The 113,903-nt window shown below is 64.0% G+C and carries 99 protein-coding genes, 1 tRNA gene and 1 pseudogene (1 of these 101 running past the window's edge); 55 read left to right on the top strand and 46 right to left on the bottom strand.

The window, feature by feature from the left end:
• Positions 1-294: the 3' portion of a lytic transglycosylase domain-containing protein gene (locus AB4Y32_RS17420; protein WP_368722528.1), read on the top strand. Its footprint begins 285 nt before the window's first position; 294 of the gene's 579 nt are visible here — the last part of the coding sequence; the start codon falls outside the window, past its left edge; its stop codon occupies positions 292-294.
• A 111-nt stretch (positions 295-405) separates the two neighbouring features.
• On the opposite strand, the gene AB4Y32_RS17415 is transcribed toward AB4Y32_RS17420, so the two are convergent.
• Both AB4Y32_RS17415 and AB4Y32_RS17410 read right to left on the bottom strand, forming a co-directional pair.
• Complete coding sequence (locus AB4Y32_RS17415; RefSeq protein WP_368722527.1) at positions 406-879, bottom strand: VOC family protein; 474 nt, start codon at positions 877-879, stop codon at positions 406-408.
• A 205-nt stretch (positions 880-1,084) separates the two neighbouring features.
• Positions 1,085-1,402 carry a DUF2905 domain-containing protein gene (locus tag AB4Y32_RS17410; RefSeq protein ID WP_368722526.1) on the bottom strand — a complete coding sequence of 106 codons (318 nt, stop codon included), beginning with the start codon at positions 1,400-1,402 and terminating at the stop codon, positions 1,085-1,087.
• A gap of 215 nt (positions 1,403-1,617) precedes the next feature.
• On the opposite strand from AB4Y32_RS17410, the gene AB4Y32_RS17405 reads away from it, so the two are divergent.
• The 3 genes from AB4Y32_RS17405 to AB4Y32_RS17395 are packed head-to-tail and all read left to right on the top strand — an operon-like array spanning position 1,618 to position 3,661.
• Positions 1,618-2,199, top strand: a complete 582-nt coding sequence (locus AB4Y32_RS17405; protein ID WP_368722525.1) for a cytochrome b/b6 domain-containing protein — start codon at positions 1,618-1,620, stop codon at positions 2,197-2,199.
• A gap of 3 nt (positions 2,200-2,202) precedes the next feature.
• A complete protein-coding gene (locus AB4Y32_RS17400; protein WP_368722524.1) occupies positions 2,203-2,997 on the top strand; it encodes a molybdopterin-dependent oxidoreductase in 795 nt (264 codons plus the stop codon).
• A gap of 49 nt (positions 2,998-3,046) precedes the next feature.
• Positions 3,047-3,661 carry a hypothetical protein gene (locus AB4Y32_RS17395; RefSeq protein WP_368722523.1) on the top strand — a complete coding sequence of 205 codons (615 nt, stop codon included), beginning with the start codon at positions 3,047-3,049 and terminating at the stop codon, positions 3,659-3,661.
• Positions 3,662-3,896: 235 nt separating this feature from the next.
• Here AB4Y32_RS17395 and acnA read toward each other — a convergent pair whose 3' ends face one another.
• From acnA to AB4Y32_RS17360, 7 genes are all read right to left on the bottom strand, one after another.
• The gene (gene acnA, locus AB4Y32_RS17390) at positions 3,897-6,614 is read right to left on the bottom strand and encodes an aconitate hydratase AcnA (RefSeq protein ID WP_368722522.1); all 2,718 of its coding nucleotides are present in this window, start codon (positions 6,612-6,614) and stop codon (positions 3,897-3,899) included.
• 49 nt (positions 6,615-6,663) lie between these two features.
• Complete coding sequence (locus AB4Y32_RS17385) at positions 6,664-8,115, bottom strand: bifunctional 2-methylcitrate dehydratase/aconitate hydratase (protein ID WP_368722521.1); 1,452 nt, start codon at positions 8,113-8,115, stop codon at positions 6,664-6,666.
• A gap of 22 nt (positions 8,116-8,137) precedes the next feature.
• Complete coding sequence (locus AB4Y32_RS17380; RefSeq protein WP_368722520.1) at positions 8,138-8,629, bottom strand: hypothetical protein; 492 nt, start codon at positions 8,627-8,629, stop codon at positions 8,138-8,140.
• A 101-nt stretch (positions 8,630-8,730) separates the two neighbouring features.
• Positions 8,731-9,906, bottom strand: a complete 1,176-nt coding sequence (gene prpC, locus AB4Y32_RS17375; RefSeq protein WP_368722519.1) for a bifunctional 2-methylcitrate synthase/citrate synthase — start codon at positions 9,904-9,906, stop codon at positions 8,731-8,733.
• A gap of 30 nt (positions 9,907-9,936) precedes the next feature.
• A complete protein-coding gene (gene prpB / locus AB4Y32_RS17370; protein WP_368722518.1) occupies positions 9,937-10,851 on the bottom strand; it encodes a methylisocitrate lyase in 915 nt (304 codons plus the stop codon).
• Positions 10,848-11,870 (bottom strand): CoA ester lyase, encoded by a 1,023-nt coding sequence (locus tag AB4Y32_RS17365; RefSeq protein ID WP_368722517.1) that lies wholly within the window; start codon positions 11,868-11,870, stop codon positions 10,848-10,850. Before AB4Y32_RS17365 ends, prpB begins: the two co-directional genes overlap by 4 nt.
• Before the next feature lie 226 nt (positions 11,871-12,096).
• The gene (locus AB4Y32_RS17360) at positions 12,097-13,080 is read right to left on the bottom strand and encodes a malate dehydrogenase (protein ID WP_087735665.1); all 984 of its coding nucleotides are present in this window, start codon (positions 13,078-13,080) and stop codon (positions 12,097-12,099) included.
• 543 nt (positions 13,081-13,623) lie between these two features.
• On the opposite strand from AB4Y32_RS17360, the gene AB4Y32_RS17355 reads away from it, so the two are divergent.
• The 7 genes from AB4Y32_RS17355 (at position 13,624) to gltA (ending at position 19,546) form a co-directional block, all read left to right on the top strand.
• On the top strand, positions 13,624-14,424 hold the full coding sequence (locus AB4Y32_RS17355) for a GntR family transcriptional regulator (protein WP_368722516.1): 801 nt from the start codon (positions 13,624-13,626) through the stop codon (positions 14,422-14,424).
• 152 nt (positions 14,425-14,576) lie between these two features.
• Positions 14,577-14,993 carry a succinate dehydrogenase, cytochrome b556 subunit gene (sdhC, locus tag AB4Y32_RS17350; RefSeq protein ID WP_368722515.1) on the top strand — a complete coding sequence of 139 codons (417 nt, stop codon included), beginning with the start codon at positions 14,577-14,579 and terminating at the stop codon, positions 14,991-14,993.
• A 4-nt stretch (positions 14,994-14,997) separates the two neighbouring features.
• A complete protein-coding gene (sdhD, locus tag AB4Y32_RS17345) occupies positions 14,998-15,366 on the top strand; it encodes a succinate dehydrogenase, hydrophobic membrane anchor protein (protein ID WP_368722514.1) in 369 nt (122 codons plus the stop codon).
• 4 nt (positions 15,367-15,370) lie between these two features.
• Positions 15,371-17,146: a succinate dehydrogenase flavoprotein subunit gene (gene sdhA, locus AB4Y32_RS17340; RefSeq protein WP_368722513.1), complete on the top strand. Its 1,776-nt coding sequence runs from the start codon at positions 15,371-15,373 to the stop codon at positions 17,144-17,146.
• A 37-nt stretch (positions 17,147-17,183) separates the two neighbouring features.
• Positions 17,184-17,888: a succinate dehydrogenase iron-sulfur subunit gene (locus AB4Y32_RS17335; protein ID WP_008924387.1), complete on the top strand. Its 705-nt coding sequence runs from the start codon at positions 17,184-17,186 to the stop codon at positions 17,886-17,888.
• A 1-nt stretch (position 17,889) separates the two neighbouring features.
• Complete coding sequence (locus AB4Y32_RS17330) at positions 17,890-18,162, top strand: FAD assembly factor SdhE (protein WP_090871098.1); 273 nt, start codon at positions 17,890-17,892, stop codon at positions 18,160-18,162.
• An 82-nt stretch (positions 18,163-18,244) separates the two neighbouring features.
• Complete coding sequence (gene gltA / locus AB4Y32_RS17325; RefSeq protein WP_368722512.1) at positions 18,245-19,546, top strand: citrate synthase; 1,302 nt, start codon at positions 18,245-18,247, stop codon at positions 19,544-19,546.
• A gap of 89 nt (positions 19,547-19,635) precedes the next feature.
• Here gltA and AB4Y32_RS17320 read toward each other — a convergent pair whose 3' ends face one another.
• A complete protein-coding gene (locus AB4Y32_RS17320; RefSeq protein ID WP_368722511.1) occupies positions 19,636-20,586 on the bottom strand; it encodes a helix-turn-helix domain-containing protein in 951 nt (316 codons plus the stop codon).
• A gap of 144 nt (positions 20,587-20,730) precedes the next feature.
• On the opposite strand from AB4Y32_RS17320, the gene AB4Y32_RS17315 reads away from it, so the two are divergent.
• The 18 genes from AB4Y32_RS17315 (at position 20,731) to AB4Y32_RS17230 (ending at position 41,175) form a co-directional block, all read left to right on the top strand.
• Positions 20,731-21,975: a DUF1479 domain-containing protein gene (locus tag AB4Y32_RS17315; protein WP_368722510.1), complete on the top strand. Its 1,245-nt coding sequence runs from the start codon at positions 20,731-20,733 to the stop codon at positions 21,973-21,975.
• A 253-nt stretch (positions 21,976-22,228) separates the two neighbouring features.
• Positions 22,229-23,638 (top strand): 3-isopropylmalate dehydratase large subunit, encoded by a 1,410-nt coding sequence (leuC, locus tag AB4Y32_RS17310; RefSeq protein WP_368722509.1) that lies wholly within the window; start codon positions 22,229-22,231, stop codon positions 23,636-23,638.
• A complete protein-coding gene (locus AB4Y32_RS17305) occupies positions 23,635-23,799 on the top strand; it encodes an entericidin A/B family lipoprotein (RefSeq protein WP_087735655.1) in 165 nt (54 codons plus the stop codon). The genes leuC and AB4Y32_RS17305 overlap by 4 nt, the downstream gene beginning before the upstream one ends.
• A 73-nt stretch (positions 23,800-23,872) precedes the next feature.
• On the top strand, positions 23,873-24,526 hold the full coding sequence (gene leuD, locus AB4Y32_RS17300) for a 3-isopropylmalate dehydratase small subunit (RefSeq protein ID WP_368722508.1): 654 nt from the start codon (positions 23,873-23,875) through the stop codon (positions 24,524-24,526).
• Positions 24,527-24,606: 80 nt separating this feature from the next.
• Positions 24,607-25,674: a 3-isopropylmalate dehydrogenase gene (gene leuB, locus AB4Y32_RS17295; RefSeq protein ID WP_368722507.1), complete on the top strand. Its 1,068-nt coding sequence runs from the start codon at positions 24,607-24,609 to the stop codon at positions 25,672-25,674.
• A 307-nt stretch (positions 25,675-25,981) separates the two neighbouring features.
• Positions 25,982-27,103, top strand: coding sequence for an aspartate-semialdehyde dehydrogenase (asd, locus tag AB4Y32_RS17290; protein WP_368722506.1), 1,122 nt, complete (start codon positions 25,982-25,984; stop codon positions 27,101-27,103).
• A 148-nt stretch (positions 27,104-27,251) separates the two neighbouring features.
• Positions 27,252-29,555: a FimV/HubP family polar landmark protein gene (locus AB4Y32_RS17285; protein WP_368722505.1), complete on the top strand. Its 2,304-nt coding sequence runs from the start codon at positions 27,252-27,254 to the stop codon at positions 29,553-29,555.
• Positions 29,555-30,367 (top strand): tRNA pseudouridine(38-40) synthase TruA, encoded by an 813-nt coding sequence (gene truA, locus AB4Y32_RS17280; protein WP_368722504.1) that lies wholly within the window; start codon positions 29,555-29,557, stop codon positions 30,365-30,367. The genes AB4Y32_RS17285 and truA overlap by 1 nt, the downstream gene beginning before the upstream one ends.
• Positions 30,364-31,110, top strand: a complete 747-nt coding sequence (locus tag AB4Y32_RS17275; RefSeq protein WP_368722503.1) for a phosphoribosylanthranilate isomerase — start codon at positions 30,364-30,366, stop codon at positions 31,108-31,110. Before truA ends, AB4Y32_RS17275 begins: the two co-directional genes overlap by 4 nt.
• A 58-nt stretch (positions 31,111-31,168) precedes the next feature.
• Positions 31,169-32,362: a tryptophan synthase subunit beta gene (gene trpB, locus AB4Y32_RS17270; protein WP_368722502.1), complete on the top strand. Its 1,194-nt coding sequence runs from the start codon at positions 31,169-31,171 to the stop codon at positions 32,360-32,362.
• An 11-nt stretch (positions 32,363-32,373) separates the two neighbouring features.
• Positions 32,374-33,285, top strand: coding sequence for a site-specific DNA-methyltransferase (locus AB4Y32_RS17265; protein WP_368722501.1), 912 nt, complete (start codon positions 32,374-32,376; stop codon positions 33,283-33,285).
• A gap of 35 nt (positions 33,286-33,320) precedes the next feature.
• Complete coding sequence (trpA, locus tag AB4Y32_RS17260; RefSeq protein ID WP_368722500.1) at positions 33,321-34,133, top strand: tryptophan synthase subunit alpha; 813 nt, start codon at positions 33,321-33,323, stop codon at positions 34,131-34,133.
• An 85-nt stretch (positions 34,134-34,218) separates the two neighbouring features.
• Entirely contained in the window at positions 34,219-35,091 is an 873-nt protein-coding gene (gene accD / locus AB4Y32_RS17255) for an acetyl-CoA carboxylase, carboxyltransferase subunit beta (protein ID WP_368722499.1), read from the top strand.
• Between the two features lie 132 nt (positions 35,092-35,223).
• A complete protein-coding gene (gene folC, locus AB4Y32_RS17250) occupies positions 35,224-36,534 on the top strand; it encodes a bifunctional tetrahydrofolate synthase/dihydrofolate synthase (protein ID WP_368722498.1) in 1,311 nt (436 codons plus the stop codon).
• Positions 36,535-36,561: 27 nt separating this feature from the next.
• Positions 36,562-37,488: an SPOR domain-containing protein gene (locus AB4Y32_RS17245; protein ID WP_368722497.1), complete on the top strand. Its 927-nt coding sequence runs from the start codon at positions 36,562-36,564 to the stop codon at positions 37,486-37,488.
• Positions 37,489-37,495: 7 nt separating this feature from the next.
• Complete coding sequence (locus tag AB4Y32_RS17240) at positions 37,496-37,990, top strand: CvpA family protein (protein ID WP_368722496.1); 495 nt, start codon at positions 37,496-37,498, stop codon at positions 37,988-37,990.
• A 135-nt stretch (positions 37,991-38,125) separates the two neighbouring features.
• Entirely contained in the window at positions 38,126-39,676 is a 1,551-nt protein-coding gene (purF, locus tag AB4Y32_RS17235) for an amidophosphoribosyltransferase (RefSeq protein ID WP_368722495.1), read from the top strand.
• Between the two features lie 308 nt (positions 39,677-39,984).
• Positions 39,985-41,175, top strand: a complete 1,191-nt coding sequence (locus AB4Y32_RS17230) for an O-succinylhomoserine sulfhydrylase (RefSeq protein ID WP_368722494.1) — start codon at positions 39,985-39,987, stop codon at positions 41,173-41,175.
• Positions 41,176-41,232: 57 nt separating this feature from the next.
• Here the strand turns inward: AB4Y32_RS17230 and AB4Y32_RS17225 are convergent, their stop codons facing one another.
• Together AB4Y32_RS17225 and AB4Y32_RS17220 are read right to left on the bottom strand one after the other, a co-directional pair.
• A complete protein-coding gene (locus tag AB4Y32_RS17225; protein WP_368722493.1) occupies positions 41,233-42,003 on the bottom strand; it encodes an AraC family transcriptional regulator in 771 nt (256 codons plus the stop codon).
• A gap of 40 nt (positions 42,004-42,043) precedes the next feature.
• Positions 42,044-42,385: an FKBP-type peptidyl-prolyl cis-trans isomerase gene (locus AB4Y32_RS17220; protein WP_090871137.1), complete on the bottom strand. Its 342-nt coding sequence runs from the start codon at positions 42,383-42,385 to the stop codon at positions 42,044-42,046.
• A gap of 140 nt (positions 42,386-42,525) precedes the next feature.
• On the opposite strand from AB4Y32_RS17220, the gene AB4Y32_RS17215 reads away from it, so the two are divergent.
• Both AB4Y32_RS17215 and AB4Y32_RS17210 read left to right on the top strand, forming a co-directional pair.
• Positions 42,526-43,326, top strand: coding sequence for a sensor histidine kinase (locus tag AB4Y32_RS17215; RefSeq protein ID WP_368722492.1), 801 nt, complete (start codon positions 42,526-42,528; stop codon positions 43,324-43,326).
• A 114-nt stretch (positions 43,327-43,440) separates the two neighbouring features.
• On the top strand, positions 43,441-44,784 hold the full coding sequence (locus AB4Y32_RS17210; protein ID WP_368722491.1) for a hemolysin family protein: 1,344 nt from the start codon (positions 43,441-43,443) through the stop codon (positions 44,782-44,784).
• A gap of 224 nt (positions 44,785-45,008) precedes the next feature.
• On the opposite strand, the gene AB4Y32_RS17205 is transcribed toward AB4Y32_RS17210, so the two are convergent.
• From AB4Y32_RS17205 to AB4Y32_RS17150, 12 genes are all read right to left on the bottom strand, one after another.
• A complete protein-coding gene (locus AB4Y32_RS17205) occupies positions 45,009-45,572 on the bottom strand; it encodes a hypothetical protein (RefSeq protein WP_368722490.1) in 564 nt (187 codons plus the stop codon).
• Positions 45,573-45,618: 46 nt separating this feature from the next.
• Positions 45,619-45,906, bottom strand: coding sequence for a hypothetical protein (locus tag AB4Y32_RS17200; RefSeq protein ID WP_368722489.1), 288 nt, complete (start codon positions 45,904-45,906; stop codon positions 45,619-45,621).
• A 1-nt stretch (position 45,907) separates the two neighbouring features.
• Positions 45,908-46,882 carry a hypothetical protein gene (locus AB4Y32_RS17195; RefSeq protein ID WP_368722488.1) on the bottom strand — a complete coding sequence of 325 codons (975 nt, stop codon included), beginning with the start codon at positions 46,880-46,882 and terminating at the stop codon, positions 45,908-45,910.
• A 232-nt stretch (positions 46,883-47,114) separates the two neighbouring features.
• A complete protein-coding gene (gene treY, locus AB4Y32_RS17190; RefSeq protein ID WP_368722487.1) occupies positions 47,115-50,009 on the bottom strand; it encodes a malto-oligosyltrehalose synthase in 2,895 nt (964 codons plus the stop codon).
• The gene (gene malQ / locus AB4Y32_RS17185; RefSeq protein ID WP_368722486.1) at positions 50,006-52,186 is read right to left on the bottom strand and encodes a 4-alpha-glucanotransferase; all 2,181 of its coding nucleotides are present in this window, start codon (positions 52,184-52,186) and stop codon (positions 50,006-50,008) included. The genes treY and malQ overlap by 4 nt, the downstream gene beginning before the upstream one ends.
• A 320-nt stretch (positions 52,187-52,506) precedes the next feature.
• Complete coding sequence (treZ, locus tag AB4Y32_RS17180) at positions 52,507-54,453, bottom strand: malto-oligosyltrehalose trehalohydrolase (RefSeq protein ID WP_368722485.1); 1,947 nt, start codon at positions 54,451-54,453, stop codon at positions 52,507-52,509.
• Between the two features lie 95 nt (positions 54,454-54,548).
• Complete coding sequence (glgX, locus tag AB4Y32_RS17175) at positions 54,549-56,786, bottom strand: glycogen debranching protein GlgX (RefSeq protein WP_368722484.1); 2,238 nt, start codon at positions 56,784-56,786, stop codon at positions 54,549-54,551.
• Between the two features lie 640 nt (positions 56,787-57,426).
• Positions 57,427-57,744 (bottom strand): hypothetical protein, encoded by a 318-nt coding sequence (locus AB4Y32_RS17170; protein ID WP_368722483.1) that lies wholly within the window; start codon positions 57,742-57,744, stop codon positions 57,427-57,429.
• Complete coding sequence (glgB, locus tag AB4Y32_RS17165; protein WP_368722482.1) at positions 57,741-59,966, bottom strand: 1,4-alpha-glucan branching protein GlgB; 2,226 nt, start codon at positions 59,964-59,966, stop codon at positions 57,741-57,743. Before glgB ends, AB4Y32_RS17170 begins: the two co-directional genes overlap by 4 nt.
• Positions 59,959-63,417: a maltose alpha-D-glucosyltransferase gene (gene treS, locus AB4Y32_RS17160; RefSeq protein WP_368722481.1), complete on the bottom strand. Its 3,459-nt coding sequence runs from the start codon at positions 63,415-63,417 to the stop codon at positions 59,959-59,961. The genes glgB and treS overlap by 8 nt, the downstream gene beginning before the upstream one ends.
• The gene (locus AB4Y32_RS17155) at positions 63,407-66,859 is read right to left on the bottom strand and encodes a maltotransferase domain-containing protein (protein ID WP_368722480.1); all 3,453 of its coding nucleotides are present in this window, start codon (positions 66,857-66,859) and stop codon (positions 63,407-63,409) included. Before AB4Y32_RS17155 ends, treS begins: the two co-directional genes overlap by 11 nt.
• A gap of 526 nt (positions 66,860-67,385) precedes the next feature.
• Positions 67,386-68,051, bottom strand: coding sequence for a DUF1345 domain-containing protein (locus AB4Y32_RS17150; RefSeq protein ID WP_368722479.1), 666 nt, complete (start codon positions 68,049-68,051; stop codon positions 67,386-67,388).
• A gap of 474 nt (positions 68,052-68,525) precedes the next feature.
• On the opposite strand from AB4Y32_RS17150, the gene AB4Y32_RS17145 reads away from it, so the two are divergent.
• The 4 genes from AB4Y32_RS17145 (at position 68,526) to AB4Y32_RS17130 (ending at position 73,393) form a co-directional block, all read left to right on the top strand.
• Entirely contained in the window at positions 68,526-69,254 is a 729-nt protein-coding gene (locus AB4Y32_RS17145) for a sugar dehydrogenase complex small subunit (protein ID WP_368722478.1), read from the top strand.
• A 153-nt stretch (positions 69,255-69,407) separates the two neighbouring features.
• Positions 69,408-71,009, top strand: coding sequence for a GMC family oxidoreductase (locus AB4Y32_RS17140; RefSeq protein ID WP_368722477.1), 1,602 nt, complete (start codon positions 69,408-69,410; stop codon positions 71,007-71,009).
• Positions 71,010-71,030: 21 nt separating this feature from the next.
• Positions 71,031-72,506 (top strand): cytochrome c, encoded by a 1,476-nt coding sequence (locus AB4Y32_RS17135; protein ID WP_368722476.1) that lies wholly within the window; start codon positions 71,031-71,033, stop codon positions 72,504-72,506.
• A 149-nt stretch (positions 72,507-72,655) separates the two neighbouring features.
• On the top strand, positions 72,656-73,393 hold the full coding sequence (locus tag AB4Y32_RS17130; protein WP_368722475.1) for a metallophosphoesterase: 738 nt from the start codon (positions 72,656-72,658) through the stop codon (positions 73,391-73,393).
• A 21-nt stretch (positions 73,394-73,414) separates the two neighbouring features.
• Here the strand turns inward: AB4Y32_RS17130 and AB4Y32_RS17125 are convergent, their stop codons facing one another.
• Positions 73,415-74,116 (bottom strand): RES family NAD+ phosphorylase, encoded by a 702-nt coding sequence (locus AB4Y32_RS17125; protein ID WP_368722474.1) that lies wholly within the window; start codon positions 74,114-74,116, stop codon positions 73,415-73,417.
• Positions 74,113-74,484 carry an MbcA/ParS/Xre antitoxin family protein gene (locus AB4Y32_RS17120; protein ID WP_368722473.1) on the bottom strand — a complete coding sequence of 124 codons (372 nt, stop codon included), beginning with the start codon at positions 74,482-74,484 and terminating at the stop codon, positions 74,113-74,115. The genes AB4Y32_RS17125 and AB4Y32_RS17120 overlap by 4 nt, the downstream gene beginning before the upstream one ends.
• A gap of 129 nt (positions 74,485-74,613) precedes the next feature.
• On the opposite strand from AB4Y32_RS17120, the gene AB4Y32_RS17115 reads away from it, so the two are divergent.
• Positions 74,614-74,922, top strand: coding sequence for a hypothetical protein (locus AB4Y32_RS17115; protein ID WP_368722472.1), 309 nt, complete (start codon positions 74,614-74,616; stop codon positions 74,920-74,922).
• 341 nt (positions 74,923-75,263) lie between these two features.
• On the opposite strand, the gene AB4Y32_RS17110 is transcribed toward AB4Y32_RS17115, so the two are convergent.
• Positions 75,264-76,115: a LysR family transcriptional regulator gene (locus AB4Y32_RS17110; RefSeq protein ID WP_368722471.1), complete on the bottom strand. Its 852-nt coding sequence runs from the start codon at positions 76,113-76,115 to the stop codon at positions 75,264-75,266.
• 96 nt (positions 76,116-76,211) lie between these two features.
• Between AB4Y32_RS17110 and AB4Y32_RS17105 the strand changes: the two genes are divergently transcribed.
• Together AB4Y32_RS17105 and AB4Y32_RS17100 are read left to right on the top strand one after the other, a co-directional pair.
• Positions 76,212-76,595, top strand: a complete 384-nt coding sequence (locus AB4Y32_RS17105) for a tautomerase family protein (protein ID WP_368722470.1) — start codon at positions 76,212-76,214, stop codon at positions 76,593-76,595.
• 94 nt (positions 76,596-76,689) lie between these two features.
• A complete protein-coding gene (locus AB4Y32_RS17100) occupies positions 76,690-77,523 on the top strand; it encodes a TOBE domain-containing protein (RefSeq protein WP_368722469.1) in 834 nt (277 codons plus the stop codon).
• Between the two features lie 55 nt (positions 77,524-77,578).
• On the opposite strand, the gene AB4Y32_RS17095 is transcribed toward AB4Y32_RS17100, so the two are convergent.
• The 4 genes from AB4Y32_RS17095 to AB4Y32_RS17080 all read right to left on the bottom strand — a co-directional run bounded on the left by AB4Y32_RS17095 (position 77,579) and on the right by AB4Y32_RS17080 (position 80,584).
• Positions 77,579-78,280, bottom strand: coding sequence for an ATP-binding cassette domain-containing protein (locus tag AB4Y32_RS17095; RefSeq protein ID WP_368722468.1), 702 nt, complete (start codon positions 78,278-78,280; stop codon positions 77,579-77,581).
• Between the two features lies 1 nt (position 78,281).
• On the bottom strand, positions 78,282-78,956 hold the full coding sequence (modB, locus tag AB4Y32_RS17090; RefSeq protein WP_368722632.1) for a molybdate ABC transporter permease subunit: 675 nt from the start codon (positions 78,954-78,956) through the stop codon (positions 78,282-78,284).
• 27 nt (positions 78,957-78,983) lie between these two features.
• Positions 78,984-79,763: a molybdate ABC transporter substrate-binding protein gene (modA, locus tag AB4Y32_RS17085; protein ID WP_368722467.1), complete on the bottom strand. Its 780-nt coding sequence runs from the start codon at positions 79,761-79,763 to the stop codon at positions 78,984-78,986.
• A gap of 110 nt (positions 79,764-79,873) precedes the next feature.
• On the bottom strand, positions 79,874-80,584 hold the full coding sequence (locus tag AB4Y32_RS17080; RefSeq protein WP_368722466.1) for a phosphatase PAP2 family protein: 711 nt from the start codon (positions 80,582-80,584) through the stop codon (positions 79,874-79,876).
• Positions 80,585-80,939: 355 nt separating this feature from the next.
• Between AB4Y32_RS17080 and AB4Y32_RS17075 the strand changes: the two genes are divergently transcribed.
• Complete coding sequence (locus tag AB4Y32_RS17075) at positions 80,940-82,124, top strand: extracellular catalytic domain type 1 short-chain-length polyhydroxyalkanoate depolymerase (RefSeq protein ID WP_368722465.1); 1,185 nt, start codon at positions 80,940-80,942, stop codon at positions 82,122-82,124.
• A 107-nt stretch (positions 82,125-82,231) separates the two neighbouring features.
• Entirely contained in the window at positions 82,232-82,408 is a 177-nt protein-coding gene (locus tag AB4Y32_RS17070; protein ID WP_368722464.1) for a DUF3563 family protein, read from the top strand.
• A gap of 207 nt (positions 82,409-82,615) precedes the next feature.
• Here the strand turns inward: AB4Y32_RS17070 and AB4Y32_RS17065 are convergent.
• The 6 genes and pseudogenes from AB4Y32_RS17065 to AB4Y32_RS17040 all read right to left on the bottom strand — a co-directional run.
• Positions 82,616-82,711: pseudogene (locus AB4Y32_RS17065) on the bottom strand (FAD-binding domain-containing protein); the annotation flags it as partial.
• Positions 82,712-82,905: 194 nt separating this feature from the next.
• The gene (locus AB4Y32_RS17060; RefSeq protein ID WP_368722463.1) at positions 82,906-83,325 is read right to left on the bottom strand and encodes an organic hydroperoxide resistance protein; all 420 of its coding nucleotides are present in this window, start codon (positions 83,323-83,325) and stop codon (positions 82,906-82,908) included.
• A gap of 168 nt (positions 83,326-83,493) precedes the next feature.
• Positions 83,494-83,949, bottom strand: a complete 456-nt coding sequence (locus AB4Y32_RS17055) for a MarR family winged helix-turn-helix transcriptional regulator (protein ID WP_368722462.1) — start codon at positions 83,947-83,949, stop codon at positions 83,494-83,496.
• Between the two features lie 137 nt (positions 83,950-84,086).
• Positions 84,087-84,899 (bottom strand): BPSS1780 family membrane protein, encoded by an 813-nt coding sequence (locus tag AB4Y32_RS17050; RefSeq protein WP_368722461.1) that lies wholly within the window; start codon positions 84,897-84,899, stop codon positions 84,087-84,089.
• Positions 84,890-85,885, bottom strand: coding sequence for a homoserine kinase (locus tag AB4Y32_RS17045; RefSeq protein WP_368722460.1), 996 nt, complete (start codon positions 85,883-85,885; stop codon positions 84,890-84,892). Before AB4Y32_RS17045 ends, AB4Y32_RS17050 begins: the two co-directional genes overlap by 10 nt.
• Positions 85,886-86,089: 204 nt before the next feature.
• On the bottom strand, positions 86,090-86,485 hold the full coding sequence (locus AB4Y32_RS17040; protein ID WP_368722459.1) for a hypothetical protein: 396 nt from the start codon (positions 86,483-86,485) through the stop codon (positions 86,090-86,092).
• A gap of 244 nt (positions 86,486-86,729) precedes the next feature.
• On the opposite strand from AB4Y32_RS17040, the gene AB4Y32_RS17035 reads away from it, so the two are divergent.
• Complete coding sequence (locus tag AB4Y32_RS17035; protein ID WP_368722458.1) at positions 86,730-88,256, top strand: AMP nucleosidase; 1,527 nt, start codon at positions 86,730-86,732, stop codon at positions 88,254-88,256.
• 32 nt (positions 88,257-88,288) lie between these two features.
• On the opposite strand, the gene AB4Y32_RS17030 is transcribed toward AB4Y32_RS17035, so the two are convergent.
• Positions 88,289-88,822, bottom strand: coding sequence for a chromate transporter (locus tag AB4Y32_RS17030; protein WP_368722457.1), 534 nt, complete (start codon positions 88,820-88,822; stop codon positions 88,289-88,291).
• Positions 88,819-89,439 (bottom strand): chromate transporter, encoded by a 621-nt coding sequence (locus AB4Y32_RS17025; RefSeq protein ID WP_368722456.1) that lies wholly within the window; start codon positions 89,437-89,439, stop codon positions 88,819-88,821. Before AB4Y32_RS17025 ends, AB4Y32_RS17030 begins: the two co-directional genes overlap by 4 nt.
• A gap of 98 nt (positions 89,440-89,537) precedes the next feature.
• On the opposite strand from AB4Y32_RS17025, the gene AB4Y32_RS17020 reads away from it, so the two are divergent.
• Entirely contained in the window at positions 89,538-90,500 is a 963-nt protein-coding gene (locus AB4Y32_RS17020; RefSeq protein WP_368722455.1) for a transcriptional regulator GcvA, read from the top strand.
• 51 nt (positions 90,501-90,551) lie between these two features.
• Here the strand turns inward: AB4Y32_RS17020 and AB4Y32_RS17015 are convergent, their stop codons facing one another.
• Entirely contained in the window at positions 90,552-91,295 is a 744-nt protein-coding gene (locus AB4Y32_RS17015; RefSeq protein ID WP_368722454.1) for a TIGR00730 family Rossman fold protein, read from the bottom strand.
• Position 91,296: 1 nt separating this feature from the next.
• On the opposite strand from AB4Y32_RS17015, the gene polA reads away from it, so the two are divergent.
• The 3 genes from polA to AB4Y32_RS17000 all read left to right on the top strand — a co-directional run bounded on the left by polA (position 91,297) and on the right by AB4Y32_RS17000 (position 96,735).
• Positions 91,297-94,044: a DNA polymerase I gene (gene polA, locus AB4Y32_RS17010; protein ID WP_368722453.1), complete on the top strand. Its 2,748-nt coding sequence runs from the start codon at positions 91,297-91,299 to the stop codon at positions 94,042-94,044.
• A gap of 248 nt (positions 94,045-94,292) precedes the next feature.
• A complete protein-coding gene (locus AB4Y32_RS17005) occupies positions 94,293-95,642 on the top strand; it encodes an NAD(P)/FAD-dependent oxidoreductase (protein ID WP_368722452.1) in 1,350 nt (449 codons plus the stop codon).
• 220 nt (positions 95,643-95,862) lie between these two features.
• Entirely contained in the window at positions 95,863-96,735 is an 873-nt protein-coding gene (locus AB4Y32_RS17000; protein WP_368722451.1) for a dienelactone hydrolase family protein, read from the top strand.
• Between the two features lie 296 nt (positions 96,736-97,031).
• Here the strand turns inward: AB4Y32_RS17000 and AB4Y32_RS16995 are convergent, their stop codons facing one another.
• Together AB4Y32_RS16995 and AB4Y32_RS16990 are read right to left on the bottom strand one after the other, a co-directional pair.
• Positions 97,032-97,901, bottom strand: a complete 870-nt coding sequence (locus tag AB4Y32_RS16995; protein ID WP_368722450.1) for a sulfurtransferase — start codon at positions 97,899-97,901, stop codon at positions 97,032-97,034.
• A 109-nt stretch (positions 97,902-98,010) separates the two neighbouring features.
• A complete protein-coding gene (locus AB4Y32_RS16990) occupies positions 98,011-99,117 on the bottom strand; it encodes an aromatic ring-hydroxylating dioxygenase subunit alpha (RefSeq protein WP_368722449.1) in 1,107 nt (368 codons plus the stop codon).
• Between the two features lie 286 nt (positions 99,118-99,403).
• On the opposite strand from AB4Y32_RS16990, the gene AB4Y32_RS16985 reads away from it, so the two are divergent.
• From AB4Y32_RS16985 to folE2, 4 genes are all read left to right on the top strand, one after another.
• The gene (locus AB4Y32_RS16985; RefSeq protein WP_368722448.1) at positions 99,404-99,721 is read left to right on the top strand and encodes an exodeoxyribonuclease VII small subunit; all 318 of its coding nucleotides are present in this window, start codon (positions 99,404-99,406) and stop codon (positions 99,719-99,721) included.
• Positions 99,718-100,599, top strand: a complete 882-nt coding sequence (locus tag AB4Y32_RS16980; RefSeq protein WP_368722447.1) for a polyprenyl synthetase family protein — start codon at positions 99,718-99,720, stop codon at positions 100,597-100,599. Before AB4Y32_RS16985 ends, AB4Y32_RS16980 begins: the two co-directional genes overlap by 4 nt.
• 96 nt (positions 100,600-100,695) lie before the next feature.
• On the top strand, positions 100,696-102,594 hold the full coding sequence (gene dxs, locus AB4Y32_RS16975) for a 1-deoxy-D-xylulose-5-phosphate synthase (protein WP_368722446.1): 1,899 nt from the start codon (positions 100,696-100,698) through the stop codon (positions 102,592-102,594).
• Positions 102,595-102,747: 153 nt separating this feature from the next.
• Positions 102,748-103,554 carry a GTP cyclohydrolase FolE2 gene (folE2, locus tag AB4Y32_RS16970; RefSeq protein WP_368722445.1) on the top strand — a complete coding sequence of 269 codons (807 nt, stop codon included), beginning with the start codon at positions 102,748-102,750 and terminating at the stop codon, positions 103,552-103,554.
• Positions 103,555-103,651: 97 nt separating this feature from the next.
• On the opposite strand, the gene tsaD is transcribed toward folE2, so the two are convergent.
• Complete coding sequence (gene tsaD, locus AB4Y32_RS16965; RefSeq protein ID WP_368722444.1) at positions 103,652-104,677, bottom strand: tRNA (adenosine(37)-N6)-threonylcarbamoyltransferase complex transferase subunit TsaD; 1,026 nt, start codon at positions 104,675-104,677, stop codon at positions 103,652-103,654.
• 133 nt (positions 104,678-104,810) lie between these two features.
• On the opposite strand from tsaD, the gene AB4Y32_RS16960 reads away from it, so the two are divergent.
• The 4 genes from AB4Y32_RS16960 (at position 104,811) to dnaG (ending at position 109,087) form a co-directional block, all read left to right on the top strand.
• Entirely contained in the window at positions 104,811-106,046 is a 1,236-nt protein-coding gene (locus tag AB4Y32_RS16960) for an NAD(P)/FAD-dependent oxidoreductase (RefSeq protein WP_368722443.1), read from the top strand.
• Between the two features lie 76 nt (positions 106,047-106,122).
• Entirely contained in the window at positions 106,123-106,335 is a 213-nt protein-coding gene (rpsU, locus tag AB4Y32_RS16955) for a 30S ribosomal protein S21 (RefSeq protein ID WP_012403240.1), read from the top strand.
• Between the two features lie 300 nt (positions 106,336-106,635).
• Entirely contained in the window at positions 106,636-107,082 is a 447-nt protein-coding gene (locus tag AB4Y32_RS16950) for a GatB/YqeY domain-containing protein (RefSeq protein WP_368722442.1), read from the top strand.
• A gap of 118 nt (positions 107,083-107,200) precedes the next feature.
• Positions 107,201-109,087 carry a DNA primase gene (gene dnaG, locus AB4Y32_RS16945; RefSeq protein WP_368722441.1) on the top strand — a complete coding sequence of 629 codons (1,887 nt, stop codon included), beginning with the start codon at positions 107,201-107,203 and terminating at the stop codon, positions 109,085-109,087.
• 24 nt (positions 109,088-109,111) lie between these two features.
• Here the strand turns inward: dnaG and AB4Y32_RS16940 are convergent, their stop codons facing one another.
• On the bottom strand, positions 109,112-109,459 hold the full coding sequence (locus AB4Y32_RS16940) for a hypothetical protein (RefSeq protein ID WP_368722440.1): 348 nt from the start codon (positions 109,457-109,459) through the stop codon (positions 109,112-109,114).
• Positions 109,460-109,520: 61 nt separating this feature from the next.
• Here AB4Y32_RS16940 and rpoD point away from each other — a divergent pair, with 61 nt between their 5' ends.
• Both rpoD and AB4Y32_RS16930 read left to right on the top strand, forming a co-directional pair.
• Positions 109,521-111,563: an RNA polymerase sigma factor RpoD gene (rpoD, locus tag AB4Y32_RS16935; protein WP_368722439.1), complete on the top strand. Its 2,043-nt coding sequence runs from the start codon at positions 109,521-109,523 to the stop codon at positions 111,561-111,563.
• A gap of 185 nt (positions 111,564-111,748) precedes the next feature.
• Positions 111,749-111,836, top strand: a tRNA-Ile gene (locus AB4Y32_RS16930).
• A 399-nt stretch (positions 111,837-112,235) separates the two neighbouring features.
• Here AB4Y32_RS16930 and AB4Y32_RS16925 read toward each other — a convergent pair.
• Both AB4Y32_RS16925 and AB4Y32_RS16920 read right to left on the bottom strand, forming a co-directional pair.
• Positions 112,236-112,730, bottom strand: a complete 495-nt coding sequence (locus tag AB4Y32_RS16925) for a DUF1643 domain-containing protein (RefSeq protein WP_368722438.1) — start codon at positions 112,728-112,730, stop codon at positions 112,236-112,238.
• Positions 112,731-112,967: 237 nt separating this feature from the next.
• Positions 112,968-113,438 (bottom strand): ribonuclease, encoded by a 471-nt coding sequence (locus AB4Y32_RS16920; RefSeq protein ID WP_368722437.1) that lies wholly within the window; start codon positions 113,436-113,438, stop codon positions 112,968-112,970.
• Positions 113,439-113,903: the final 465 nt, after the last annotated feature.

Here is a 113,903-nt window from a genome sequence, read left to right as displayed (position 1 = left end):
GGCAATGCGTTTGCCGTCTCGCCGAAGGGCGCAATGGGCTTGATGCAATTGATGCCGCAAACAGGCAGGCAGCACGGCGCGGACGATCTGTTCGATCCTGGGCAGAACCTTCTGGCGGGCGCGCGTTTGCTCGATGCGTTGCTTGCTACGTTCGGCGACGTGTCGCTGGCGCTCGCGGCGTATAACGCGGGCGAGGGTGCCGTGCGGAAGTTCGGCGGCGGGATACCACCGTATGCGGAGACGCGGCGCTATGTCGAGCGGGTGATGGGGCGGCTGGGGTTTTATCAGCGGTAGCGGGCGCTTGCGGCTCGCCCGTGTGTGATGAGAGCGTCGGCTGAAGTGGGCAAAGCTGGCCGACGCTCTCTCTTGCACGCGTTGTACAGGCCCGGTGTACAGCCGTTTATGTTAGCTCGCCGTCCCTGCATAGGCGGCTTTCAACGCGGCGACATCGAACTTCACCATCGTCATCATGGTTTCTGCAACGCGCTTCGCCTTGACTGGATCGGGGTCTGCAATCATCGGGATGAGATCGTTCGGCACGATCTGCCACGAAACACCGAAGCGGTCTTTCAGCCAGCCACATGCCTGGGTCGAGCCGCCGCCCTCGAGAAGGGCACTCCAATAGCGATCAAGCTCCGCCTGGTCGTCACAGTTGACCAGCAGGGATATCGAGTGATTGAACGGATCGGGTTGCCCGGAGCTCATCGCGATGAAGGGCTGCCCAAAGAGAACGAACTCGACGACCTTCGTGGAGCCGGCGCTCGGCACCCCGGTGACCCGGATGACGCGCGAGTCCGGAAAGATACCCGTATAGAAGGCAGCGGCCTCCTCGGCTTCGTTGGAGTACCAGAGAAACGGCGTGATCTTTTGAACCTTCATGGCAAATCTCCTGTCAGTGTTGGCTCGATGCAAAGGCAAAACCGCATGCTGCCCTAGGATGCGACGAACGAAGACTATCAAATTCGACACGCTTAGGAGAAGAGTTTCGCTCTGTTCGTCAGCGCTGGAGACGCGGGTATGACCCCGTTGAGTTGCCGTTCGTGGGTCACGTTCCGCCGCGTGCCCTTCCGGCGTGAGGTCACGCTCAACGTCGCAAGAACCAGAGCAGCACCGATACGACGATCGAAATCACGATGCACGTGACGATCGGGAAGTGAAGATCGAACCCGTCGCGGACGATGTGGATATCGCCAGGCAGCCGGCCGAACGGGATGCGCGCGAGCCACCGCCAGCCGAGGCCGGCGAGAAGGCACAGCACGCCGATAACGATGAGGAAACGGTTCATGGGGTGCCGTCGTTTGCGGTGGCCGATGAGGGCATCATAGGCCTTCCTGGGTGGGCACGCCGCATGCTGCCTTGCCTGTGCGGCGGGACGGACTTCCCGCGCGATGCGCATCGCCATTGAAAGTCGAATGCAAGAAGAAAATCTTCAGGCACAACGGAATAATCGCCGATCAATCGCGTTAGCGCTTGTGTCGGGGCAGCCTGACGATGGGAGCGCGAGTCGTTGTCCGATCCTGCTTGCGCCCCTGTGCCGGCGCTGACGGTGTCCGCCTCGAAGGCTTCCGCGGCACTGGAATGAATGCCACCAAACCTGGAGTGATCTTGAGTCACAACATGGTTCAACCCGGATGGGTGCGGATTACACACTGGATCAATGCTGTCGCGGTCGTGCTGATGGCAATGAGCGGCTGGCAAATTTACGACGCGTCGCCGATCTTTCCCACCATTCAGTTTCCACCTTCGATCACGCTTGGCGGCTGGCTCGCCGGAGCGCTGCTATGGCATTTCGCGGTGATGTGGCTGCTGGTCGCGAATTTCATCGTCTATCTCGCGCTGAATCTGGCGTCTGGACGTTTTCGACGCAAGCTGCTGCCTGTCAGGCCGAAACAGCTGGCCGCCGATCTGGTCGCTGCGCTGCGCGGGCGCCTGAAACACGACGACCTCGCGCACTATAACTCGGTGCAGAAGCTCGCCTATCTCGTCGTGATCGCCGACATCGTGCTGATCGTGTTGTCTGGGCTTGCCGTGTGGAAGTCGGTGCAGCTCCCGCTGCTGCGCACGCTGATGGGCGGATATGACAACGCGCGCGTGGTGCACTTCGTGTGCATGAGCATACTGGTGGCGTTCTTCGTCATTCACATCGCGATGGTCGCGCTGGTGCCACGCTCGTTGCTGCTGATGATACGCGGACGGTAAATCATGACGATCCGAAAACGCACCGCGCAACAACGCACCTTTCTCGCGACACATGGCGAATCGATCATTCGCGACGCACAGCGCGAACTCAAATCGCCGGCGCGCCGCCTGTTCGGCCGGCGGCTGCTGACGCTAGGCGGGATCGCGCTGCTGTCCGGTTGCGATCTGACCAACGACAAGGCGGTGAATACCGCGCTGCAACGCATCTCGTTCTTCAACGACGACGTGCAGGCGCTGCTATTCGATCCGAACAGGCTGGCACCCACGTATCCGGAATCGATGATCACGCGGCCGTTTCCGTTCAACGCGTTCTATGAGATCGACGATGTGCCCGAGGTCGATGCCGCAACCTACCGTCTGCAGGTCAGCGGCCTCGTGCGCGGCAAGCGCACGTGGGCGCTCGACGAACTGCGCGCGTTGCCGCAGGAAAGCCAGATCACGCGTCTTATCTGCGTCGAAGGATGGAGCGCGATCGGTCGCTGGGGCGGCGTGCGCTTTTCCGAATTCCTGCGCCGCGCGGGTGCGGACACGACTGCAAAGTACGTGTCGCTGCATTGCGCGGACTACAACTACTGGACGAGCATCGACATGCCGACGGCGCTCCACGCGCAGACGCTGCTCACGCTGACCTACGACGGTGACGTGCTGCCGCCGAAGTATGGCTTCCCGATGAAGCTGCGCGTGCCGACCAAGCTCGGCTTCAAGAATCCCAAGCATATCGTCGCTATCGAAATCACCAACAAGTATCCGGGCGGCTATTGGGAGAACCAGGGCTATAACTGGTTCAGCGGCACGTGAGGCAATGATGTTTTTCCTCCATTCTTCAATCATCCAGTTGGGAGCTCCTATGTCTTTTCGCATCAAACTTGGCGCAGCCTTTATGGCTGCTGCGCTCGCGAGCGCTGCTTTCGCGCAGGCGCCCGACACGAAGCCCGCACGCATCCGGGGCGAAATCGTCTCGCACGACGGTGAGACGCTCAAGGTCCATCGCCGCAGCGGCGATACTGTGTCGATCGATGTGAAGCCGCCTGCGAAGGTTTCGGCCGTGAAGGCGATGCAGTTATCGGATGTCAAGCCGGGTACGTTTATCGGCACGGCTGCAACCACGGGCGCCGATGGCAAGCTGACAGCAACGGAAGTGGTGGTGTTCCCCGAGTCCGCGCGCGGCACGGGTGAAGGGCATTACGCGTGGGACCTGGGCCCGAAAAGCTCGATGACCAACGCGAACGTCGACACCGTCGTGCAGAGCACGAGCGGCCGGGATCTTAAGCTGTCGTACAAGGGCGGCAGCAACGTGGTGACGGTGCCGCCCAATGTGCCCGTCGTCACGTTCGCGCCCGCGGAGCAAAGCGAACTCACGCCGGGCAAGAAGGTGTTCGTTGTCGCAACGCCTGCGTCGCAGGGGACCTACGTTGCGCAGCGCGTCGTGGTCGAAAAGGACGGCGTGGTGCCGCCCATGTGAAGGCTGACCTACGCCTCAGAGAGGGCCACGCATGACCGTGGCCCGCAGGTTTGTAGTGTGAGTCGAGCAGCAGGGGGAATGACCATCTGACCATCTGAGCGCAAGGGCGAACGGCCGTCGATGGCCGCACCCAGACATTCCCCCATCCCCCACAAACCAAAAAAAAGCCCGGTATAACCGGGCTCTCAAAAGTCACTGCGTCCTCAACGAGAACGCAGCACCTGCAAAGGATGACTTACGCCGCGAGGAGCGAGCGCAGCACGAACGGCAGGATACCGCCGTGCTTGTAGTAATCGACTTCGATCGGCGTATCGATACGCAGCAGAACGGGGACGCGCTGCTCCGAACCGTCCTTGCGATGGATCACCAGCGTGACTTCCTGTTGCGGCTTGAAGTCGTCGCCGAGGCCTTCGACGTCGTACGTTTCTTCGCCCGTGATGTTCAGTGACTGGATGCTATCCGAGCCCTTGAACTGCAGCGGCAGAACGCCCATGCCGACCAGGTTCGAACGGTGGATGCGCTCGAAGCTGCGCGCGACAACCGCCTTCACGCCCAGCAGTTGCGTGCCCTTCGCCGCCCAGTCGCGCGACGAGCCCGTGCCGTACTCTTCGCCCGCGAACACGATGGTCGGCGTGCCGGCGTCGATGTACTTCATCGCTGCGTCGTAGATCGACAGCTGTTCGCCGCTCGGCTGGTGAATCGTCAGGCCGCCTTCGACGCGCGTGCCGTCTGCCTTCGCCGGGATCATCAGGTTCTTGATGCGGACGTTCGCGAACGTGCCGCGCATCATCACGTCGTGGTTGCCGCGGCGCGAGCCGTAGCTGTTGAAGTCGGCCTTCTGCACGCCGTTCGCCTTCAGCCACTTGCCTGCGGGCGAATCTTCCTTGATCGAGCCTGCCGGGCTGATGTGGTCGGTCGTGACCGAGTCACCGAAGATGCCCAGTGCGCGCGCGCCCTTCACGGCAGCGATGCTCGAAGCCGGCTCCATCGAGAAGTCCGAGCCGAAGAACGGCGGCTCTGCGATGTACGTCGACTTCGGCCAGTCGTAGACCTGGCCTTCTTCGCCTTCGATCTTGCTCCACAGGTCGCCCTTCTTCGTGAGCTGCGAGTAGTTCGTGCGGAAAGCGTCGGCGTCCAGTGCGTACTTCAGCAGCGCGTTGACTTCTTCGCTCGACGGCCAGATGTCGCCGAGGTAGATGTCCTTGCCGCCCTTGCCCTTGCCGACCGGCTCGGTCATCAGGTCGCGCGTGATGTTGCCCGCGATCGCGTAAGCGACGACCAGCGGCGGCGACGCGAGGAAGTTCGCGCGGATGTTCGGGTGAATACGCGCTTCGAAGTTGCGGTTGCCCGACAGCACGGCTGCCGCGACGATGTCGTTCTTCGTGATCGACTCGTTCAGTTCCGGCGTCAGGTCGCCCGCGTTGCCGATACAGGTCGTGCAGCCGTATGCAGCCAACGTGAAGCCGAGCTTGTCGAGGTAGGGCAGCAGGCCCGTCTTCGTCAGATACTCGGTGACGATGCGCGATCCCGGAGCCAGCGACGTCTTGATGTGCGGCGCGACTTCCAGACCGGCTTCGACGGCCTTCTTGGCCAGCAGGCCGGCTGCCAGCAGCACGCTCGGGTTCGACGTGTTCGTGCACGACGTGATCGCGGCGATCAGGATGTCGCCGTTCTTCACGTTGACGCCGTTGCTCGTCGTGTATTGCGCGTTCAGGTCTTCAGCCTTCTTCGCGAAGCCGTTTTCGTTGACGGGCTTCGAGAACAGGTCGGTGAACGTCGACTTGACGTTGGTGATTTCGATGCGGTCTTGCGGACGCTTCGGACCGGCCAGCGACGGCGCGACCGTGCCCAGATCGAGCGTGACGACCTTCGTGTAGTCGATGTCGCCTGCGTCGGGGATGCCGAACAGCTCCTGCGCCTTGAAGTAGTTTTCGAACGACGAGATTTCCGCGTCCGTGCGGCCCGTGCCCTTGAAGTAGTCGATGGTCTTTTCGTCGACGGGGAAGAAGCCCATCGTCGCGCCGTATTCCGGCGCCATGTTGCCGATCGTCGCGCGGTCCGGCAGCGACAGCGAGCGCGTGCCTTCGCCGAAGAACTCGACGAACTTGCCGACGACCTTTTCCTTGCGCAGCAGCTCGGTGATGGTCAGCACGAGGTCCGTCGCCGTCACGCCTTCGCGCAGCTTGCCCTTCAGGTGCACGCCGACGACGTCAGGCGTCAGGAAGTACACCGGCTGGCCGAGCATGCCCGCTTCCGCTTCGATGCCGCCCACGCCCCAGCCGACCACGCCGATGCCGTTGATCATCGTCGTGTGGCTGTCCGTGCCGACGAGCGTGTCCGGGTAGTACACGGTGTCGCCGTTGTCAGCCTTCTTGTGCACGCCGCGCGCGAGGTACTCGAGGTTCACCTGGTGAACGATGCCGACGCCCGGCGGCACGACCTTGAACGTGTCGAACGCCTGCATGCCCCACTTCATGAACTGGTAGCGCTCGTTGTTGCGCTGGAATTCCAGCTTCATGTTCAGGTCCAGCGCGCCCTTCTCGCGGAAGTGGTCGACCTGCACCGAGTGGTCGACGACGAGATCCACGGGAACCAGCGGCTCGATCGACTTCGGGTTCTTGCCCGCGCGCTGCGCGACGCCGCGCATTGCCGCGATGTCTGCGAGCAGCGGCACGCCCGTGAAGTCCTGCAGCACGACGCGCGCAACGACGAACGGAATTTCGTCGACGCGTGAAGCCGTCGGCTTCCAGTTCGCGAGCTGCTCGATGTGTTCTTCCGAGATCTTCTTGCCGTCGTAGTTACGCAGCACCGATTCCAGCACGAGGCGGATCGAAACCGGCAGGCGGTCGATCTTGACGTTCAGTGCATTACCGAGCTGCGGCAGCGAATAGAACTTGCCTTTGCCGGAACCGCTGTCGAATTCCTTGAGCGTTTTGTGGAGGTTGTGGGCCATGGTAATTGTCCTGGGGTTTCGAGGAAATGACGTTGCTACGTTTCTGAACTCAAATGACGTACAGATCGACGTATTCATTGACCGGCATTGCTTCTAACTTTGCCTGGTCCAGCGACACATCGAGGATCGCTTGTTGTTGCTTCGCCGGAAAGCGCCGCGCGAGGTTCGTCCTGAACTTCTCGACCAGCAGCGGGATGCCTTCGGCGCGGCGACGCTTGTGACCGATCGGATATTCGACGACCACTTCGTCGAACTTCGATCCGTCGGTGAACTCGACCGTCAGCGCATTCGCAATCGAGCGCTTGTCCGGGTCGTGATAATCCTTCGTGAACTGCGGGTCTTCGACGCATTCCATCTTGTTGCGCAGCGCGTCGATGCGCGGGTCTTGCGCGACGGCGTCTTCGTAATCGGCGGCCGTCAGACGCCCAAAGATAAGCGGCACGGCGATCATGTACTGGATGCAGTGATCGCGGTCGGCCGGATTGTCGAGCGGCCCTTTCTTGTCGATGATGCGGATCGCCGCTTCATGCGTGCGAATCGTGATCTTCGCGATGTCTTCGACGCGCTTGCCGTTCGCGCTCATCTGCTCATGCAGCGTCATCGCCGCTTCAGCGGCCGTTTGCGCGTGGAATTCGGCGGGAAACGAAATCTTGAAGAGCACGTTCTCCATCACATACGAGCCGTACGGGCGCTGGAATTTGAACGGCTGCCCTTTGAACAGCACGTCGTAGAAGCCCCACGTCTTTGCCGTCAGCACCGACGGGTAGCCCATTTCGCCCGTCTTCGCGATCAGCGCGAGACGCACCGCGCGCGACGTCGCATCGCCTGCTGCCCAGGACTTGCGCGAGCCCGTGTTCGGCGCATGGCGGTACGTGCGCAGCGAATGTCCATCGACGAACGCCTGCGAGACTGCGTTGATCAGCTCATCGCGCGTGAGTCCCATCAACTCGCCGACCACTGCCGTCGTAGCGAGCTTCACGAGCAGCACATGATCGAGGCCGACCTTGTTGAACGAGTTTTCGAGCGCGATGCAGCCTTGAATTTCGTGCGCCTTGATCATCGCGATCAGGACGTCTTTCATCACGAGCGGCTTCTTGCCGTTCGCAATCGCGGTGCGCGAGAGCCAGTCGGCCGTCGCGAGAATGCCGCCGAGGTTGTCGGACGGATGGCCCCATTCGGCCGCAAGCCAGGTGTCGTTGAAATCGAGCCAGCGGATCATCGCGCCGATGTTGAACGCGGCTTGCACTGGGTCCAGCTGGAACTGCGTGCCCGGTACCTTTGCGCCGTGCGGGACGATCGTGCCCGGCACGAGCGGCCCCATCAGCTTGGTGCAGGCAGGGTAGGAGAGGGCCTCGAGTCCGCAGCCGAGCGTATCGATGAGGCAGTTGCGCGCGGTCTCCAGCGCGAGATCGCTCTCGAGCTTTTCATTCAGCACATAGTCGACGATATCGACCAGTACTGTGTCCGGTTTTGGGCGGACGTTGGAGATCGGTGCGGACATCGAGGTTTCCTGGTTGGCCCGCTTACTGGGTCTTGTTGATGGCGTTCGACTGCGTCGGAGCCGGCGAGCCTTGCACCATGGCGGCCGTCTTGCACTCGTCGGCGAGGCGCGAGCTGTCCTTGTCCGAGAACAGCATCGCCTTGGTCGGGATCACGACGAGGTCCATGCCGGTTGCGGCGTCGTGGAAGCGGTCTGCGCCAGTCGTCGTCGCTTCACGCGGCAGGTTGTAGTTCTTGTTGGCCCAGTGGACGGTCACGATCTGGTCGCGCTTCATGTCGCCCTTCAGATCGAATGCGAGACCTTCGTTGCACGACCACTTCTCCGAACCTTCCGGCACGGGATCGACCTTCGCTTCCTTCGCAGGGTTGGCCTTGCGCTTGAACAGGCGCTTCGGCGCCGGTGCCTTCGGCTTGGCGTGAGGCGTCGTCGTTGATTGTGCGAACGCGCTGGGCGCCGTCACCAGCAGCGTCGAGGACAGAGCGCCAATAACGGTAGCGATCAGCAGTTTTTTCATGGGAGAGAACCTTTCTATCGAATTTCAAAGTTTAAACAGTGCGCGGCCGCAACATCGCAACCGCCGGAGGCTGCACGCACCCCCGGAGCGCACAGCGGACGCTATTTTCTCCTATTTAGCGCCACGAATTTCAAATTCTCCGGACCCGTGTAATTCGCGCTCGGCCGAATGATCTTGTTGTCGATGCGCTGTTCGATGATGTGTGCGGCCCAGCCGGACGTGCGCGAAATCACGAACAGCGGCGTGAACATTGCCGTCGGCACGCCCATCATGTGATACGACACCGCGCTGAACCAGTCGAGGTTCGGGAACATCTTCTTGACGTCCCACATCACTGTTTCGAGCCGCTCGGCGATGTCGAACATCTTCATGTTCGACGCTTCCTTCGACAGCTTCTTCGCCACGTCCTTGATCACCTTGTTGCGCGGATCGGAGATCGTGTACACCGGGTGCCCGAAGCCGATCACGACTTCCTTGTTCTCGACGCGGCGGCGGATGTCGGCTTCCGCTTCGTCGGGCGTCTGGTAGCGCGACTGGATCTCGAACGCGGCCTCGTTCGCGCCGCCGTGCTTCGGCCCGCGCAGCGCGCCGATCGCGCCCGTGATGGCCGAATAGATGTCCGAGCCCGTGCCCGCGATCACGCGGCCCGTGAACGTCGACGCGTTGAATTCGTGCTCCGCATACAGGTTCAGCGACACATGCATCGCGTCGACCCACGACTTCGACGGCTCCACGCCGTGCAGCAGATGCAGGAAGTGGCCGCCGATCGAATCGTCGTCGGTTTCGACTTCGATCCGCTTGCCGTTGTGCGAGTAGTGATACCAGTACAGCAGCATCGAGCCGAGCGAGGCCATCAGCTTGTCGGCGATGTCGCGCGCGCCTGCGAGGTTGTGATCGTCCTTCTCCGGCAGCACCGTGCCCAGCGCCGAGACGCCCGTGCGCATCACGTCCATCGGATGCGCTGCGGCGGGAATCCATTCGAGCACGGCCTTCACGTTCGCGGGCAGCCCGCGCAACGCCTTGAGCTTCGTCTTGTACGCAGCGAGTTCGGCGACGTTCGGCAGCTTGCCGTGCACGAGCAGATACGCGACTTCTTCGAATTCACAGGCGCCCGCGATGTCGAGAATGTCGTAGCCGCGATAGTGCAGGTCGTTGCCCGTCTTGCCGACCGTGCACAACGCGGTGTTGCCCGCCGTCACGCCCGACAGGGCCACGGATTTCTTTGGCTTGAAGCCGCTTGCCGTTTCGGATGCAGCCGCTTGCGTCGTATCGCTCATGCCAGGGGTCTCCTTGAGGTGCCGCTTGCGTTAGTTGTCTTGCCCGTTTTTCTGCGCGTTCTGGCTGAACAGCGCATCGAGCTTCTGCTCGTACGCGTGATAGCCGATGCGGTCGTACAGTTCGGCCCGCGTCTGCATCGTCTCGACGACGGCCTTTTGCGTGCCGTCGCGACGGATTGCCGTGTAAACGTTTTCGGCCGCCTTGTTCATCGCGCGGAACGCCGACAGCGGATACAGCACCAGCGACACATCCGCGCCGCGCAGCTCTTCGACGGTAAAGAGCGGCGTCGCCCCGAACTCGGTGATGTTCGCGAGGATGGGCACCTTCACGGCCTGTGCGAACTGCTTGTACATGCCGAGCTCCGTCATCGCTTCGGGGAAGATCATGTCCGCGCCCGCTTCGACGCATGCCGCCGCGCGGTCGATGGCCGACTGCAAGCCTTCCACGGCGAGCGCATCCGTGCGCGCCATGATGACGAAGTCCGGATCGGTGCGCGCGTCGACGGCCGCCTTGATGCGGTCGACCATTTCGGCCTGCGACACGATCGCCTTGCCCGGCCGGTGTCCGCAGCGTTTCGCGCCGACCTGGTCTTCGATGTGCATCGCCCCCGCGCCCGCTTTCGTCAGCGCCTTCACCGTGCGCGCGATGTTGAACGCCGACGGGCCGAAGCCCGTATCGACATCGACGAGCAGCGGCAGATCGCACACGTCGGTAATGCGGCGCACGTCGGTCAGCACGTCGTCGAGCGTCGAAATGCCGAGATCGGGCAAGCCGAGCGAGCCGGCCGCGACGCCGCCGCCCGATACGTAGATCGCCTTGAAGCCCGCGCGTTGCGCGAGCAGCGCGTGATTCGCGTTGATCGTGCCGACGACCTGCAGCGGCTTTTCGGCGGCGACGGCTGCGCGAAACGCGGCGCCCGCGGACGGTTGTGCGGTCGTGCTCATGATGCGGACTCCTTCGTCGCGGGCATGTCGTTTGGCCCGAAAAGCGGCGCGGCTTCGGCGGGCACAGCGCGGCCCGTCGAGCGGGCGCGGCGCAGCACCGACCAGTAATAGCGATAGCTCGCGCGATCGTGCAGCGAGTCGCGATGGCGCGTCGGGCCCCATTGCGCCGATTGCGCTGCGAGCAGGATTTCCGTCGCCGTCGCGATCTCTTCGTCGCGCGGCGCAAAGGCCGACACGATCGCGGGAATCTGCGCGGGGTGGATGCTCCACATACGCGTGTAGCCGAATTCGTTGCGGGCCCGCAGCGCGTCGTTCGCGACCACGTCCATGTCGCGCACTTCCGTCGATACGTTGTGCGACGGCACCTTGCCGTGCGCATGGCAAGCCGCCGAAATCTCGAGCTTTGCGCGCCGCACCAGGGGATGATCGAACTGGCCCGGAGAGCGCATCGCGCTGTCGGGAATCGCGCCGTCGTGTGCGGACACGAAGTCCATCAGGCCGAAGCTCAGCGCCTCGACGCCCGGCAGCGCGGCAAGATCGAACACGCGCGTGAGCGCGCCGTGCGTTTCGATCAGCAACTGGACGGGGACGGGCGTCGCGATGCCGAGCTCACGCCGCGTGGCCTCGATGAACGCGCACATTTCGGCGGCATCGGGCACGTTGCGGATTTTCGGCAGCGTGATGAAGGCGGGGGCGCGTTTTGCTGCGCGCAGGATGAGGCGCACGTCGTCGCGCCAGTGCGCGTGGTTGAAATCGTGAATGCGCACGCCGACTCGACCGAAGCGGTCGTGCTCGCCGCCGACGAGCGATGCGACGAGTTCGGCATGCTCCGCCTCGCGGCCCACTTGCGCGCCGTCTTCGCAATCGAGCGTGACGTCGAAGATGGGCCCGAGTTGCTGCTGCAACGCGAGCGATTTCAGCATCAGCTTTTCGCTGCCCGCATAGTGATCGCAGGCAGGCAGCACAGCAGGCGGCGCTTCGCCGTCAAACAGGACTTCGGCGGGAGTCAGTGCGCGCATTGTCGGCGTCGGGAGCGTGTTTGAAAGTTCTGATTCGGACGCGTTCTGTCCGTTTTCGGCCCTGGTCGAAGCAGGTCGAACAGGCAGGTGAGTCAAAACGCGTTCGGATCAGTTGCGATCTCCTGCATGCCGTCTGCCGCGCAGAGCGTCATGCAAGAGATCGGACGTAAAAAACCGGAACCCGTCGCGCTGCAACGGAGTCCCGGTTCGTGTCTGCATCCGGCGATTAGCCGAGCAGGTGCTGAACGCCGTCGCGCTCTTCGAGCAGCTCGTTCAGCGTGTTGTCCATCTTCTCGCGCGAGAACGCGTCGATCGACAGGCCTTCGACACGCTTGTATTCGCCGTTTTCGCACGTCACGGCCACGCCGTAGACGATGTCTTCGGGGATGCCGTACGAGCCGTCCGACGGAATGCCCATCGTCACCCACTTGCCGTTCGTGCCGAGCACCCAGTCACGCACGTGGTCGATTGCCGCGTTGGCCGCCGAAGCCGCCGACGACAGGCCGCGCGCTTCGATGATCGCCGCGCCGCGCTTGCCGACCGTCGGGATGAACGTGTTGCGGTTCCATTCGTCGTCGTTGATCAGCTTCGTCAGGTCCTTGCCCTCGGCCGTTGCGACGCGGAAGTCCGGGTACATCGTCGGCGAGTGGTTGCCCCACACGACGAGTTTTTCGATCGACGAAACGGGCTTGCCCGACTTCGCGGCCAGTTGCGACAGCGCGCGGTTGTGGTCGAGGCGCAGCATGGCCGTGAAGTTCTTCTTCGGCAGATCGGGTGCCGACTTCATCGCGATGTACGCGTTCGTGTTCGCCGGGTTGCCGACGACCAGCACCTTCACGTCGCGGCTTGCGACTTCGTTCAGCGCCTTGCCCTGAACCGTGAAGATTTCGGCGTTCGCCGACAGCAGGTCTTTGCGCTCCATGCCTTTCGAACGCGGACGCGCGCCGACCAGCAGTGCGACGTCTGCATCCTTGAATGCGACCTTGGGATCGTCAGTCACCACGACACCCGCGAGCAGCGGGAACGCGCAGTCTTCGAGTTCCATCACGACGCCTTTGACGGCGGCTTGCGCTTGCGGCAGGTCCAGCAACTGCAGGATGACCGGCTGGTCCTTGCCGAGCATGTCGCCATTGGCGATACGGAATAGCAGGGAGTAACCGATTTGACCTGCGGCGCCAGTGACGGCAACGCGCTTTGCGGGCTTAGCCATTGAGAAATCTCCAGGACGATGCGTTGAACGCTAGGGAAAACGCCATTCTATATGCGCGTTACGCGAAGCGTGGTTTAAGCACGGCGAATTCGCTGCGCGAGCCTTGCGGGCGCTCACGAGAAGGCCAGAAGGCACGCCGCCGGCGAAACCGCCATGCCGGATAATCGATGCTGCCGAGCGCGGGGAACGGGGGATGCTGGCGAGGCTCGCCTCGCGGCGATGCCGGATGTGGCCGCTGCATGGCGCGGGCTCCTGCAAACAGCGCGTTTCGGCGGGCACTGACGGCACATGCCGGGCAATGCGGGGCGAAGCGAAACCTGAACTGCGTGAGGGAACGGCGTGATGCAGGGTGGCCTTCAGTGCATCACGCTGTTGACACAAACCGCTATCAAAAATGCGTGGCACTACCCGCAAACCCTTGCTCGACAAGGAGTGTAGGATTCGGGGCGCACAAAGTCAACAGTATCTTATGTCTTATATAAGACATAATTATTGCGGCAAAAAATCTGGACGGCATGAGGCGCTTTGTGTTGAAATGCGCGCATGAATTCGAACCAGGCCAGCACAGCAAACCCTCCCGGCGCGTCCGGCGCGGGTGACGCCGCGCCTGTCTCCACGCCGGCTCCATCGCCGACCTTCAGTCCTCTTTATCAGCAGATCAAGGCGCTCATCACGCAGAGTCTCGAATCGGGTGAATGGAAGCCCGGCGAGATCATTCCAAGTGAAGTCGAGCTGGCCGCGCGTTACAAGGTCAGCCAGGGAACCGTGCGCAAGGCGATCGACGAACTCGCCGCCGACAACCTGCTGGTGCGCCGCCAGGGCAAGGGCACGTTTGTTGCGACGCACAACGAAGACCGCGCCCAGTTCCGCTTCCTGCGCCTTCTCGCCGACGACGGCGTCGAGCATCCGCATATCAGCCGATTGCTCGAATGCCGGCGTCTGCGCGCGTCGGCGGAAATCGCGCGGCAACTGGATCTGAAGCCGGCCGATCCCGTCGTGCTGATCAAGCGTCTCTTGACCTTCGACGGTGAAGACACCGTGCTCGACGAGATCTGGCTGCCGGGCGGCGTGTTTCGCGGGCTGACGCTCGAACGCCTGTCGGAGTACAAGGGGCCGCTCTATGCGATGTTCGAAACGGAGTTCGGCACGCGGATGATCCGCGCATCTGAGAAGATTCGCGCCGTTGCCGCCGACCCGGCCGTTGCAGATCTGCTGCACGTGCCGACGGGATTTCCGCTGTTGTCCGTGGAGCGCGTGTCCTATACCTATGGAGACCGTCCCGTCGAAGTTCGACGAGGATGGTATGTCACAACCGGGTATTACTATCAGAACGACTTGAGTTGAGCGAAGCAGCTTCGCCGCGGGCTTGCGGCGAGGCTTGCCGGTGCCTTTACGTGCGCGTGGTGTAACGCTGTCTTGTGCGGGGTTTCGCTGCAGCGCGAAATAAAAAGGCGCTAAAATTGCGGATTAGTGTGACTACATAGTAGGGGTCTAGCATGGCTGAAGCCGTAAAAAAACCGAGGCCGGAATTCCGGAACATCGGTATCGGGCAGATATTGACGGCATATCGTCTCCCTCTCGCGGGACGCGTGTCGATTCTTCACCGCGTAAGCGGCGGACTGCTCTTCATCTTCCTTCCGTTCCTGCTGTACCTCTTCGATCAGAGTCTCACATCTGAACTCAGTTTCGAAGTTTTCAAGGGCTTCCTGTCCAACATCGTCGTCAAGCTCATCACGCTCGTTCTCGCGTGGGCCTTCCTGTTCCACTTCTGTGCCGGCGTCCGTCACCTGTTGATGGACATGAACCATGACGCAGTGTCGAAGGAACGCGGCAAGAACACGTCGATCGTCGTGCTCGTCGTGTCGTCGGTGTTGACGATTGCATTCGCGCTCAAACTGTTCGGAGCATTCTAAAAAAATGTCAGCTAATAACCGTGTTGGCTCGAAGCGCCTCGTCGTCGGCGCTCACTACGGTCTGCGCGACTGGCTCGCGCAGCGCATCACGGCCGTCATCATGGCCGTCTACACCGTCATCCTGCTGTGCTGGTTCTTCGGCGCGCAGGCATTTTCTTACGACGGCTGGGCCGCGATCTTCGCTACGCAATGGATGAAGCTCGCCACCTTCGTCACGCTGCTGTCGCTGTTCTATCACGCCTGGGTCGGCGTGCGCGACATCTGGATGGACTACATCAAGCCCGTTGGCACGCGCCTTCTGCTTCAAGCGTTGACGATCGTCTGGCTGCTCGCTTGCGCGGGCTACGCTGCGCAGATTCTCTGGAGAGTGTAAAAGAATGGCTGCAATCAAGAATTCTCTGCCGCGTCGCCGCTTCGACGTGGTCATCGTCGGCGCGGGCGGCTCCGGGATGCGCGCCTCGCTGCAACTTGCACGCGCGGGCCTGTCGGTCTGCGTGCTGTCGAAGGTCTTCCCGACGCGCTCGCACACGGTCGCGGCTCAAGGCGGCATCGGCGCATCGCTCGGCAACATGAGCGAAGACAACTGGCACTATCATTTCTACGACACGATCAAGGGTTCCGACTGGCTCGGCGATCAGGACGCGATCGAGTTCATGTGCCGCGAAGCGCCGAACGCAGTGTACGAACTGGAGCACTTCGGCATGCCGTTCGACCGCAACGCGGACGGCACGATCTATCAACGCCCGTTCGGCGGCCACACCGCGAATTACGGTGAAAAGCCCGTGCAGCGCGCCTGTGCGGCGGCTGACCGTACCGGCCACGCGCTGCTTCACACGCTGTATCAGCAGAACGTCGAGGCCAAGACGACGTTCTTCGTCGAATGGATGGCGCTGGACCTGATCCGCGACGCCGACGGCGACGTGCTGGGCGTGACCGCGCTCGAAATGGAAACGGGCGACGTCTACATCCTCGAAGGCAAGACGACGCTGTTCGCTACGGGCGGCGCGGGCCGCATCTTCGCGGCATCGACGAACGCGTTCATCAACACGGGCGACGGCCTCGGCATGGCGGCCCGCTCGGGCATCGCGCTGCAGGACATGGAGTTCTGGCAGTTCCACCCGACGGGCGTGGCAGGCGCGGGCGTGCTGATCACGGAAGGCGTGCGCGGCGAAGGCGGCATTCTGCGCAACTCGAACGGCGAGCGCTTCATGGAGCGCTACGCGCCGACGCTGAAAGACCTGGCGCCGCGCGACTTCGTTTCGCGTTCGATGGACCAGGAAATCAAGGAAGGCCGCGGCGTGGGTCCGAACAAGGACCACGTGCTGCTCGACCTGTCGCACATCGGCGCTGAGACGATCATGAAGCGTCTGCCGTCGATCCGCGAAATCGCGCTGAAGTTCGCGAACGTCGACTGCATCAAGGAGCCGATCCCCGTCGTGCCGACCATCCACTACCAGATGGGCGGCATTCCGACGAACATCCACGGCCAGGTCGTGGGTACGTCGAAGGGTCACGAAGAGCCCGTCAACGGTTTCTATGCGGTCGGCGAATGCTCGTGCGTGTCGGTCCACGGCGCAAACCGCCTGGGCACGAACTCGCTGCTCGACCTCGTGGTGTTCGGCCGCGCGGCCGGCAACCACATCGTCAAGCACGTGAAGGAAATCAAGGAACACAAGCCGCTGCCCGCCGACGCTGCCGACTTCGCGCTGTCGCGTCTCGCGAAGCTCGACAACTCCAGCTCCGGTGAATACGCGCAGGTCGTTGCGGGCGACATCCGCTCGACGATGCAGGCGCATGCAGGTGTGTTCCGTACGTCGAAGCTGCTGGCTGAAGGCGTGGAAAAGATGAAGGAACTGAAGGAACGCGCGGCTCACGTCCATCTGAAGGACAAGTCGAAGGTGTTCAACACCGCGCGCATCGAAGCGCTCGAAGTGGAGAATCTGATCGAAGTGGCGCGCGCGACGATGGTGTCGGCGGAAGCTCGCAAGGAAAGCCGCGGCGCGCACGCGCAGAGCGACTTCGAACATCGCGACGACGAAAACTGGCTGCGCCATACGCTGTGGTTCAGCGAAGGCAATCGCCTCGACTACAAGCCGGTTCACATGCAGCCGCTGACCGTCGAATCGGTGCCGCCGAAGGCACGTACCTTCTAAGCGCGTACCTTCCAAGGCACATCAAAGGATCTGAGAAATGGCCAAGCGTACTTTTGAAATCTATCGCTACGACCCGGACAAGGACGCCGCGCCGCGCATGCAGACGTACGAGATCGAAATCGACTCGCACGAACGCATGCTGCTGGACGCCCTCGTCAAGCTGAAGGCACTGGACGAAACGCTGTCGTTCCGCCGTTCGTGCCGCGAAGGCGTGTGCGGTTCGGACGCGATGAACATCAACGGCAAGAACGGTCTTGCCTGCCTGACGAACCTGAACGACCTGCCGCAGAAGATCGTGCTGCGTCCGCTGCCGGGCCTGCCCGTCGTGCGCGACCTGATCTGCGACTTCACGCAGTTCTTCAACCAGTATCACTCGATCAAGCCGTACCTGATCAACGATACGCCGCCGCCGGAAAAGGAACGTCTGCAGTCGCCGGAAGAACGCGACGAGCTCGACGGCCTGTACGAGTGCATCCTGTGCGCCAGCTGCTCGACGTCGTGCCCGAGCTTCTGGTGGAACCCGGACAAGTTCGTCGGCCCGGCGGGCCTGCTGCAAGCCTATCGCTTCATCGCGGACAGCCGCGACCAGGCGACGGGCGAGCGTCTCGACAACCTGGAAGATCCGTACCGTCTGTTCCGTTGCCATACGATCATGAACTGCGTCGACGTGTGCCCGAAGGGCCTCAATCCGACGAAGGCGATCGGCAAGATCAAGGAATTGATGGTTCGCCGCGCTGTCTGAGATGGACGGATCATCGCATCAGTCCGACCCTCTACGCCGCGCGCGTCTCCGCTGGCGCGCGCGGCGCGGCCTGCTGGAAAACGATCTGATCTTCGAACGTTTTTTCAGCCGATATGAGCATGACCTCAGTGATGCGGATGTGGGCGCGCTCACGCGCCTGCTCGAACTGAGCGATAACGACCTGATGGACTTGCTTCTCGCACGCAAGGAACCGGAAGGCGACCTCGCCGACGCCGATGTCGCGCGGGTGCTGGAGATGCTGCGCACTGTGTGAGCGTCACAGATGCGCAGATAAGTTTGATCCAGGCGTGCAATTATCGAAACCCTGTTTCCATACTTTCGATTGAGGATGTGCTATGACCCCGTCAGATGTTAAAGCCACGCTATCGTTCAGCGACAACTCGCCGAGCGTTGAAATGCCGATTTATAAGGGTTCGATGGGCCCGGACGTGATCGACATCCGTAAGCTGTACGGTCAGACCGGCAAGTTCACGTATGATCCGGGCTTCATGTCGACGGCGTCGTGCAACTCGGCGATCACCTACATCGACGGCGACAAGGGCGAGCTGCTCTATCGCGGCTTCCCGATCGACAATCTCGCGCAAAACGCCGACTTTCTCGAAACGTGCTACCTGCTGCTGAAGGGCGATCTGCCGAACCAGGCGCAGAAGGACGAGTTCGTGAAGACGGTCACGAACCACACGATGGTTCACGAGCAGATGCAGTTCTTCTTCCGCGGTTTCCGCCGCGACGCGCACCCGATGGCGATTCTCGTCGCCGCAGTCGGCGCGCTGTCGGCGTTCTACCACGACTCGCTCGACATCAATAACCCGCGTCACCGCGAAGTTTCCGCGATCCGCATGATCGCGAAGCTGCCGACGCTGGTCGCGATGGCGTACAAGTACTCAATCGGCCAGCCGTTCGTGTATCCGCAGAACAATCTGTCGTACAGCGCGAACTTCATGCGCATGATGTTCTCGAACCCGTGCGAAGAGTACAAGGTCAACGAAGTGCTGGTCCGCGCGCTGGACCGCATCCTGATCCTGCACGCAGACCACGAGCAGAACGCGTCGACGTCGACGGTGCGTCTGGCGGGTTCGTCAGGCGCGAATCCGTTCGCGTGTATCGCAGCCGGTATCGCCTGTCTGTGGGGCCCGGCGCACGGCGGCGCGAACGAAGCCGCGCTGAACATGCTGGAAGAAATCGGCTCGGTCGACAACATTCCTGAGTTCATCAAGCAGGTGAAGGACAAGAACTCCGGCGTGAAGCTGATGGGCTTTGGCCACCGCGTGTACAAGAACTACGATCCGCGCGCGAAGCTGATGCGCGAAACGTGCCACGAAGTGCTGAACGAATTGGGCCTGCACGACGACCCGCTGTTCAAGCTTGCGATGGCGCTCGAAAAGATCGCGCTGGAAGACGAGTACTTTGTGTCGCGCAAGCTGTATCCGAACGTCGATTTCTACTCGGGCATCGTGCAGCGCGCGCTGGGCATCCCGACGTCGATGTTCACGTGCATCTTCGCGATGGCGCGTACCGTCGGCTGGATTGCGCAGTGGAACGAGATGATCGCCGATCCCGAGCAGAAGATCGGCCGTCCGCGTCAGCTCTTCATCGGCGAAACGCCGCGTGAAGCAAAGCCGATCGCCAAGCGCTAAGCAACGGGCGCGCTAGCGCCTCGAGCACGAGTCAAACGCATCGCGGAAACACCCCAACGGTTCGCCGTTGGGGTGTTTTATTTTGTGCGTCAGGTCCGTTTGCGCCTGCTGGTCCGCTCCAGCGACGGCGGGCGCACGTCGAGCGCGGGCTGCGGCGCGCCGGCGGGCGCATGTCCGTGCGTTTCGAAGAACTGGCGCCACGCGCCCGGCGTCATGCCGCGCGCCGCGCGGAACTGCCGGTTGAAGTTGGCGAGATTCGGAATGCCCGCTTTCGTCGCGATCACCGAAACGGGCCACGTCGTCGCCGTCAGTTGACGCGACGCATAGCCGATGCGCACGCGGCCCAGATAGCGCCCCACGCTTTCGCCGACGTGCCGCATGAAATGACGATGCAGCGAGCGCTCGGAAAGATGCGCGACGGCACACAGATCGGCGATGCGCAGCGGCTCGTCGAAGCGCCTGTCGATGAGATCGAGCACGCGGTTCAGGCGCTCGGCCTCGGAGGCCATCTCATCGGGCTTGCCCGTGTGCGCCGACGGCGACGCAAGCGGCTGTGCGTCCGCACCGGCGAGCAGGGCGAGGATGTCGAGCACGGCCGCAAGACGCGTGCGCGGTTCGGCATCGAGCAGCGCATCGACTCGCCCGCGCATCATCGCCGTTGCTGACGGATCGAAATGCAGGCCCGGCGCGGCGCGACGCAACAGCTTGGAAAGCGGCGCAAACTCCGGGCAGCAGTCGGCCACGCGCCGCGCCCAGTCCCCGCTGAACCACACGACGATCGCCACCTGCGGACGCGCCGCATCGACGGGCGCAGTCGATGCCCACGTGTGCGGCATGTCGGGCGGCACGAGCACGAGGTCGTCGGTGGCGTAATCGTCGACGTGATCGCCGATAAAGCGGCGGCCCCGGCTGTTCAGCGTCAGCGTCAGTTCGTATTCCGGATGGTGATGCCATTCGAACGGAATCTGCGCGAGCCGCCGGTGATAGACGCGCACCGAGCAGCCGGCGGGGATCGTCACGCGTTCGTATTGCGGCTTCATCGGCGGCTCCTGGCTTTCCGCTCACACGATATGGCGGTGTTGGTGCGTGTCCGGATTGTATCGATAAATGGCCAAATTGCATCGCCGGTGTGGGTCGAAGATGCCTAATCTGGCGGTACACGATCAGTCCAACGGAGACATGCCATGCCACTCATCATCGACAACGTGCCCGAGGCGATTCGCAGCACGAAACGCGCACTGCGCGACGCGCTGCCGGACTATGCGAAGGTGTTCGGCGAAGTCGAAGGCGCGATCGCCCGGCAGGTCGAAGCGATCCGTAGCGAGCGCGAGCGCGGCGAGGAGGCGATACCCGTATTCGATTACGCGTCGATTGCGTCGGGCGACGTCGATCCGCGCGTCGTCGCGCGCATCAAGGAACGTGGCGCGTGTGTCGTGCGCCGGGTGTTCGATCCGCAGCAGGCGGGCGAATGGAACGACGAAATCGCGCAATATGTCGCGAGCAACCATCTCGACGACCGGCTCGCGCATCGCGCGGAGGACAAGTACTTCGGCACGCTGGCGTCGAGCAAGCCGCAGATTTACGGCGTGTACTGGTCGAAGCCTCAGACGCTCGCGCGCCAGTCCGAGCCGTTGACGAACACGCGCGTGTTTCTCAACCGGCTGTGGCGCGCGGAAAGCGAAGGCAAGCGCCATTTCGATCCTGATCGCGTGCCCGTCTACGCGGATCGCATCCGACGGCGGCCGCCGGGCTCGGAATCGCTGGGGTTGTCGCCGCACGTCGATGGGGGCTCGGTCGAACGGTGGCTCGATCCGAATTATCGGAAGGTCTATCGACACGTGCTGTCGGGCAACTGGCGCGCCTACGACGCGTACGACGCCGCGTTCCGTCCCGATGCCGAGGAGATTCCGTCGCCCGCCGTGTGCTCGATGTTCCGCACGTTTCAGGGCTGGACGGCGCTGACGGCGCAAGGTCCCGGTGACGGCACGCTTCAACTGGTCCCGATTGCGAACGCGATGCCCTACATCCTGCTGCGCGCGCTTCAGGACGACGTCCCCGACGACGAGCTGTGCGGCGCGCAACCGTCGCGTGCGCTGTCGATCAAGCGGGAATGGCACGCGTTGCTGCTCGAAGCCGTCACGCCGATTCCTCACATGCAGCCGGGTGACGCTGTGTTCTGGCACTGCGACGTCGTGCATTCCGTCGAAGATGCGCATCGTGGCAGTGGCTATAGCAACGTGATGTATATCGCGTCGGCGCCCTGGTGCGCAAAGAACGAGGCGTATCTGAAGCGCCAGTTGCCGAGCTTCATGCGCGGCGAGAGCCCGCCCGATTTCCCGTCCGATCACTTCGAAACGGACTTCATCGGGCGCGCAACCGGGAGCGACCTGACGCCGCTCGGCCGCGCGCAACTCGGGTTCGATCTCTGAGGCGAGCGCGCGGGTGTCAAACGGGTGTCAAACGCAGGCGCTAGGGGAAGGTGCCAAACGCAGGTGCCACGGGCAGGTGCCTGGCGCGGGAGAAAAACGCTCACCGCTGGTAGTGTCGATACAGGTATCGGCACTACCAGCCAACTCTATGTTTTTTATCGGTTTTTTCGATAGCTGGTGAGCCCCGGGCGCCAACTGCGTGGCATAATCGATCGGACACGCACTGCCCGTTGTCATTACTACCCCGCATACCATGGCACAGACTCTCTACGACAAATTGTGGAACACGCACGTGATCCACACGGAAGAAGACGGTACGGCAATTCTCTACATCGACCGTCACCTGCTGCATGAAGTGACCAGTCCCCAGGCGTTCGAAGGCCTGAAGATGGCGGAGCGCCCGGTGTGGCGCATCAGCGCGAATCTGGCTGTGTCGGATCACAACGTTCCCACCACGGATCGCAGCCACGGCATCGCCGATCGCGTGTCGAAGCTGCAGGTCGATACGCTCGACTCGAACTGCGATTCGTTCGGCATCACGCAGTTCAAGATGAACGACCTGCGCCAGGGCATCGTGCACATCATCGGGCCGGAACAGGGCGCGACGCTCCCGGGCATGACGATCGTCTGCGGCGACTCGCATACGTCGACGCACGGCGCGTTCGGCGCGCTGGCCCACGGCATCGGCACGTCGGAAGTCGAGCACGTGCTGGCCACGCAGACGCTTCTGCAGAAGAAGAGCAAGAACATGCTCGTGAAGGTCGAATGCGCGTTGCCGCGCGGCTGCACCGCGAAGGACATCGTGCTCGCGATCATCGGCAAGATCGGCACGGCGGGCGGCACGGGCTATGCGATCGAATTCGGCGGCTCGACGATTCGCGCGCTGTCGATGGAAGGCCGCATGACCGTCTGCAACATGGCGATCGAAGCGGGCGCGCGCGCCGGCATGGTCGCCGTCGACGATACGACGATCGAATACCTGAAGGGCCGTCCTTTCTCGCCGGAAGGCGTCGAATGGGATCAGGCCGTCGAGTACTGGAAGCAGTTCAAGTCCGACCCCGACGCGAGTTTCGATCGCGTGGTCGAGCTGAACGCCGCCGACATCGTGCCGCAGGTCACATGGGGCACGTCGCCGGAAATGGTCACATCCGTCGACGGACGCGTGCCCGATCCGGAGAAAGAGAAAGACCCGGTGAAGCGCGACGCGATGGAACGCGCGCTGCAATACATGGCGCTCGAACCGAATCTGCCCATCGAATCGATCAAGCCGGACAAGATCTTCATCGGTTCGTGCACGAACGCGCGCATCGAAGATTTGCGCGCGGCCGCGTGGGTGGTGAAGAAGCTCGGCCGCCGCGTCGCGTCGAACGTCCGTCTCGCGATGGTCGTGCCGGGCTCGGGTCTCGTGAAGGCGCAAGCCGAGCGCGAAGGGCTCGACAAGGTATTCACCGACGCCGGTTTCGAATGGCGCGAGCCGGGCTGCTCGATGTGTCTCGCGATGAACGCCGACCGGCTCGAGCCGGGCGAGCGTTGTGCGTCCACGTCGAACCGCAACTTCGAAGGCCGTCAGGGCGCGGGCGGACGCACGCACCTCGTGAGCCCCGCAATGGCTGCGGCTGCCGCCATCGAAGGGCATTTCGTCGACATTCGCAAGCTGGGATGACACGCAACATGAACATCGATCGCATCGCACTTCTGCGCCGATTCGCACTCGCGACGCTCGCCGGGCTGCTGCTCGGACTCGCCGGTTGCAACACGGTGCATGGCTTTGGCGAAGACCTGCAGCATCTGGGCGGGTCGATCAGCGACAAGGCGGCAAAGTAAGCGGTTTTTGATTCGCCGGACGCGCCTGCCGCGCACAGCGCGCGCCGTCCGGCTTCGAACAGGCGAAAGCGTCATGGAAAAATTCATCGTACACACCGGCGTCGTGGCGCCGCTCGATCGCGAGAACGTCGACACCGACGCGATCATTCCGAAGCAGTTCCTGAAGTCGATCAAGCGCACGGGCTTCGGTCCGAACGCATTCGACGAATGGCGTTACCTCGATCACGGCGAGCCGGGGCAGGACAACTCGAAGCGTCCGCTGAATCCCGATTTCGTGCTGAACCAGCCGCGCTACCAGGGCGCCTCCGTCCTGCTCGCGCGCCAGAACTTCGGTTGCGGCAGCTCGCGCGAGCACGCGCCGTGGGCGCTGCAACAGTACGGCTTCCGCGCGATCATCGCGCCGAGCTTCGCGGACATCTTTTACAACAACTGCTTCAAGAACGGCCTGTTGCCGATCGTTCTGACGGAGCAGCAGGTCGACCATCTGTTCAACGAAACATTTGCGTTCACCGGCTTTCAGCTGACGGTCGATCTCGACAAGCAGGTCGTGCGCACGACGGACGGCAGCACCGAGTATCCGTTCGAGGTCGCCGCGTTTCGCAAGTATTGTCTGCTGAACGGCTTCGACGACATCGGCCTCACGCTGCGTCACGCGGACAAGATCCGCCAGTTCGAAGCGGAGCGCATCGCGAAGCAGCCGTGGCTGAATCATCGCCTCGTGCGCTGAAGCGCGCGTTCGCGCTCAAGTCCACACTCACGCGTTGAAGCGCCCGATAAAAGCCAGATAGAAATCGACAAGGAATACGCATGAAGATCGCAGTGTTGCCGGGCGACGGCATCGGCAAGGAAATCGTCAAGGAAGCAGTCAAGGTTCTGAACGTGCTCGGAGAGAAGTTCGAGCTGGAAGAGGCGCCCGTCGGCGGCGCGGGCTACGAAGCGGCGGGCCATCCGCTGCCGGAAGCCACGCTGAAGCTCGCGAAGGAAGCGGACGCGATTCTGTTCGGCGCGGTCGGCGACTGGAAATACGATTCGCTCGAGCGCGCGCTGCGCCCGGAGCAGGCGATTCTCGGCCTGCGCAAGCATCTGCAGCTCTTCGCGAACTTCCGTCCGGCGATCTGCTATCCGCAGCTTACGGGCGCTTCGTCGCTGAAGCCGGAAATCGTCTCGGGCCTCGACATCCTGATCGTGCGCGAACTGAACGGCGACATCTACTTCGGCCAGCCGCGCGGCGTGCGTCAGGCGCCGGACGGTCTGTTCGAAGGCGCGAAGGAGGGCTTCGACACGATGCGGTATGCGGAGCCCGAAATCCGCCGCATCGCGCACGTCGCGTTCCAGGCGGCGCAGAAGCGCGGCAAGAAGCTGACTTCCGTCGACAAGGCGAACGTGCTCGAAACGTCGCAGTTCTGGAAGGACATCATGATCGACGTGTCGAAGGAATACGCGGACGTCGAGCTGTCGCACATGTACGTCGACAACGCGGCGATGCAGCTCGTGAAGGCGCCGAAGTCGTTCGACGTGATCGTCACGGGCAATATGTTCGGCGACATTCTGTCCGACGAGGCCGCGATGCTGACGGGCTCGATCGGCATGCTGCCGTCGGCGTCGCTCGACAAGAACAACAAGGGTCTGTACGAGCCGTCGCACGGTTCGGCGCCGGACATCGCCGGCAAGGGCATCGCGAATCCGCTCGCGACCATCCTCTCGGCCGCGATGATGCTGCGTTATTCGCTGAACAAGGCCGAGCAGGCTGACCGCATCGAAAGCGCCGTGAAGAAGGTGCTGGAGCAGGGCTACCGCACAGGCGACATCGTCACGCCGGGTTGCCAGCAGGTCGGCACGTCGGCGATGGGCGATGCCGTCGTCGCGGCGCTGTAACGCGCGCTGTTTTACAGGCAAATACGCGTGAATCGGTCGGTTTCGTGCCGGTTCACGCGAAACGCGGCGTACGCGCCGCAAAAAGCGGGTTTTCGTGTACACTCCAACGATGGCGACGATTCCTCAAATCACCTCGATTTCGACACTGCGCGGCAAAACGGCCCGCGTGGTTGCGCTCGCCATTACCACCAAAACGATTACCCCGAAAACGATCACGAAGCGCTGATCGTCCGTCGTGCCCGCCCATCTTCCCCGCGCGGTCACGCCGGGCAAAGTTGCGGGGAAGTGTCCACTCCAAGGGTAAGTCATGAACGTAGGTCTCGTAGGTTGGCGCGGCATGGTCGGCAGCGTCCTGATGCAGCGTATGCAAGAGGAACGCGATTTCGATCTGATCGAACCGGTGTTTTTCAGCACCAGCAACGCGGGCGGCAATGCGCCGTCGTTCGCCAAGAACGAGACCAAGCTCAAAGATGCGACAAGCATCGACGACCTGAAGAAGTGCGACGCCATCATTTCCTGCCAGGGCGGCGACTACACGAACGAAGTGTTCCCCAAGCTGCGCGCAGCGGGTTGGAACGGCTACTGGATCGACGCAGCGTCGGCGCTGCGCATGAAGGATGACGCCGTCATCATTCTCGATCCCGTCAACCTCGACGTGATCAAGAACGCGCTGGTCAAGGGCCAGAAGAATTTCATCGGCGGCAACTGCACGGTCAGCCTGATGCTGATGGCGCTGGGCGGCCTGTTCCGCGAAAACCTCGTCGACTGGATCACGGCCATGACGTATCAGGCCGCATCGGGCGCGGGCGCGCAGAACATGCGCGAACTGCTGCAGCAGATGGGCACGCTGTACGGCGCGGCGAAGGAAGACCTGGCCGATCCGTCGTCGGCGATTCTCGACATCGACCGCCGCGTGCTGTCGGCGATGAACAGCGAGCGCATGCCGACCGACCATTTCGGCGTGCCGCTCGCCGGCTCGCTGATTCCGTGGATCGACAAGGATCTCGGCAACGGCATGTCGAAGGAAGAGTGGAAGGGCGGCGCAGAAACCAACAAGATTCTCGGCAAGCCCGCGATGGGCGAGCCGGGCTCGATCCCTGTCGATGGCCTGTGCGTTCGCATCGGCGCAATGCGCTGCCACTCGCAGGCGCTGACGATCAAGCTGAAGAAGGACGTGCCGCTCGACGAAGTGAACGGCATCCTCGCATCGGCGAACGACTGGGTGAAGGTCGTGCCGAACGAGCGCGAAGCGTCGATCCGCGATCTGTCGCCCGCCGTCGTGACGGGCACGCTGACGGTTCCCGTCGGCCGTCTGCGCAAGCTGGCGATGGGCGGCGAATATCTGTCCGCGTTCACGGTCGGCGACCAGTTGCTGTGGGGCGCTGCGGAGCCGCTGCGTCGTATGCTTCGCATTCTGCTCGACAAGTAAAGTAAACTACGCGCGATCAGTTCAACGACGCGTAAAAAACTCCAGAAAGCGTCGCGATTCTCGCGGCGCTTTTTTCATTTGGGCATTACCGAATCTTGTCGCCAACACTCTTCAACATGTGCCGCATGGCCATGCAACAAAGGTCCCGATGACGACCCGATTCCAGACTCTTCCCGCCGCCCTGCGCAGCGGCTCGCATCAGATCGCGGCGGCAGTCGCGATCGTATTTGCCGGCGCACTGTCGACGCCCGGCGCGGCATTCGCGCAGACAGCCGCCACGGGCGCAGCGAGCGCCGCTGCAACGGCCGGCGCGGGCGCGGCGCAATTCACCGTGCAGCCGGGGCAATCGCTGAACGATGCCGCGATTGCGCTCACGCAGTCGCACGATCGCGCGGTGCTGGCGCGTGCGGCGAAAGCGATTTTCGACGCAAATCCGAACGCGTTCATGGGGCACGATCCGAGCCGCTTGCGGCTGGGTGCCGTCCTGAACCTGCCGCCCGTCGATGCGACGGGCGCGGCGGCCAGTGCGGCTGCGGCGGCGGAGCCGGCGTCCGCGCCGGGCTCGACGGCACAGGCAGCGACTAACGCTTCTGCGACGACGTCGGCGGCAGCGCCAGCGGCGCCGACGCCCGCCGCACCAGCCGATACGGGCGCGGCCGCTGAAACGGGGGCTTCGTCGACGTCGACGGCGCCGCATTCGCAGAGCGCCAGCGCGCCGGCAACAACCGAAACGACGCCGGCTGCCGGCTCGCAGGCTGCGGGCACGACCGCGCCGCCGGCATCGGCGGCGAGCGGCACGCATGCGTGGACGGGCTCGATTCAGAGCAGCGCACCGGCCGCTAGCGCGCAATCCGCATCGCAGGCGCATCCGCAGGTTTCGAGCTTGCAGCAGTTGCTGGCGCTGAAAAACCGCGTGCTGATGGAATTGCAGAAGCATGGCATCGGCAAGCAGCCGGCGTCGAACGGAAACGCCGCGACTGCGCCTGGCGCGACACAGCCTTCGAATTCGACGGCTGGCGCCAGCGCGCCCGCAAATGCGACGCCCGCCTCCCCAACGCCGGCACCGGCAGTGACGCACCCTGTCAGCGGCCCCGCCGGTATTCCGCAGGAGTATCTGGGCGTGGCGGCCGCCGTCGGCGCGGCACTCGTGGCGCTGCTGGCCGGCCTCACGATGCGCCGGCGCCGGAAGGCTGCGCGCGACGAGGCGGCGGCGAGCGAGGCGTCCGCGCCCGGCGATGAATCGCCGCGCGTCACACCGGATGCGGCACGGGTTTCCGAAGAAACGCCTGCCGCGCCGAAATCACCGTCAACCTCGCCTGCCGACACGCATCAAGCGCCGCGCGCCGCTGCGACTGTGCCCGTCGCCGAAAGCGAGCCGAAGTCGGAACCTGAAACCTTCGACGACGCGTCGGCTGAAGCCGGTCTGGCGGCGGCTGCGTCGCTGGGCGCCGACGCATTGCCGCGCGAGTCGCTCGACCCCGCGCGCGAGGAAGCGCGTACCGCCGAGGCTGCGGCGCAGGAACAGGCCTCGCGCGAACAGGCTGCGCCGACGGCCGATCGTGCCGCTGAAACCGCGCGCGTCGAGTCGTCGCTCGACGAAGCGCCGATTCACGCGCCCACCGGGTCGCCCGCGCATCCAGCGCTCGAGCAATCCGAAGAAGCCCCGGCAACTACGCGAGCACCGCTCGAGCTGGACCTCGACGCGGCGCCGGACGTGGCGTTTCGCGAGCCGACCTTCGAGCCGCCCATCTCGTCCGCCACGCCGCCGGTTCAACAGGGCCAGGTCGAACCCGCCGCTCAACATGAGCAACTGATCGAGCCCCTGCCCGACGACGACTCGCTCGCGTTGCCCGAGCGGCCGTCGACGCCCGAGCGTTTCCCGTTGGGCGAACCACCGCCGCTGGGACCCGCCCTCGCGGACGATTTTCCGCGCGATGCCATCCGCGCGCTCGATAGCCTCGACGACTTCGCGTTGCCGCCGCGCGCCGCCCACGCTGAGCCCGCGGCGGAGTTCGACTTGCCGGACACGCTGGGCGCGCACGCTGTGACGCCGCCCGCGTCGCTGACCACGCAACCCGTCGTCGCGCCGGACATCACTGCGCAGCAGGCGATGCCGGAGCACGCCCCCAAGCCGCCCGCCGCCGCCGATGAAATCGTCGCGGGCACGGCGGGCGCGGCTGCCGTCGCGGGCCTGGGCGCCGCGCCGTTCGGCGCGCTGAAGCTCGATTTCGACCTCGAATTGCCGCCCGGCCCATCGCAGGCCGTGCCCGCGTTCACACCGGAAGAACTCGCTCGGATCGCCCGCAACAAGCTCGATCTGGCCGTCGAATACATCGATCTCGGCGACGTCGTCGGCGCGCGCACGCTGATCAACGAAGTCATCGAATCGAACGATGCCGCGACGCGCGCCGATGCTCGCGCGTTGCTGTCGACGCTCGCGCCGCTTTCGTGATGTCTGCCGTGAAGCGTATTGCGCTAGGCATCCAGTACGACGGCGCGGCGTTTTGCGGCTGGCAGTCGCAGCCGCACGGCAAGACGGTGCAGGACGCACTCGAGCGCGCGCTGCGCGAATTCGCGCAGACGCCGCTGCAGACGGTCGTCGCGGGGCGCACGGATACGGGCGTCCACGGGCTCGGGCAGGTCGTGCATTTCGACACCGAGCTGGATCGCGCGGAATTTTCGTGGGTGCGCGGCACGAACGCGTTTTTGCCGAAGACGGTCGCCGTGCAATGGGCGAAGCCGATGCCCGACGCGTTCCACGCGCGCTTTTCCGCATTCGAGCGCACGTACTACTACGCGCTCTATGTGCATCCCGTGCGCTCGCCGATGCTCGTGGGCCGCGCGGGCTGGATTCACACGCCGCTCGACATCGACGCGATGCGCGAAGCGGCTTCCTGCCTGATCGGCGAGCATGATTTTTCGGCGTTCCGCTCGTCGGAGTGCCAGGCGAAGACGCCCGTCAAGCATCTGTATCAGGTCGATATCCGGCCGCAGGGCGACTTCATCCATTTCCGCTTCCGGGCGAACGCGTTTTTGCATCACATGGTGCGTAATCTGATGGGCTGCCTCGTGGCCGTGGGCCGCGAACGCTATCCGGCAACATGGCTCGCCGAAGTGCTCGAAAGCCTCGACCGGAATCAGGCCGCGCCTACATTCATGCCCGACGGGCTGTATCTCGCGCAAGTGGGCTATCCTGAGGCGTTCGCTGTGCCTGCGCCGCAGGCGGGCAGCGTCCCGTGGAGCACTGTTTGGACCGACTCATGACTTCCGCCAAATCCGCCGATTCCTCCGCTTCCGCCGCCGTTTCCGTTGATAGCCAGGCAGAAAACGTCTCGCCCGCCGACGAAACCGTCCCGCACCGCACGCGCATCAAGCTGTGCGGGCTCGGCAATGCCGCCGACGTCGCGCATGCCGTCGCCTTGGGCGCCGACGCGATCGGCCTCGTGTTCTACCCGCCCAGTCCGCGCGCGCTGAGCGTCGCGCAAGCCGTCGAAATGACGCGCATCGTGCCGCCATTCGTGTCGGTGGTCGGGCTGTTCGTGAATCCGACGCCGGATTGGTTCAACGAAGTCACCTGCAACGTGCCGCTGACGATGCTCCAGTTCCACGGCGACGAAACGCCCGAGCAGTGCGAGAAACTGGCGGGCATTGCGGGTTTGCCTTGGTTGCGCGCGCTGCGAATTGCGCCCGATACTCAACCGGCCGATTTGATAAAATCAGCCCTTAACTATTCAGCCGCCAGCGGTCTCATGTTCGACACTCATGTCGAAGGCTATGGCGGCGGCGGGAAGGTCTTCGATTGGTCACTTATTCCAGCAGAGCTCGCGCGTCGGGCCGTTTTGAGTGGTGGGTTGAGCACGCAAAACGTCAGTGATGCGATTCATCGCGTGCGCCCGTACGCGGTCGATGTCTCGAGCGGCATCGAGGTGCCGGGCGCAAAGGGCGTGAAAGATCACGCCCGGATGGCGGCGTTCGTGCGCGCGGTGCGCGAAGCGGACGCCGGATGATTCCCAGGCCGCGCCGCGCATCGCGCAGGCAGCGGCACACTGAGAAGAGTGACGGAATATGTACAACTTACCCGATGAACGCGGCCACTTCGGTCAATATGGCGGCGTGTTCGTCGCCGAGACGCTGATTCATGCGCTCGACGAACTGCGCAAAGCATACGAAAAGTACTCCAAAGACACGGACTTCATCGCCGAATACAATCGCGAACTGAAGTATTTCGTCGGTCGTCCTTCCCCCGTTTATCACGCGCAACGCTGGAGCGAACTGCTCGGCGGCGCGCAGGTTTATCTGAAGCGCGAAGACCTGAACCACACGGGCGCGCACAAGGTGAACAACGTGATCGGCCAGGCGCTGCTCGCGAAGCGCATGGGCAAGCCGCGCGTGATCGCAGAGACGGGTGCGGGCCAGCACGGCGTCGCAACTGCCACGATCGCGGCGCGCTTCGGCATGGAGTGCGTCGTGTACATGGGCGCCGAGGACGTGCGTCGCCAGGCTGCAAACGTCTACCGGATGAAACTGCTCGGCGCGACAGTCGTGCCCGTCGAATCGGGCTCGCGCACGCTGAAGGACGCGCTCAACGAAGCGATGCGCGACTGGGTGACGAACGTTGAAAACACGTTCTATATCATTGGCACGGTGGCCGGTCCGCATCCGTATCCGATGATGGTGCGCGACTTCCAGCGCGTGATCGGCGATGAATGCAAGGTGCAGATGCCCGAACTGACGGGACGCCAGCCGGATGCCGTGATCGCGTGCGTTGGCGGCGGTTCGAACGCGATGGGCATCTTTTACCCGTATGTTGAAGACACTTCCGTGAAGCTGATCGGCGTGGAAGCTGCCGGCGACGGCATCGATACGGGGCGCCACGCGGCATCGCTGATCGGCGGCAGCCCCGGCGTGCTGCACGGCAATCGCACGTATCTGCTGCAGGACGAGAACGGCCAGATCATCGAGACGCATTCGGTGTCTGCGGGCCTCGACTATCCGGGCGTCGGTCCTGAGCACGCGTGGCTCAAGGACAGCGGCCGCGCGGAGTACGTCGGCATCACCGACGAAGAGGCGCTCAAGGCGTTCCACGACTGCTGCCGCATCGAAGGCATCATTCCCGCGCTGGAGTCGAGCCACGCGCTCGCATACGCGGCGAAGCTCGCGCCGACGCTGCCGAAGGACAAAATCCTTCTGGTGAACCTGTCGGGCCGGGGCGACAAGGACATGCACACGGTCGCCGAGCGATCGGGCATCCAGTTCTGAGCGCCCCGACGATGCGCGACGAGTTCGAGGAGCCGCAGCCGCCCGCGCTGAACGGCGACGCTGAAGCAGGCGTCGCCGAGTCGTTTCATCAGGCGGACACTGCATCGCTGCTGCCGCTACCGGCTGGCATCGAGCTTCTGAACCGCGATTTTCTGACCGAGGCAGCGAATCTGCCGGATGGCTCGATCGATCTGATCGTTGCCGATCCGCCGTATGGTTTGGGCAAGGACTATGGCAACGATTCGGACATGCGCACGGGCGAGGATTTTCTCGCCTGGACGCGTGGCTGGCTCGATCTCGCCATTCCGAAGCTCAAGCCGTCGGGTTCGCTGTACATCTTCTGCACGTGGCAGTACGCGCCGGAAATCTTCGTGTTTCTGAAGAGCCGGCTCACGATGGTCAACGAGATCATCTGGGACCGGCGCGTGCCGAGCATGGGTGGCACGACACGCCGCTTTACGTCCGTGCACGACAACATCGGTTACTTCGCGATGTCGAAAGACTATTATTTCGACCTCGATCCCGTCCGCATCCCGTACGATGCCGCCACGAAGAAGGCGCGTTCGCGCAAGTTGTTCGAAGGCAGCAAGTGGCTGGAACTCGGCTACAACCCGAAGGACGTCTGGTCGGTCTCGCGCCTGCATCGGCAGCACGCCGAGCGGGTCGCGCACCCGACACAGAAGCCGCTCGAAATCGTCGAGCGGATGGTGCTTGCGAGTTGTCCGCCGGGTGGCCGCGTGCTCGACCCGTTCATGGGAAGCGGCACGACGGCCGTCGCTTGCGCACGCCAGAAGCGCGAATTCGTCGGCTATGAGATCAATGAAAGTTACTGCGCAATCGCGCGAGAACGCGTCAGTTTGGCGGCGAATCCGCCCGAGCCCGTTTCTCGCGGCAAGGCAATCGTCGCCGATCCGGCGGCCTGAGCCAAACCCGCAGTAATCGACTTCGAGAAAATTCCATGTCCCGTATTCAATCGACGTTTGCGGCTCTGGCCGCGCAGGGCAAGAAAGGCCTGATCCCGTTCATCACCGCCGGCGACCCGGACCCGGCGCGCACCGTCGAGTTCATGCACGCGCTCGCCAAGGGCGGCGCGGATGTCATCGAGCTTGGCGTGCCGTTCTCCGACCCGATGGCAGACGGCCCTGTGATCCAGCAGTCGTCGGAGCGCGCGCTGGCAAAGGGCGTATCGCTGAAGCACGTGCTCGCCGACGTAAAGCGCTTCCGCGAAACCGACGACACGACGCCCGTCGTGCTGATGGGCTACGCAAACCCCATCGAGCGCATGGGCGCCGACGCGTTCGCAGCGGCAGCGAAGGAAGCGGGCGTCGACGGCGTGCTGGTCGTCGACTATCCGCCGGAAGAATCGGCTAACTTCGCCGAAAAGATGAAGGCGGCCGGGATCGATCCGATTTTCTTGCTCGCGCCCACGTCGACGGACGAGCGCATCGCCGAGGTTGGTAAAATCGCGAGCGGTTACGTCTACTATGTATCGCTCAAGGGTGTGACGGGCGCTGCGAATCTGGACGTTTTGAGCATCGCGGGTAAAATCCCGGCCATCAAGTCGTGCGTGCCGCTGCCCGTAGGCGTCGGTTTCGGCATTCGCGACGCGCAGTCGGCGCGCGCGGTCGCCGAGGTTTCCGATGCCGTCGTGATCGGCAGCCGTATCGTGCAATTGCTCGAAGAAGCGGCACCCGAGTCCGCTGCCGGCAAGCTGGAGAATTTCATCACCGAGATTCGCCAGGCCATCGACAGCATCGGCGCGACTGCCTGATAAACAATAATTTTGTCGCAGTTACGCTGGCGGCGCGGACTGGACCGCGCCGCTATGCGTATCGCGAATCCTGGAAGGAATGACCATGAGCTGGCTCGACAAACTGTTGCCGCCGAAAATCAAGCAAACCGATCCGAAGAGCCGCAAGGGCATTCCGGAAGGGCTGTGGATCAAGTGCCCGTCGTGCGAAGCGGTGCTGTACCGCAACGATGTCGAGGCGAATCTGCACGTTTGCCCGAAGTGCGATCACCACATGCGGATCGGTGCGCGCGAACGGCTCGACGGCTTGCTCGACCCGGAAGGCCGCTATGAGATCGGCCAGGAAATCCTTCCCGTCGATGCGCTCAAGTTCAAGGACAGCCGCAAGTATCCGGATCGTCTGAAAGAGGCGATGGACGAGACGGATGAAACCGACGCGATGGTCGTGATGGGCGGCGCGATTCACACGCTGCCTGTCGTCGTCGCGTGCTTCGAGTTCGCGTTCATGGGCGGCTCGATGGGCTCCGTGGTCGGCGAGCGTTTCGCGCGTGGCGCGCAGAACGCGATCGAGCAGCACGTGCCGTTCGTCTGCTTCACCGCTTCGGGCGGCGCGCGGATGCAGGAAAGCCTGCTGTCGCTGATGCAGATGGCCAAGACCACGGCCATGCTGACCAAGCTCGCCGAAGCGAAGCTGCCGTTCATTTCCGTGCTGACCGATCCGACGATGGGCGGCGTGTCGGCGAGCTTTGCGTTCCTCGGCGACGTCGTGATCGCCGAGCCGAAGGCGCTGATCGGCTTCGCCGGCCCGCGCGTGATCGAGCAGACCGTGCGCGAAAAGCTGCCGGAAGGCTTCCAGCGCGCCGAATTCCTGCTGCAAAAGGGCGCGATCGACATGATCGTCGACCGCCGCAAGCTGCGCGAAGAACTGGCGAAAGTGATGGCGCTGCTGACGCGCCAGCCCGCCGACGCCGTCGCCTGAACGCTTGTCCACGCTAACGGCCGCGCAATTGAACCGCGCAGCCGGTAAGAAAAACCAACGCGCCGCGAGAGGTAATCAAGCGGCGCGTTGTCATTTCCAGGATAATTCCGGTCCGCACTTCAGTTTCATCCGATGACCACTTTCCCCACTCTCGACGCGTGGCTCGCCCATCTCGAATCCGCGCATCCCGTCGGCATCGACATGGGCTTGGCCCGCATCAGCCAGGTGCGCGACGCGCTGCAATTGTCGTTCGCGTGCCCGGTGATCACCGTCGGCGGAACGAACGGCAAGGGGTCGACGTGCGCGATTCTCGAGTCGATCCTGCTGCGCGCCGGCTATTCCGTCGGCTGCCACACGTCGCCGCATCTGCTCGCGTTCAACGAGCGCGCGCGGATCAACGGCCAGATGGCGACGGATGCCGAACTGCTGCCGCATTTCGAGGCCGTCGAGCAGGCGCGCCGGTCGCTGCCCCAGCCCGTCTCGCTGACGTATTTCGAGTTTACGACGCTCGCGATCATGCATCTGTTCGCGGAGCGCGGCCTCGACGTGGTGATTTTCGAAGTGGGGCTCGGCGGGCGCCTCGACGCCGTGAACATCCTCGATACCGATTGCGCGATCATCACGAGCATCGACATCGATCACACCGACTTTCTCGGTGATACGCGCGAAAAAATCGGCTTCGAGAAAGCGGGCATTTTCCGTCCGGGCAAGCCGGCCATCTGCGCCGATCCCGTTCCGCCGCCAACGCTCATCGAGCATGCCGAAAAGATCGGCGCTGACCTGTGGCTTTTCGGGCGCGACTTCCGCTACGAAGGCCAGGCGGGCAGCGAGCGGCAGCAGTGGAGTTACATCGGCCCGTCGATGCGCCGTTCCGCGCTCGCCTATCCGGCGCTGCGCGGCGCGAATCAGTTGATCAACACGTCGGCGGCGCTGGCGGGGCTGGAAGCGCTGCGCGATCGTCTGCCCGTGTCGGCGCAGGACATCCGGCTGGGTCTCGCCAACGTCGAATTGCCGGGACGCTTCCAGGTGCTGCCCGGCAAGCCTTCGATCGTGCTCGACGTCGGGCATAATCCGCATGCTGCTGCCGTGTTGGGCCAAAATCTCGGCAACATGGGCTATTTTCCGTACACTTACGCCGTATTTGGCTCCATGCGTGACAAGGACATCGCGGGCGTCGTGGCGCACCTGAAGGGCGAGATCGATCACTGGTGCGTGACCGATCTGCCTACGCCGCGCGCGGCGAGCGCCGAAGAACTGGAAACGGCGCTGCGCGACGCGGGCGTCGCCGATGGGCCGGACTCCACTGTCACGCGTTTTGCAACACCGGCAGAAGCTTTCCAGGATGCGCTAAAACGGGCATCCGACAATGATAGAATCGTCGTTTTCGGCAGTTTCTATACGGTTGCAGGCGTAATGACCTACCGTAAATCGCAGCAACACTGAACGCGCGGGCCTCGAACCAAGCCATTCATGGGTATTTTCTCGTTCGGCAAGAAAGACGACGCACCTACGCGGCGCGGCGCAAATTCAAGTTCCAGTCGCGGCAGTCGTGCCGAGCGCACTGAGCGGGTCGAACGGCGCAGCCGCCGCACGGACCGTTCCGGCGACGCCGATGCGATGATGCTCGACCCCACGCTTCCCGAGAAGCAGCGCGCGCGCCGGCGCCTGGTTGGCGCAATCGCGCTGGTGATCGCCGCCGTCGTGATCCTGCCGATGGTGCTTGACTCGCATCCGAAGCCCGTCACCGACGACATTTCCATCGACATTCCCAGCCGCCCGATCCCGAAGTCGCGCGCGGCAGACGACGCCGACACGCAAGCGGGCGTCGCGCCCGACAATCCCGCAGTGCCGGATGCGGCGCTGGCTGCGTCGGGCCTTGCGCGCGCCGCGTCGGGCACGGCGGCAACGGGTGCCGTCGCGTCGCAGCACGACAGCCGGAGCGCGCCGATCGACATGACGCCGGCGAAGCCGCAGGTGCCTTCCGTCGTCGCGAACAATACGCCGGCTCAGGCCACGAAGCCCGCTGTCAAACCGCAAGCTGAAGCGAAGCCGGCGGCAAAGCCGGAGCAGAAGGCGGAACAGAAACCCGCCGTCACGGATACCGCGCAAATTGCCGCGTCCGGCACCGAATCGGGCACGCCCGCGGCGCCTCCCGGCAACCGTTTCGCAGTGCAACTGGGCGCGTTCCAGGACGACGCCAGCGCGCACACTTGGGCAAGCAAGTTGAAAGCGGCGGGCGTGCCCGCATATACCGAGCGTCGCAAGCAGGCTGACGGCTCGACCCGAACCTTGTTGCGTGCCGGTCCGTTCGCGGACCGCGCGGCGGCGTCGGCGGCTATCGCGAAGGTGCGCGAGGCGGGCCTGACGTCGGGTGCGAACAACGGCGCCGCGCAGTAAGCCGGCGATGTTCACCGCATTCGACTACGCTGTAATGGCGGTGATCGGCCTGTCGGCGCTGCGCGGAGCGTGGCGTGGCTTTCTGTCCGAGGTGTTCGGGCTGATCGGCTGGGTCGTCGCGTTCCTGGTGGCGGCGCGCTTTGTTGGCCTGCTGGCGCCCTTCGTCCCGGCGAACTGGCCGGGCGGCGCGTTGACGCAGTGGCTGATCGCGTTCGCGGCCATCGTCATCGGCGTGATACTGGTGGCTAGCGTGGCGAATGCGTTGCTGAGCCGGCTGGTGCAGGTTTCCGGCCTGGGCGGCGTGGACCGCTCGGTTGGACTGATGTTCGGCCTCGTACGCGGGGTCATACTGGTGCTAATTCTGGTCGCCCTCGCTGGCTTGACCGAATTGCCCAAACAGGAATTCTGGCGCAACGCGCTGCTGCGGCCCTATGCCGTGCAGGGCGTTCGAGAGTTGAAGCCTCTGCTTCCCGAGACGCTCGCCGCCTACGTCCACGTGTAACGAAGCGTTGCACGCAACGGGACGAAGGCGGAAGAGAAGGCGGGCCGATGGATGAAGCAGTCAGAACCACGGCGCGCGCGGTTGCCTCCCCGGCACCGCCACTGATCGAATTTCGTACCCTTTGAAGGACATGCCATGTGCGGCATCGTAGGCGTAGTTTCCCAGTCTCCCGTCAACCAGCTGATCTATGACAGCCTGCTGCTCCTGCAGCACCGCGGTCAGGACGCAGCCGGCATCGCTACGGCGAACGGCAGCACATTCCACATGCACAAGGCCAACGGCATGGTGCGCGACGTGTTCCGCACGCGCAACATGCGCAGCCTGCCCGGCACGAGCGGTATCGGCCAGGTGCGCTACCCGACGGCGGGTTCCGCATCGAGCGAAGAAGAAGCCCAGCCGTTCTACGTGAATGCGCCGTTCGGCATCATCCTCGCGCACAACGGCAACCTCACGAACTGGCCGCAGCTGAAGGACGAGATGTACCGCGTCGATCGCCGCCACATCAACACGAACTCCGACACCGAAGTGCTGCTCAACGTGTTCGCGCACGAGCTGCAAACGGCGAGCTCGGGTCTGCAACTCGATCCGGCGGCGCTGTTCAAGGCCGTGTCGGGCGTGCATCGTCGCGTGCGCGGCTCGTACGCGATCGTGTCACTGGTTTCGGGCTATGGTTTGCTCGGCTTCCGCGACCCTTTCGGCATCCGTCCGCTGTGCATCGGCAAGCTGGAAACGGCGTCGGGCACGGAATGGATGCTGGCGTCGGAATCGGTGGCGATCGAAGGCATCGGTTTCGAATTCGTGCGCGACGTCGCGCCGGGTGAAGCCGTTTTCATCGACTTCGAAGGCAATTTCCACGCGCAGCAGTGCGCGACAAATCCGAGCCTGAACCCCTGCATCTTCGAACTCGTTTACCTCGCGCGTCCGGACTCGGTGCTCGACGGCGTGCCCGTCTACAACGCGCGTTTGCGCATGGGCGACTATCTGGCCGAGAAGATCCTGCGCGAACTGCCGAAGGACGTGAAGATCGACGTCGTGATGCCGATTCCCGACTCCTCGCGACCGGCGGCGATGCAGGTCGCGGCGAAGCTCGGCGTCGAATACCGCGAAGGCTTCTTTAAGAACCGTTATGTGGGCCGTACCTTCATCATGCCGGGTCAGGCGGTGCGCAAGAAATCGGTGCGCCAGAAGCTGAACGCGATGGGCATCGAGTTCAAGGGCAAGAACGTGCTGATCGTCGACGATTCGATCGTGCGCGGCACTACTTCGCACGAAATCGTGCAGATGGCGCGCGATGCGGGCGCGAATAAGGTGATCTTCGCGTCCGCGGCGCCGCCCGTGAAGTACCCGAACGTCTACGGCATCGACATGCCGACGCGCGGCGAACTCGTCGCGCACGGCCGTTCGGACGAAGAAGTGGCGCGGCTGATCGGCGCCGATTTCCTCGTTTACCAGGACGTCGATGCGCTGAAGAGCGCGGTGCGCGACATCAACCCGGCGCTGAAGGAATTCGAAGCATCGTGCTTCGATGGCAACTACATCACCGGCGACGTGACGACCGAGTATCTCGACCGCATCGAATCCGCGCGCCTCGCGCCGTCCGCGCAATCGGACCGCGACGCAGCGAGCGAAGCCCTCGAAGGCGGCACCGCGCGATCGCAATTGCATCTGCAACTGTCGATGGAGTAAATCGCGGCAGGCGCGCGTGATTGGGCGTCATCGAGTCTCGCGCGCCGTGTTTCGGTCCCGAAGGGCGCAATGCAGTGTTACGATCGGGTCTTGCGTCGATTTGATCTCAGCTTGCGGACGCGGGGAAACCCGAAACAGCTAAAGCGAACGATGGGGCCAGCAGCACAGCCATCGACGCTCACAGCATCTCCGTACACGAAGCCCGCTTATGCCGACGCAAAGCGGGCTTTTTTGTTGCTCTCGCGTGCGCGAACCCTGGCGGAAGCTGGGAAGCGCATTCGGCCTGGAAAAAACGGAACAGAACGAACATGGACGACTCCCTCAATTTCGACACTCTCGCAGTCCGCTCGGGCACGTTGCGCAGCGATTTCGGCGAGCATTCCGAGGCAATCTTTCTGACGTCGAGCTTCGTCTTTGCGAGCGCCGCCGAAGCCGCCGAGCGCTTCAAGAAATCCGAAGACTATTACACGTACTCGCGCTTCACGAACCCGACGGTCACGATGTTCCAGGATCGTCTCGCGGCGCTCGAAGGCGGCGAGGCGTGCATGGCGACGGCGTCGGGGATGGCCGCCATCATGTCGGTGGTGATGTCGGCGATGCAGGCGGGCGACCATCTCGTCAGCTCGCAGAGCCTGTTCGGGTCGACGCTCGGCATGTTCTCGCAGATCTTCAGCAAGTTCGGCATCACGACGACCTTCGTCGATCCGACCGATCTCGAAGCGTGGAAAAACGCCGTGCGTCCCGAGACGAAGATGTTCTTCCTCGAAACGCCGTCGAATCCGCTGACCGAAATCGCCGACATCGAAGCGATCAGCAAGATCGCGAAGTCCGCGAATGCGCTGTTCGTCGTCGACAACTGTTTTTGCAGCCCCGCGCTGCAACAGCCGCTGAAGCTCGGCGCCGATGTCGTGATGCACTCGGCGACCAAGTTCCTCGATGGCCAGGGCCGCGTGCTCGGCGGCGCGCTGGTCGGCTCGAAGCAGTTCATCATGGAAAAGGTGTTTCCGTTCGTGCGCAGCGCGGGCCCGACGCTGTCCGCGTTCAACGCGTGGATTCTGCTGAAGGGCATGGAGACGCTGTCGCTGCGCGTCGAGCGCCAGTCGGCGAATGCGCTCGAAATCGCGCGCTGGCTCGACGCGCATCCCGCCGTGCGCCGCGTGTTCTATCCGGGCCTCGAATCGCATCCGCAGTACGAGATCGCGAAGCGTCAGCAGAAGGCGGGCGGCGCGATCGTCTCGTTAGAAGTGAAGGGCGACACGGCCGAGCAGATGCGCGAGAACGCATGGCGCGTGATCGACAGCACGAAGATCTGCTCGATCACGGGCAACCTCGGCGATACGCGTACGACGATCACGCATCCCGCCACGACGACGCACGGCCGCATCGCGCCCGAGGCGCGTGCGGCGGCGGGCATCACGGAAGGGCTGATCCGCCTCGCCGTGGGTCTGGAGAATGCCGACGACATCCGCGACGATCTGGCGCGCGGCCTCATCGGCTGATCGTCTGAAGAGAGCCGGGCGCGCGCACGCGTCCGGTTCGTCGTGTGAAGGGAAAGTTCAGTGCAGCAGCGCCCGCCACTGGCCGGGTGCCATGCCGAAACGCCGCGTGAACGCATGCGTGTATGCGCTCTGATCGCCGAAGCCCACTTCGAGCGCCACATCCGTCAGCGAACGGCGCGGATCGGCAAGCAGCGTGACCGAGGTATCCAGCCTCAGACGCTGCAAATAGCGATGTGGCGTTTCGCCGAACGCCTCGATGAACAGCTGATGAAAGCGCCGCATGCCGAAGCCGCAATGCGTGGCGAGATCGGTGATGCGCAGCGGTTCTGACAGGTGAGCACGCAGCCAGCCGTCGATGCGCGCAAAGTCGAGGCCCGCGCCGGGCGCAGCATCCGCGATCCCCGTCTCTTCGACGATCGCCGCGCACAGACGCGCCGCCGCATCCCAGTTGAAGCGCCGCCACGCGGCATCGCCGTCGATATGGCCCGTCGCGCGGCCCGCGATGTGTGAAGCCAGTTGCGTGAGCGATGCATCGATCGCCATCGCGCGCGCCTTGTCGAACAGCCGCCGCGGCACGGCAACCGACGACGCGGGCAGATCGAGCACGAGCTGCCGGTTCTCGCCGACGCCTGCGTAATCGTGCCGCGAGCCCGCCGGGATGAGCCACGCGGACGTGCTGTCGATCTCGCGCGCGACGCCGTCGACGGCCATCACCATCGAGCCGTCGAGACCGAGCACGATCTGATGAAAGTCGTGCACGTCCGACGCTTCCACCGCGCCGTAACGGCGCAGGGAAACGCTGGGCGCGTCGTTGGCGGCGTGGCTCATCTCAGGACGTCGAAATCAAAAAATCAAAAGCGAGGAACGCTCAGATGTCGAGCAATTCGACTTCGAACACGAGCGTCGCATTCGGCGGAATCACGCCGCCCGCGCCGCGCACGCCGTAGCCGAGTTGCGGCGGGATGGTCAGCTTGCGCACGCCGCCGACCTTCATGCCCTGCACGCCTTCGTCCCAGCCCTTGATGACCATGCCGCCGCCCAGCACGAACGCGAACGGGTCATTGCGGTCCTTGCTCGAATCGAACTTCTGGCCGTCCGTGAGCCAGCCGGTGTAGTGCACGCTGACGGTCTGGCCGGCCTTCGCTTCGGCGCCCGTGCCTTCCTTCAGGTCTTCGTATTTGAGGCCCGAGGCGGTGGTGACAGTGGTCATGCGATGCTCCTTTGATAATCGTTCGAAACCGTTATTGTAGGCGTGTCGGCGTACTGTCGTGAGGATCGTCCGAACGGGATCGTCCGAACGGCCAAGCCTATAATGACCAGACCGCAACCGATGATGAACCGCCAACGAGGATGTCGATCGTGACCACGTCTACACCGTCTTCTTCCGGCAGCAACCAGGGGATGCACGCCACCGCCGATCGCACCGCGCGGCGCTGCGCCGAAACGGCGCTCTTCATGCGCGATCATGTGCTTTCCCTCGTCTCTCACGATCTGCGCAGCCCGTTGAACGCGATTCATAGCTGGGCATATGTGCTCGACCGCAAGATCGACACGAGCGACGCCACTGCGCAACGCGCGCTCGAAGGGATTCGCAACGGCGTCGATCAGCAGGTGAAGCTGCTCGAATCGATCGTCGATACGACGCGCGCCGAAACGAGGACGCTCGCGTTGAACCGCGCGCCGTTTGCGTTGCGGCCGCTCGTCGACGAAACGGTCGGCGACGTGCGCGACGCACTCGCCGCGCAGCGCAACGTCGCGCTCGAACTCGATGCGACCGTCGATGCGCAGCAACTGGATGGCGATCGCGAGCGGCTCGCTGCCGCGCTGTGGCTGCTCGTCACGTTCGCCGTCGAAGCGAGCGCGAGCGGCGCGACGGTCGCGCTCGCTGCGCGTGTCGATGCGTCGACATTCGAGGCCACCGTCACGTGGCCGCACACATCCGCCGCGTTGACGGATGCCGGGCTGCCGCACGTGCTCGAAAAGTTCGCGCGCGAGCAAGCGACGCACCCGCGCGAAGCCGGCCGCATCTCGTGGGTGCTGGGTTTGTGCAAGCGTGTCGCCGAAGCGCACGACGGCGCATTCGAGCAGGGCGAATGGATCGAAGGCCAGCCGGCGACGCTCAAGCTGCGCGTGCCGCTCGCAGGCGCATGACGGCACGCGCGATGCACCGATGACCTGGCCGGATGGCTAATCGATGAGCGACACGCTCTTTCACACGTCTTTCGCGCTCTATACTGACGGCTTTTGTTGCCGGAGTTGTCCGCTTTGATCCAGGTCGTCGCGCTCGTTGGCGCGTTGTTGCTCGTTGCCCTCAACGGTTTCTTTGTCGCCGCCGAATTCGGTCTCGTGAAGCTGCGGCAGACGCGCGTGCAAACGCTCGCCGCGCAGCATGGCTTGCGCGGCAAGCTGCTCGCGAAAGTGCATGGCCGGCTGGATGCGTATCTGTCGGCGTGTCAGCTGGGCATCACGCTCGCGTCGCTGGGACTCGGCTGGATCGGCGAGCCCGCCTTCGCGGAACTGCTCAACCCGCTTTTCCGCTTGTTCGGCATCGAGTCCGAGCAGTTGATACACGGCATCTCGCTGTTCTTCGCGTTCTCGTGCATTTCGTTTCTGCACATCGTCGTCGGCGAACTGGCGCCGAAGTCGCTCGCGATCCGTCAGTCCGAGCAGATTGCGCTGTGGGTCGCGATACCGCTGTACGGTTTTTACTGGGCGATGTATCCCGCGATCTGGCTGCTCAACACGAGTGCGAATGCCGTGCTGCGCGTCGCGGGATTGTCGGCCGATCACGGCGGCGACACGCACTACTCGACGGAAGAACTCAAGTTGATTCTGCGCGGCCGCCACGCGAGCGTCGCGAACGGACTCGACGCGCCGAAGGACGCCTATTCGCAAGACGAGTGGAACACGATCGCGCATTCGCTCGACTTCTCGCGGATGACCGTGTCCGACCTGATGCGGCCCGCGCACGAACTCGTGAGCCTGCGCCGCGATTTGCCGTGGCGCGAGAACATGCAGATCGTCGCGCGCCATCGTTTCAGCCGCTATCCGTTGCTCGAAGATGCGACGGGCGAGCGCGTCGCGGGCACGATACATCTGAAGGACCTGCTGCTCGCGCGTCACGCGGGCAGCACGCTCGACGATCTGTCGCACTACGTGCGTCCCGTGCAGTACGTGAAGCCCAACATGCCCGCGCTCGAACTGTTCCGGCGCTTTCGCAAGGGCGCGCCGCATCTTGCGCTCGTCGGGCAGAAGAACGCGAAGCCGATCGGCTTTCTCACGCTCGACAATCTGCTGGGCGCACTGGTCGGCCAGATTCACGACGAGTTCCGTCAAGGCGACGCCGACTGGACGCGCATGGACGACGGCACGCTGATGGGCAAGGGCAGCTTGCCCGTGGTGTCGCTGGAGCGCGCGTTGGGTATCGACATCGACGAAGGCCGCGCGGAATCCGTCGGCGGCCTCGTGATCAACGCGCTCGGCGATCTGCCTGAAGAAGGGCAGCGTATCGAATTCGACCGCTTCGATGTCGTCGTGAAGAAGATGAAGGGCCCGCGTATCGTGCTGGTGCGCGTATATCCGAAGACGTTCGATGACGAAGGCGGTTAGCCCCGGGAGCCCGCCGTGACACGCAATCCATACGAAGAGCACAGATGGTCGCCACGTGATCGGGACATCTGGCAGGTCCTTACAGGATGTTGAAGACGCGGACATGGTCGGTAAGAACCGTACCTTCGTCGTGGCGGGCCGACAAGCTGTCCGAGCCGACTTCTATCCGTTAGGGCAGCACCCGTTGGTATTACTGGCGCGATGACGCGGGAAAATACGCACGGTTAAGGTTCGCCACGAAGATAAGGCCGGATAGAACTGGCCGCGACTTCTTTGCAAATCAAGCGTATGTCCAGACCAATATTAGGCATGAGATCAAGCTTGATTAAGCCATTCGGCTCTTTGGATAAGGAAATATCCATTATCGACGCTTTTTCGAGCATGGCGTCTACGTCGATTTCGGAGCTTCTGATATCCAGAAATTCCAGCACAACCAGAAAGTCGGGACCCCCGTCGCTGCCAAGCGGTCCATAACGGTTATGTAGTACTTCAAGCTCAAGACCAAGCAGATCGCGCGAGCGACCATCCGGTAAAGGCTTGCCCTCCACACTTTCATACGATCGTCTATTTCGCTGCATGCAAAATGTTCTGACGGCTGAGTCATGAAATGACGGGTACTCCCCGAATACTTTAATCAGCAAACTATTGTTTTTTGCATGCTCCCAACCCCATGTTTTATTCTGGCCGTTCATTAATCCTCCATCGCTCTTACGCTTCACCGGCAATTGATCGGCGATAGGATGGATCGATACCCCGCTTGTACGTGTGCAATAGTTGGATAGCCCCATGCCGAATTCTGTGGCCCTTTCCCATCCCCTTCGATCCGTCGACGGGTCATTCTGCGGGTGGTTTCACGGGCGACCAGTTCATCGGTTCTATCGTGGTGATTTCAAGGCGAGAGCGCAATTCCGGATTGCCGGCTGCGAACTGGAGAAAGGCCATCGCCCCCAAGAGACGGGCGTGTTCGTCTGTAATAGGCTCGCTCTGTGATTCTGGCTCTACGGTATGGATGACGGCGCGATCAATCGCGGTCTGGACACGGCTTCTGAGCGTAACGCATGTCTTGAAGGTTCGTGTTTCATCATCGTAAAAAGTGATCATCGCGGCGGGGTATTTGCTCATTTCAGTGTCCTCTGCATGCTTGGTAGTTGGTGAAAGCGTCGTGGGTGCACTGCATGTAGTCCCGATAGTTTTTGCCGCCGAGCAGGGCACGTCTCACGCCGCACTGTTCCATTTCTCGTTCGTAGGCCGCGAAACATTCTGCCTCCTGCTCCTCGCTGACTCCGCGCGCGGCCATCGTCAACACATTATCGCTGTCCAGAGAGTCGCCTAGATCGAACGGCTGCGCATCGCCCAGCGGCGTCGACGTGTCGTCGCTGCTATCGACTATGTATTCGGCGAGCGCGTCGACAGTGCCTTCATCCTCATCTAAATCATCACCAAGCGTAGCTACGGCCGCTGCTTCCGCTACATCCCCCAGGTCGAAGCCGTCGCCACTATAGGCAGCACTGGCAGCCATCGCGGCGCGCGCGGCCTTCAACTGTGCCTCCTGTGTAGACGGATCGTATGGTCCCCTCAGGACCGGTTTGCCGTTCCATACCAACGGCCCCGGCCCCGCATTCCTGAAGGCGGCCCACACTGTGCCGCCACTGCTGCCGAACCCGCCTCCGCCCGATGTCGACAGCCACCGCAGCGGGGCGGGCGTAGGCCGAAACGTCATCGGAAGCGAGCGCCAGTCACGGTTGACGACGGGCACGAGCAGTCCGTCGCGGACAGCCTGTTTGAGGGCGCGCTCGATGCCGGCGTTGTCGGTCGGCAGGTTCCAGTGGACGACGTTCAGGTGATCGCTCAGAAACGAGCAGATCGCGTTGATATCAGTGCGCATCAGCGATCTGAAGTCGTAGCTGGGCCGAAAATAACGGTCGAAGGTGCGCTTGTCATCTTCGATTTCGCGCTCCCGCTCCCGGCGTTTATCCCAGTCGGCGAAGGCGTCCCAGTATCCACTAGAGAGGTTGTAGAACTCCCTGGCGAGCACGAGCGTGCATTGCCACGTCCCGATATCCAGCGGGACCTGAAGGCTGTTGTAGCTTATACGCACGACTCTCCTCCATCGCAGTGATTGTTCGCACCAATCCTAGCGATGGCATGCAGAGCAGTTGTCACATTGCGTCAAGGCACGCGTAATCCTCGTCAGTTCATGTGTGATTTGCGCGGGGAACCGCGAAATGCCAAGACCCACAAAATGAAAGCCCGCGGGAGGGCTTTCACCGTCACACAGATTCCAAACTTTAGACATTGCCGTCCATAAACGTTGCTCGCCGCGCCCGCGCTCACACGCGCGGCACCCCATCCTCAACGAGCACGGCAACGGGCATCGTCGTCAGCGCATCGCGCAGATAGAGCAGCCCCGTATCCTCGACCTTTGGTGCGGCGGGGCTCACCCAGTCGAACAGCGCGCGCGCAAAGAGTTCTTCGGGCATCTGCGCGGCCGTGTCCTCCCAGCTGATCGGATCGACGAGCGGCACGTCGCTGTTTTTATCGATCAGCGCCGTCGACAGACGCGTCGCGATCACCACCGCCCAGCAATTGCCATGACGCCGCGCGAACGCGATCACGCGGTCCGCGTGCCGGCCTTGCACCGTCAGCGGCAGATAGGTGCCCTTGCTGAGCAGTTCCGGCATCTGCACGCGCAACGCGAGCATGCGCTGGATGATGGCGAGCTTCACGCGGCCATCGCGCCAGTTCGCCAGATACGCGGAAGGCGGCGCTTCCGCGAGCATCGCTTGCCGCTGCGCGAAATCGACGGGCCGGCGGTTGTCGGGATCGACGAGACTGAAGTCCCATAGCTCCGTCCCCTGATACAGATCGGGCACGCCCGGCGACGCGAGGCGCAGCACCGTCTGCTGCAAGCTGTTCACGACACCCGCGTGGCCGATACGCTCAACGAATGCGCACAGCTCGCGCAGAAAGCCGTCGCGGCGCTGCGGCGCGAGAATGTCGAACAGGAACTCGCGGCAGCCGTTCTCGAACGCTTCATCGGGCGCGAGCCACGTCGTGCGCAGTTTCGCTTCGCGCAGCGCCTTCAATTGCCATTGCGCGACCCGTTCGGCGAGCGCCTTGATGCCCGCGTCGTCGTCGGGCGACAGACCCGGTGGCCAGCAGCCGACCAATGTCTGATACAGCATCGCCTCGGCGGCGTGACCGGGCGCCCAGTCGCCGCCATTGCCGTTCAGCGCACGGCGATGCGGCGTGTTCAGCGTCGTCCACGCGCGCAGCGTCGCGATCCACTCGTCGGCGATTTCGCTCACCACGGCGAGCCGCGCGCGCATGTCCTCACCGCGCTTGTGATCGTGCGTGGCCGTCGCGAGCATCGCGTGAGGAAAGCGCCGCGCGCGCTCCTGATTGCCTGCATGAAACTGCTCGACCGACAGCGCGAACTCGCCCGGATCGGCGCCCACTTCGCAGCGCGACAGCAGACGCCCATAGCGATAGCAGGCGGTATCTTCGATCGCCTTCGCGGCGACGGGCGCCGTCAGTTGCGAAAAAAGCGTCTGCACCGTGCGGCGCGCCGACGCCGTGTGATTGAACGCGCCGGGATTGCTCTGCTGCGCCTGTTGCGACTGTGAGGACTGCTGAGACTGTGACGACTGTTGCGACTGTGACGACTGTTGCGACTGCTGCGAAGCAGAACGTCCGTTGCCGTTCTCGTCCGTGCCGCTGCCGAGCCACGCGTCGACCTGCGCCAGCACGCCACGATCGGCGCGCGACAGCGTTTGCTTCGCGGCGTCGAGCGCGATGTCGAAGTACGCGTTGTCGGCGCTGCTGCGCAAGCCGTTTTGCGGATAGATGCGATAGACGGGGAAGTGCGCCGCGAGTTCGTTCGTCACGCGGCGGATCGCGGTGTACGTGAAGTCGCGCGTGGTCAGGTTGTCGCGTGCAATCCGATGCAGCGCGCGCGCCGCGCGGTCCAGTTCGGCGGGCAGATTTTCCGCGAGTATCTGGCGGCGCGCGGGCGGCGCTTCGTCGGCGAAGTTCGCGGGGCGGCCGCTCAGTTCGGCCCACGCGTTCGCGAGCGGCGCGGCGCCCGCCGGATCGTGCAGCAGCGCGCCGACGTCGTTCATGAAGTCATAGCCCGTCGTGCCGTCGACGGGCCAGTCGTCGCGCAGCGTTTCGCCGCGTCCGAGAATTTTTTCGACGACGATATACGGCGTCGTGCCCTCGCGCAGCTCCGAGAGCCGCTGACGCAGCCGCTGCGTGTATTCGCGCGGCTCCGCGAGCCCGTCGACATGATCGACGCGCACGCCGTCGATCGCGCCCTCCGCATAGAGACGGAAGATCAGCGCGTGCACGGCGTCGAACACTTCGGGGCGCTCGACGCGCACGGCCGCGAGCGAGCTGATATCGAAGAAGCGCCGCCAGTTCACTTCGTCCGATGCCGTGCGCCACCATGCGAGCCGGAAGTGCTGCCGCTCGAGCAGCCGGTGCAGACGGTCGCGCGTGACGGGCTCGTGCGGCGAATACGTTTCGAGCACGAACTCGATCGCCGACGCGCCGTTCTGCCGCACGAACTCGACGAGCGCTTCGCGGCCTTCGACGGCGCGTGGCTGATCGGAGGGCTGCGTCGTGACGGGAGCGAAACGCTCGGCGAGCGCGCTCAGGTCGGCGCGATCCGCCGACTGCAAGATCGCCGCGTAGTCGACGGGACACACGGGGCATGTGTGCTCGCCATACGCGATATCGAAGCGGCCGCTATCGGCATCGAAGCGCAGCGCAATGCGTCCCGCCGTCAGCTCTTCGCCGTAGGCCCCGCCGAGCACGGGCATCAGCACCTTGCCGCGCAGCGCGGGATCGGGCGAGTGCCAGTCGACGTCGAAATAGCGCGCATAGGCGCTGTGCCGGCCCCATTCGAGGATGTCCCGCCACCATGCGTTGTGCCGGCTCACGCCCATGTGATTCGGCACGATGTCGACGATCAGGCCCATGCCGCGTTCGTGCAGCTTGTCGGCGAGACGCCGCAGGCCGTTTTCGCCGCCGCATTCGGCGCTGACCTGGCTGTAGTCGACGGTGTCGTAGCCGTGCATCGAGCCGGGCGTCGCCGTCGTGACGGGGGATGCGTACAGGTGGCTCACGCCGAGCGTGGCGAAGTAGTCGACGCGCGCGAGCGCATCGTCGAATGTAAAGCCGCGATGGAACTGGAGTCGGAGCGTGGCGCGCGGAACAGTCATGGCGTATCGGACAACGAAGAAGCTGAGGTTGGATCGGTGCGGGCCCGCTCGATCGCAAGCAGGCGGTCGCAAAACGTTTCATCGGCGAAGAGCGCTTCGACGGGCTGCATCACGCGGCGGCGCCAGTTCGGATGCTCGTCGATCGAGCCGGGCAGATTCGGCTGGTCCGCGAGACCGAGCAGGTCTTCGAGCGGATACGTGACGAGCGGCGAAGGCGTGACGGCGACGAACGCGAGCGCTTCGTCGACGGGCGCATCGTCGGGCGGCGGGGCAGCGACATCGTGTGGCGCGATGCCCGCCTTCTGGAACGCCTGCCACAACGCGGCGCGGTCGTCGGCGCGTTTGGCCTGAGCGAGCGCGACGGGGTCGCGGCCATCGGCGCGCGGGGCCGTCTGCCCGACGCGATGGCGCCACACGATATCTTCGCCGCGCCACCAGCCGGTGACGGTCGGCAGATCGTGCGTGGTGGTCGTCGCGACGGCATGGCGGTCCCACTCGGCTGGCCGCTTGAAGCCGCTGCCGTCCTTCGTGCGCTCGAACCACAGCACGCGGATGCCCGCGAGCCCGCGCTCCGTCAGCCGCTCGCGCAAGCCGGGCGGCACGGTGCCCAGGTCCTCGCCGATCACGATCGCGCGATGCCGCCACGATTCGAGCGCAATCAGCCGCAGCATGTCTTCGAGCGGATAGCGCAGATACGCGCCGTTCTTCGCGGACTCGCCTTCGGGCACGAGCCACAGCCGCCGCAAGCCGAGGATGTGATCGATGCGGATGCCGCCCGCGTGCGCGAATGCCGTGCGCAGCATGTCGATGAACGCCGAGAAGCCCTGGTTGCGCATCGCGCGCGGCGAGAACGTCGTAAGGCCCCATGCCTGGCCCGCCTGGTTGAACAGGTCGGGCGGCGCGCCGACGGACACGCCTTGCAGCATGTCGTCGCGATACGACCATGCGTGAGAGCCCGCGCTGTCGCAGCCGACGGCGAGATCCGCGATCAGGCCGACGGCCATGCCCGCGTCGCGCGCCGCGTGCTGTGCGTGCGACACGCCCTTCGCGGCGAGCCATTGCAGGAACAGATGAAACTCGACTTCATGTCGATGCTCATTCGCGAACGCCTCGACTTCGGGGCTGCGCGGGTCTTGCAGCGGCTCGGCCCACTTGCGCCAGTAGCCAACGCCTCCGTGCTGCAACTGGAATGCATGCAGCGCTTCGAAGCGCGCGTGGTCTTCGAGCGCGCGGCCGCCGCGCTCGCAGAAGCCGTGAAATTCGAGCGCGCGCGGCAGGTCCTGCGCGCGGTCGTTGGCGCAGAAGCGCTCGAACAGCACGCGCAGCACCTTGAGCTTCAGCGGGATCGCCGTCTTCCAGTCGATCAGGGGCAGCGGCTCCAGTTGCGTCCAGGCATCGGCGGCGCCTGCTGCATCCATTGCGGCTCGAGCGGCCTGCGCGCCGAACACGGCGGCGGGGTCGATATGCGTGACGTTCAGCCACAAACGCGACGACGGCGAATACGGACTGAAGCTTTTCGGCAGCGCGCTGAACATCGCATGTGTCGGGCTGATCGCGAGCGCATGCGCGCCGCGTTTCGCGCTTTCGATCGCGAGCGTCGCGAGCGCCGTGTAATCGCCGATGCCGCCGTCGCCGGTACGGCGCAAGCCGTAGATTTGCGCGGCGATGCCCCACAGCGGCGGCGGGCTCGCGTCGTCGCCGTGCATCGCGTGCCACGCATCGGCGACCGTGTAGCAGCGCGGGGGCGCGACGGCGAGCGTCATCCGGTGATCGTTGAGCACGAGCGTGTGATAGCCGGGCTCGTCGATCGGCGAGAGCAGCGCCGCTTCGCCTTTGGGCGCCGTGAAGCGGCCGTCGATCAGCGAGCCGCTTTCCAGTTCGATCCGGTAATGGCTGCCCGACTTGATCGAGGCCGCGGGCAGCGCGATGCCGCGTCCGCATTCGACCGTCATCAGCGGCGGCAGCTTGCGGCCGGACAATTCGGCTTCGAGCGCGGCCGTGCTCTGGCGGACCTGCGTGGCGCTCGCGCACGGCAGGCCCATGCGCTCGAGCAGCACGGCGAGCGTGCTGTCGGGCACGCGGTGCTTCTTGTGATGCGCGTCTTCCCATTCGACTTCGAAGCCAGCGCGCGCGGCGAGGCTGTCGAGGGGCAGGCCGGGGCGTCGGGTAGTGGTCAAGCGTGTCACTCCTGTGTCGACCAGAGTTGGCGCTTTAGCGCCTTACTCTGGTCCCATGCCGCAGTGTTCCAGGTTAGCGCTTTAGCGCTTACCTGGAGCTGTGCGGCGGTCGACCAGAGTTGGCGCTTTAGCACTTACTCCGGCCCCCATGCGGCAGTGTTCCAGGTTAGCGCTTTAGCGCTTACCTGGAGCTGTGCGGCGGTCGACCAGAGTTGGCGCTTTAGCACTTACTCCGGCCCCCATGCCGCAGTGTTCCAGGTTAGCGCTTTAGCGCTTACCTGGAGCTGTGCGGCGGTCGACCAGAGTTGGCGCTTTAGCACTTACTCCGGCCCCCATGCAGAGCACTTACTCTGGTCCCATGCCGCGTCGGCATCGGCGTTCTTGCGCGCGTCGTGACCGACCGCGTACTCGCAGACGTCGCCCGTCATCCATGCGACGAACGCATTCGACGGCAGCTCGCCCGCATCGACGCGATCGCGCACACGCGGCGGCGTCTCGAAGATCACCTTGCCCTCGGGCTGGACATCGAGCCACACCGTTTCATTGGCGAGATTCAATGCGATCGACAGCGTCTCGCCGTCATCGAGCTTCCAGCGCGCGACGAGCGCGTTCGCATCGTGTCCGCCGTTCGCCTTCAGCACGGCCGCGCCGAGCGGCTTCGCACGTTGCAGGCGCGGCGCGATCAGCTTCGCGCGCACGGCCAGCGCCGACTTGTAGAAGTGCATCCATTCGAACGATTCCTTGTCTTCGGGCGTGTCGTTGCTGCGCGCGGTTGGCGGCGACGACTTCGCGAACGTCCGCGGATCGTTCGGATCGGGAATCAGCGCGCGGCGCTTTTCGTCGGCGAACGCGGAGAAGCGCGCGAACTCCTTGCGGCGTCCTTCGCGCACGGCGTTCGCGAGTTCGCCCGTGTAGTCAGTGAAGAACAGGAACGGCAGCTTCGAGCCGTACTCTTCGTCCATGAACAGCAGCGGAATTTGCGGCGAGAGCAGCAGCAGACCCGTCGCGGCGAGCAGCGCATCGTCGGCGCACAGCGCGCGCAGACGCTCGCCCATCGCGCGATTGCCGATCTGATCGTGGTTCTGCAGGAACATCACGAACGACGCGGGCGGCAGATGGCCGCTCGGCTGGCCGCGCGGCTTGCCATGATGAATCGGCGATGGATCGCCCTGATAGCCGAAGCCGCTGCCGAGTATGCGCGCGAGCTTGTGGATCGGCTGATCGGCGTAAGCGGCGTAATAGCCTTCGTGCTCGCCCGTCAGCAGCACGTGCAGCGTGTTGTGCGCGTCGTCGTTCCATTGCGCGGTGAAGTGCGTGTCGAGCAGGTTCGCCGTATTGCGCTCGTTTTCGAGCACGAGATGCACGTGGCGTCCGTGCTGCACATGCGCGCGTACGTGATCGGCGAAACCGCGCAGCCACGCGTCGTTGTCGATTGCATGCACGGCGTCGAGGCGCAGGCCGTCGATCCGATATTCGTTGAGCCAGTACAGCGCGTTGTCGCTGAAGAACTCGCTCACTTCGCTGCGCTCGAAGTCGATAGCAAGGCCCCACGGCGTGTGCGTGCCTTCGCGGAAGAAGGGCTTCGCATACTGCCGCAGATAGTTGCCGTCCGGGCCGAAGTGGTTGTAGACCACGTCGAGGAACACGGCGAGGCAGAGTCCGTGCGCGGCATCGATCAGCGCTTTCAGGTCGTCGGGGCGGCCATACGCGGAGTCGGGCGCATACGGCAGCACGCCGTCGTAGCCCCAGTTGCGCTGGCCCGGAAAGTCATTGAGCGGCATCAGCTCGATTGCGGTGACGCCGAGCGCCGCGATCTCGGGCAGACGCTTCGTCACGCCCGCGTAGCCGCCCAGCGCGCCGACGTGCAGCTCGTACAGCACCGTCTCTTCCCACGGGCGTCCGCTCCAGTGCGTGTGCTGCCAGTGGTAGGCGCGCGGGTCGATCACTTCGCTCGGGCCGTGCACATCCTGCGGCTGGAAGCGCGACGCGGGGTCGGGCACCAGCAGCGCGCCGTCGAGCTTGTAGCGATACAGCGTGCCCGCGCCGCATTCGGCCTCCGTTTCAAACCAGCCGTTGCCTGTCTGGTTCATGTCGAGCAGGCCCTTCGCGGGGCCGCTTTCGATCATCACCTGCACTTTCGCGCACGACGGCGCCCACAGCCTGAAGCGCGTGCGCGGCTTCGCGCTCGCCGCGCCGAGCAGCTGCGCGCCGAACGGCAGGCAGTGCGCGTGATGATGCGCGTGAGGGTCGATCGGACGTTCATGCATGATTGTCACCATTCATCGGCGTGCCCATCGATGTGCTTATTCGTGTGCTCATTGACGGCCCGTTCGTGTGTTCATTCGTGCGTTCGTTCGTGCGCTCATTCCCGTGTCGATTCGCGCGTTGATTCGGATGGTTCCGGGTCGGGCATCGACGTGCCCGGGTCCGGCGGCAGCGCCGTCAACAGACGCGGGCCGTACTGCGCACCCGCGCGCCAGCTCGCCTGCCAGTCCGCGTCGCCCGTGGGCTGCGCCGCGAGCACGACCATGCTGTGCGCCGCGACCTCCAGATCGGGCGCCGCGAGGGGAACGGGCGGCGCGTGAGGGTCAGACGTATCGATGAGCACGTGCCATTCCAGGTGCGGCGGGGGCGGCGTGAAGCGCACGGCCGCCGCCGACGCGTTCAACATCATCAACAATACTTCCGTTTCTTCGTTCAGGCCCGGACCCGCGCGCCGCAGCGTGAACGCGCGGCCTTCGGGGTCCTGCCACGCTTCGATCGTGAGCGCCTCGCCGTTTTCGTCGAACCAGCCGACGTCGTAGAGGCCGGGCAGCACCTCGCGGTCGCCGAACAGGAAGCGGTTTTCGCGCAACAGCGGGTGCTGTTTGCGCAACGCGATCATGCGCGCGAAGAACATGGTCATTTTGCGCCCGTGAGGGAGCGCGGCGCGTTCCCAATCCATCCACGAGATTTCGTTGTCCTGGCAGTACGCGTTGTTGTTGCCGCGCTGGGTGCGGCCCATTTCGTCGCCAGCGAGCATCATCGGCGTGCCGAGCGCGATGAAGAGCGTCGCGATGAGCGAGCGTGCGACGCGTTCGCGCGTTTCGGCGATGGCGGGATCGTCGGTCGGGCCTTCAATGCCCCAGTTCGAGCTGCAGTTTTCGTTGTGGCCGTCGTTGTTGTTCTCGCCGTTCATCTCGTTGTGCTTTTGCGTGTACGAGATGAGATCGGCGAGCGTGTAGCCGTCGTGCGACGCGACGAAGTTGATCGACGCCGTAGGCTTGCGAAAGCGCCGGTTGAAGAGATCCGCCGATCCCGTCAGACGCGCGGCGAGATCGGGCCGCATGCCGGCGTCGCCGCGCCAGAAGCGGCGCACCGAATCGCGGAAACGGTCGTTCCATTCGGCGAAGCCGGGCGGATGATTGCCGAGCTGATAGCCGCCGGGGCCGATGTCCCACGGCTCGGAAATCAGCTTGCGCTGCGACAGGATGGGGTCCTGACGCAACGCGTCGAAGAAGCCCGATCCCGGATCGAAGCCCGAGTGCTCGCGTCCGAGCGTGACGCCGAGATCGAAGCGAAAGCCGTCGATATTGAAGGCCGTCGACCAGTAGCGCAGCGAGTCCATCACCATTTGCAGCACGCGCGGGTGAGGCAGATTGAGCGTGTTGCCGCAGCCCGTGTCGTTGATGTGATGCCGTTCGTCGCCGGGAATCAGGCGATAGTAGCTGGCGTTGTCGAGTCCGCGCCACGACACGGTGGGGCCCATTTCATTGCCTTCGCACGTGTGGTTGTAGACGACGTCGAGTATCACCTCGATGCCCGCCGCGTGCAGTTGACGGACGGCGATGCGCATTTCGTCGAGCCGGTGCGAGGACAGATACGACGGTTCCGGCGCGAAGAACGCGGCCGTGTTGTAGCCCCAGTAGTTGCGCAGTCCGCGCTCGACGAGAAAGCGGTCGTTGAGAAACGCGTGGACGGGCAGCAGTTCGACGGCTGTGACGCCGAGCTTGAGCAGATGTTCGATGAATTCCGGCGATGCGAGCGCGGCGAACGTGCCGCGCTCGGGCGCGCGCAGGTCCTTGCGCAGCATCGATGCGCCGCGCACGTGCGTCTCGTAGATGACGGTTTCGTTCCACGGCACGTTGGGGCGCTTGTCGTGGGACCAGTCGAATGCTTCGTCGACGACGACGCACTTCGGCATTGCGGGCGCCGAGTCTCGCCGGTCGATCGACAGGTCCATTCTGTTCGAATGAACGCGATAGCCGAAGAGCGCATCCGACCATCTGAACTGACCGATGAGCTTTCTCGCGTAGGGGTCGAGCAGCAGCTTGTGCGGATTGAAACGGTGCCCGTTTTGCGGCTGATAGGCGCCGTGTGCCCGGAACGCGTAGACGGTGCCCGGGTGCGCGTGGGGCAGGTAGCCGTGCCAGATCTCGTCGGTGCATTCGGGCAGTGCGTAGCGTTTGAGTTCCTTTCGGCCTGTCGGCTCGAACAGGCACAATTCGATTCGTTGCGCGTTCGCGGAGAAGACCGCGAAGTTCACGCCCAAGCCGTCCCAGCTCGAACCCAAGGGGTATGGGTTGCCCGGCAACAGTCGGTCTGGTAGTACATGGGACATGGTTTTCCTTTTTTTGTCTGCGACTGCTGTTTTGCCTTTATCGCGGGCGTCTGCGATTTTGTTCTGGTTTTTATGGCTTGCCGCCGGCATCCGCGATGCGTCGGTTTGCTTTGCCCTTCGCCGGCATCCGCGATGCGCCTCGCGGCGCGGGCGTTGCCCCTGTGCGGGGCGGCACCTACTTTTCTTTGCAGCGGCAAAGAAAAGTAGGCAAAAGAAAGCCGCTCACACCGCCAATGCTTGACGTTTACCCACGGGCCCTCAACGTCCCCATCGTTCACACCGCAACGTACTTGCCTATGTGCGTTGCCAACGCACTACTAAGCGCCTCACCTGCATCGTGCACCCGAATTACGGCTCGCGACATCGAAGGTCCCCGGCCCCTTTGCGGCAAACTGTGTGTAGGCATTCGCACCAAACAGGAAACCCTCGCTACGCGATACGCCGCATAGTGCGGGCGTTGCCACGTACAACACAGCAACCCATATTCACTACCGACATGGGGCGCCAAAACGTTCGATGCCCTTAGCTGTGTCACACGTGCGTGAAGTGGGTGAGGCGTTTAGCCAGAGCGTTGGCGACGAACATTAGCGAGCACACTGTCGTATGAAACACGGGGACGTTGAGAGCCCGTGGGTAAAGGTCAAGCACTGGCGGTGTTAGCCCGCTTTCTTTTGCCTACTTTTCTTTGCGGCGGCAAAGAAAAGTAGGTGCCGCCCCGCACAGGGGCAGCGCCCGCGCCGCGAGGCGCATCGCGGATGCTGGCGGCAAGCCATAAAAACCAGAACAAAACCGCATCGCGGATGCCGGCGGCAAGCCATAAAAAATCAAAACAAAACCGCATCGCGGATGCCGGCGGCAAGCCATAAAAAATCAAAACGAAACCGCATCGCCGGCGGCAAGCCATAAAAACCAGAACAAAATCGCAGACGCCCGCGACAAGGGCAACAACAAACCTCAATCTGCCCGGAGTACTACCGTCCCCAACGGCGGCAAGATCAATGAAGCCGACTGCGGCCGCCCATGCGCCGCCACCTCTTCCGTATAGATCACCCCGGCATTCCCCACATTCGACCCACCATAAACACCCGCATCGGTATTCACGACTTCGACCCAACGCCCCGGACGTGACATGCCGACCCGATATCCCTGCCTCGGCACCGGCGTGAAGTTGCAAACGGTAATGAGCTCGCGCCCCGCGCCATCCACGCGCCGCCACGCAAACACAGAGTTCTCGGTGTCGTCGCCGACGATCCACTCGAACCCGCCAGGCTCCGAATCGAGCCGATGCAACGCAGGCTCCTCGCGATACAGCCGGTTCAGATCGCGCACCAGCCTCTGCACGCCGTGATGCATGTCATCGTCGAGCAGATGCCAATGCGGCGAGCCGTCGTGATCGAATTCGGCCATCTGCCCGAACTCGCCGCCCATGAACATCAGCTTCTTGCCCGGATGCGTCCACATGAACGCGAAGTACGCACGCAGGTTCGCAAACTTCTGCCAGCGGTCGCCGGGCATCTTGCCGAGCAGCGATCCCTTGCCATGCACGACCTCGTCATGCGAGAGCGGCAGCACGAACTTCTCGGAGTACGCATACACCATCGCGAACGTCATGTTGTGGTGATGCCACCGGCGGTGGATCGGGTCCTCGTGCATGTAGTGCAGCGTGTCGTGCATCCATCCCATGTTCCACTTGAACTGGAAGCCGAGCCCGCCGTCCTCCGTGCGCGCCGTCACGCCAGGCCATGCCGTCGACTCTTCCGCAATCGTGATCGCGCCATGCACGTCCGGCATATGCTGCACTTCATGATTCAGCCGCTTCAGGAACGCGATCGCTTCGAGGTTCTCGCGGCCGCCATAGATGTTCGGCACCCATTCGCCCGCTGCGCGCGAGTAGTCGCGATACAGCATCGACGCCACGGCGTCGACGCGCAATCCGTCGACGTGATAACGCTTGAGCCACGCAAGCGCCGATGCGATCAGGAACGCGCTCACCTCGTTGCGTCCGAGGTTGTAGATCATTGTGTTCCAGTCCTGGTGATAGCCCTCGCGCGGATCGGCGTGCTCGTAGAGCGGGGTGCCGTCGAATTGCACGAGCCCATGCGAATCATTTGGAAAGTGCGCGGGCACCCAGTCGAGTATCACGCCGAGCCCCGCCTCGTGCGCGCGGTTCACGAAGCCCGCGAACTGCTCCGGCGTGCCGAAGCGCGCCGACGGCGCGAATTGCGACAACGGCTGATAGCCCCATGATCCGCCGAACGGATGCTCGGCAACCGGCATGAACTCGATATGCGTGAAGCCCATTTCCTTCGCGTACGGAATCAGGCGGTCTGCAAGTTCTGACCAGTCGAGCCCGCGATGCCCTTCCTCGGCGATACGCAGCCACGACTCCGCATGCACCTCGTAGACCGAGATCGCGGATTGCACCGTCTGCTTCGCCGCGCGCGTCCGCATCCAGTCGCCGTCCGTCCACGCAAAGCGCTCGACTTCATCGACATGCGCAACCAGGGAGGCCGTCGCGGGCGGCTTCTCAGTCTGCATCGCGCAAGGGTCGGCCTTCAGCGGCAACGGATGGCCGTCGCGCGTCAGCATCTCGTACTTGTAGCGCGTGCCCGCGCCAATACGCGGCACGAACAGCTCCCACACGCCCGCCTGATGACGCATCCGCATCGGATGCCGGCGGCCGTCCCACGAGTTGAAATCGCCCACCACGGAGACGCGCCGCGCATTCGGCGCCCACACGGCAAAGCGCACGCCCGGCACGCCGTCCATCGTCCAGGGCCGCGAGCCGAGACATTCGAGCACCGCATACGGATCGCCCCACGCGACGCGCTGCAATGGCTCGTCGCCGAGCACGGGGCCGAACGAATACGTGTCCTCGATTTCCTGAACGGGACCATGCCAGTCGATCCGCAAGCGATACGGCACGGCCTCGCTGACGGGACCCGCGAACAGGCCGCCCGGATGCAGCGGCTCCAGTTCGCCGAGCAGTCTGCCGTCATCGCGCGCGATCACCGACACGCGTGCCGCGTTCGGCTGCATCACTCGCACGACGGGACGGCCGCTCGTGTGATGCATGCCGAGTTGCGAGAACGGATCGTGATGGCGCGCATCGACGAGCGCATCCAGGTCCACGCGATGCAGACCAGCCGCTTCAAGCTGAACGTCGTGTTGCTCATTCATAGTCACCCTCCGATGCGGCGGGAGGCGTGGATGCGTCGTCGGCGGGCGGCTCCGGCGGCGCGCCCGTGTCGCCGAGCAGGCGGCTCGTCAGCGCGGCGAGCCCGCGCACCGGCAAGCTGAGCCATGCGGGCCGGTTGGCTGCTTCATAGCGGATTTCGTAGGCGGCCTTCTCGATCAGGAACAGGTCGAGCAGCGCCTGTTCGTGCTCCGGCGCGACGAGCGGCTGCGACGCGGCTTCCGTCGCGGCACGATACTCGTCGAGGAACGCTTCGGCGGCGGCCTGGCGGAAGCGGTCGAAGAGGGCGCGCTTGCGATCGGCCGTCATCTGCGGCGCGGCTTCCGTCGACGATTGCGCGGCGGCGCTCGCATATGACAGCGAACGCAACAGGCCAGCCACGTCGCGTAACGGGCTCGACTTCGCACGGCGTTCTTCGAGTTCGCGCGCGGGCTCGCCCTCGAAGTCGATCAGGAACGCGTCGCCTTGCGACACGAGCACCTGGCCCAGATGGAAGTCGCCGTGAATGCGCGTGCGCAGCGCATGCGCGTCCGGCGTCACGAGGTTCGAGACGGCTTCGACCAGCTTGTCCTTGCGATCGAGAATGCTGCGCCCGAGCAGCGCGCCGTCTTCCGTCAGATGGTCCACGTTTTTCTCGAGCAGTTCGAGCGCCGCAGCAAGCATCGTCTGCGTGCCGTCGATCCATGCCTGCACGTGCCCCGCGTCGGCGGGCTCGGGCGCGAACGCAGGGTTGTCGGAAGGCGTCGCGAGCGCGACGTGCAGCTCGCCCAGGCGCTTGCCGATGATGCCCATATACGAAGCGTAGCCTTCGATCGCCTCTTCCTCGTTCACGCGGTCCTGGCTCGCCTGATTCGGATCGCCGCTCTCGACGGCGAGCGCGAGCTCGTCGACGGAACGGCGCAGCGTGTCGAGCGCCCAGTTCCATGCATCGCCCTGGTTGTCGACGAAGCCTTGCAGGATGCACAGCGTATGCGGCACGTCCTCGGGATCGATGCGCACGACTTCGCCATACAGCGGCGCGGTGTTCGCATAGCCGAGCTGCGTCAGGTAGCGGCTCATCTCCGCTTCGGGATGCGTGCCCTTCAGCAGACGTCGCACGAGCTTGAGCACGATCTTGTCGGCGATCACGAGCGAGCTGTTGCTCTGTTCGGCCGCGAGCCAGCGGATTTCGGGCTGGTCGCCGAGATCGAGTTCCGCGAAACGGTCGGTCGGCACGAAGTGGATCGTGCTCTTCTGCACGGTCGGCACGGCGGCGCGCTCGCGCATCTTGCGCAGCACGCCGTACGCGAATTGCGGCAGCGCGAAAGCATCCGTCAGATGGCCGACCGTGCGGCCGCGCCGCACGCGCGCGAGCGCGAGTTGCATGAAGAGCGGCGTCGTCGTGTCGGCGCCCCACGTGATGGCGATCGGCAGCACATAACGCTCGGTGTGCTTGCCGACATCCGCTTCGATTTCGGTGAACACAAAGCCCGCTTCGGGAATCGTCGTGAGCGCGGCGAGCCGCACCGCGTGCATCTTCTGATCCTTCGATGCAAACCAGCGCCGCCGTCCCAGCCACGACGGCAGTACTTCCGATTCGAGCAGCCGCACGTTCTCGGGCGTCGGGCCCGTTTGCCCTTCGCGGATCACGATGGTCACGAAGTCGGGCAACGGTTCAGAGGGCGCCTGGCTCCATGTCGGACGGCCTCCGTCCGCACAAAGAAGGAACCACAGAAAGCCGTACGGCGGGAACGTCAGCAGATAGGTCAGCTGGCCGATTGCGGGGAACACGGAGTCGGCCGTCATTTCGATCGGCACCGCGCCGTTGAATTCGGACAGATCCAGTTCGACGGCCTGTGGCGCGCGCGACAGGTTCGCGACGCACAGAATGGGCGGCTCGCCGGGCAGCTCGCGCAGATACGCGAGAATCTTGCGGTTGCTCGGCTTCAGGAAGCGGATCGTGCCGCGCCCGAAAGTGTGATTCGAGCGGCGCGTCGAAAGCATGCGGCGCGTCCAGTTGAGCAGCGAATGCGGATCGCGGCTCTGCGCTTCGACGTTGACGGCATCGAAGCCGTACAGCGCGCCCATCACGGGCGGCAGCACGAGCTGTTCGGGATCGGCGCGCGAGAAGCCGCCGTTTCTGTCGGACGACCACTGCATCGGCGTGCGCACGCCGTCGCGGTCGCCGAGGTGGATGTTGTCGCCCATGCCGAGTTCGTCGCCGTAATAGATGACGGGCGTGCCAGGCATCGACAGCAAGAGCGAGTTGATCAGCTCGATGCGCCGGCGGTCGCGCTCCATCAGCGGCGCGAGCCGGCGGCGGATGCCGAGGTTCAGCCGCGCGCGCCGGTCGCTCGCATAGGTGTTCCACAAGTAGTCGCGCTCGGAGTCCGTGACCATTTCGAGCGTGAGTTCATCGTGATTGCGCAGGAAGATCGCCCACTGGTTCGTTTCGGCGAGATCCGGCGTCTGCTTCATGATGTCGGTGATCGGGAAGCGGTCCTCGCTCGCGATCGACATGTAGATGCGCGGCATCAGCGGGAAGTGGAACGCCATATGGCATTCGTCTTCATTGCCGAAGTATTCCTGCACGTCTTCCGGCCACTGGTTCGCTTCGGCGAGCAGCATCCGGTTCGGGTACTCGGCGTCGATGGTCGCGCGGATCTTTTTAAGCACCGCGTGCGTTTCCGGCAGGTTCTCGTTGTTCGTGCCCTCGCGTTCGACGAGATACGGCACGGCGTCCAGCCGCAGACCGTCGATGCCCATGTCGAGCCAGAAGCGCATCACCTGCAGCACTTCGCGCATCACGGCGGGGTTGTCGAAGTTCAGGTCGGGCTGGTGCGAATAGAAGCGATGCCAGTAGTACTGGCCCGCGACAGGGTCGTGCGTCCAGTTCGACGGCTCCGCGTCGATGAAGATGATGCGCGTCTCTTCGTACTTCTTGTCCGTGTCGGACCACACGTAGTAGTTGCGATGATTCGAGCCGGCCTTCGCGCGGCGCGCGCGCTGGAACCACGGGTGCTGGTCTGACGTGTGATTGATGACGAGCTCGGTGATCACGCGCAGGCCGCGCGCGTGCGCTTCCTGAATGAAGCGCTTGACGTCGCCGATCGAGCCGTAATCGGAATGCACGCTCCTGTAGTCGGCGATGTCGTAGCCGTCGTCGCGGCGCGGCGACGGATAGAACGGCAGCAGCCAGATCGCGCTCACGCCCAGTTCCGCGATGTAGTCGAGCTTCGCGATCAGGCCTGGGAAATCGCCCACGCCGTCGTTGTTCGCATCGAAGAACGACTTGATGTGCACCTGGTAGATGATCGCGTCCTTGTACCAGAGCGGATCGTCGGCAAGCATCGAGACCTTGCCGCGGCGCGCCCTGCGAGGTTTCTCGGGCACAGCGGCCGTCGTATCGGTGATATGCGCTTGCGACGTGCTTTCCGCGGGATCGTCACGTTTCATATCGCACCTGCAATTCGTTGATCAGTATGTCGTTGGCTGTCGGTTCCGTGTCTTCGGGAACCTCGTCGCGCGGCAGGCCGCCCGCCGGCGCAATGCGCCAGATCGAGAAAGGCCGCAAGCCGGGATTGAGCCGCACGTGTTGCCATCTGCCATGCCATTGAAACCGCTCGCCCGTCATCTGGTCGATCACGTCGATGGCTGCGTGATCGTGCAGGCCCCAGCGGTTGAACGTCGTCCACGACAGTTCGATATCGGCGCCCTGTTCGTTGTACGGATCGAGATTGATCGCGACGACGATCACGTTGTCGCGCGCCTCGGTGGCTTTTTCGAAGAACAGGATGTGATCGTTGTGCGCGGGCAGGAACGTGAGATTCAGATGCGTGTGCAGCGCCGGATTCGTGCGGCGGATACGATTCAGCTCCGTGATCTCGCCGACGATATTGCCGGGCCGATTCCAGTCCCACGCGCGGATCTGATACTTCTCCGAATCCAGATACTCTTCGCTGTTCGGCAGCGCGGCCGCTTCGCACAGTTCGAAGCCGCTGTAGACTCCCCAGAGTCCCGAGAGCATCGTCGCGAGCGCGGCGCGGATCAGAAAGCCCGGACGTCCCTGCGCTTGCAGATGGCGCGGGTTGATGTCCGGCGTGTTGACGAAGAAGTTCGGCCGGAAGAATTCGCGCAGATTGGTCTGCGTGAGTTCCGTCAGATACTCGGTGAAATCGCGCTTCGACTCGCGCCACGTGAAGTACGTGTACGACTGCGAGAAGCCGAGCTTCGCGAGCCGCGCCATCACGCGCGGGCGCGTGAACGCTTCCGACAGAAAGATCACGTCCGGGTGACGCGAGCACACGTCGTTGATCATCCACTCCCAGAACGGGAACGGCTTCGTGTGCGGATTGTCGACGCGGAAAATGCGCACGCCCGCATCGACCCAGAACAGGATCACGTCGCGCAACGCGATCCACAAATCGGGCTTTGCGTCGCGCGCGTAGAAGTCCGGGTTCACGATGTCCTGATACTTCTTCGGCGGATTTTCCGCGTAACGCAGCGTGCCGTCGGGACGCCATGCGAACCATGTCGGATGCTGCTTCAGCCACGGGTGATCGGGCGAGCATTGAATCGCGAAATCGAGCGCGATTTCAAGGCCCTCGTCGTGTGCGGCGGCGAGCATCCGCTTGAAGTCGTCGAGCGTGCCGAGTTGTGGATGCACGGCATCGTGGCCGCCCGTTTCGCCGCCGATCGCATACGGGCTGCCGACGTCGTCGGCGTTCGCCGTCAGCGTGTTGTTGCGGCCTTTGCGATTGGCGAGGCCGATAGGATGGATCGGCGGAAAGTAGAGCACGTCGAAGCCCATGTCGCGGATGCGCGGCAGCTTCGCGATCACATCGTCGAACGTGCCGTGACGATGCTGGTCGTCGCTCATCGAGCGCGGGAAGATCTCATACCAGCTGCCAAAGCGCGCCTGGGCGCGTTCGGCGTCGATCCGATACACGATGGCATCGCGCGACAGGCCCGGCCGGTGACGCGCGGCGGCGAACGCTTGCGCCGTCGCCGGCGCGAGCACGATCGTGAGCCGCTCGCCCGTGTCGGCCTTCATGAATTCCTTGGTGATCGCTTCAAGCTGCTTCGGCTGCGAGCCCTCGGCCGTTTCGGCTTCGGCCAATGCGAGCGCGAACAGATGCTTCGCCTCTTCGAGTTCGAGATCGACGGGTTGATCGGCCTTCAGCTTCTTCTGCATGTGATCGACGAGCGACGCGAAATCGTCGCGCCACGCTATCACCGTGAACTCGTGCCGCCCGATGCGTTCGAGCGGAACGCGCGCTTCCCAGATGTCGTTGCCGGCGGGCTGCGCGGGCGTCATCGACACTTCGTGCCATGCCGTTTCGTCGGCGGCGCGCCAGATGACGGCGGCCGCGATCTTGTCGTGGCCTTCCGCGAACACGGCCGCCGTAACGGGCACACGCTCGCCGACGATCCGCTTCGCAGGGAAGCGCCCATGATCGACGGCGGGCGACACGCTTTCGATCGCCACGCGCGATGTCGCGATCGCGTCCAGCACGCTCTTGTGTCCCGAAGTCTTGTCGTCGTGCTTCTTGTCGATGGGCGGCGCGAGCAGCACGGGCTTTTCGGCGACGCCGCGAAACAGCCGGCAGGCGCCCGGCGCGAGCGTGAAGGAGCCAAGCGGCTGCGGCGCGCTGCGCGTCTCCGTGCCGAGCGACACGAAGCGCGTGAAGCTGCCGGGCACGCCGTCGAGAAAGCGCGCGGGATCGACATGCACGGGCATGCCGAGTTCGGGATTGATCGCGATCAGCACGGCTTCGCCCGCGTTGCGCAGATCGCGCTGATCGCCGCGCATCAGGATTGTCGCGTGCGTATCGGGGCTCGACAGCGAGCACAGCTCGCCGTTTGTCTGCAGCGCCCACGTGTCGCGGGAAACGGCGTTCGCGTGGCGCACGCGCTCCGAGAGATCGAAGCGCGCCGCGCCGCGCTTGCTCGCATACTCGTCGGCGTTGCCGAGCGTGTGCGAGATCGGCTCCGCGATGCCGTACTCGAAGCCCATCGGCATCAGCCAGCCGGTGCCCGTCGATGCCGCCATCAGCAGCGCACGCCGGTACGCGCGCTCGACGATGGCCGAATCGTGCACGTGCGAAAGATCGGCGGCGAGCCGCGTGCCGTATGGCGCTTCGGGAAAGGCGACGGGCGAGCCGACGCGCATCAGCACCGCGTGCTCGTCGAAGAGCCATGGCGCGCGAAAGTCCCACCAGCGCGACGACGTGAACACGGCATCGAAGCCCACGCCTTCGAGCGCCGCGATGTCCGCGCGCACGAGCCCGGGCGTCGCGGCGAGAAAGCGGGTCGACGGATGTTGCGACGAGCGCACGGCATCTTCGAGACGCCGCCATGCGAACGCGGGCACGCGATGCGGCGAATCGAAACGGAAGCCGCCGATGCCCGTTTCCGCGAGCGCATCGAGCGTATGCGCCCACCAGTCGATCAGCGGCGCGGCGGCCTGGTCGTTGCTGAGGTTCGCATACGCGACGTTGTCTTCGTGGCGCGCGTGACGCGGATCGAGCCGCGCTTCCTCCGGCTCGAACGGATGAAACCAGTCGCGATGCTGGTGGAAGAGCTGGCCGTCGGCGGCCGCGCGATCGATCACGAGATCGACGAGCAGGGTCAGCCCATGCTGGCTCGCGGACTCGGCGAGACGGTGCAGCACGTCGGGCGCGGATTGATCGGTGGCGAACGCAGGGTGCAGCCGCGCGTGATCGCTGACGATCTGCGCGTGTCCCGCCTGTCCCGGCTGAAACAGCCCGCCGATCAGTACATGATCGAAACCGAGCGCGGCGGCATGTTCGAACTGCGCGGGCCACGCATCCAGCCGTCCGACGAGGGGGGAATGAACAAAGTAGATCCGCGGCGCATAAGCGTGAGGAGCTTCCATCGGTCGTTTCCAGATTCGTCCTGCTTTGCGGCGTGGATGCACATTCGTACGATCACGACCGCCTATTAGGCTTCAGAGCCGGATGCCGCGCGATGCGTCCTGCGACGGCGCGTATTGCTCAATGTAGTGCATTGATCGAAATGCCGCGCGCCAGTTCAAAGCGTCTGATTCGGACTGGCCGATCTGAACAGGACGTGCGCCATGTCGCCCGTCCGGCACCCGTCGGCAGGCGGTAAAGGAGCAAGCGCTATGCCAGAAGGCGATGCAGTGCGGACAAGACAGGCAAGGCGATGTGAGCGCGGACGAAGGCTGGCGCGCTCGCATACGGCGCGATGAAACAGCGCGCTCGCATCGCCGTTCATAGGAATCGCGATGCGAGGCTTGAGGGCGACGTGTAAATCGGGCGTGTCGTGCGGCGGCTGTTACATGGCGGGTTGTTACGGCGTCGCGCGGCGTGCGAACGTGCAAATGCGCAGCGGGCCGGTGCGGCGCGAAGCGCCTGGCGCCGCCTGCCGCAAACGTTCGGCTACGAGCCGAGCAGCCCCGCCGCCATGTTGATGCACAGCCCGAGCACGGCCACGTTGAAGTAGAACGACAGCACCGATTGCGCGAGCGCCGCGCGGCGTATTTCTCGCGAGCGCAGCACGACGTCCGATGTCTGCGAGGCGACCGCGATCGTGAACGAGAAGTAGAGGAAGTCCCAGTAGTTCGGATCGAGCTTGTGGTCGGGAAATTTCAGCGCCGTTTCCTGCTTGTCGGTCGCGAAGTGCAGGCGCGCGTAGTGCAGCGTGAAGATGGTCGGTATCAGGAACCACGCGCCGATCAGCGTGACGGCCGTCACCACGTAGTGCGAGATGCCCGGCCCCGGCGAGCCGGAGCCGCCTTTCGACGACGCCAGCTCCAGCACGATCGCCGCGATGCTCGCCACCGTCGCGAGACAGATGATGAACAGCACGACCGTCGCGTTCTCGTCCTCGCGCTGCGCGATATCACGCACGCGATCGTGATCGGCGCGGGCCATCTCGATCCACATCAGCGCGATGTAAGTCCATACGGCGACATCCCACGAGACGAGCACGCGGATCATCGGGCGCATCGGCGTGCCCGCGAGCAGCACGCCGATCAGCGCGCCGACAAGGACGCCCGCCATCATGCGCGGGCGGTTGCGTAGTACCTGGGGAAAGACGTTCATGGACGCGCCCTCATGGCAGGATGTTGTGACAAGGGCATGTCGCGAAGCGATGCCGAAGGTTGCGGCGATTCTACGTTTGCATGCAGCATGATTTGTCGAAAAGGGTGCCTGGACGTTATAGTTTTCCCGCAGTTTTACTCAATGGCCTTGCATGCGGCTTTCACGAGATGCGTTGCCTTTTCCGTGGCGCAACGGAAGCACGAAGCACGAACCACGCAACAGGCCGGCGAGGTCAATCATGATCGGGCATCGCCGGAATGACCGGGCATGCGGCGCAATCGCTGGCGCCGCGCGGATGGCTGCACGATCGAAGCGCTCGAACGCGCCCAACGGCCCGACGATTAGAGACCGCAAGACAGCGGCGCAAGACCAGCAAGACCAGTATTGGGGTGGACACACGGCGTGCTCGCAGGGTTCGGCCATTAGCCGGACGGCGCGCACCCGTCGAACGACAAACATCATCTGGAGCCCCCAATGACAGATGTTGAACGACACGCTGCGCGCACGGATGCCGCGCACGCCGGCGAGGCCGCTCATGAGGCCGCTTCCGAGGCGGTGCAAGCGACGGGCATCGACGGCGCGCGGGGCGGTTCCCGTCCCGGCACAGCTTCGGGTTCCGGCTTCATCGCTCGTTCGCCGCGCCGGCGCGCGTGGATGCTCGGTGCGCTCGCATCGGCGGCAGGCTTTGCGTTTTCAACGGCGGCGAGCCATCGCGCCGCGCGCGGCATTGGTCCCATTGCGGGCCTTGAGAGCCTTTCGCAGTTCGCGGGCATCTCGCCCGCCTTCGCCGATACGCTGCCCGCGGGCGGCGGCTTCGATGCGTTCATTGCCCTGTCGGGCAAGCTCACGGGGCACACCAGCTTCGATCCCGTGCTCGGCAAGCGCGCTTACGAAGCGTTGTCCAAGGCGGACAGCCAGTTCACGCAGAACGTCGCCGCGCTCAACGCGTGGCTGCAGACTCACGGCGGCGTGCCATCCGACATCGTCACGCAGGCATTGCAGGCCGAACGGCCGAATCTTGCGAAGACCGTCAGCGCGATCACGCGAGCGTGGTATCTGGGGCTCGTCGGCGATGCGCCGAATGTCCAGGTGATCGCGTACGAAAGCGCACTGATGTTCGAGCCCGTGAAGGACATCCTGACTATTCCGTCGTATTGCCGCGACGTGCCGTTTTACTGGACCCGGAAACCCGCGAATGCGTGAGCGCTGCGCATGCAGCGTCACGCGTTCGTCTCGCACGCCGCCGCTCGCCTTCGATGCGCGCGGCGGGGTCTCCGGACGGGTCGCCACACCCGTGAACAAAACACATAAGCCAGCGGATCGAGCCAGCCGCAGAGGGCAAAGAAGAGGGCAAGGATGGCAAACGCAAATTCCGCCGACGTCGTCGTAGTCGGCTCGGGCGTGGCGGGCGGTCTCGTCGCGCATCAGATGGCGCTCGCGGGCGCGTCGGTGATTCTGCTCGAAGCCGGGCCGCGTCTGCAGCGCGGGCAGATCGTCGAGAACTTCCGCAATTCGCCCGCGAAACTGGACTTCGCGACGCCGTATCCGTCGACGCCTTATGCGCCGCATCCCGAGTACTCGCCCGCCAACGACTATCTGATCCAGAAGGGCGACTATCCGTATAACTCGCAGTATCTGCGGCTCGTGGGCGGCACCACGTGGCACTGGGCCGCCGCGACGTGGCGTCTGCTGCCGTCGGATTTCGAACTGAAGAAGCGGTATGGCGTGGGCCGCGACTGGCCGTATCCGTATGAAACGCTCGAGCCGTGGTACTACGCGGCCGAAGTGCAACTGGGCGTGTCCGGGCCGGGCCCGTCGATCGATCTCGGCTCGCCGCGCTCGAAGCCGTATCCGATGGCGGGCTTGCCGCTGTCGTACATGGACCAGCGCTTCTCCGACGTGCTGAACGCGAACGGCTTCAAGGTCGTGCCCGAGCCCGTCGCGCGCAACAGCCGTCCGTACGATGCGCGGCCTACCTGCTGCGGCAACAACAACTGCATGCCGATCTGTCCGATCGGCGCGATGTACAACGGCATCGTGCACGCCGACAAGGCCGAGCGCGCGGGCGCGAAGCTGATTGCGCAAGCCGTCGTCTACCGTATCGAAGTGGACGACAAAGGGCTCGTCACGGCCGTCCACTACAAGGACCCGAACGGCAACAGCACGCGCGTCACCGGCAAGCTGTTCGTGCTCGCCGCGAACGGCATCGAGACGCCGAAGCTGATGCTGATGTCGACCTCCGACAAATTCCAGCACGGCGTCGGCAACAGCTCCGATCAGGTCGGCCGCAATCTGATGGACCATCCGGGCACGGGCATCGCGTTTCTTGCGAACGAGTCGCTGTGGCCGGGGCGCGGGCCGATGGAGATGACGTCGGTGGTGAACTTCCGTGACGGCGCGTTCCGCTCGGACTATGCGGCGAAGAAGCTGCATGTGTCGAACGGCGTGCCGACGATCGCGATCACGTCGGCGCTGCTCAGACAGGGCCTGACGGGCGCCGAACTCGACCGGCAGATTCGCAACCGTGCATCGCGCCTCGTCGTCATCAACAGCTTCCACGAGCATTTGCCCGAGCCGAGCAACCGCATCGTGCCTTCCGCCGATCACAAGGACGCACTCGGCATTCCACAGCCCGAGATCTACTACTCGATCAACGACTACGTGAAGAAAAGCGCCGCGCACACGCACGAACTGTATGCGCAGATCGCGGGGCTCTTCGGCGGCACGGAGGTGTCGTTCGACGATACGTTCGCGCCGAACAATCACATCATGGGCACGACGATCATGGGCAGCGATGCCGCCGATTCCGTCGTCGATCCCGATTGCCGCACGCACGATCACCAGAACCTTTTTATCGCGGGCAGCGGCGTGATGCCGGGCGCTGGCGCCGTGAACTGCACGCTGACGATCGCGGCGCTTTCGCTGAAGCTCGCCGACAAGCTCAAGCGCGAACTCTGACCCAACGCACGAAGACACACGATGAACCACCACATGTCCCGCGCGCGCAAGCCAGGCGAACGCACCGGCAACCTGGACGCGACGGTTTTCTCAGGCAGCCGGCGCGTGGCGCTCAAATGCCGCCGCCGGGTCTGGAAGATGGCAGCGCTCGCCGCGATGTTCTCGCTGTTCGCGCTGTATCTCGCGTGGCTCGAAGCGTATGACGCGGCCCCGCGTCACAACGACGACGCGCCGCTCGCGGAGGCCGCCGCGCAAGGCGCGGCGTTGAGCACAGGCACAGCGCCCGATGGCAACGCTACAGGCTCCGGTTTCGATCTCGTCAAGCGCGGCGAGTACCTCGCTCGCGTCGGCGACTGCATCGCGTGCCACACGTCGGACAAGGGCCGTCCTTTCGCGGGCGGCCTTGCGATCCACACGCCGTTCGGCACGATCTATACGCCGAACATCACGCCCGATCCGGACACGGGTATCGGCCACTGGACGGACGCCGACTTCATGCGCGCGATGCACGAAGGCATCGGCAAGGAAGGCGAGCGGCTCTATCCGGCGTTCCCGTATGTCGAGTACACGAAAGTCACCGAACTGGACGTGCAGGCGATCCGCGCATATCTGAACACAGTGGTTCCCGTGCACTACACGCCGCCCGCGAACAACCTGAGCTTTCCGTTCAATCTGCGCTGGCTGATGTTCTTCTGGAACCTCCTGAACTTCGACGAAGGCCGCTTCGTGCCCGACCCGAAGCAAAGTGCCGAATGGAATCGCGGCGCGTATCTGGTGCAGGGGCTCGCGCACTGCGAGGAGTGTCATACGCCACGCAACTTCACGCAAGGATTCAAGACGGGCGAACGATTCTCAGGGGCAATTCAGGCCGGATGGCGTGCGTACAACATCACGCCGCACAAGACGAGTGGCATCGGCGAGTGGACGGATCAGGACGTGATCGGCTATCTGTCGACGGGCGTCGCTCCCGGCCGCGCGAATGCTGCGGGGCCGATGGCCGAGGTGGTCGCGGACAGCACGCAGTATCTGGATTCCGAGGACCTGCGCTCGATCGCGACGTATCTGCGCACCGTCAAGCCGATCGACAAGGGCGAGTCGCGCACGCGGGCCGGATGGGGCGCGCCGGCAAGCGACGTGGTCGCGTTGCGCGGCACAAAGATCAATGGCGTGAATGGAGCACAACTGTTCCTCGCCAACTGCGCGACGTGCCACAACTGGACGGGCGAGGGCGTCGGCGCGAGCGCGCCGGGCGCGTATCCGTCGCTGATCCATAACACGGTGTCGGGTGCGAGCGACGCGAACAATCTCGCGATGGTGATCCTGCACGGCGTGAGCCGCACGACCAGAGTCGCCGACGTCCTGATGCCTGCATTCGACCGCGATCTGAGCGACGCGCAGATCGCCGCGATCACGAACTACGTGACGAAGCGGTTCGGCAATCCGCAATCGACCGTCAGCGTCGAGCAGATCGGCAGGCTGCGCGCGACGCCGCAATGACGGCATGAAACGCGAGTAGTGCGACGGCGACGCAGCGCGCGGCGCACGAATCCCACTACGACGTCCCTCGCGTGTCATGCCTGACGACAGGCGGACGAACGCGGGATGCCGCGCATACAGGGCTTGCGTGCGCGCACTATCATTGCTTCATGGATTCCACACTTGTCACCACCGTCCAACATCACGACGTCAATCGCGACGGACGCGATTTCGTGGTCGGCGATCTGCATGGCTGCGTCGACGCGCTGCGCTTTCTGCTGCGCGAAATCGAATTCGATCCGTCGCGCGACCGGCTGTTCTCCGTAGGCGATCTGGTCGATCGCGGCGCGCAGTCGGAAGAGGCGCTCACGCTGCTCGACAAGCCGTGGTTCCATGTCGTTCTCGGCAATCACGAGGACACGCTGTGCGCCGTTGCTGAAGGCAGGCTGAATCAGCAATGGTGGTACGGCATCGGCGGCCTGTGGAGTGAGCACGTGCCGATGGAGCGGTTGCGCGCGTATGCGCAGCGGCTGCGCGCGCTGCCGCTCGTGCGCGTGATCGGCTCGGGCAGCGACCGCTTCAATGTGCTGCACGCGGAGTTTCTCGGCACCGACGCCGAACTCGACGCAAACCGTTTCTCCGACGAGACACGCCAGCAACTGTTGTGGGGTCGCAGCCTCGCGATGGGCACGTCCGACCCGGCGAGCCAGCGCGGCCTGTCGCTCACGTATTGCGGGCATACACCCGTGCGCGAGGTGCAGCAGTTCGGCGCGCAGGTGTTCATCGACACGGGCGCGTTCGGGCCGGGCGGCAAGCTGACGGTCGTCGAGGCACGCACGACGGCGCGCTGGTCGGTGACGGTCGATCTGGCGCGCTCGGCAGGGGCATCGGCGCTTGCGCTGCCGTAGAAGGCCGTTGCGCGGGATGCGTCAACCGACCCGGCTCAGCTCGAACACCATGTCGACGGTGTTGCCGTTCCAGTTGTATTCCAGATACGCCGCGTGATGACAGTCGCGCAGCAGCGTCGTTCTGAACGCGGCGAGACATTCGCCTTCCGCATCCCGCACCGACGGATAGACGATGCCCGGCGCGCCCGCCTCGCGGATCGCGCGGCCGAGCGCCTGGCCGGGCGCATAGTCGTTCGGCGACAGCACCGATGCATCGGCTGAATCCATATCCCGCAGATCGACGACATCGCCTTGCGCGATCACCGTGTAGAGCCGCATCTGCTGGCGCATCGGCGGCTCCTGGGTCGCGGCGAGAAAGAGCCCCGAGTGATAGCGCGTTTCGGCGATCGCGGTTTCGCGCGAGCGCGCGCAGTAGAACACGCCATACGTGCCGTCGGAAAAGCGGCTGCCCTGCGGATTCAGATGCGTGAGCGCGGCCATGATCGGCCCGTAGCCGGGACCGAAGCGCCGCTCTTCGCGCGGCACGAGATCGAGATCGCCGACTTCAGTGCGCACGCGGTCGTTCGTCATCGCTTCGAGCGCGTAGAGCGCTTCGAAGTCTTCGGGCGATGCGACACGGTCGAACAGATTGACGGCGGGAAAGCGAGTCGGAATCACGCGGTACGCGGGCGTCCAGGCGAGCGATGCCGCGCGCCAACGTTCTTGCCATTGTGCTTCCGTCACGCCCAGCCGCCTCGCATTGCGTCGAGATACTGGCGCACGGCGACGAGATCGCTGACATTGCCGGCGAGCATGCGGTCGAGCGCACGGCGGCCGCCGAACGGCGGCGCGCTGTTGGGGCGCTTGATCCACGCATCGGCGGCGGCAGGCTGCGGCAGCAGGATTTGCAGCGACTTGTAGATGCCAAGCAGAAGCGACAGCCGTTCCAGCGTGTCGCGGCCGAGGCGCGCCGTTTGCGGCGAGTTTTTCCACTTGAAGAACGTCGAGCGGCCGGGCGAGCCGAGCAGGATAATCTGCTCGTCGGCGCTCAATTCCCAGTCGCGTGCGATGTTGAAGAACGCGCGCAGACCGGCGGCGGACATGTCCGCCATCGAAGGTTCGGCGGGCGGTCGTCGCAGCGGTCGTTCGGCGCTCGAGATGTGGGCGGCGGAAGACATAATGGAGTCCTGAGTTGAACTTTTTCTACATATTAGTCCATATATGGATTAATGCAAGCCCGCATGTATAATCCGCGCCACGAGTTTTGCGCGGAGGCGGCGGTGTCGTTCGGATTCAGAGTGGGAGTGGCGGTCGGTTTGCTGTGCGCGTCCGTGGCGGCGCGCGCCGAATACAAGGAAGTGTGGAATCCGCCTGAGGCCGCGCCGGGCGCCAGGCACGTCACGCATTCGAAACAAGCCGCGCCCGTTGGTTCTGGCGCGGCGGCTGGTGGGCATCGACACGCGGCTGTGCCGCGCGCGAAAGTTGCGGCGGCTAAGGCAGGCGCGAAAGTGCCGCCAAAAAAGCCAGTGGCTCGGCCGTCGCTGCTGTAAAAACGGCGCACGTGAGCGGTTCGCATATGGCGACGCGCCAGGCACGGGTTCAAGCGCAGGCCCAAGCCCGAGCCCAAACCCGAGCCCAAACCCGAGCCCAAACCCGAGCCCAAGCCCAAGCCCAAGCCCAAGCCCAAGCCCAAGCCCAAGCCCAAGCCCAAGCCCAAGCCCAAGCCCAAGCCCAAGCCCAAGCCCAAGCCCAAGCCCGAGCCGCGGCCGCGCACGCAAAACCTGCCGTCGCGGTGGCCACGCCGAAGTCCGCGCAAGCCGCCGACGTTCCGGCGCCTCAGGCCAACGGCGGCGCCATGCCGCGCGAGCTTCCGCCGATCCTCAAATAAGCGTCACCGGGCGTTGAGCCCGTTCGTCACGATCCGCAGCGTTTCGGCCGAGCGCGTGTCGCGCACGCGCGAGTGCAGCGTCACGCGCGATTCAGGCAACGGCGGCAAGCCAAGCCGCGCGCCCGAATCGACGAGACCGCGCGGCGCGACGCGCCTCGCGAGCGGCGACACGGCGAGTCCCGCCGCCGCTGCCGCGCCCACGGCAGACACCCCGCCGCCGACGAACGCTTCGCGCCACGCGATGCCCGCGCCGTCGAGCGTGCGCAGCGCGCTCGAGCGCACGTTGCATGGCGCGGCAAGCAGCGCGAGCGGCAACGGCTCACCCGCGCGCGGCTGCCATTCGGGCGCCGCGAGCCAGGACAGCGGCTCTGTGAAGAGCAACTGGCCATCCTCGTGCGGCATGCCGTCGGGCTCGGAGCGCACGACCACGGCGTCGAACCGCCGCTCGTCGTACTGCTGAAGCAGCGCAGCCGACGATCCCATATGCAGTTCCAGCACGAGCCCCGGATCATGCGCATTGACGCGCGCGAGCATCCCCGCGAGGTCGATGCCCGCGACATGCTCGCTCAACCCCAGCGCAAGACGCCGCCGGTCCACGGACAGCGAGCCGAGCGCCCGGTCGTGCGCCGTCAGCAGATCGCGCGCGCCTTCAAGGAATGCATCGCCATCCGCCGATAGACGCACGACCCGCGGCGTGCGCTCCAGCAACTGCGTGCCGACATGTGCTTCCAGCCGCTTCAGCTTGAGGCTGACGGCGGATTGCGTGGTGTCGAGCGCATCCGCGGCACGCGTGAAGCTGCGCAAATCGGCGACGAGAACAAAGGCGCGCACCGCGTCGAGATCGAGTACTTTCATTTCAATCGTAAATGGATGAAATATGCAGGCATGTCTGTTCATTATGATAGGCGCGAACTAGCCTGAATGCACTTTCTCTTCACTCAGGAGTTCGTCATGCCTCTCACCCGAATCGCATTGCGCGCCGGCAAGCCGGCTGATTACCGTCAGGCGCTCACGCAGGGCATCCAGCGCGCACTGATCGACGTTTTCAATGTGCCCGAAGACGACATCTTCATGGTCATCACCGAGCACGACGCGAGCAACTTCGTCTATGGGCGCAACTACCTCGACATCGAGCGCAGCGACGACTTCGTGCTGATCCAGATCGCCGCGAGCAACACGCGCACCGTCGACCAGAAGAAGGCGCTCTACAAACGCATCGCCGACAATCTGGCCGAAAGTCCGGGCGTACGTCGCGAGGACGTGTTCGTGAACGTCGTCGAGGTGCTGAAGGAGAACTGGTCGTTCGGCAACGGAATCGCGCAGTACGCGCTCTGAGCGTTTTCGCACGGCCGCTCGCGCACTTTCGGCGAAGCGCGCGTCGCTATAATGGCTTGCACTCCTACCCGCCATTTGCCGACGCGCGCGAGCCATGACGACCGATCAAAACGACGCTTCCCACGACCCTTTGCAATTCGGCGGCTCCGTCTGGTTCCGTTCCGGCGAACAGACGCTCGGCGGCGCGCAACGCATCGCACTGCTCGCCGCGATCGGCGACACGGGCTCGATCACGGGCGCGGCGAAAGCCATCGGCATGAGCTACAAGGCCGCGTGGGACGCCATCGACGCAATGAACAATCTCGCCGGCGAGACGCTCGTGATCCGCTCGACGGGCGGCAAGGGCGGCGGCGGCACGACGCTCACGCCGCGCGCACGTACGCTGATCGACACGTTTCACGCGGTCGAGCGCGAGCATCGGTTGTTTCTGGAGCGCGCCGGCGCCGCAATTGCCGGATTCAGCGACGACTGGCGGCTGATCGGCCGCATCGGCATGAAGACGAGCGCGCGCAACCAGCTGTACGGCAAGGTCAGCGCGATCCGGCGCGGCACCGTCAACGACGAAGTATCGCTTGCGCTGCCGGGCGGACAGGTCATCGTCGCGATCGTCACGCACGAAAGCACGGAGACGCTCGGGCTCGCGGTCGGCGGGGAAGCCGTGGCGCTCGTGAAGGCGTCGTCGGTGCTGCTGGCTGCCGACGACGGCACGGCGCAACGGCTGTCGACGCGCAACCGCCTGAGCGGCAAGGTGTCGGCGGTGCAGCGCGGGGCCATCAACGCGGAAGTGTCGCTTGCGCTCGAAGGCGGCGCTGTCGTCACGGCCGTCGTCACGAACGAGAGCGTCGACGAGCTGGGCATCGCCGAGGGCGAGGCGCTCGTGGCCGCGTTCAAGGCGTCGAGCGTGATTCTCGGCGTGACTACTGCTTAGGGATGATGGGCCGATGGCGCCGCGTTTGCCCGGCGCGGTGCAGCGGTGCACTCGGTTAGGAAAGAGTGCGCACGTAGCCCTTGAACGGCGCGTTTTCGCGCACGCTGCCGTCGTACACCTGAACGACCTGATCTCCGAACGCGGCGACATCGTCGGGATCATGCGTGATCAACAGCATCGGAATGTCGAGCCGCGTTTGCAGATCGCACAGCTCGCGCCGCATGCGCTCGCGCAGCGCGTGATCGAGCGCCGAAAACGGCTCGTCGAGCAGCAGCAGCCGCGGCTGTGCGACGAGCGCCCGCGCCAGCGCCACGCGCTGCTTTTGCCCGCCGGAAAGTTGCGCCGGATGGTGCCCGGCGACGCCTTTCAGGTCCAGCGTATCGAGCCAGTAATCGATCTGCGGATGCGAGAAACGCCGGCCCGGATTGAGCCAGCCTGAGTGCATGCCGAAGCCGATGTTCTGCCGCACGTTCAAATGCGGAAACAGCGCGTAGTCCTGGAACAGGTACGCGAGGCGGCGCGCCTGCGGCTTCTGGTCGATGCCGCGCGCGCTGTCGAAGAGGGCGTCGCCGTGCAGCGTGATCTTGCCTTCGTCGGGGCGCAGCAGGCCCGCGATCGCCTGCAGCGTCAGGCTCTTGCCCGCGCCCGACGGCCCGAACAGCACGATGCGCTGCGCGCTCGCGCTGAACGACACGTCGAGCGTGAACTGGCGCTCGGCCGTGTGCAGGGATTTGCGGATGTCGACGGTGAGCGGCATGTCAGCGGGAAGTCATCAGCGAATGTTGCGGCACGAGCCGGCCCGCTAGCAGCAGGATCGCGACGCAGGTGATCGACGTCACGAGCACGAGGATATTGGCCGTGTTGTCGTCGCCGGCCTGCACGGCGGCGTAGACGGCCACCGACAGCGTCTGCGTGCGGCCCGGCAGATTGCCGGCGATCATCAGCGTCGCGCCGAATTCGCCGAGCGCGCGTGCGAACGCGAGCAGCGCGCCCGCCAGAATGCCGCGCGACGCGAGCGGCAGCGTCACGCGAAAGAAGATGGCCGCTTCGTTCACGCCAAGCGTGCGCGCCGCGCGTTCGAGCTGCGGATCGACGGATTCGAACGCCGCGCGCGCGGACTTCAGCACGAGCGGAAACGCCACGACCATCGACGCGATCACCGCGCCCTGCCACGTGAACACCAGCCGGATATCGAAGCGGTCGAGCCATACGCCGATTACGCCTCGCCGGCCGAGCAGCACCAGCAGGTAATAGCCGAGCACCGTTGGCGGCATGACGAGGGGCAGCGTCAACAGCGAATCGATCACGTCGCGCGCGCCCGAGCGCCAGCGCGACAGGCCGAGGCCGAGCGCGACGCCGAGCACGACGTTCAGCGCGGTCGCCCAGCCCGCGACCTTCAGCGACAGCAGCAGCGGAATCCAGGCCTGTTCCATCATGCGCGCCTTGCCTCGAATGACCGCTCAGTGCGCCGGCTTGAAGCCGTACTTCGCGAGCACGGCCTGGCCCGCCGGCGACAGCACGAATGCGATGAACGACTGCGCGTCGGCGGCATGCCTGCTGCCTTCGACCTGCGCGATCGGATAGGTGATCGGCGTGATCGTCGGCACGGTCAGCGCGACTTTGACCTTGTCGGGCATGACGGCGGCATCGGTGCCGAAGACGAAGCCGGCGTCGACTTCGCCGCGCGACACGTAGTCGAGGCTCTGGCGCACGTTGGACGCGAGCACGCCCTTCGCGCTGACGGCATCCCACACGCCCGCCGATTTCAGCGCGCCTTCCGTATAGCGGCCCACGGGCACCGATGCCGGATCGCCGTACGCGACGCGCTTCACGCTTGCGGTCGTCAACTCGTTCAGCGTAGACGGCGCGCGCTTGCTGTCCGCCGGCACGATCAGCACGAGCGAATTCGCGGCGAAGTCCGTACGCGTCGACGGCACGATGACTTTTTGCACGCCGGCCTTGTCCATTGCCTTCTGATCGGCGGAAGCGAACACATCGGCGGGCGCGCCCTTCGCGATCTGCTGCATCAGCACGTCCGATGCGCCGAAGTTGAACAGCAGCTTCGCGCCGGGATGCTGCTGCTCGTACGCATCGCCGACGGCCTTGAACGCGTTGGTCAGGCTGGCGGCAGCGGAGACGATGATCTCGTCGGCGCGAGCCTGCGCGCTGAAGGCAATGGAGAGCGCGCTCGCGGCGAGCGCGGCGCGCTTCAGAAAGCGATGGATCGACGTGACGGACATGGGCACGTGGCGCCGGACTGGCCGGAAACGAGTTGAAAACGCCATCGTAATATATGTACGGTTACAGCGCTCGACATGTTGAGCATATCGGGGCCTGAATGGCGAATCTTTTACGCGTCGGAATCTTGCAGCGGAATGGCGACGTTGCGCGTGTTCGGCAACGGCGAGAATGGCGTGACGGGCACGCTCGTATCGCGCAGTGTCCGCCAGCTGCCGCGGACGAACGGCCGGTCGTGGCCGGAGACCTTCAGCGCGAGATGCGTGACCCAGCGGTGCGTCGGCACATGTACGTTGTGCAGGCCGAGCGCGATGAACATCAGACTCAGCGCGACGGGGACGATGGACACGCGTCCCGGCGTCGCGTTCCACGCAATGCGGATGAACACGAGCGCCGTCAACGCGCCGACGATGCAGCCCGTGATCGCCTCGGAAGGCGAATGCGCCTCGATGACGATGCGCGAAAAGCTGACCAGCGCGCCGCCGAACAGCGCCAGCGCCACGCCGGCGACACGCATGGCGGGCGGCGCGGGCAGCAGCACGAGAAAGGCCGCGACGGGGTAGACGGCCGTGGCGAGCATCGCGTGTCCGCTCAGGCCGGTGAAGTCCCACATGCGCACGCCGACGCCCCAGCCGAGAAACGCTACCTTCGTCGCCGTGACGAGCGCGATGGCCACGCCGAGCAGAAAGAGCCAGCCGGCCGCGAGCTTCCACGAATAGCCGACGGACAGCCACAGAGCGATGGCGAAGGCGAGCGGCAGCGTCAGTCCGGCGCCGCCGAAGCTGGTGATCAGATACCAGAAGTGATATGGCAGATGAGGCATGGGCATTTGTTCACGACATGGAATCGGGCGCAGCGTGTTGCGGCCTGCGGCCGGAGGATTCGTGCGCCGTGCGGCGGTGCGGGATCGGATAGCGCTTTTCCCAGAGCACTTTCGCGCGGCGCATATTTTATAAGTATAGAGGGAGTAGTTCGGCCGCAGTCGCAAACAGAAACGCTATAACTGACAGATGCTAGGACAATTCGGAAATCGTGTGAGGAAAGACGTGTGACGACAGCCTTTTCGCTGAATCCACATCGGCCAACGTTCAGCATCGCACCGGGATTGGTGTTATTGTGCATTGCACAAGTCTGCTTTCTAGGCAGACAGCATTGATCCCTATTTGCGAGAAAATCCTATGCCGAAAAGCCTTACGAAAATCTGGCTAGGCGGCCTCAAGCGCCTCTTTGCGATCCAGACAGAGCACGCCCGCGCGACGTTGAAGCGTGCGTCCAAGACCAAGCGTCCCGTGACGCGGCCTGCGGCGCCCGTCGCCAAGCCTTCGGTGAAAGTGCGCAAGACCGTCACCCGCGACGTGCCGCAGCACGGCGCGCGCGAATCGCGCGTGCGGCCGCGCGCCGCCGCATGGGCGGGCGGCACGTGGACGCGCTCGTTTCACTCGGCGCCCGCCGCGCCGGGCAGCCTTGTCAATCATCTGCAATACGGGCTGTATCTGCCCGCCGGCAAGTCGCTCAAGCACGTGCCGCTCATCGTGATGCTGCACGGCTGCAATCAGTCAATCGACGAATTCGCCGAAGGCACGCGCATGAATCTGCTCGCCGACCGCTACGGCTTCGCAGTCTTGTACCCGGAGCAGTCGAAGCACGCGCACGCGCATCGCTGCTGGCATTGGTACGACGATACGGACCGCGCCGGCCGGGCCGAGGCGCGCTCCGTGGTGTCGCTCGTCGATGCGCTTGTCGAGTCGTACCGTTTCGACCGCGAGCGGGTCTATGTGGCCGGGCTGTCGGCGGGCGCGGGGCTGGCGACGCTGCTGGCGCTGCACTTTCCGGACCGATTCGCAGCCGTCGCGCTGCATTCGGGGCCGGCGTTCGGCGAGGCGCACTCCGGCATCACCGCGATGGACATCATGCGGCGCGGCACGCGACAGGACCCCGTGACGCTCGTCGATGCTCTCGCGGACGTGACCGCGTATCCGGGCATGCCCGCCATCATTCTGCAAGGCGAGTCCGACCACGTGGTTGCGCCCGTCAACGCGGAGCAGCTGACCGAGCAGTTCCTGCGGCTGAACGGCATCGTCGACGCGCAGGGCGTGCGCAAGGTCGGCGACGTGAAGGAGGACCGCAAGGCGACCGTCATCACGCGCGACTACACGCGCGGCGGGCGGCGCGTAGTGCGGCTGTGCCGCGTTCAAGGGCTGGGTCACGCATGGAGCGGCGGCGACGACGCGGTGCCGTTCCATTCGTCGAAAGGGCCGGATGCGAGCAGCCTGTTGTGGGATTTCTTCAGGCATCAGCGCCGCGCCGAGTCGACGCGCGTGCCCGCTCGCGCCACGGAAGGCGCCCGTACGCGCGCCAGTTGACAAATTGCCACACTTCGAATTGGGTGCTGGCGTAAACCAAGGGTTTTCCCCTATAATGCGGGTTATCCCCAGGTGTCAGCCACCTAACGCCACATTCGAGGTTCACCATGTATCTGATCAGCCGCTTTTTCCTGTTCCTGACGAAGTCCTACGACGAGCGCGTCAAAGAGCGCAACGACGCCTACCTGGCAGAAGCTGCGGATGTGCACGACCTCGAGTTCCGCATGCGCAAGATCGATCGCGAATCGCAAATGCGCCATCCGTCGTGGATGAGCCAGGGCTAAGCTGAATCGCGCTGACCGGCGTGTGTGAGCCGGCCAGAAACGCGCGCTCAACGTGGGCGCAGCGCGCCAGCGTCGCCCGGCGCGCTTTTGCATGATCGACGACAGCCGTGGACAGTCCTTCTCGCCACGCCCCTGTTCTTCAGATCATCGGGTCCGCCTCCCTGGGCACGTGAATCCACTTCGCGGGCACCTTCTCCAGTTCCGCAAGCGTCCTTGCGGATCGAATTTCTCCGATTGGGTCACCGGATTGAACATCCGGAACCATGGCTGCGCATCGCAGCCCGTCGTTGCCGCCCACTGCCAGCAGAGCCGTTGTTCACGCAAAGTGGAAGTCGAGCGCGGTAGTACAGCGTGGCGTTGTCGTCCGTGCGCAGATCGCAGCGAAAACGGACGAGTCCGCGACGAAATGTGCGTGGAGATCGTGAGCGCGGGCCATGTGCTGTCGAAGAGCGCCCGCATGAAGGGGCGGGCGCCTTAATGCAGATGAGCCGCCGAACTCAAACCACCTTTACGCGCACATCGACATTGCCACGCGTCGCGTTCGAGTACGGACACACCTGATGCGCCGCGTTCACCAGATCCTGCGCCGCCGCCGCGTCGAGACCCGGCAGCGACACGCGCAATTCGATATCCAGCGCGAAGCCGCCTTTGTCGTTCGGGCCGACGCCGACATCGGCCGTCACCGTCGTGTCAGCGGGCACAGCCTGCTTGCGCTGGCCGGCGACGAACTTCATCGCGCTCAGAAAACACGCCGAGTAGCCGGCGGCGAACAGTTGTTCCGGGTTCGTGCCTTGCGCGCCGTTGCCGCCGAGTTCACGCGGTGCGGACAGCTTCACGTCGAGCACGTTGTCCGATGAGATCGCGCGACCGTCGCGACCGCCGTTGCTCGTTGCCGTTGCCTTGTACAGTACGTTCATTTTTCCGCTCCTTGATCGGTTTCAGTGATTGGGTCAGTGCTTGCCGGTCTTTTCGCGCGCATCGCTATCGGACTGGCATGCGATAAAGATAGCGTACAAATCATTTGTGTACAAACTATATTGCCTATCGATCCGATAGCCGCCGATAGCTACGCCGGACTCGCGTTTTCAGTAGCGGTCGAGATGGTCGTTCAGGGTGCCGCGCAATTTCGTCAGATCGTCGCGCAGCCGTGTGAGGAACTCGGGCGTCTGCTGGGTAGCGCAGAAAATTTCGCCCGGCACATCGCGTGCAGTGCGTTTGAGCGCGACGCCCGATTTCGTCAGCCGGATAAACACAAGCCGTTCGTCCTCGGTGCCGCGCAAGCGCTCGATATAGCCTTGCGCTTCGAGCCGCTTGAGCAGCGGCGTGACCGTCGCCGAGTCCAGATTCAGGCGCGCGGCGATGTCCTTCACGGTGACGTCGTCGCTTTCCCACAGGATCAGCATCGTCAGATATTGCGGGTAAGTGAGTCCGAGCCGGTCGAGAATCGGCTTGTACGCTTTAGTCATCGCAAGGGACGTCGAATAGAGCGCGAAGCAGAGCTGCTCGTCGAGCGTGACGGGAAAAGCGGTGCGCTGGGTCATGTGCGTCCCCTGAAGCGAAGCGTGCGAATGGATTGCGTGCAAACTATTGTGCCGCAAAAACGGCACAACGGACCAATGCAAACGGACGGGAAACCCACGCCGCATAGCGACGGCGCAGGTCCGAAGAAAGCCGGCTCTTACGAAGACGGCGAAGAAGGCGCAGGCGGCAGCGGCTGTCCGGGCGACTGCACGCCGAAGCAGCCGCGATAGGTCGCATAAAACGAGCAGTAGAGCATCGTGGTGACGATGATCGACGCGGGCATCAGGATCACGAGCGCGAGATCGCCCGCGCCGATCGCCTGCAGCAGCGCGGACAGTCCGATCGACACCGTTGTCGCGACGGCGAACCACAGCGCGCCATACACGACGAAGGCGCCGCGATTTCGCCAGCAACTGACGATGCTGAAGAACATCGCCTTGATGGTCGGCACGTCGTGCCATGCGGTGAGAATCGGCGCGAACCAGAACAGCATGGCGACGGGCACATAGAATGCGAGCGCCGTCAGCACGGCCAGCGGGATATCGCTGTTCGCGATGGCTTCCGGCTGCATCGATTCGCCGCTGACCATCAGATGCAACAGCACGCCGCCGTCCGCGAGCGCCGAGCCCAGCATTACGATGGCCATCGCGATGATGTAGAGCACGCCGAGCAGCAGCAGGCGCTTTGCGACCTGGCTGCCGTACGAGCGGAAGCCGTCGACGAGTATCGTCGGCAGCACCGGCTTGCCCGCAATCGTGTCGCGGCACGCCGCCATGAAGCCGACCGCGACGCCCGGAATCAGCATCAGCGGCAGCACGCCGCCGATGATGGGAATGAGCGAGATGGCCGTCATCGCGAGCAGGTACGCGAAAAACAGCGTGAGAAACGCAAGCGGGTTCTTGCGAAAGAGCCAGATTCCTTGCCGGAACCAGACGTAGCCGGTTTTCGCCGGGACTTCGATCAGTTGCATGAGGTATGAATGCCAGGGAGTGCGACGCCAGCGAGGCGCTCGCGAAGAATGCGCTCGAAATGACCCGGGTCGTGCGGCTTGAGCAGTTCGGCGGCGCGCGGCATATGAAAATCATACAGGCGAGACACCCAGAAGCGGTACGCGCCCGCGCGCAACATGTCGCCCCAGTGCCGGTTTTCGGCGGGAGTGAACGGGCGCACCGTCTGATAGGCACGTAGCAACGCTTCGACGCGTGCTTCGTCGAGCTTGCCCGTGGCGAGATCGGCGCACCAGTCGTTGACCGTCACGGCGACGTCGAAGAGCCACTTGTCGCAGCCCGCGAAATAAAAGTCGAAGAAGCCGCCGAGCGCGACTTCATGATGCGTATCGGGCGCCGCGTGCGCGAACAGCACGTTGTCGCGGAACAGATCGCAATGGCACGGACCCTCCGGCAGCGACGCATAATCCGCCGACGCAAAGAACGCCTGCTGATGTGCGAGTTCTTCCGTGAGCAGCGTGCGTTGCGCACCTGTGACGAATGGCACGATGCTCGGCACCGTTTCCTGCCACCACGGCAGGCTGCGCAGATTCGGCTGATGATGCGGGAAATCGCGGCCCGCCAGATGCAGCCGCGCGAGCATCTGGCCCACTTCGACGCAATGCGCGACGCCGGGCGCGAGTTCTGGCGCGCCGTCGAGCTTCGTGACGACCGTCGCGGGCTTGCCGTTGAGCATGCCGAACAGCGCACCGTCGTCGCGCGGCATCGGGTCCGGCACGGGCACGCGATGCGACGCCAGATGGCGCATCAGGTCGAGATAGAACGGCAGTTGCCCGGCCGTCAGCTTTTCGAAAATGGTGAGGACGTACTCGCCGCGCGTGGTCGTCAGAAAGAAATTGCTGTTCTCTATTCCGGATGTGATGCCGCGCAAGTCGACGACTTCGCCGAGATTGTAGTGGCGCATCCAGTCTGCGAGCTGGGCTTCGGTGACAGCGGTGAAAACGGCCATGCGTGGGGGCGTCGAATCAGGTTGTTCGGCTGGCGCGATGCCAGTGTGAGCCGGGGCAAGCGGGTTGAAAACGTCGTTGCCTTCGTTGTACGGCGTTGTGCGTCGATGTGATGGGTGCCGGATGTGATGTTCGCCAGCGCCTATCGGGTTGAAGCAGGCTGGCGCGCATCGCCACGAGTGGGCGCACGCGCCGGCTCGCGTCGATCAGTAATGCAGGTTCACGGACGGCAGGCGCGCGGGCGGCTTGCCGGATTCGTACACTTTCGGCGACGTGTCGGTGGGCGCGCTCATCTGGTAGCGCGTGCCGAAGTTCGAGCGCACGTCGATCTCGACGGGCTTGCCCTTGTCGCGGTATTCGGTGATTTCGGTGCCGTTGCCGCTGCGCTCGTAGAAGCTCGGCGTACGCGGCTTGTTGATCTCGACCTTCGAGCTGACTTCGGCCGCGGGACGGTTGATCGCTCTCAGATCCGGCAGGCCCGCGCGTTCGTTGGCTTCGGCTTGTGCGTCTGCGTCTTTCGCGGACTGGGCAGGCTGGGCAGCCATCGCCACGCCGCTGACGGCGAGCGCCAGCGCAACTGCGGCGGGGAAGAGCGGCTTCATGATGTTTCTCCGATTGGATGGCCCGATTCTAGCAAATCCAGTGCTGCTCACGGGCATGAGCAGCGGGCGATAGCCTTATTTTGCGCGCTTCTCGCGCGGCATGCGCGGCATGTGTGCGAGGCGTCGCACGGACCGCGCGATCATGTGTGCGCGTGATAGCGCAGGCGGCTGATGAGCGGGTGCGCGGACATCAGAAAGCGCGGGTTCCGTGGTAATGTCGTCGCATCAATCGAGGCGAACGAAGATGAACTACGATACCAATCAACGCGCGGTGCACATGCCCGCTAACGCGTTCCCGACCGAGGCCTTCGACGACGCCGCCGATGCCGTCACGCGCCTGTCCGCCATCTATGAAGCGAACACATCGTTCCTGCGCGATGCGTTTGCGCGTTTCCGGCGCAACGAGCCTTTCGACCGGCGCGTGCGCGCGTGCTATCCGTTCGTGCGCGTGCGCACGGAAATGAACACCCATGTCGATTCGCGCCGCTCGTATGGCTTCGTCGCTGGTCCGGGCGTGTTCGAGACCACGGTGACGCGGCCCGATCTGTTCGGCAATTACTATCGCGAGCAATTGCGCCTGCTGGTGAAGAACCATCATGTGGCCGTCGAAGTGGGCGTGTCGGATCAGCCGATTCCCATTCACTTCGCGTTCGCCGAGGGCATCCACCTCGAAGGCGATCTGGACCGGGAGCGCCTGCTCTCGATGCGCGATGTGTTCGACCCGCCCGATCTCGCGCTGCTCGACGACCGCATCGTCAACGGCACCTACGAGCCGATGCCCGGCGAGCCGCATCCGCTGGCGCTCTTCACGGCGGCGCGCGTCGACTTTTCGCTGCATCGGCTCAAGCACTACACAGCGACGTCGCCCACGCATTGCCAGAACTATGTGCTGTACACGAACTATCAGTTCTATATCGACGAGTTCGTGAAGCTCGGCCGCACGATGATGGCGAAGACCGACGACGCCGATCTGCGCGCGTACCGCAGCGAGTACACGTCGTTCGTCGAGCCGGGCGACGTGATCACGTACAACGCGAATATCGGCGAGCAGGACGACGAAGGCACGGCGCCGCCGCGCCTGCCGCAGATGCCCGCGTATCACCTGAAGCGCGCGGACGGCAGCGGCATCACGATGATCAACATCGGTGTCGGCCCGTCGAACGCGAAGACCATTACGGATCACATCGCAGTGCTGCGCCCGCACGCCTGGATCATGCTCGGCCACTGCGCGGGTCTGCGCAACACGCAGCGTCTCGGCGACTATGTGCTCGCGCACGGCTATGTGCGCGAGGATCACGTGCTCGACGACGACCTGCCGCTGTGGGTGCCGATTCCTGCCCTCGCCGAAGTGCAGGTCGCGCTGGAGCGCGCCGTCGCGCAGGTCACGCAGCTCGACGGCGCGGAGTTGAAGCGCGTGATGCGCACGGGCACGGTCGCGAGCGTCGACAACCGCAACTGGGAGTTGCGCGATCATCGCGAGCCGGTGCAGCGCCTGTCGCAAAGCCGCGCGATCGCGCTCGACATGGAAAGCGCGACGATCGCCGCGAACGGCTTCCGTTTCCGCGTGCCGTACGGGACGCTGCTGTGCGTGTCCGACAAGCCGCTGCACGGCGAACTGAAGCTGCCCGGCATGGCCGACCAGTTCTATCGCGCGCAGGTCGACCAGCATTTGCAGATCGGCGTGAAGGCGATGGAGATTCTGCGCACCAACGGACTGCACAAGCTTCACAGTCGCAAGCTGCGCAGCTTCGCCGAAGTGGCGTTTCAGTAGTGGCGTGTGCGGTACGCGCGTGTGAGCGCTTGTCAGCCGACGAACGGGAGTCCGGCGAGCCCCGCGAGCGCGCCGGCTCCGAGCAGCCATAAAGGATGAATGCGCGTCCTGAACGCGAGCACCGCGCATGTGCCCGTGATGACCCACGCGAGCCATGACGTGTCCGACGCCTGCGCGATGAGAACCGCGCTCGCCGCGACGAGACCCGCCGTCACGGGCACGAGCCCCTTCTGCGCGATGCGCCGCCACGGACGGTCCTTGAAGCGGTTCCACGCGTGCATCGCGAGCAGCGTGACGACGGACGACGGTCCGAACTTCGCGAGCGACGTCACGAGCATCCCCGCCCAGCCCGCCACATGCCAGCCGACGAGCGTCACGACCATCATGTTCGGCCCCGGCGCGGCCTGCGCGAGCGCGAAAAGCGCGCTGAATTCGCTGGCCGGCATCCAGTGATGCACCTCGACGACCTGCCGCTGCATCTCCGGCAAGATGGTGTTGCCGCCACCGAACGCGAGCAGCGATAGCTGGCTGAAGATGACGGCGAGCGCAATCAACGTATCGGTCATTTCGATACCTCGTTCTGGCGACGCGGCGTTTGCGCCTGTGCCGCAGCCGTATCGGCTTTCGCCACGCGCGATGCGATGTAGATGCTGAGCGGCGTCAGTACGAGCATCGTCGGCAGCAGCGGGAAGCGCAGCAATGCGATCGCGACGAAGCCCAGCGCGGCGATCGTCGCGGCTCTCGGGTCGTGGCGCAGCGGCAGCAGAATCTTGACGGCCATCGCGATCAGCAGGCCGGCTGCCGCTGCCGCGAGTCCGGCGAACAGATGCCTGATGTGCGGATCGTTCTGCGTGCGCTCGTAGATCACGCCCAGTGCGATCACAACGAGCGACGGTCCGGCGATCAGTCCGAGAATGCCCGCCAGCGCGCCGCGCAGGCCGCGAAAGCGCATGCCCAGAGCCACCGACAGATTGATCACGTTGCCCCCCGGCAGGAACTGGCACAGGCCGAGCAGATCGGTGAATTCGGCGGCCGTCAGCCAGCGGCGCTGCTCGACGATGGTCCGCCGCGCGAGCGGCAGCGCGCCGCCGAACGACGTCAGGCCGAGGCCCAGAAAGCCCATGAAGATTTCGCGCGTGGTCGGAGGGGGCGCATGCTCCGGCGCGTCGGGGTGCTGATCCATCGCGTTCACTATTCAGTACAAGGCGTGAAGATTAGCGCCGATTCCGGGCGGCGCAAAACGATTTATCGGGCACGTCCTTGTGATCTAGAATCACAAGGATGAATGCAAGGACGAACCGCAAGCTTCCCCCGTTCCCGGCGCTGCGCGCCTTCGAAGCCGCGGCGCGGCACAACAGCTTCACGTCCGCCGCGGACGAGCTTCATGTGACGCACGGTGCAATCAGCCGTCAGGTGGCCGCATTCGAGGCATGGGTCGGCGTGAACGTGTTTCATCGCGTCGGCAAGCGGGTGCGGCTGACGGAAGACGGCCGCCGCTATCTATCGACGGTGCAGGCGGCGTTCGACAGCATCGCCGCGGCGACCGATCAGTTGCGCGACACAGGCGTCGTGCACGTGCTGCGCGTGAACGCGCTGCCGACGTTCGCGATGAAGTGGCTGCTGCCGCGGCTCTCGCAGTTTCAGCGGATGGCGCCGAACGTCGAGCTGCGGCTATCGACGTCGAATGCGCCCGTCGAAACGCTCGACAGCTTCGACGTCGCCGTGCGGCGCGGGCCCGCGCACTGGCCCAATTGCGCGAGCGGGCAGTTTCTCGAAGAAAGCGAGCTTCCTGTGTGCAGTCCCGCGCTATTGCAGCGCCTGCCGATCCATGCGGCCGACGATCTCGCGCGTCATGTGCTGCTGCATTCGGATACGCGGCCTGACGCGTGGCAGCACTGGCTGCACGCGGCGGGCGTCACCGCGAAGTGCCGCAAGAAGCAGTCGTTCGATCACTTCTACCTGGCGTTGCAGGCGGCCGTGGATGGCTTGCGCGTCGCGCTCGGACCAATGCCGCTGGTCGACGACGAGCTGGCGTCGGGGCGGCTGGTGATGCCGTTAAAAGGACCGCGCATCGGCGCGCGCGGCTACTGGTGGGTCGCGCGGCGCGAAGTGGCGAACGCGCCGCTCGTCGGACAGTTTTGCCGCTGGCTCGAAGCACAGGCGGCGCAGACGAAAGTGGAAACGGGAGCAGAAGTTGATACGCCGGCAACGACACACGGCAAGACGCATGTCGCGTCGCGATAGACGTGATGATGGACAACGCAACGCACTGTCCGCCATGCGCGCTTCAAACCATCACAGGTAGAACATCCGGTCTTCGTCCGACTTCGCGGGATGCGCTTCGGGCTCTTCACGCTCTTCATAGAATGCGAGCACGGCTTCGAGCACCTGGTCGGGCTCGTCGATCACCTGCATCAGGTTCATGTCCTCGGGATTGATGAGGCCCATCGGCACCAGTTGCGCTTCGAACCAGCCGAGCAGGCCCTTCCAGAACTCCGCGCCGACGAGAATGATGGGCACATGTCGCGACTTCTTTGTTTGAATCAGCGTGAGCACTTCGGCGAGTTCGTCGAGTGTGCCGAAGCCTCCCGGCATCACGATGACGGCATCCGAGTTCTTCACGAACGTGACCTTGCGCGTGAAGAAGTGGCGAAAGCGCAGCGAGATGTCCTGCCACTGGTTGCCCGATTGCTCGTGAGGCAATTCGATGTTCAGGCCGACGGACGGCGCCTTGCCTGCATGTGCGCCCTTGTTGGCCGCCTCCATGATGCCGGGGCCGCCGCCGGAGATCACAGCGAAGCCGGCATCGGAGAGCTTGCGTGCAATAGTGGTGGCCAGTTTGTAGTACGGCGAGTTCGGTTTCAGACGTGCCGAACCGTAGATGCTCACGGCCGGGCGGATCTCCGACAGGTACTCGGTCGCCTCGATAAACTCTGCCATAATCGTGAACATCTGCCACGATGCGCGGGCCTTCTTGGCTGTTGCGCGCTCTTGATCTGCGAGCGATCGCAGACTCGGAATCACTTTTCTCTTAGTCATAATGCCTGAAGAACAGAACCTGGAAGGTAAGACCCTGCTATTGGTTGACGGTTCGAGTTATCTGTACCGGGCCTACCATGCGATGCCTGATCTGCGCGGTCCAGATGGCGGACCAACAGGTGCGCTCTACGGAATCATCAACATGCTGCGCCGTATGCGCAAGGAAGTTACGGCAGAGTATAGCGCGTGCGTGTTCGATGCCAAAGGCAAGACGTTTCGCGACGACTGGTACCCGCAATACAAGGCGCACCGTCCGTCGATGCCCGAAGATCTGGCCAAGCAGATCGAGCCGATTCACGTTGCCGTGCGCTCGCTCGGCTGGCCGCTTCTGATGATCGAAGGCGTCGAGGCCGACGACGTGATCGGCACGCTCGCGCGGCGCGCGGAACAGCGCGGCATGAACGTGATCGTATCCACGGGGGACAAGGATCTGGCGCAGCTCGTGACGGATCATGTCACCCTCATCAATACGATGACGAACGAGAAGCTCGACCGCGAAGGCGTCGTCGCGAAGTTCGGCGTGCCGCCCGAGCGCATCGTCGACTACCTGTCGCTGATCGGCGATACCGTCGACAACGTGCCGGGTGTCGAGAAATGCGGCCCGAAAACGGCACTCAAATGGCTCACGCAATTCGAAACCCTCGATGGCATCGTCGCACACGCGAATGAAATCAAAGGTGCGGTAGGAGACAATCTGCGGCGTGCGCTCGATTTCCTGCCGATGGCGAAAAAGCTCGTCACGGTCGAGACGGAATGCGATCTGACCGAGCACGTGAACTCGTTCGAAGAGACGCTCGCCACGCGACCCGAAGCGCGCGAGGAGTTGCGCGACATCTTCACGCGTCACGGCTTCAAGACGTGGCTGCGCGAAGTGGAAATCGCCGATGCCGTCGAAGGGCCCGAGACGGATGTGCCGCCCGCGCCGACCGTCGACGGCGAGCGCGCGCGCGAGTACGACACCGTGCAGACGTGGGAGCAGCTCGACGCGTGGCTCGCGAAGCTCGACGCCGCCGACATCACGTCGTTCGATACGGAGACCACGTCGCTCGATCCGATGGTTGCGCGGATCGTCGGCATTTCGATCGCGGTCGAAGCGGGCAAGGCCGCGTATATTCCGCTCGCGCATCGCGGGCCGGATACGCCCGTGCAACTGCCGCGCGACGAAGTGCTCGCGAAGCTCAAGCCGTGGCTCGAAAGCGCGGACAAGAAGAAGGTCGGCCAGCATGTGAAGTACGACGAGCAGGTGCTCGCGAACTACGGCATCACGATGAACGGCATCGAGCACGACACGCTGTTGCAGTCATATGTGCTCGAATCGCATCGTCCGCATGACATGGACAACCTCGCGTTGCGCCATCTCGGCCTCACGACGATCAAGTACGAGGACGTGGCGGGCAAGGGCGCATCGCAGATCGGCTTCGATGAAGTGCCACTCGACAAGGCATCCGAATACGCGGCCGAAGATGCCGACATCACGCTGCGCCTGCATCGTGCGCTGTTTCCGCAGATCGCCGCGGAAGTGCCGCTCGATCACGTGTACCGGAACATCGAAGTGCCGACGTCGCGCGTGCTGCGCAAGATGGAGCGCAACGGCGTGCTGATCGACGCGGAAAAGCTGCGCGTGCAGAGCAACGAGATCGCAACGCGTCTCGTCGAACTCGAAAAAGAGGCCTATGAACTGGCGGGCGGCGAATTCAATCTCGGCTCGCCGAAGCAGATCGGGCAGATCTTTTTCGAAAGGCTGGAGTTGCCCGTCATCAAGAAGACGCCGAGCGGCGCGCCGTCCACCGATGAAGAAGTGCTGCAAAAGCTTGCCGAAGATTTTCCGCTGCCGAAAATTTTGCTCGAGCATCGTGGCCTGTCGAAGCTGAAGTCGACATACACGGACAAGCTGCCGCGCATGGTCAACGCGACCACGGGCCGCGTGCATACGAACTATGCGCAGGCCGTCGCGGTGACGGGGCGCCTCGCATCGAATGATCCGAATCTGCAGAACATTCCCGTGCGCACGGGTGAAGGCCGCCGCATCCGCGAAGCGTTCATCGCGCCGGCCGGACACAAGCTCGTGTCGGCGGACTACTCGCAGATCGAGTTGCGGATCATGGCGCATATCTCCGGCGATGAAGCGCTGCTGCGCGCGTTCAAGCAGGGCGAAGACATTCACCGCGCTACGGCATCCGAAGTGTTCAGCGTGACGCCGCTCGAAGTGTCGAACGATCAGCGGCGCATCGCGAAGGTCATCAACTTCGGCCTGATCTACGGGATGAGCTCGTTCGGTCTCGCATCGAACCTCGGCATCACGCGCGATGCCGCGAAGCTCTATATCGACCGCTATTTCGCGCGTTATCCGGGCGTTGCCGCGTACATGGAGAACACACGTTCGAGCGCGAAGGCGAAGGGTTACGTCGAGACCGTGTTTGGCCGGCGTCTGTGGCTGCCCGAGATCAACGGCGGCAACGGCCCGCGCCGCCAGGCCGCGGAGCGCGCCGCGATCAATGCGCCGATGCAGGGCACGGCCGCCGACCTGATCAAGATGTCGATGATCGCGGTTCAGAAGTGGATCGAAGAGTCGGGCATTGGCACGCGCATGATCATGCAGGTGCACGACGAACTGATTCTCGAAGTGCCGGACGACGAGCTCTCCGATGTCCGCAAGCGCTTGCCGGAACTGATGTGCGGCGTCGCGCAACTGAAGGTGCCGCTCGTCGCCGAAGTGGGCGCGGGCGCGAACTGGGAAGAAGCGCACTGACATGCCAGTCATGCGTGCCACGACACACTGACACAGCATTGTTGCTTCTCCAGGTCAACGGGACAATGCGCGGAACGACGAGCGGGACACGTCGCTCGCAAGTCACAGTCGCACATGACGGACTTGTGACTTGTCCCGCTGGTCGCCGACAATCGACAGAACGCGAATAACAACAAACAAAAGCGGCCGCACACGCGCGAAGTGAGCCGCATCGACGCACAACTTGTCGTTTCATACGGAGAGTCCTGATGCATCGTTTTGTCGTCGTGGGTGGAGGTGCGGGCGGTCTCGAGCTGGCGACGCGGCTCGGCGACCGTTATGCGCGCAAGAAGAGAAATGGCGTGCCGCTCGCGCAGGTCACGCTGGTCGACCGTTATCCGACGCATATCTGGAAACCGCTGCTGCATGAAGTTGCAGCGGGCAGCATGGACCCTTTCACGCAGGAACTCGAATACGCGGCGCAGGCGCGCTGGCACGGCTTCGAATTCCAGCAGGGCGAACTGACCGCGCTCGATCGCACCGCAAAACGAATCACGCTCGGCCGCGTGCTCGACGACGACGGCGCCGAGCTTCTTCCCGAACGCGGGCTCGAATACGACACGCTCGTCATCGCGATCGGCAGCACCACGCATTTCTTCGGCGTGAAGGGCGCGCCGGAATGTTCGATTGCGCTCGACACCGTCCAGCAGGCCGAGCGCTTTCGCAAGCGCCTCATTGCCGCCTGCATGCGCGCCGAGCATCAGGCGCATGAGCCCGTCGAATCGAATCCCGGCACGCACGCATCGACGGAGCCGCGCATCCAGGTCGCGATCGTCGGCGGCGGCGCAACGGGTGTCGAGCTGTCGGCGGAACTGCGCAATACGGCGCAGGTGCTGTCCGCGTACGGGCTGCATAAGCTCGATCCGCGTCATGACGTCGGCATCGTGCTGATCGAAGCGGGGCCGCGCATTTTGCCGGCGCTACAGGAGCGCGTATCGACGGCGACGGCCGAACTGCTGCAAAAGCTCGGCGTGAAGCTGATGGTGGGCGAGACGGTTGCGGAAGTCGCGCCGGGCCTCGTGCGCACGGCAAGCGGCAAGACCGTCCGCGCCGACCTGACCGTGTGGGCCGCGGGCATCAAGGCGCCGCCCGTATTGAGCCAGCTCGACGGCTTGCCTGTGAACCGGCTCGGCCAGTTGCAGGTGCGCCGCACGCTGCAGACCGAGATCGACGACAACGTGTTTGCGCTCGGCGATTGCGCAGCGTGCCCGTGGCCCGGCAACGAGCGCAACGTGCCGCCTCGCGCGCAGGCCGCGCATCAGCAGGCGAGCTTTCTGTTACGCGCATTCGGCAATCTGCTCGAAGGCCGGCCGCTGCCCGAGTTCACGTATCACGACTTCGGCTCGCTGGTGTCGCTTGGGCACTTCAGCGCGGTCGGCAATCTGATGGGCGGCGTGATCGGCGGCAACATGCTGATCGAAGGGCTCTTCGCGCGCTTCATGTACATGTCGCTGTACCGGCTGCATATCGCGGCACTGCACGGCTACGCGCGGATGGTGCTCGATACGTTCGCGCACTGGTTGCGGCGCACTACATTGCCGCGCGTGAAGCTGCACTGATTGCCGGTCGATGCTTCTGCAACGGAATGCGCTTGCGCGTATGCTGTGTCGACGGGAGTTAGTGCTTTAGCACTTACTCCGGTCCCATACAGGGTAGTCGACGGGAGTTAGTGCTTTAGCACTTACTCCAGCCCCATACAGGGCACCTGCTCCCGCCCCTGCAAGATCCTTGCTTGCCTTCCTTGCCGTTCACCCTTGTCATTTCATCAAGGAGCACCGCATGCTGAAGCCAGAAGTCGACAGTCTCGTTCCTCACGTGCCCTTCGATCGGCGCACCTTCATCAAGGCGGCGCTCGGCAGCGGCTTTGCGGCGTGCGTGCTGCCCGTGTCCGCGCAGACTATCCACACCGATAGCGAAGGGCTCGATGCGGGCGAGGTCGGCGTCCACTCGGGCGATACGCTGGTGCCTGCGTACCGCGCGCAGCCGAAGGGCAAGACGCATCTGCCCGTGATCATCGTGATCCACGAAATCTTCGGCGTGCACGAGCATATCGCGGATGTCTGCCGACGCTTCGCAAAGCAGGGCTATCTGGCCGTCGCGCCGAACCTGTATGTACGCCAGGGCGATCCGACGAAGTACCCGTCGATGCAGCAGCTCAACGAGGAGGTCGTGAGCAAGGTGCCCGATGCCCAGGTGCTCGCCGATCTCGACGCGACGTTCAAATGGGCCGGCCAGCACGGCGGCGACATGAACCGGATCGGGGTTAACGGCTTTTGCTGGGGCGGGCGCATCGCGTGGCTGTACGCGGAACACAATCCGCGGCTGAAGGCGGCCGTTTCGTGGTACGGGCGCGTGGCCGGCGACCAGACGCCGATGACGCCCGCCAATCCGATCGACCGCGTGTCCGATCTGCAGGTGCCCGTTCTAGGTCTGTATGGACGGCAGGATCAGAGCATTCCGCAAGACTCGCTGGAGAAGATGAAGCAGGCGATCGCGCAAGGGCCGCAGGCGGGGCGTGGGGCGCAGTTCGTCGTCTACGACGACGCGGGGCATGCGTTTTTTGCCGACTATCGGCCGAGCTACCGGCAGGCCGATGCCGAGGACGGTTGGAAGCGGGCGCTTGCCTGGTTCAAGCAGCATGGCGTCGGCTGATTGTGGTGTTGCGTCGGCCGTGCGGATTTCGCGCGACCATGCGCTGGCCGCATCGCGGTAACGTCGGATTCCTCTACGGATCGGCTTTATGGAGTCGCGGTGGGCTGTCCGGCCGTCTTTTACAGCCGTGGCAAAGTTGTTTGCGATGGGTCTTCAGGGTCGGTTTCGGGTCCGCGTTTTCCGCCTGCACGCCGCGCCGCGCTCCCCTTGGGGTGCGGGCGCGCCGCGCGGATACCGGCGGCGCGCCAGTCTGACCACGGCAAAGGCGCCGCAGTCAGCGAACGGCTAGCGGCGGTTCAAGGATTGGCGCCCGTCGCCACTGGCCGCGCTGGATCGGAACTCCATTCGCTCCACGATCCCGGATACAGCGCTGCGCCGTGCAGTCCCGCAACCTCCATCGCGAGCGCGTTGTGGCACGCGGTGACGCCGGAGCCGCATTGCAGCACGACGTGCTCGCCGGCTACGCCCGGGATGACGGCGCCGAATTCGTCACGCAGCGTATGTGCCGACTTGAAGCGGCCGTCCGCGGTCAGGTTGTCCTTGAAGTAGCGGTTGCGCGCGCCCGGAATGTGGCCGCCGACGCGATCCAGCGTTTCGTTCTCGCCGCGATAGCGGTCCGCGGCGCGCGCGTCGACCAGCACGCGCTCGTGCGTACCAAGGTTGCGCTCGACGGCCTGCGCGTCGACGGTCACGGCAAGCGGGGCGCCCGCCTTGAAGTCGCCCTTGGCCTTGGGCGGCGCGTCTTGCGTCAACGGCTGGCCGGCCGCTTGCCAGGCCTGAAGTCCGCCGTCGAGCAGCGCGACGGAATCGTGACCCAGCCAGCGCAGCAGCCACCACAGACGCGCGGCGTACATGCCGCCCTGTTCGTCATAGGCGACCACCTGCTGGCCTTGCTTGAGGCCGAGCTCGGTGAGACGGTCGACGAGCTTCTGACGATCGGGCAACGGATGGCGCCCGTTGGTGCCCGTCTTCGGGCCCGACAGATCGCGGTCGAGGTGCAGATAGTGCGCGTGCGGCAGATGGCCCGCCGCGTAGCCCTTCTCGCCCGCATCGGTGTCGGCGAGATCGAAGCGGCAATCGGCGATGAAGACGCTGCCCGGCGCGGCAGCCAGACGTTCAGCGAGGTTATCGGCGGAGATCAGCGTGGTGTAGTGAGTGTGTGGCATGACGGCTCCTGAGAGACTGGCTTCGGCAGCGCCGAACGATACAGGTAGTCTAAACAAAAAAGACGGGCCGAAGCCCGTCTTCCTTTGCCGATAGCCGTCCGACGAATACTCAGACCGCGCCGAGCTGACGCCGCAGAAACTCGTGGAAGTGCTGCATGCCGTCTTCCATCGGGCTCTGATACGGACCGACCTGCGATTCGCCGCGCTCCAGCAGCGCGCGGCGGCCGGCGTCCATGCGCTCGGCGATCTCGTCGTCTTCACGCGCCGTTTCCAGGTACGCGGCGCGCTCTGCCTCGACGAAGTCACGCTCGAACAGTGCGATTTCCTCAGGGTAATAGAACTCGACGACGTTGGTCGTCTTCTGCGGACCGCGCGGAATCAGCCACGACACGACGAGCACATGCGGATACCACTCGATCATGATGCCCGGGTAGTACACCATCCAGATCGCGCCGAACTCGGGCATCTTGCCTTCGCGGTAACGCAGCACTTCGTCGTGCCACTTGCGGTACGTCGGGCTGCCCGGACGCGCGAGCTCGTTGTGCACGCCGACCGTCTGCACGCTGTACCACTCGCCGAACTCCCATTTCAGGTCGTCGCAATTGACGAAGCTGCCGAGGCCCGGATGGAACGGCACGACGTGATAGTCCTCCAGATAGACCTCAATGAAGGTCTTCCAGTTGTAGTTGCACTCGTGCACTTCGACGTGGTCGAACATGTAGTCGGCGAAGTCGAAGTGTTTCGCCGTGCCGAGACGCGCGAGATCTTTCGCGACGTCGCGGCCCTGCGACTCGAACAGCAGGCCGTTCCAGCTTTGCAGCGACGTGGCCCCGAGGTTGAGGCAGGGGTTGTCGGCGAAATGCGGCGCGCCGAGCAGCTGGCCGTTCAGATCGTATGTCCAGCGATGCAGGGGGCAGACGATGTTCTCCGTCTGTCCGCGCCCGTTCAGCATGATCGCCTGACGGTGGCGGCACACGTTCGACAGCAGTTCGATTTGCGACTGCTGATTCCGAACGAGCACGCGCCCCTCGCTTTCGCTGGGCAGGGCAAAATAGTTTCCCGCTTCGGGAACCATGAGTTCGTGCCCGACGTAGCGAGGACCTTTCTTGAAAAGGATTTCGAGTTCGCGCTGGTGAAGCGCCTGGTCAAAGTAAGCCGTGACTGGCAGCTGGCTGTGGATAGCCTTCAGCTGCAATGCATTGCTCAGATTGGACATTCCCACTCCCGATGAAGACGTGAAAGCAGTGAACAACCCAACCATCGAAGATTCGATTTAGGGAGCCCGCGATTATACCTGTTTCCCCCTCCTTGGGGCGCTTAAGTACCTGATTTGGGTTAAAAATGTCGTTGAAGTTCGCGATTTATGGCGGAAAACGCTGGATTCTTTTCTGTTGCCAGAAGTGTTGCGCAAGCGTCGCGCCTGCCTCGATCGGTGCGCTTACAGGTCGAGAACGTTCCTTTTGCCGTAGAATGTTCGACTTGTTTTAATTTTGCGACGATTCATGGCGAAGACCGCATCGACCGAGACGACGGGTTTGTCCCCCGCCAGCGCAGAAGGTTCCGACCAGACGCCGCTGCCCGAGAGCTACGAGGCGGCGCTGGCGGAGCTGGAAGGGCTCGTCGGGCGGATGGAAGGCGGCAGCCTCAATCTCGAAGAGTCGCTGGCAGCGTACCGGCGCGGCGCCGCGCTCGTGGCATTCTGCCAGCAGCAGCTCGAAAAGGTGGAGCAGCAGGTGCGCGTCCTGGATGGCGAGACGCTCAAGCCGCTTCCCGTGAACACAGCAGGTACAACCGCTGCCGACAGCGGAGACGATCTATGACATTCGAACAATGGATGCGCTCGGTGCTGGACCGCGTAGAGAGCGCACTCGAACAATACTTGCCGGCGACGTCGACCGAGCCCGCCAGGCTGCATGAAGCGATGCGCTACGCCGTGCTGGGCGGCGGCAAGCGGGTGCGCCCGCTGCTGTGCCATGCGGCGGGCGAGCTGACGGACGCGAAGGCCGAGTGCCTCGAAGCGGCGTCGGCGGCGCTGGAAATGATCCACGTCTATTCGCTCGTTCACGACGACATGCCCTGCATGGACGACGACGAACTGCGCCGCGGCAAGCCCACCGTGCACGTCAGGTATGACGAAGCGACGGCGCTGCTGGTCGGCGACGCGCTGCAATCGCAAGCTTTCGTTGCGCTGACATCGGATGTGCTCGCGCCCGCGCAGCAGGCCGCGCTGGTGCGCGAACTGGCGCTTGCGAGCGGCTCGGTCGGCATGGCGGGCGGTCAGGCGATCGATCTCGCGAGCGTCGGACAAACGCTCACGCGTCCGCAGCTCGAAACGATGCACCGCCTGAAGACGGGCGCACTGCTGCGCGCGGCCGTCCGGATGGGTGCGCTGACGGGCGGAACGCCCGATGCGCAGACGCTGCAGGCGCTCGACGCCTATTCGGCCGCCGTCGGCCTTGCGTTTCAGGTGGTCGACGACATTCTCGACGTCACGACCGATTCCGCGACGCTCGGCAAGACGGCCGGCAAGGACGCAAAGGACGGCAAGCCGACCTACGTGTCGATCATCGGGCTCGACGCGTCGCGCGCGCTGGCTGCGCAACTGCGCAGCGACGCGCACGATGCGCTTGCCCCCTTTGGCGCCCGCGCACAGCGGCTCGCCGAGCTGGCTGATCTCGTGGTGAACCGGGTCAGCTGAAGTGGCTGTAACGCGAAAGCCCGCCGCCCGCACAAGACTTCTGGGGTGTGCGCGAACGAAGTGCGGGCGCGTAAGTTTTCCTACAATGGAACGACGATGTACGACTTGCTGAAAACCATTGACGACCCCGCGGACCTGCGCCGCCTCGATCGCCGCCAGTTGCAACCGCTTGCCGACGAGTTGCGTGCGTTCGTGCTCGACAGCGTATCGCAGACGGGCGGCCATCTGTCGTCCAACCTCGGTACGGTCGAACTGACAATCGCGCTGCACTACGTGTTCGACACGCCGCGCGACCGCATCGTCTGGGATGTGGGTCATCAGACCTATCCTCACAAGATTCTCACGGGCCGCCGCGACCAGATGTCGACGCTGCGCCAGCTCGGCGGCATCTCGGGCTTCCCGCGCCGCGACGAGTCGCCGTACGACACGTTCGGCACCGCGCATTCGAGCACGTCGATTTCAGCGGCGCTCGGCATGGCGATCGGCAGCAAGCTGCGCGGCGAAGACCGCTTCGCGATCGCCGTGATCGGCGACGGCGCGATGACGGCGGGCATGGCCTTCGAGGCGATGAACAACGCCGGCGTCGAAGACGACGTGCCGCTGCTCGTCATCCTCAACGACAACGACATGTCGATCTCGCCGCCCGTTGGCGCGCTGAATCGCCATCTCGCGCGCCTGATGTCGGGCCGCTTCTACGCTGCCGCGCGCGCGGGCGTCGAACGCGTGCTGCGCCATGCGCCACCCGTGCTCGACCTCGCACGCAAGCTCGAAGAGCACGCGAAGGGCATGATCGTCCCGGCTACGCTCTTCGAAGAGTTCGGCTTCAACTACATCGGGCCGATCGACGGCCACGATCTCGATTCGCTGATCCCGACGCTGCTGAACATCAAGGAACTGCGCGGTCCGCAGTTCCTGCACGTCGTGACGAAGAAAGGCCAGGGCTACAAGCTCGCCGAGGCCGATCCCGTGCTGTACCACGGTCCCGGCAAGTTCAATCCGGCAGAAGGCATCAAGCCGTCGACGACGCCCGCCAAAAAGACCTATACGCAGGTCTTCGGCGAATGGCTGTGCGACGCGGCGGAGCTCGATTCGCGCGTGGTCGGCATCACGCCCGCGATGCGCGAAGGCTCGGGCATGGTCGAGTTCGAGAAGCGCTTCCCGGATCGCTACTACGATGTCGGCATCGCCGAGCAGCACGCGGTGACGTTCGCAGGCGGCCTCGCGACGGAAGGACTCAAGCCCGTCGTCGCGATCTATTCGACGTTCCTGCAACGCGCATATGACCAGTTGATCCACGACGTCGCGCTGCAGAATCTGCCCGTTGTGTTCGCAATCGATCGCGCGGGCCTCGTCGGCGCGGACGGCGCGACGCACGCGGGCGCCTATGACCTCGCGTTCCTGCGCTGCATTCCGAACATGACGGTGATGGCGGCATCGGACGAAAACGAATGTCGTCAGATGCTGTACACGGCGCTTCAGCAGCGGAACCCGACGGCTGTGCGTTATCCGCGCGGCGCCGGCACGGGCATCGCGACGGTCAAGCAGATGGCCGCGATTCCGCTCGGCAAGGGCGAAGTGCGCCGCGAGACGTCGCAGCCGGCGGGCAAGCGCATCGCGATTCTTGCGTTCGGCACGATGGTCGCGCCGGCGCTGGCAGCTGCGGAGCAACTCGACGCGACGGTCGCGAACATGCGCTTTGTGAAGCCGCTCGACGCCGACCTCGTGCGCGAGCTGGCCGAGAGCCACGACGCGATCGTCACGGTCGAAGAGGGCTGTGTCATGGGCGGCGCGGGCTCCGCGTGCGTGGAAGCCATGATGGAGAGTGGGGTTATCCGGCCCGTACTACAATTGGGACTTCCCGATCGCTTTATCGATCACGGAGATCCGGCCAAGCTGCTCGCCTCGTGCGGCCTCGACGCCGCGGGTATCGCGAAGTCCATCCGCGAGCGATTTGTGGAGCACGCAAGCGGCAAGTCGGTGAAACGCGTCGCTTAACATGGCGGGCCGCCGGAACGAATAAGCGGCTCGTTGCATCTACTCCAATATGAATCGGCGGGTCGCGTGCCCGCTGGGCTCCGCCGGCGCAAGCCGGCGGTTGTCATTTTGCGCGTCGATTCGCGCTGTCAGCTGCCAGTTGAGGATAAGAACATGAACCAGATGAACCCCGCCTTCGTGATGCCCGACGTGCAAAGCACGGTCGACACCCGCCAGATTCCGATTCAGCGGGTCGGCGTGAAGGCGGTGCGTCATCCGTTGACGGTCCGCACGCCGGACGGCAACGTTCAGCCGACCATCGGCACGTGGAATCTGGATGTCCATCTGCCCGCCGAGGTGAAGGGTACGCACATGTCGCGCTTCGTCGCGCTGCTCGAAGAGAACAAGGCGCCGCTCGATGCGTCCGCGTTCCGCGCGATGCTCGCTTCGATGCTCGAAAAGCTGGAGGCGCTAGCTGGGCGCATCCAGGTGTCGTTTCCGTACTTCGTCAACAAGACGGCACCCGTGTCGGGCGTGCAAAGTCTGCTGGACTACGAGGTGACGCTCACGGCCGATGCTCGCGACGGCGCGACGCGTCTGTTCCTGAAGGTGCTGGTGCCCGTGACGAGCTTGTGTCCGTGCTCGAAGAAGATTTCGGAGTATGGCGCGCACAACCAGCGCTCGCACGTGACGATCGACGCCGAACTGGCCGACGACGTGCCCGTCGAGGACCTGATCCGCATCGCCGAAGACGAGGCGTCGTGCGAACTGTGGGGCTTGCTCAAGCGGCCCGACGAGAAGTTCGTGACCGAGCGCGCGTATGAAAATCCGAAGTTCGTCGAAGACCTGGTGCGCGACGTCGCAACACGTCTGAACGCGGATCGGCGGATCGTCGCGTATGTGCTCGAAGCGGAGAACTTCGAGTCGATCCACAATCACAGCGCGTATGCCGTGATCGAGAACGACAAGCGCAAGGCCTGACCGCTTTCACTGCTTTCAACGTAAAACGGCCGCTCAGCGATGAGCGGCCGTTTTACGTTGTGCGCGGCGCCGTTGTCGGCGTCGTGTGAAAAACGCCTCAGCGCGCCAGCGACGACAGATCCCAGCGCGGCTTCACGGTAAACGCGTAATCGTTGGCGGCCTGCGCGGGCCAGCGTTGCAGCCGCAGCGCGCCCGCGAGCGCGATCATCGCGCCGTTGTCGGTGCACAGCGACAGGTCCGGGTAGTGCACGTCGAAGCCGCGCTTCTTCGCCGCCGCGGACAGCGCCTCGCGCAATTGCCGGTTCGCGCCGACGCCGCCCGCCACCACGAGCCGCTTGAGCTTCGTCTTTTTCAGCGCGGCGAGCGACTTCGTGGCCAGCACGTCGACGGCTGCGTCGACGAAGCCGCGCGCGAGATCGGCCTTGGCCTGCTCGCAGACATTGCTGCCGAGCTTTTTCACATGCGTCAGTACGGCTGTCTTCAGTCCGCTGAAGCTGAAATCGAGGTCGCCCGAATGGAGCATCGGACGCGGCAGCACGACCGCGCCCGGCGTGCCGAATTCCGCGAGCCGCGACACTTCCGGTCCGCCCGGATAGCCGAGGCCCAGCAGCTTCGCGGTTTTGTCGAAGGCTTCGCCGGCGGCGTCGTCGAGCGTTTCGCCGAGCGTCTCGTAGACGCCCACGTCCGTGACGCGCATCAACTGCGTATGGCCGCCCGACACGAGCAGCGCGACGAACGGAAACGGCGGCGGCGCGTCGACCAGCAGCGGCGACAGCAAATGCCCTTCCAGGTGATGAATGCCGATGGTCGGCTTGTTCCACGCCATCGCGAGCGAATTGGCGATGCTCGCGCCGACCAGCAGCGCGCCCGCGAGCCCCGGGCCTTGCGTGTAGGCAATCGCGTCGATGTCGCCGCGCGCGGCACCCGAGCGCTCCAGCACCTCTTCGAGCAGCGGCAGCGCGCGCCGGATATGGTCGCGCGATGCCAGCTCGGGCACCACGCCGCCGTATTCGCGATGCATCGCGATCTGCGAATGCAGCGCGTGCGCGAGCAGGCCGCGTTCGGTGTCGTAGAGCGCGAGGCCGGTTTCGTCGCAGGAGCTTTCTATGCCGAGAACGAGCATGATTCGAACGCCAATCGGAGTCAGTCGGGGCGTCTGGGAAGGGCGCCCGAACCATAAAAGAGGAGCCTGAAAGTATAGCAGCGCGAGCGCTGCGGCGCCGGAGCCGCCCGTCGCGCCGGTACAATGCAGCCCCATGGAATCCTTCGATATCGCCGTAATCGGCGCGGGCGCGGCGGGCATGATGTGCGCATCGGTGGCGGGGCAGCTCGGCCGGCGCGTCGTCCTGATCGACCACGCGGCGCGGCTCGCCGAAAAAATCCGTATCTCGGGCGGCGGCCGCTGTAACTTCACGAACCTGTACGCCGGGCCCGCGAATTATCTGTCGGCGAATCCGCATTTCTGCCGCTCGGCCCTCGCGCGCTACACGCCGCGCGATTTCATGGCGCTGCTCAAGCAATATCGCGTGACGTGGCACGAAAAGCACAAGGGACAACTGTTCTGCGACCAGTCGAGCGATGCCGTCATCGACGTGCTGAAGAGCGAATGCGACGCCGGCAACATCGCGTGGCGCCGGCCGCTCGCCGTCGAGGAGGCGCGCCATGCCGATTCCGACGGCTTCACGCTGGACACGCGCGCCGGTCCGATCCGCGCCCGTGCGCTCGTCGTCGCGACGGGCGGGCTGTCGATTCCGAAGATCGGCGCAACGGATTTCGCCTATCGTCTCGCGAAGCAGTTCGGACACAAGCTGATCGATACACGGCCGGCTCTCGTGCCGCTCACGTTTGCTTCCGCCGACTGGCAGCCGTTTTCGGAGCTTTCGGGCGTCTCGTTGGAAGTGCATCTGGCGACGGGCGCGAAGAAGTCGGGCGGCGAGTTCGTCGAAGACCTGCTGCTCACGCATCGCGGGCTCTCCGGTCCCGGCGTGCTGCAGATTTCGAGCTACTGGCAGCCGGGGGAGCCCGTGCATATCAACCTGCTGCCGGAACAGGACGCCGTCGCGGCGCTGCTGGAGGCGAAAAGCGCGACGAAGCGCCAGATCGCGAATCTGCTCGCCGAATGGGTGCCGACGCGCCTCGCGCACGTGTGGCTGCAAACGCACGGCGTGCCCGCCGAAGCGCGTCTTGCCGATCTGCCCGACAAGTCGCTGCGGCGGGTCGGCGAGGCGCTGTCGCGCTGGACGCTCACGCCGAACGGCACCGAAGGGTACAAGAAAGCCGAGGTGACGCGCGGGGGCATCGACACGCGAGAGCTGTCGTCGGCGACGATGATGAGCGCGCGCGTGCCCGGTCTGTACTTCATCGGGGAGGCCGTCGACGTGACGGGCTGGCTCGGCGGCTACAACTTCCAGTGGGCGTGGGCGTCAGGCGTGGCGGCAGGCCAGGCGGCCGCCGAATACGTCGGGACGCATGGCCGGGCGCTCGCAAAATAAGGGCTTGACACCGTCATATGATTGTGCGAAACACCTGCTATACTTTCCCTTCTTTGCCAAGCTCCGTTATTGAAAGATGACGACTATCCGCGTTAAAGAAAACGAGCCTTTTGAAGTCGCGATGCGCCGCTTCAAGCGCACGATCGAAAAGAACGGCCTGCTGACCGAACTGCGTGCGCGCGAGTTTTACGAAAAGCCGACGTCAGAACGCAAGCGGAAAAAGGCGGCTGCAGTGAAGCGCCATTTCAAGCGCCTGCGCAGCCAGCAACTGCCCAAGAAGTTTTACTGATTCAACGTGAAGTCGCGGCTCTCGCCCGATGTTTCCGCGAAAGCAGCGGTTCACACAAGGTGACGGCGTGCAAGTGAGCCGGCGCTGCGGCAACCGGCCTCGAACGGTCCCAAACGGCTCCAGGCCGTTTCGGTCAGAGTTCCGCAAGGCCTCATCCAGATGCGCGAATTCATTGTGTATCCGGACCAACCCGGGTTTCAGCACGGGTACTAACCCGCTTGAGGAACGATCCCAAGCGGGTTTTTGCGCTCTGCACCGCGTCTTCACCCGCTTTTTTAACTCCACGCATTCAGGTGAACGATGAGTCTCAAGGTCCGAATCAATGACGATATGAAAGCAGCGATGCGCGCGCGCGAAACCGAGCGCCTCGGCACGATCCGGCTGCTGCTCGCTGCCATCAAGCAGCGTGAAGTCGACGATCGCGTGGAACTGGACGATGCCGGCGTGACGGCCGTCGTCGACAAGATGATCAAGCAGCGCAAGGACTCGATTGCCCAGTTCGAAACGGCCGGCCGCACCGATCTCGTCGAAAAGGAACAGGCCGAAGTGGCTGTGCTGAGTGCCTATATGCCCGAGCAGCTGTCGGACGCGGAAATCGCCGCCGAAGTGCAGGCGGCCGTCGCGCAGGTCGGCGCCGCCGGTCCGCAGGACATGGGCAAGGTGATGGGCGTGCTGAAGCCGAAGCTCGCCGGCCGAGCCGACATGACGGCCGTGTCCGCACAGGTCAAGGCCGCGCTGTCGAAATAAGCCAGTCGTTGATTTTCGCCGTGCGTGCCTGCTGCCTCGCGGCTGCGCGCACGGTAGGCGCGGCTCGCGCCAGTGCCTTACCCCACTGCCTCACTCCTTTTAAGGCCGCGTCTCCACTGTGATTCCGCATTCCTTCCTGCAAGACCTGTTGAACCGCGTCGATATCGTCGACGTGGTCGGCCGGTATGTGCAGTTGAAAAAGGGCGGCGCGAACTTCATGGGACTCTGTCCGTTTCACAACGAAAAGAGCCCTTCGTTCACCGTTAGTCCGACTAAGCAGTTCTATCACTGCTTCGGCTGCGGCGCGCATGGCACGGCCATCGGCTTTCTGATGGAGCACGCGGGGCTGTCGTTCCCGGAAGCCGTCAATGAGCTGGCTCAATCCGTCGGTCTGACCGTGCCGCAGGAGCCCGCACCAATGCGCGGCGGCGGCTCGGGAAGCGGCGGTTCGGCAGGCGAAGGCTACGCGCCAGCCGTATCGAAGGCCGTGGCGACGGCGCTGACCGACGTGATGCAGACGGCCAACGACTACTACCGCACTCAGTTGCGCGGCGCGCCGAACGCGATCCAGTACCTCAAGAAGCGCGGTCTGACGGGCGAAATCGCGAAACGCTTCGGCCTCGGCTACGCGCCCGACGGCTGGCAGAACCTCGAAGCGGCATTCCCCAACTATCGGGACGACACCCTCGTCGAGGCGGGCCTCGTGATCGTCAGCGAGAAGTCGGATGCCCAGGGACAGAACCGGCGCTACGACCGCTTCCGTGAACGCGTGATGTTCCCGATCCGCAACGTGAAAGGCCAGGTGATCGGCTTTGGCGGACGTGTGCTCGACGGCGGCGAGCCCAAATATTTGAATTCGCCCGAAACGCCATTATTTAACAAAGGCAGCGAGCTGTATGGCCTGTTCGAGGCGCGGCTCGCGATCCGTGAACAGGGCTACGTGCTGGTCGTCGAAGGTTATATGGACGTGGTTGCACTCGCGCAGCTGGGCTTCGAGAACGCCGTTGCGACGCTGGGCACGGCCTGCACGCCAATTCATGTGCAGAAACTGATGCGCCAGACGGATACCGTCGTGTTCAGTTTCGACGGCGATTCGGCGGGCCGCCGCGCCGCGCGCCGCGCGCTCGACGCATGCCTGCCGCATGCCGCCGACAACCGCACGATCCGATTCCTGTTCCTGCCGGCCGAGCATGATCCCGACAGCTACGTCCGCGAATTCGGCACCGACGCCTTCGCGGAACAGGTGCGTCGCGCGATGCCGCTGTCACAGTTCCTGCTGAACGAGGTGCTGGCGGGCAAAGAGCTGGATCAGCCCGAAGGCCGCGCGCGGGCGCTCTTCGACGCGAAGCCGCTCTTGCAGATGCTGCCCGCAAACGCTTTGCGCGCACAGATCATGCACATGTTCGCGAACCGGCTCGACGTGCCGTTCGAGGAAGTGGCCGCTTTGTGCGAAGTCGATGCTCGGATCGCGGCCGTAGCACGCAGCGCGCCTGCCCGCAAGGATCGCCGCAGCGTCACGGGCATTGAGCAGCGGGCGCTGCGGAATCTGGTGATGCATCCGCGCATCGTCGCGGCGCTCGACGAAGAAGAAGAGCAGGCGCTGCTACAGGTTACGCGGCACGGCGAACTGTTCGAGGAAGTGACGACGCACGCGCGCGGGCTGGGCGACACGGCGGAATTTCAGTTGCTGTCCGATCTGTTGCGAAACGGGGCGAACGCCCCCACCTTCGAGGAAATCTTCCGCGAAATTCTGGACTATGATGAAAACGTCCGGGATTTGCTGTTGAAGAATCCCGAGGATGCGACGGTCGCCGACGAGCGCCGCGAGCACGAGCGCCTCGCCGGTGAGGAATTGAAGGCCGCCATTCTGAAGATGCGCTATGACGCGTATTGCGAGCGGCTGGATCAATTGTCGCGTCAGTCGAGGCACACCCCTGAGGAGTTTTCGGAATTGACGGAGCTGATGAAAAAACGCGCTGACATGAAGCGTCAGCTCGGACAGTGAAAGGGAAGGGCTGAAACCCGGGTGCTATAATAAAAGGTTCTCAGCGGTTTTGTTTTCCAGGCAAAGGCGATAAAAGGCGATTGCAATGGTAAAGACTACAGGCGGAAAAAGGGCGACAGGCAAAGGCTCGGAGGAGCCGAAAAAGACCACCAGGGTCAGCGCAGCCAGGCCGGCTTCTTCCGCCAGAAAGGCGTCTGCCGAAACCGCCACGCCAGTAGCCCGGAAGAAAGCCTCGACCTCTTCAGCCGCGAGAGCGGCGTCGGTGACTTCGAAGTCGGTGGCATCGGTTGCGAAGCGGCAAGGAGTCAGAAGCGAAAGGGAAGCGGATGTCGCGCGGGACGATGCGGCTGCCCGCGAGTCTTTGGTATCCACGGTTCAACCGGCTGTTGTCCAGCAGCCGGCAGTCGAGACTACAGCCGGTATGGCGAACTCCATGACGAAAAAGCTGAACGAAGTATCCGTCGATGACGACGCAACCCAGAGCGAAGAAGCTGCAACTCCCGCTCCGGGCAAAGGCGAAAAGGCCAGGGCACGCGACCGCCGCGCAAAGGAAAAGGCGCTGCTCAAGGACGCGTTCGCGTCTTCGCAGCCTGGTACCGTCGAGGAGCTTGAAGAGCGCCGCTCGAAGCTGCGCGCGCTGATCAAGCTCGGCAAGGAGCGCGGCTTCCTGACCTATGGCGAGATCAACGACCACCTTCCGGACAACTTCACGGAAACCGAGGCGATCGAAGGCATCATCAGCACGTTCAACGACATGGGTGTCGCCGTCTACGAGCAGGCGCCCGATGCCGAAACGCTGCTGCTGAACGACAACGCGCCCAACGCTTCTTCGGACGATGAAGTGGAAGAGGAAGCGGAAGTCGCGCTTTCCACCGTCGACTCCGAATTCGGCCGCACGACCGACCCGGTGCGTATGTACATGCGCGAGATGGGCACCGTCGAGCTGCTCACGCGCGAAGGCGAAATCGAAATCGCGAAGCGCATCGAAGACGGCCTGAAGCATATGGTGATGGCCATCTCCGCGTGCCCGACCACGATCGCCGATATTCTCGCGATGGCGGAGCGTGTCGCGAACGAAGAGATTCGCATCGATGAACTCGTCGACGGTCTGATCGACGCGAACGCGGAAGACGCGGACGGCTTCTCCGAACAGGAAGCCGAAGCGATCGAGAACGAAGACGAAGAAGCCGAAGAAGACGAGGCCGAAGAAGAGGAAGACGACGATGGCGCCGCGCAAGCGACGGCCAACGCCGCGCAGCTCGAGGAACTGAAGCGTCTGTCGCTCGAAAAATTCGCGCTGATCAGCGAATGGTTCGACAAGATGCGCCGTGCGTTCGAGAAGGAAGGCTACAAGTCGAAGTCCTACCTGAAGGCGCAGGAAACCATTCAGGACGAGCTGATGATGATCCGCTTCACCGCGCGTACCGTCGAGCGTCTGTGCGACACGCTGCGCGCGCAGGTGGACGAAGTACGCCAGGTCGAGCGTCAGATCCTGCATACGGTAGTCGACAAGTGCGGCATGCCGCGTGCTGAGTTCATCGCGCGTTTCCCGGGCAACGAGACAGACCTCGAATGGGCCGACAAGATCGTCGCCGAGAATCACTCGTATAGCGCGATCCTGTCGCGTAACGTCCCCGCTATCCGCGAACAGCAGCAACGTCTGCTCGACTTGCAGGCGCGCGTCGTGTTGCCGCTGAAGGACCTGAAGGAAACCAACCGCCAGATGGCGGCGGGCGAACTGAAGGCGCGTCAGGCGAAGCGCGAGATGACGGAGGCGAACCTGCGTCTCGTGATCTCGATTGCGAAGAAGTACACGAATCGCGGCCTGCAGTTTCTCGATCTGATCCAGGAAGGTAACATCGGCCTGATGAAGGCGGTGGACAAGTTCGAATATCGACGCGGCTACAAGTTCTCGACGTACGCGACGTGGTGGATTCGCCAGGCCATCACCCGCTCTATCGCGGACCAGGCGCGCACGATCCGTATCCCGGTTCACATGATCGAAACGATCAACAAGATGAACCGCATCTCGCGCCAGATTCTGCAGGAAACGGGCCTCGAGCCCGATCCGGCAACGCTCGCCGAGAAGATGGAGATGCCGGAAGACAAGATCCGCAAGATCATGAAGATCGCGAAGGAGCCGATCTCGATGGAAACGCCCATCGGCGACGACGACGATTCGCATCTCGGCGATTTCATCGAGGACACGAACACGGTCGCGCCGTCGGACGCCGCGCTGCACGCGAGCATGCGCGATGTGGTGAAGGACGTGCTCGATTCGCTGACGCCGCGCGAAGCGAAGGTGCTGCGCATGCGTTTCGGTATCGAAATGAGCACCGACCATACGCTGGAAGAAGTCGGCAAGCAGTTCGACGTGACGCGTGAGCGTATTCGCCAGATCGAGGCGAAGGCGCTGCGTAAGCTGCGTCACCCGAGCCGCTCGGACAAGCTGAAGTCGTTCCTTGAAGGCAACTGATCGAGGTGCGTTCGTTGACTGCTCGCTGACTTGATCTGCATATGGGGCTTCCCGATCGTTTGTTCAGCGAAGCGATCACGGAAGCCCTTTTTTCGTGTAGTATGTCGGCCAATCAATGAACAGGCCCGGCCTTCAGACCGGGTCTTTTTGTTGGTCCCCTCCTGGCTTCGTCGTGAAGCATCGTTGGGCCGGACGCCGTGCTGGTTGCAGGCAGCGGACTCATAATCCGCCTCCGAAAGGACATCGTGGGTTCGAATCCCACCCGGCCCACCAAGCAATTCCGGCTATTACGCGCCGGATTTCTCGCTCCGCAAAAAACCCTCTGTTCCGCAATTCCTTCTATCGGGTCGCTCCGGCCGTGTCGCCTCGGCGCTTACGAACGTAGTGTTCGGTCATGCTGATCGAGCCGTGTCCGAACTGCTTCTTGGCCTGCGGGACGTTGCCGGTCGAAGTCGTCTTGTCCGTCCCCGCCTTCGCCCGAAAGTACCGTAAAGAGGACTTCGCCAAACGCGTGAGAGCGATGACGCGGAGACTCTCATGCGGGCCATTCATTCGAAACATCCAAAAGCGACCCTTCGTCTTTTTTCGTTGGGGATTAGGCACGGCGTCGGCCATCGTTCAAGATTCCGGTACTTGAAGATCGGGGGTGTAGACTCGCGCCTTATCTCCTCGTTAACGGGATGCCTCGACCGGGGGCCATTCGACAAGCGGCTGATCCGAGCGCACGTAAAGCGGGTGACGTGGCGAACCGTCGTTAGTCGTGCCGAGGCACCACAATCGAGCACCGGCGTCAGTCAGGATGCTGGCGACGTGTGCGGCGCGTTCCGCCTTTGCATTCGAACCCCACGCGCAAACCACGAGGCCGCATTCGCGCGCTAAGTTCCGCAGGTAGTCGTCGTTATCTGGGCCGACCGGATCGGGATGCGACCAGAGCGCGGCAGGATCAGTCGAGCGCAGCGCGTAGAGATTTGCTGCGGCGAGACCATTGCAGTCCCACAGCCTTGCAAAGCCGCGGCAGCGACGAATGGTCGGATCGTCGAGCGTCGCATCGGCCGTACTCGGGTTCAGCATCACAAACAGCGCAGTCGACTTCGTAGGCGACATCGACTCGGCGTGACGCATCAGGAGGTAGCGGTATTGCCCGCAAGGGCTAATGATCGCGCTCATGCTACGACTCCTGCGAACGATAGGGGACCGTCATGGCCTTCGATCCCACGCGGCTTTGCGCGCGCGCTCACGCCGAGGAAGACGCGGTGTGTGGCGGGTCGACCGAATATGAGTGGAAGAATCGGTAGAAGACGGTCGCTGTTACCTCTGCCACTGATTGTGCCGTCGCTGCACGGTCGCTGAAAACACGACGCCCCGGCATTTCCTATAGGCGCGGGGCGTTTTCATTGGCTCAAGTTATTCGGCAATGCGTTTGAAACTGGCGTAGTAATCGTCGGTGTAGTAGCAGTCGCCGGTTTGCCTGCGCGGTCCACCACATACGATCCGGCGCTGCCCGCGATCCGTCGAGCCAGGCGTGCGTACCGTGTATGTGTGGTAGTAGCCGCGCGGCTGCTTCGGCAGCAAGAGCGCACTGTTGCGGAACAGGACGCCGTCCTCGTTAAAAGGGAAAGGGCCGCCCGCTTTGATCAGCCGAAGCGTTTCGGCGGCTTCCCCAGGCAACTGTGTCCTGGTGACGGCGACCAGTGCGCCCGTCCCTCGCGCGCCCGATGCGGCGGGTGTGCCGCTCGCGCCTTGCGCTGGCTGACCCGGCGCCTGGCTCGCGGATGCACCCGATGCCTCAGTGACGTTTTGCGAACCGTCCTTGCCGCATCCGCCGAGGATTGCGCTCAAGGCGACAATGCAGGAGAAAGCGAACGTTCTCTTCACGAAACGGTTCTCCCTCGTTGACCAGAATTCGACGACCAGGATAGATGTAAAGGTATCGCTAATGGCAGAGCGAATCAACGTTCGGCCGGGAATAGGGGTTTTTTTTACTCGATAGCCGGGCCCGATGCGCGGCTCTCGGCGTTCGAGAAGTATGCAAATCAAGCAGATTGCAGTGGGGCTCGCTTCATCGTCGAGTTGCTTCGGGAAATTTATACGATGAAGCCTCGAACGGTCCATTGCTCCCTTGCTTGCCCATGTCTAGAGCGACAACCGGACCAAGCGGACATCCGTGACAGCGTACGTCACGTCTATCGCATATCAGAACGGTTGAGCTAGAGTGAGCGTGAGCACGTAAATCGATGGGGCAATGATCAAGATAAATGATGTTGAAGGAATCAAGTAAAACGGGGGCGATGATGCCCCCGTTGTCGTTTCAGAACGGCTCGTCGGCCGGCCGGTGCGGCG

It is taken from the genome of Paraburkholderia phymatum, assembly GCF_040965635.1.
Lineage (GTDB): Bacteria > Pseudomonadota > Gammaproteobacteria > Burkholderiales > Burkholderiaceae > Paraburkholderia > Paraburkholderia phymatum_B.
This window is presented reverse-complemented; position numbering and strand designations above follow the sequence as displayed.

What these genes read in the sequence shown, in the direction of transcription:
- AB4Y32_RS17415 (WP_368722527.1), bottom strand. Translation starts at nt 879, where the DNA reads ATGAAGGTTCAAAAGATCACGCCGTTTCTCTGGTACTCCAACGAAGCC.
- AB4Y32_RS17410 (WP_368722526.1), bottom strand. Translation starts at nt 1,402, where the DNA reads ATGGCGATGCGCATCGCGCGGGAAGTCCGTCCCGCCGCACAGGCAAGG.
- AB4Y32_RS17405 (WP_368722525.1), top strand. Translation starts at nt 1,618, where the DNA reads ATGGTTCAACCCGGATGGGTGCGGATTACACACTGGATCAATGCTGTC.
- AB4Y32_RS17400 (WP_368722524.1), top strand. Translation starts at nt 2,203, where the DNA reads ATGACGATCCGAAAACGCACCGCGCAACAACGCACCTTTCTCGCGACA.
- AB4Y32_RS17395 (WP_368722523.1), top strand. Translation starts at nt 3,047, where the DNA reads ATGTCTTTTCGCATCAAACTTGGCGCAGCCTTTATGGCTGCTGCGCTC.
- acnA (WP_368722522.1), bottom strand. Translation starts at nt 6,614, where the DNA reads ATGGCCCACAACCTCCACAAAACGCTCAAGGAATTCGACAGCGGTTCC.
- AB4Y32_RS17385 (WP_368722521.1), bottom strand. Translation starts at nt 8,115, where the DNA reads ATGTCCGCACCGATCTCCAACGTCCGCCCAAAACCGGACACAGTACTG.
- AB4Y32_RS17380 (WP_368722520.1), bottom strand. Translation starts at nt 8,629, where the DNA reads ATGAAAAAACTGCTGATCGCTACCGTTATTGGCGCTCTGTCCTCGACG.
- prpC (WP_368722519.1), bottom strand. Translation starts at nt 9,906, where the DNA reads ATGAGCGATACGACGCAAGCGGCTGCATCCGAAACGGCAAGCGGCTTC.
- prpB (WP_368722518.1), bottom strand. Translation starts at nt 10,851, where the DNA reads ATGAGCACGACCGCACAACCGTCCGCGGGCGCCGCGTTTCGCGCAGCC.
- AB4Y32_RS17365 (WP_368722517.1), bottom strand. Translation starts at nt 11,870, where the DNA reads ATGCGCGCACTGACTCCCGCCGAAGTCCTGTTTGACGGCGAAGCGCCG.
- AB4Y32_RS17360 (WP_087735665.1), bottom strand. Translation starts at nt 13,080, where the DNA reads ATGGCTAAGCCCGCAAAGCGCGTTGCCGTCACTGGCGCCGCAGGTCAA.
- AB4Y32_RS17355 (WP_368722516.1), top strand. Translation starts at nt 13,624, where the DNA reads ATGAATTCGAACCAGGCCAGCACAGCAAACCCTCCCGGCGCGTCCGGC.
- sdhC (WP_368722515.1), top strand. Translation starts at nt 14,577, where the DNA reads ATGGCTGAAGCCGTAAAAAAACCGAGGCCGGAATTCCGGAACATCGGT.
- sdhD (WP_368722514.1), top strand. Translation starts at nt 14,998, where the DNA reads ATGTCAGCTAATAACCGTGTTGGCTCGAAGCGCCTCGTCGTCGGCGCT.
- sdhA (WP_368722513.1), top strand. Translation starts at nt 15,371, where the DNA reads ATGGCTGCAATCAAGAATTCTCTGCCGCGTCGCCGCTTCGACGTGGTC.
- AB4Y32_RS17335 (WP_008924387.1), top strand. Translation starts at nt 17,184, where the DNA reads ATGGCCAAGCGTACTTTTGAAATCTATCGCTACGACCCGGACAAGGAC.
- AB4Y32_RS17330 (WP_090871098.1), top strand. Translation starts at nt 17,890, where the DNA reads ATGGACGGATCATCGCATCAGTCCGACCCTCTACGCCGCGCGCGTCTC.
- gltA (WP_368722512.1), top strand. Translation starts at nt 18,245, where the DNA reads ATGACCCCGTCAGATGTTAAAGCCACGCTATCGTTCAGCGACAACTCG.
- AB4Y32_RS17320 (WP_368722511.1), bottom strand. Translation starts at nt 20,586, where the DNA reads ATGAAGCCGCAATACGAACGCGTGACGATCCCCGCCGGCTGCTCGGTG.
- AB4Y32_RS17315 (WP_368722510.1), top strand. Translation starts at nt 20,731, where the DNA reads ATGCCACTCATCATCGACAACGTGCCCGAGGCGATTCGCAGCACGAAA.
- leuC (WP_368722509.1), top strand. Translation starts at nt 22,229, where the DNA reads ATGGCACAGACTCTCTACGACAAATTGTGGAACACGCACGTGATCCAC.
- AB4Y32_RS17305 (WP_087735655.1), top strand. Translation starts at nt 23,635, where the DNA reads ATGACACGCAACATGAACATCGATCGCATCGCACTTCTGCGCCGATTC.
- leuD (WP_368722508.1), top strand. Translation starts at nt 23,873, where the DNA reads ATGGAAAAATTCATCGTACACACCGGCGTCGTGGCGCCGCTCGATCGC.
- leuB (WP_368722507.1), top strand. Translation starts at nt 24,607, where the DNA reads ATGAAGATCGCAGTGTTGCCGGGCGACGGCATCGGCAAGGAAATCGTC.
- asd (WP_368722506.1), top strand. Translation starts at nt 25,982, where the DNA reads ATGAACGTAGGTCTCGTAGGTTGGCGCGGCATGGTCGGCAGCGTCCTG.
- AB4Y32_RS17285 (WP_368722505.1), top strand. Translation starts at nt 27,252, where the DNA reads ATGACGACCCGATTCCAGACTCTTCCCGCCGCCCTGCGCAGCGGCTCG.
- truA (WP_368722504.1), top strand. Translation starts at nt 29,555, where the DNA reads ATGTCTGCCGTGAAGCGTATTGCGCTAGGCATCCAGTACGACGGCGCG.
- AB4Y32_RS17275 (WP_368722503.1), top strand. Translation starts at nt 30,364, where the DNA reads ATGACTTCCGCCAAATCCGCCGATTCCTCCGCTTCCGCCGCCGTTTCC.
- trpB (WP_368722502.1), top strand. Translation starts at nt 31,169, where the DNA reads ATGTACAACTTACCCGATGAACGCGGCCACTTCGGTCAATATGGCGGC.
- AB4Y32_RS17265 (WP_368722501.1), top strand. Translation starts at nt 32,374, where the DNA reads ATGCGCGACGAGTTCGAGGAGCCGCAGCCGCCCGCGCTGAACGGCGAC.
- trpA (WP_368722500.1), top strand. Translation starts at nt 33,321, where the DNA reads ATGTCCCGTATTCAATCGACGTTTGCGGCTCTGGCCGCGCAGGGCAAG.
- accD (WP_368722499.1), top strand. Translation starts at nt 34,219, where the DNA reads ATGAGCTGGCTCGACAAACTGTTGCCGCCGAAAATCAAGCAAACCGAT.
- folC (WP_368722498.1), top strand. Translation starts at nt 35,224, where the DNA reads ATGACCACTTTCCCCACTCTCGACGCGTGGCTCGCCCATCTCGAATCC.
- AB4Y32_RS17245 (WP_368722497.1), top strand. Translation starts at nt 36,562, where the DNA reads ATGGGTATTTTCTCGTTCGGCAAGAAAGACGACGCACCTACGCGGCGC.
- AB4Y32_RS17240 (WP_368722496.1), top strand. Translation starts at nt 37,496, where the DNA reads ATGTTCACCGCATTCGACTACGCTGTAATGGCGGTGATCGGCCTGTCG.
- purF (WP_368722495.1), top strand. Translation starts at nt 38,126, where the DNA reads ATGTGCGGCATCGTAGGCGTAGTTTCCCAGTCTCCCGTCAACCAGCTG.
- AB4Y32_RS17230 (WP_368722494.1), top strand. Translation starts at nt 39,985, where the DNA reads ATGGACGACTCCCTCAATTTCGACACTCTCGCAGTCCGCTCGGGCACG.
- AB4Y32_RS17225 (WP_368722493.1), bottom strand. Translation starts at nt 42,003, where the DNA reads ATGAGCCACGCCGCCAACGACGCGCCCAGCGTTTCCCTGCGCCGTTAC.
- AB4Y32_RS17220 (WP_090871137.1), bottom strand. Translation starts at nt 42,385, where the DNA reads ATGACCACTGTCACCACCGCCTCGGGCCTCAAATACGAAGACCTGAAG.
- AB4Y32_RS17215 (WP_368722492.1), top strand. Translation starts at nt 42,526, where the DNA reads ATGTCGATCGTGACCACGTCTACACCGTCTTCTTCCGGCAGCAACCAG.
- AB4Y32_RS17205 (WP_368722490.1), bottom strand. Translation starts at nt 45,572, where the DNA reads ATGGGGCTATCCAACTATTGCACACGTACAAGCGGGGTATCGATCCAT.
- AB4Y32_RS17200 (WP_368722489.1), bottom strand. Translation starts at nt 45,906, where the DNA reads ATGAGCAAATACCCCGCCGCGATGATCACTTTTTACGATGATGAAACA.
- treY (WP_368722487.1), bottom strand. Translation starts at nt 50,009, where the DNA reads ATGACTGTTCCGCGCGCCACGCTCCGACTCCAGTTCCATCGCGGCTTT.
- treZ (WP_368722485.1), bottom strand. Translation starts at nt 54,453, where the DNA reads ATGCATGAACGTCCGATCGACCCTCACGCGCATCATCACGCGCACTGC.
- glgX (WP_368722484.1), bottom strand. Translation starts at nt 56,786, where the DNA reads ATGTCCCATGTACTACCAGACCGACTGTTGCCGGGCAACCCATACCCC.
- glgB (WP_368722482.1), bottom strand. Translation starts at nt 59,966, where the DNA reads ATGAATGAGCAACACGACGTTCAGCTTGAAGCGGCTGGTCTGCATCGC.
- treS (WP_368722481.1), bottom strand. Translation starts at nt 63,417, where the DNA reads ATGAAACGTGACGATCCCGCGGAAAGCACGTCGCAAGCGCATATCACC.
- AB4Y32_RS17155 (WP_368722480.1), bottom strand. Translation starts at nt 66,859, where the DNA reads ATGGAAGCTCCTCACGCTTATGCGCCGCGGATCTACTTTGTTCATTCC.
- AB4Y32_RS17150 (WP_368722479.1), bottom strand. Translation starts at nt 68,051, where the DNA reads ATGAACGTCTTTCCCCAGGTACTACGCAACCGCCCGCGCATGATGGCG.
- AB4Y32_RS17145 (WP_368722478.1), top strand. Translation starts at nt 68,526, where the DNA reads ATGACAGATGTTGAACGACACGCTGCGCGCACGGATGCCGCGCACGCC.
- AB4Y32_RS17140 (WP_368722477.1), top strand. Translation starts at nt 69,408, where the DNA reads ATGGCAAACGCAAATTCCGCCGACGTCGTCGTAGTCGGCTCGGGCGTG.
- AB4Y32_RS17135 (WP_368722476.1), top strand. Translation starts at nt 71,031, where the DNA reads ATGAACCACCACATGTCCCGCGCGCGCAAGCCAGGCGAACGCACCGGC.
- AB4Y32_RS17130 (WP_368722475.1), top strand. Translation starts at nt 72,656, where the DNA reads ATGGATTCCACACTTGTCACCACCGTCCAACATCACGACGTCAATCGC.
- AB4Y32_RS17120 (WP_368722473.1), bottom strand. Translation starts at nt 74,484, where the DNA reads ATGGCGGACATGTCCGCCGCCGGTCTGCGCGCGTTCTTCAACATCGCA.
- AB4Y32_RS17115 (WP_368722472.1), top strand. Translation starts at nt 74,614, where the DNA reads ATGTATAATCCGCGCCACGAGTTTTGCGCGGAGGCGGCGGTGTCGTTC.
- AB4Y32_RS17110 (WP_368722471.1), bottom strand. Translation starts at nt 76,115, where the DNA reads ATGAAAGTACTCGATCTCGACGCGGTGCGCGCCTTTGTTCTCGTCGCC.
- AB4Y32_RS17105 (WP_368722470.1), top strand. Translation starts at nt 76,212, where the DNA reads ATGCCTCTCACCCGAATCGCATTGCGCGCCGGCAAGCCGGCTGATTAC.
- AB4Y32_RS17100 (WP_368722469.1), top strand. Translation starts at nt 76,690, where the DNA reads ATGACGACCGATCAAAACGACGCTTCCCACGACCCTTTGCAATTCGGC.
- AB4Y32_RS17095 (WP_368722468.1), bottom strand. Translation starts at nt 78,280, where the DNA reads ATGCCGCTCACCGTCGACATCCGCAAATCCCTGCACACGGCCGAGCGC.
- modB (WP_368722632.1), bottom strand. Translation starts at nt 78,956, where the DNA reads ATGGAACAGGCCTGGATTCCGCTGCTGCTGTCGCTGAAGGTCGCGGGC.
- modA (WP_368722467.1), bottom strand. Translation starts at nt 79,763, where the DNA reads ATGTCCGTCACGTCGATCCATCGCTTTCTGAAGCGCGCCGCGCTCGCC.
- AB4Y32_RS17080 (WP_368722466.1), bottom strand. Translation starts at nt 80,584, where the DNA reads ATGCCTCATCTGCCATATCACTTCTGGTATCTGATCACCAGCTTCGGC.
- AB4Y32_RS17075 (WP_368722465.1), top strand. Translation starts at nt 80,940, where the DNA reads ATGCCGAAAAGCCTTACGAAAATCTGGCTAGGCGGCCTCAAGCGCCTC.
- AB4Y32_RS17070 (WP_368722464.1), top strand. Translation starts at nt 82,232, where the DNA reads ATGTATCTGATCAGCCGCTTTTTCCTGTTCCTGACGAAGTCCTACGAC.
- AB4Y32_RS17060 (WP_368722463.1), bottom strand. Translation starts at nt 83,325, where the DNA reads ATGAACGTACTGTACAAGGCAACGGCAACGAGCAACGGCGGTCGCGAC.
- AB4Y32_RS17055 (WP_368722462.1), bottom strand. Translation starts at nt 83,949, where the DNA reads ATGACCCAGCGCACCGCTTTTCCCGTCACGCTCGACGAGCAGCTCTGC.
- AB4Y32_RS17050 (WP_368722461.1), bottom strand. Translation starts at nt 84,899, where the DNA reads ATGCAACTGATCGAAGTCCCGGCGAAAACCGGCTACGTCTGGTTCCGG.
- AB4Y32_RS17045 (WP_368722460.1), bottom strand. Translation starts at nt 85,885, where the DNA reads ATGGCCGTTTTCACCGCTGTCACCGAAGCCCAGCTCGCAGACTGGATG.
- AB4Y32_RS17040 (WP_368722459.1), bottom strand. Translation starts at nt 86,485, where the DNA reads ATGAAGCCGCTCTTCCCCGCCGCAGTTGCGCTGGCGCTCGCCGTCAGC.
- AB4Y32_RS17035 (WP_368722458.1), top strand. Translation starts at nt 86,730, where the DNA reads ATGAACTACGATACCAATCAACGCGCGGTGCACATGCCCGCTAACGCG.
- AB4Y32_RS17030 (WP_368722457.1), bottom strand. Translation starts at nt 88,822, where the DNA reads ATGACCGATACGTTGATTGCGCTCGCCGTCATCTTCAGCCAGCTATCG.
- AB4Y32_RS17025 (WP_368722456.1), bottom strand. Translation starts at nt 89,439, where the DNA reads ATGGATCAGCACCCCGACGCGCCGGAGCATGCGCCCCCTCCGACCACG.
- AB4Y32_RS17020 (WP_368722455.1), top strand. Translation starts at nt 89,538, where the DNA reads ATGAATGCAAGGACGAACCGCAAGCTTCCCCCGTTCCCGGCGCTGCGC.
- AB4Y32_RS17015 (WP_368722454.1), bottom strand. Translation starts at nt 91,295, where the DNA reads ATGACTAAGAGAAAAGTGATTCCGAGTCTGCGATCGCTCGCAGATCAA.
- polA (WP_368722453.1), top strand. Translation starts at nt 91,297, where the DNA reads ATGCCTGAAGAACAGAACCTGGAAGGTAAGACCCTGCTATTGGTTGAC.
- AB4Y32_RS17005 (WP_368722452.1), top strand. Translation starts at nt 94,293, where the DNA reads ATGCATCGTTTTGTCGTCGTGGGTGGAGGTGCGGGCGGTCTCGAGCTG.
- AB4Y32_RS17000 (WP_368722451.1), top strand. Translation starts at nt 95,863, where the DNA reads ATGCTGAAGCCAGAAGTCGACAGTCTCGTTCCTCACGTGCCCTTCGAT.
- AB4Y32_RS16995 (WP_368722450.1), bottom strand. Translation starts at nt 97,901, where the DNA reads ATGCCACACACTCACTACACCACGCTGATCTCCGCCGATAACCTCGCT.
- AB4Y32_RS16990 (WP_368722449.1), bottom strand. Translation starts at nt 99,117, where the DNA reads ATGTCCAATCTGAGCAATGCATTGCAGCTGAAGGCTATCCACAGCCAG.
- AB4Y32_RS16985 (WP_368722448.1), top strand. Translation starts at nt 99,404, where the DNA reads ATGGCGAAGACCGCATCGACCGAGACGACGGGTTTGTCCCCCGCCAGC.
- AB4Y32_RS16980 (WP_368722447.1), top strand. Translation starts at nt 99,718, where the DNA reads ATGACATTCGAACAATGGATGCGCTCGGTGCTGGACCGCGTAGAGAGC.
- dxs (WP_368722446.1), top strand. Translation starts at nt 100,696, where the DNA reads ATGTACGACTTGCTGAAAACCATTGACGACCCCGCGGACCTGCGCCGC.
- folE2 (WP_368722445.1), top strand. Translation starts at nt 102,748, where the DNA reads ATGAACCAGATGAACCCCGCCTTCGTGATGCCCGACGTGCAAAGCACG.
- tsaD (WP_368722444.1), bottom strand. Translation starts at nt 104,677, where the DNA reads ATGCTCGTTCTCGGCATAGAAAGCTCCTGCGACGAAACCGGCCTCGCG.
- AB4Y32_RS16960 (WP_368722443.1), top strand. Translation starts at nt 104,811, where the DNA reads ATGGAATCCTTCGATATCGCCGTAATCGGCGCGGGCGCGGCGGGCATG.
- rpsU (WP_012403240.1), top strand. Translation starts at nt 106,123, where the DNA reads ATGACGACTATCCGCGTTAAAGAAAACGAGCCTTTTGAAGTCGCGATG.
- AB4Y32_RS16950 (WP_368722442.1), top strand. Translation starts at nt 106,636, where the DNA reads ATGAGTCTCAAGGTCCGAATCAATGACGATATGAAAGCAGCGATGCGC.
- rpoD (WP_368722439.1), top strand. Translation starts at nt 109,521, where the DNA reads ATGACGAAAAAGCTGAACGAAGTATCCGTCGATGACGACGCAACCCAG.
- AB4Y32_RS16925 (WP_368722438.1), bottom strand. Translation starts at nt 112,730, where the DNA reads ATGAGCGCGATCATTAGCCCTTGCGGGCAATACCGCTACCTCCTGATG.